The 98,089-nt window shown below is 59.1% G+C and carries 63 protein-coding genes and 4 pseudogenes; 48 read left to right on the top strand and 19 right to left on the bottom strand.

The genetic code is table 11. From position 1 onward, the window contains the following. Positions 1-592 precede the first annotated feature (592 nt). The 10 genes from G9U53_RS31645 (at position 593) to G9U53_RS31600 (ending at position 13,732) form a co-directional block, all read left to right on the top strand. Positions 593-1,531: a phospholipase D family protein gene (locus G9U53_RS31645; protein ID WP_064688359.1), complete on the top strand. Its 939-nt coding sequence runs from the start codon at positions 593-595 to the stop codon at positions 1,529-1,531. A 725-nt stretch (positions 1,532-2,256) separates the two neighbouring features. Then, complete coding sequence (locus G9U53_RS31640; RefSeq protein WP_029256882.1) at positions 2,257-2,514, top strand: hypothetical protein; 258 nt, start codon at positions 2,257-2,259, stop codon at positions 2,512-2,514. Between the two features lie 4,211 nt (positions 2,515-6,725). Next, the gene (locus G9U53_RS31635) at positions 6,726-7,508 is read left to right on the top strand and encodes a ParA family protein (protein ID WP_029256883.1); all 783 of its coding nucleotides are present in this window, start codon (positions 6,726-6,728) and stop codon (positions 7,506-7,508) included. A gap of 158 nt (positions 7,509-7,666) precedes the next feature. After that, complete coding sequence (locus tag G9U53_RS33760) at positions 7,667-7,819, top strand: hypothetical protein (RefSeq protein WP_242692855.1); 153 nt, start codon at positions 7,667-7,669, stop codon at positions 7,817-7,819. A gap of 622 nt (positions 7,820-8,441) precedes the next feature. Beyond that, positions 8,442-9,416 (top strand): DUF2637 domain-containing protein, encoded by a 975-nt coding sequence (locus tag G9U53_RS31625; protein WP_064688356.1) that lies wholly within the window; start codon positions 8,442-8,444, stop codon positions 9,414-9,416. 109 nt (positions 9,417-9,525) lie between these two features. Beyond that, complete coding sequence (locus G9U53_RS31620) at positions 9,526-10,146, top strand: TetR/AcrR family transcriptional regulator (RefSeq protein WP_242692854.1); 621 nt, start codon at positions 9,526-9,528, stop codon at positions 10,144-10,146. A gap of 374 nt (positions 10,147-10,520) precedes the next feature. Next, entirely contained in the window at positions 10,521-10,757 is a 237-nt protein-coding gene (locus G9U53_RS31615) for a YlcI/YnfO family protein (protein ID WP_165639881.1), read from the top strand. Beyond that, entirely contained in the window at positions 10,757-11,056 is a 300-nt protein-coding gene (locus tag G9U53_RS31610) for a type II toxin-antitoxin system PemK/MazF family toxin (protein WP_042445814.1), read from the top strand. Before G9U53_RS31615 ends, G9U53_RS31610 begins: the two co-directional genes overlap by 1 nt. Positions 11,057-11,084: 28 nt before the next feature. Continuing rightward, positions 11,085-12,935: a hypothetical protein gene (locus tag G9U53_RS31605; protein ID WP_165639880.1), complete on the top strand. Its 1,851-nt coding sequence runs from the start codon at positions 11,085-11,087 to the stop codon at positions 12,933-12,935. Beyond that, positions 12,935-13,732 (top strand): hypothetical protein, encoded by a 798-nt coding sequence (locus tag G9U53_RS31600; protein ID WP_054186839.1) that lies wholly within the window; start codon positions 12,935-12,937, stop codon positions 13,730-13,732. Before G9U53_RS31605 ends, G9U53_RS31600 begins: the two co-directional genes overlap by 1 nt. Before the next feature lie 128 nt (positions 13,733-13,860). On the opposite strand, the gene G9U53_RS31595 is transcribed toward G9U53_RS31600, so the two are convergent. Further along, positions 13,861-14,931, bottom strand: a complete 1,071-nt coding sequence (locus G9U53_RS31595) for a PDDEXK nuclease domain-containing protein (protein ID WP_054186840.1) — start codon at positions 14,929-14,931, stop codon at positions 13,861-13,863. 263 nt (positions 14,932-15,194) lie between these two features. On the opposite strand from G9U53_RS31595, the gene G9U53_RS31590 reads away from it, so the two are divergent. After that, positions 15,195-17,186, top strand: coding sequence for a cutinase family protein (locus G9U53_RS31590; protein ID WP_054186841.1), 1,992 nt, complete (start codon positions 15,195-15,197; stop codon positions 17,184-17,186). 191 nt (positions 17,187-17,377) lie between these two features. On the opposite strand, the gene G9U53_RS31585 is transcribed toward G9U53_RS31590, so the two are convergent. Further along, complete coding sequence (locus tag G9U53_RS31585; RefSeq protein ID WP_054186842.1) at positions 17,378-17,875, bottom strand: universal stress protein; 498 nt, start codon at positions 17,873-17,875, stop codon at positions 17,378-17,380. Between the two features lie 2,247 nt (positions 17,876-20,122). Here G9U53_RS31585 and G9U53_RS31575 point away from each other — a divergent pair. The 4 genes and pseudogenes from G9U53_RS31575 (at position 20,123) to G9U53_RS31565 (ending at position 22,099) form a co-directional block, all read left to right on the top strand. Then, positions 20,123-20,296: a hypothetical protein gene (locus tag G9U53_RS31575; RefSeq protein WP_198165703.1), complete on the top strand. Its 174-nt coding sequence runs from the start codon at positions 20,123-20,125 to the stop codon at positions 20,294-20,296. 14 nt (positions 20,297-20,310) lie between these two features. Beyond that, positions 20,311-20,433 (top strand): hypothetical protein, encoded by a 123-nt coding sequence (locus tag G9U53_RS34115; protein ID WP_269747014.1) that lies wholly within the window; start codon positions 20,311-20,313, stop codon positions 20,431-20,433. Positions 20,434-20,501: 68 nt separating this feature from the next. After that, positions 20,502-20,632: pseudogene (locus G9U53_RS33755) on the top strand (cation transporter); the annotation flags it as partial. A 996-nt stretch (positions 20,633-21,628) separates the two neighbouring features. Beyond that, positions 21,629-22,099: a hypothetical protein gene (locus G9U53_RS31565; protein WP_157092596.1), complete on the top strand. Its 471-nt coding sequence runs from the start codon at positions 21,629-21,631 to the stop codon at positions 22,097-22,099. A gap of 132 nt (positions 22,100-22,231) precedes the next feature. Here G9U53_RS31565 and G9U53_RS31560 read toward each other — a convergent pair whose 3' ends face one another. Then, a complete protein-coding gene (locus tag G9U53_RS31560) occupies positions 22,232-23,239 on the bottom strand; it encodes an IS481 family transposase (RefSeq protein WP_054186413.1) in 1,008 nt (335 codons plus the stop codon). 118 nt (positions 23,240-23,357) lie between these two features. On the opposite strand from G9U53_RS31560, the gene G9U53_RS34290 reads away from it, so the two are divergent. Then, the gene (locus G9U53_RS34290) at positions 23,358-23,573 is read left to right on the top strand and encodes a DDE-type integrase/transposase/recombinase (protein ID WP_332308595.1); all 216 of its coding nucleotides are present in this window, start codon (positions 23,358-23,360) and stop codon (positions 23,571-23,573) included. Positions 23,574-23,772: 199 nt separating this feature from the next. Here the strand turns inward: G9U53_RS34290 and G9U53_RS31555 are convergent, their stop codons facing one another. Beyond that, complete coding sequence (locus G9U53_RS31555; protein ID WP_054186737.1) at positions 23,773-24,888, bottom strand: glycosyltransferase; 1,116 nt, start codon at positions 24,886-24,888, stop codon at positions 23,773-23,775. Positions 24,889-25,192: 304 nt separating this feature from the next. Here G9U53_RS31555 and G9U53_RS31550 point away from each other — a divergent pair, with 304 nt between their 5' ends. Further along, positions 25,193-26,305, top strand: coding sequence for a glycosyltransferase family 1 protein (locus tag G9U53_RS31550; RefSeq protein WP_232318957.1), 1,113 nt, complete (start codon positions 25,193-25,195; stop codon positions 26,303-26,305). Next, on the top strand, positions 26,298-27,914 hold the full coding sequence (locus G9U53_RS31545; RefSeq protein WP_157092583.1) for a glycosyl hydrolase family 28-related protein: 1,617 nt from the start codon (positions 26,298-26,300) through the stop codon (positions 27,912-27,914). The genes G9U53_RS31550 and G9U53_RS31545 overlap by 8 nt, the downstream gene beginning before the upstream one ends. Positions 27,915-27,940: 26 nt before the next feature. Here G9U53_RS31545 and G9U53_RS31540 read toward each other — a convergent pair whose 3' ends face one another. Both G9U53_RS31540 and G9U53_RS31535 read right to left on the bottom strand, forming a co-directional pair. Next, positions 27,941-29,416, bottom strand: coding sequence for a polysaccharide biosynthesis tyrosine autokinase (locus G9U53_RS31540; protein ID WP_083471111.1), 1,476 nt, complete (start codon positions 29,414-29,416; stop codon positions 27,941-27,943). Then, positions 29,409-30,548, bottom strand: a complete 1,140-nt coding sequence (locus G9U53_RS31535; protein ID WP_157092582.1) for a hypothetical protein — start codon at positions 30,546-30,548, stop codon at positions 29,409-29,411. The genes G9U53_RS31540 and G9U53_RS31535 overlap by 8 nt, the downstream gene beginning before the upstream one ends. Positions 30,549-30,694: 146 nt before the next feature. On the opposite strand from G9U53_RS31535, the gene G9U53_RS31530 reads away from it, so the two are divergent. Both G9U53_RS31530 and G9U53_RS31525 read left to right on the top strand, forming a co-directional pair. Then, positions 30,695-31,108, top strand: coding sequence for a hypothetical protein (locus G9U53_RS31530; RefSeq protein ID WP_147343801.1), 414 nt, complete (start codon positions 30,695-30,697; stop codon positions 31,106-31,108). Positions 31,109-31,368: 260 nt separating this feature from the next. Further along, positions 31,369-32,301, top strand: a complete 933-nt coding sequence (locus G9U53_RS31525) for a hypothetical protein (RefSeq protein WP_242692853.1) — start codon at positions 31,369-31,371, stop codon at positions 32,299-32,301. A gap of 13 nt (positions 32,302-32,314) precedes the next feature. Here G9U53_RS31525 and G9U53_RS31520 read toward each other — a convergent pair whose 3' ends face one another. Together G9U53_RS31520 and G9U53_RS31515 are read right to left on the bottom strand one after the other, a co-directional pair. Beyond that, on the bottom strand, positions 32,315-33,811 hold the full coding sequence (locus G9U53_RS31520) for a sugar transferase (RefSeq protein ID WP_083471109.1): 1,497 nt from the start codon (positions 33,809-33,811) through the stop codon (positions 32,315-32,317). A 153-nt stretch (positions 33,812-33,964) separates the two neighbouring features. Continuing rightward, positions 33,965-34,657: a GAF domain-containing protein gene (locus G9U53_RS31515; protein WP_083471108.1), complete on the bottom strand. Its 693-nt coding sequence runs from the start codon at positions 34,655-34,657 to the stop codon at positions 33,965-33,967. Between the two features lie 949 nt (positions 34,658-35,606). Here G9U53_RS31515 and G9U53_RS31510 point away from each other — a divergent pair. The 9 genes from G9U53_RS31510 to G9U53_RS31470 all read left to right on the top strand — a co-directional run bounded on the left by G9U53_RS31510 (position 35,607) and on the right by G9U53_RS31470 (position 46,045). Further along, positions 35,607-37,133 carry a sugar transferase gene (locus G9U53_RS31510; RefSeq protein WP_054186729.1) on the top strand — a complete coding sequence of 509 codons (1,527 nt, stop codon included), beginning with the start codon at positions 35,607-35,609 and terminating at the stop codon, positions 37,131-37,133. 224 nt (positions 37,134-37,357) lie between these two features. Next, entirely contained in the window at positions 37,358-38,245 is an 888-nt protein-coding gene (locus tag G9U53_RS31505; protein ID WP_165639877.1) for a glycosyltransferase family 2 protein, read from the top strand. Between the two features lie 43 nt (positions 38,246-38,288). Then, positions 38,289-39,275: a hypothetical protein gene (locus tag G9U53_RS31500; protein WP_147343800.1), complete on the top strand. Its 987-nt coding sequence runs from the start codon at positions 38,289-38,291 to the stop codon at positions 39,273-39,275. Next, entirely contained in the window at positions 39,220-40,650 is a 1,431-nt protein-coding gene (locus tag G9U53_RS31495; protein ID WP_147343799.1) for a hypothetical protein, read from the top strand. Before G9U53_RS31500 ends, G9U53_RS31495 begins: the two co-directional genes overlap by 56 nt. A 65-nt stretch (positions 40,651-40,715) precedes the next feature. After that, positions 40,716-41,759, top strand: a complete 1,044-nt coding sequence (locus G9U53_RS31490) for a polysaccharide pyruvyl transferase family protein (RefSeq protein ID WP_054186725.1) — start codon at positions 40,716-40,718, stop codon at positions 41,757-41,759. Next, positions 41,756-42,304, top strand: a complete 549-nt coding sequence (locus G9U53_RS31485; RefSeq protein WP_118605244.1) for an acyltransferase — start codon at positions 41,756-41,758, stop codon at positions 42,302-42,304. Before G9U53_RS31490 ends, G9U53_RS31485 begins: the two co-directional genes overlap by 4 nt. A 41-nt stretch (positions 42,305-42,345) precedes the next feature. Beyond that, positions 42,346-43,584 carry a Coenzyme F420 hydrogenase/dehydrogenase, beta subunit C-terminal domain gene (locus G9U53_RS31480; protein WP_083471105.1) on the top strand — a complete coding sequence of 413 codons (1,239 nt, stop codon included), beginning with the start codon at positions 42,346-42,348 and terminating at the stop codon, positions 43,582-43,584. A gap of 2 nt (positions 43,585-43,586) precedes the next feature. Further along, complete coding sequence (locus G9U53_RS31475) at positions 43,587-44,879, top strand: oligosaccharide flippase family protein (RefSeq protein ID WP_269747013.1); 1,293 nt, start codon at positions 43,587-43,589, stop codon at positions 44,877-44,879. Between the two features lie 59 nt (positions 44,880-44,938). Next, complete coding sequence (locus tag G9U53_RS31470) at positions 44,939-46,045, top strand: DUF1972 domain-containing protein (RefSeq protein WP_054186723.1); 1,107 nt, start codon at positions 44,939-44,941, stop codon at positions 46,043-46,045. A 977-nt stretch (positions 46,046-47,022) separates the two neighbouring features. Here the strand turns inward: G9U53_RS31470 and rfbB are convergent. After that, complete coding sequence (gene rfbB / locus G9U53_RS31460; protein WP_054186739.1) at positions 47,023-48,048, bottom strand: dTDP-glucose 4,6-dehydratase; 1,026 nt, start codon at positions 48,046-48,048, stop codon at positions 47,023-47,025. A 118-nt stretch (positions 48,049-48,166) separates the two neighbouring features. Between rfbB and rfbA the strand changes: the two genes are divergently transcribed. Then, positions 48,167-49,036: a glucose-1-phosphate thymidylyltransferase RfbA gene (rfbA, locus tag G9U53_RS31455; protein ID WP_054186722.1), complete on the top strand. Its 870-nt coding sequence runs from the start codon at positions 48,167-48,169 to the stop codon at positions 49,034-49,036. A 5-nt stretch (positions 49,037-49,041) separates the two neighbouring features. Continuing rightward, a complete protein-coding gene (gene rfbC, locus G9U53_RS31450; protein WP_054186738.1) occupies positions 49,042-49,665 on the top strand; it encodes a dTDP-4-dehydrorhamnose 3,5-epimerase in 624 nt (207 codons plus the stop codon). A gap of 75 nt (positions 49,666-49,740) precedes the next feature. Here the strand turns inward: rfbC and G9U53_RS31445 are convergent, their stop codons facing one another. Then, a complete protein-coding gene (locus tag G9U53_RS31445) occupies positions 49,741-51,591 on the bottom strand; it encodes a DUF4012 domain-containing protein (RefSeq protein ID WP_054186721.1) in 1,851 nt (616 codons plus the stop codon). 190 nt (positions 51,592-51,781) lie between these two features. Here G9U53_RS31445 and G9U53_RS31440 point away from each other — a divergent pair, with 190 nt between their 5' ends. Together G9U53_RS31440 and G9U53_RS31435 are read left to right on the top strand one after the other, a co-directional pair. Further along, positions 51,782-67,867 (top strand): non-ribosomal peptide synthetase, encoded by a 16,086-nt coding sequence (locus G9U53_RS31440; RefSeq protein WP_054186720.1) that lies wholly within the window; start codon positions 51,782-51,784, stop codon positions 67,865-67,867. Positions 67,868-67,979: 112 nt separating this feature from the next. Then, entirely contained in the window at positions 67,980-69,488 is a 1,509-nt protein-coding gene (locus G9U53_RS31435; RefSeq protein ID WP_083471102.1) for a polysaccharide biosynthesis tyrosine autokinase, read from the top strand. A gap of 465 nt (positions 69,489-69,953) precedes the next feature. Here G9U53_RS31435 and G9U53_RS31430 read toward each other — a convergent pair whose 3' ends face one another. Further along, entirely contained in the window at positions 69,954-70,523 is a 570-nt protein-coding gene (locus G9U53_RS31430) for a protein-tyrosine-phosphatase (RefSeq protein WP_054186719.1), read from the bottom strand. 1,059 nt (positions 70,524-71,582) lie between these two features. On the opposite strand from G9U53_RS31430, the gene G9U53_RS31425 reads away from it, so the two are divergent. Next, a complete protein-coding gene (locus tag G9U53_RS31425) occupies positions 71,583-72,248 on the top strand; it encodes a response regulator transcription factor (RefSeq protein ID WP_054186607.1) in 666 nt (221 codons plus the stop codon). Positions 72,249-73,178: 930 nt separating this feature from the next. After that, the gene (locus G9U53_RS31420; protein ID WP_054186608.1) at positions 73,179-74,324 is read left to right on the top strand and encodes an alkane 1-monooxygenase; all 1,146 of its coding nucleotides are present in this window, start codon (positions 73,179-73,181) and stop codon (positions 74,322-74,324) included. A 1,211-nt stretch (positions 74,325-75,535) separates the two neighbouring features. On the opposite strand, the gene G9U53_RS31415 is transcribed toward G9U53_RS31420, so the two are convergent. After that, positions 75,536-75,829 carry a hypothetical protein gene (locus G9U53_RS31415; protein ID WP_207624750.1) on the bottom strand — a complete coding sequence of 98 codons (294 nt, stop codon included), beginning with the start codon at positions 75,827-75,829 and terminating at the stop codon, positions 75,536-75,538. A gap of 1,282 nt (positions 75,830-77,111) precedes the next feature. Between G9U53_RS31415 and G9U53_RS31410 the strand changes: the two genes are divergently transcribed. Beyond that, complete coding sequence (locus G9U53_RS31410) at positions 77,112-77,471, top strand: Lsr2 family protein (RefSeq protein ID WP_054186611.1); 360 nt, start codon at positions 77,112-77,114, stop codon at positions 77,469-77,471. A gap of 1,378 nt (positions 77,472-78,849) precedes the next feature. Here G9U53_RS31410 and G9U53_RS31405 read toward each other — a convergent pair. Genes G9U53_RS31405 through G9U53_RS31395 form a run of 3 tightly spaced genes read right to left on the bottom strand, consistent with a single transcriptional unit; the run spans position 78,850 to position 83,480 of the window. Then, on the bottom strand, positions 78,850-81,000 hold the full coding sequence (locus tag G9U53_RS31405) for a hypothetical protein (RefSeq protein WP_054186612.1): 2,151 nt from the start codon (positions 80,998-81,000) through the stop codon (positions 78,850-78,852). Next, complete coding sequence (locus G9U53_RS31400; RefSeq protein WP_054186613.1) at positions 80,993-83,074, bottom strand: DEAD/DEAH box helicase family protein; 2,082 nt, start codon at positions 83,072-83,074, stop codon at positions 80,993-80,995. Before G9U53_RS31400 ends, G9U53_RS31405 begins: the two co-directional genes overlap by 8 nt. Then, positions 83,067-83,480: a hypothetical protein gene (locus G9U53_RS31395; protein ID WP_054186614.1), complete on the bottom strand. Its 414-nt coding sequence runs from the start codon at positions 83,478-83,480 to the stop codon at positions 83,067-83,069. Before G9U53_RS31395 ends, G9U53_RS31400 begins: the two co-directional genes overlap by 8 nt. A gap of 2,236 nt (positions 83,481-85,716) precedes the next feature. On the opposite strand from G9U53_RS31395, the gene G9U53_RS31390 reads away from it, so the two are divergent. After that, the gene (locus G9U53_RS31390) at positions 85,717-86,148 is read left to right on the top strand and encodes a hypothetical protein (RefSeq protein ID WP_207624758.1); all 432 of its coding nucleotides are present in this window, start codon (positions 85,717-85,719) and stop codon (positions 86,146-86,148) included. A 111-nt stretch (positions 86,149-86,259) separates the two neighbouring features. On the opposite strand, the gene G9U53_RS34110 is transcribed toward G9U53_RS31390, so the two are convergent. Next, positions 86,260-86,394 (bottom strand): hypothetical protein, encoded by a 135-nt coding sequence (locus G9U53_RS34110; RefSeq protein WP_269747011.1) that lies wholly within the window; start codon positions 86,392-86,394, stop codon positions 86,260-86,262. Between the two features lie 626 nt (positions 86,395-87,020). Here G9U53_RS34110 and G9U53_RS31385 point away from each other — a divergent pair. The 3 genes from G9U53_RS31385 to G9U53_RS31375 all read left to right on the top strand — a co-directional run bounded on the left by G9U53_RS31385 (position 87,021) and on the right by G9U53_RS31375 (position 88,494). Continuing rightward, a complete protein-coding gene (locus G9U53_RS31385) occupies positions 87,021-87,560 on the top strand; it encodes a hypothetical protein (protein ID WP_054186616.1) in 540 nt (179 codons plus the stop codon). A 324-nt stretch (positions 87,561-87,884) separates the two neighbouring features. Next, the gene (locus tag G9U53_RS31380) at positions 87,885-88,223 is read left to right on the top strand and encodes a hypothetical protein (protein ID WP_118605109.1); all 339 of its coding nucleotides are present in this window, start codon (positions 87,885-87,887) and stop codon (positions 88,221-88,223) included. Then, positions 88,204-88,494 carry a hypothetical protein gene (locus G9U53_RS31375; RefSeq protein ID WP_054186618.1) on the top strand — a complete coding sequence of 97 codons (291 nt, stop codon included), beginning with the start codon at positions 88,204-88,206 and terminating at the stop codon, positions 88,492-88,494. Before G9U53_RS31380 ends, G9U53_RS31375 begins: the two co-directional genes overlap by 20 nt. A gap of 62 nt (positions 88,495-88,556) precedes the next feature. Here the strand turns inward: G9U53_RS31375 and G9U53_RS31370 are convergent, their stop codons facing one another. After that, the gene (locus G9U53_RS31370) at positions 88,557-88,817 is read right to left on the bottom strand and encodes a hypothetical protein (RefSeq protein WP_054186619.1); all 261 of its coding nucleotides are present in this window, start codon (positions 88,815-88,817) and stop codon (positions 88,557-88,559) included. A 1,764-nt stretch (positions 88,818-90,581) separates the two neighbouring features. Between G9U53_RS31370 and G9U53_RS31365 the strand changes: the two genes are divergently transcribed. The 4 genes and pseudogenes from G9U53_RS31365 (at position 90,582) to G9U53_RS31350 (ending at position 94,412) form a co-directional block, all read left to right on the top strand. Then, a complete protein-coding gene (locus G9U53_RS31365) occupies positions 90,582-91,298 on the top strand; it encodes a ParA family protein (protein ID WP_054186622.1) in 717 nt (238 codons plus the stop codon). Then, positions 91,298-92,218, top strand: coding sequence for a ParB/RepB/Spo0J family partition protein (locus G9U53_RS31360; RefSeq protein ID WP_054186623.1), 921 nt, complete (start codon positions 91,298-91,300; stop codon positions 92,216-92,218). The genes G9U53_RS31365 and G9U53_RS31360 overlap by 1 nt, the downstream gene beginning before the upstream one ends. Positions 92,219-92,454: 236 nt before the next feature. Continuing rightward, a pseudogene (locus G9U53_RS31355) lies at positions 92,455-93,615 on the top strand (hypothetical protein); the annotation flags it as partial. Beyond that, entirely contained in the window at positions 93,615-94,412 is a 798-nt protein-coding gene (locus G9U53_RS31350; RefSeq protein ID WP_165639876.1) for a hypothetical protein, read from the top strand. The pseudogene G9U53_RS31355 and the gene G9U53_RS31350, both read left to right, overlap by 1 nt. A 125-nt stretch (positions 94,413-94,537) precedes the next feature. Here G9U53_RS31350 and G9U53_RS31345 read toward each other — a convergent pair. Then, a pseudogene (locus G9U53_RS31345) lies at positions 94,538-94,894 on the bottom strand (PDDEXK nuclease domain-containing protein); the annotation flags it as partial. Between the two features lie 301 nt (positions 94,895-95,195). Between G9U53_RS31345 and G9U53_RS31340 the strand changes: the two are divergent. Beyond that, on the top strand, positions 95,196-96,254 hold the full coding sequence (locus G9U53_RS31340; protein ID WP_165639875.1) for an IS110 family transposase: 1,059 nt from the start codon (positions 95,196-95,198) through the stop codon (positions 96,252-96,254). Between the two features lie 60 nt (positions 96,255-96,314). Here the strand turns inward: G9U53_RS31340 and G9U53_RS34285 are convergent, their stop codons facing one another. Further along, entirely contained in the window at positions 96,315-96,875 is a 561-nt protein-coding gene (locus G9U53_RS34285; RefSeq protein ID WP_080656784.1) for an integrase core domain-containing protein, read from the bottom strand. Positions 96,876-96,898: 23 nt separating this feature from the next. On the opposite strand from G9U53_RS34285, the pseudogene G9U53_RS31330 reads away from it, so the two are divergent. The 3 genes and pseudogenes from G9U53_RS31330 to G9U53_RS31320 form a co-directional block, all read left to right on the top strand. Continuing rightward, positions 96,899-97,362, top strand: a pseudogene (locus tag G9U53_RS31330) (helix-turn-helix domain-containing protein); the annotation flags it as partial. 113 nt (positions 97,363-97,475) lie between these two features. Continuing rightward, positions 97,476-97,637: a hypothetical protein gene (locus G9U53_RS31325; protein WP_155277984.1), complete on the top strand. Its 162-nt coding sequence runs from the start codon at positions 97,476-97,478 to the stop codon at positions 97,635-97,637. Between the two features lie 107 nt (positions 97,638-97,744). After that, on the top strand, positions 97,745-98,089 hold a 345-nt coding region (locus G9U53_RS31320; RefSeq protein WP_347570843.1), incomplete at its 3' end, for a transposase.

Here is a 98,089-nt window from a genome sequence, read left to right as displayed (position 1 = left end):
CAACCATCACGCCGGCCACTATCGCCTTTTACCTGATGGGGCGTCGAAGCCACGCTGACGCCTCCCAGCCGCCACCTCACCTGAACTCGGAACGAGCGACGGCCCGAGAGCAGTAGACGAACCTCAACCTCAAGCAAACAAACCGGCTTCCCGACGCAACGCATGGGTTCACCAGCTCATGAAGACCACGCCAATCGACCTCCACTGCAAGCTTGAGAAGCTCTCTGCACGTTCCTCTTTCGAGCGCCATCACGAGCCACCACGCCCACCCTACCTCGGCGGGATCGCTCAGGCGGAGAGTTTCCCGGTGAACTGTGCAGGGCGCTGTTCGAACGGGCGGCAGACGCCTTCCCCGGCACGTCCGCCCTACTACTGCCACTGTCCCGTATCGGATTCGCACGCCGAATCGACAGCGTTGCAGTAGCACTGGAAAATCACATCGCCTGGCCCCGCGGGGGGTGATCGCCACACCGTTCCACTACCTCCACGACAGACATCCGGACGATGCTTCTGCTTCGGAGGTGACGCAGAACAACAGCAACTTCACTCAGGCGCCATAAATCGGGCCCGATTCGCGCTACCGTTCTAGGTTATGGGGACCAGCTTCCACGGACCGAACCCGTGGCCACACATCACTCGCGCAATCCGCACGCGAGGCCCACGCTATGCCGCTGTCCCCTACCTTGGACACCTTGCGCCTGAACTACTTCCACTTCGCAGTGGAGACCTTCTGGTCGTCAATGCTTCAACCGCGGCGATCCGCGCCCACGCCACTTCACCTGTCGTTCTTTCGCACTACCTCAGCAAGGGCGTTCGCATCCTCTCGTCGTCAGCATTGCACGCCAAGGTCATCGTGACGAACCAACGAGCTGTAATCGGCTCGGCGAATGCTTCCGAAAACTCCATATTCTCCCATGAGGCGGTCATCATTTCCGATGACCCTCAAGTGGTCGCCGACAGTCGCGCATTCATCAACAACATCGACGAAACCACCACCGTAGACCAGACATTCATCGACAACGCTGAACGCGAATGGGCAACCGGGCGAGCCGTACCCATCCCCGGCATCGCAGGACGAATTCAGAACCTCGACAACGACTTTCTTCCAACTCCGACCAACAGAGTATTCATCAGGCGCCACGAGAGCCATCCTCACACGCGCACCCCACCTGTGAAAAAGCCTTCAACGAAGGAGCTTTCGGTCGATCCGACAGCGAGATACCGACTCGAAACGCTCACAATCGAAAAGCCATGCAGCATTGCACGCGGGGACGTCGTCATTCGCGTCTCCATGGATGACGAATTGCTACTGCCACCCGCTGCCGTGATATCCAATCAGGAAAGAATGCCCCTCTCCCCCAGCCAATTTCACTGCTTTCTCCGCGTTCGCAACGATCTAGTGCCGCTTCCTGCTGCGGACGTCGAAAAGCGTCTCGCCGACGTTGGGCATCCCAGCGCACAACTGAGGTCTAACCACTATGTTCGCTCCCCCAGCCTTCGGGCCGAACTCTTGGCACTGTGGAGCCATTGACCCCGAGGAACACATGTTGACGAAACACACAGCACCCGTTCGAACGCAGGTGCACTTCTCTCCCGATATGTCGACCCGAACATTGCACTGGCGGAAGTCGAACAACACGCGACTTTGCTGCCCCACCTGCCGAACGAAATCCTTTGCGTAACTGCGATGAAGAGCATTAACCGCGGCATTGCACGCAGATGAACCTCGCGCCAACCGAAGTCCCGTCACGACTCGCCCGCGAACACGAAACGTAAAATTCTCCCCGTTCGAGATGCACATTCGACAAGAGGCCACATCGAGTTTTCCTTTCCGGATCCTTCCGACGACCCCCCCGTCCACTGTCCACAAGTTCCTCTCCTCGTCACACGACAGTGCGCTGCGGAGGCAGCAGCTCACGCGTGGGCTGCCCCACCCCTCCCCCTCGTTCAATCACACATGATTGCACCCGGCATTTCAGAGCATGAGCGCTAAGCATCTCCATCCGCTCCTCAAGTTTCGAACCGACTCCGACACGAGAACGCCTTCGAACGAGCCGGCGCCGACACACCCAGGATCCGCCTTCGGTGAAGCCTTAGAAACACCCCATCGGGCTCGTCGCTGGACGGGCCGGCGGCGGCCTGTGACGCGGGCCGCCGAAAAATCCCACAGAACTCCATGGCAACATCAACCACACGCGACACACCGAACAAGCGCGCCTACCCGTATCAGTTACAGATTGGTTCTAGTCTTTCCTCATGGCACAGCACAACAAGGGACCTCGCGGACACATCGCGACTCGTGCTCCCCTCAAGCAGCACAAGGTGTACGAGGATCGGGCCGCCGAACTCGGAATCCCTGCTGGGGACTACTCCGTGCTCATACTGGCCATCACACACGGACTGGACATACCGGACTACATCAGCGACAAGCTGCATCCGGAGCAGCTAAGACTTCTCGAAGTCGAAGCGGCCGGATCGTTGCGTCGCATCGAGCAGCTTGCGGTCGGCGCATGAACTATCCCTAGACAGCGAACAACCCCCAGGGCTTGGCGGCATCGGGGGCTGTCCGTTTATGCGGTTGTGGAAGCTTCCCAGCTTCCTGACCACCACTAACCCAGAGAAGGAAGAGGCGGTGACCACCACTACCTCGAAAGGAAGAGGCGGTGCTTACTCGATGATATCGCAGAAACGCAATTCCGCCATACCCGCGGACGTGTTCTCGGTGTCATTTCTGGCACGTCCAGATCACATTTCAGCTTTCGCGACGCCAGGATCACACTTCTGCGTACCGAATGTCCCCTCCGAGCAGGCCAGCACCCTACCCATAGCGGTACCGATGTGCGGCCGCCGGATCGAACAGACCTCTCGAACGACCGCGGCCGCAACGCGCGTACAGCGGATCCGCAGAGAGGGAGGGCGCCCCTAGCCGGCAGCGAGCGAAGTACCCCGATACCTAACTAAACAGCGCAGACCTCTTGAAAAGTACAAAGGCCCCCGAAGGGGGTGATTGGGAGCGGACCGCATCGCGGCGAAATAGGACTGGCAGGTCCTTGACGTCGACTGAGAACTGGCAGGTTCTCCGACATCCGTTCTCGAAACATTCTCGAGAGGTGAGCTTCGAAAGTTGGCGCTTTCTCTGCTCGTACTGCATCCCCTGGAAGGGACTTACCTATGGCAGGTATGTCTCAGGGTAGCGCATACCCTGAATACACCCCAACTCATTCCATATCACCAACCGTCGGCGTGTCGCGCATCGGCACCCGATCCGTTGTCTCTCAATCGACAGAAGTCGACGAATGGCAAGCAGCAGTCGACGACGCGCTCGCACGTGTGGCTCGTATCGAAGCCGCCGCACGACAACTCAACGAGCGCACTGACCAGCGTGGGCGCTCTTGGTCCCTCCCCGTCGAACCAAAAGAACAAGCACGCGTTCCGGTCTGGACGTCACGCAGGGAATGGCTCCGCCAGTTCCGGCACCACACCACCACTCCGGCCGGCAAGGCATTGTGCGCGCGCAACCTGATCAGGCCCGACAAGGCTTACCTCGTGGCACAAGCTCACGCACATTTCGCCGAATCCCACACAGGCCGCGGGGTCTGCGCAGCCAAGTCAACAATCGCTGCCCGGGCCAAAGTCAGCGAATCCTCGGTCAACCGCGCCAGGAGAGTGCTCATCGCTCTTGGAATGGGCATCGAACACGTCCGGGGGCGAAACCTCAAAACCCTGGAATTTCTCGCTGCTGAGGCCCACCACGGGGGTCAACAGCACCGCGCTGCATCGACATGGTCACTGTCTTCTCCTCGAACAGTCGTAGCAACGACACCACCTCGAAAGGTCGCCAAGACACGGCCGTCTCGTGCCTCTGAGAGGGCTCCCCGCCGCAGGGTTCGGAGCTCTCGGGGGGACGGCCTCAACCGAGTCAACCCGCCCAACACCGGTCGACCAGGGTCGATAGGAGCTGACACCCTATCTAGTGTTGGTTTTTTATCTTCTGAAGTTCTTCCGTTAGGAAGAACTCACCAACGCGTACACGCGCGAACTCGGCCGACATCGAAAAAACGAAGCAGCGCTCGGACACCGCGGCCTCTGGCACTTCAAAGGACTGCGGCTGAACTCGTGAACCATGCTCCGGCCCTCAGACCACCCGGACATATCGGGGTGATCTGCGATCTTCTCCGCGATGTCAAAATCGATATGACTCGGTGGACCGGCCGTGACATCGCACTGACGCTCTCCCGTGACACAGCAGACCGGGGGTGGATCTGGCCGACGAGATCAAGCCTGGGTTCGCCGTTGGGCTACCTCAGACGAAGGCTCGACGGCATCGACTGGACGAGAGAATCCCCCAGCGAACAGCGTAGGTCGGCCGACCTGGCGAGAAAGAGGGAACAACAACTACTCGAAAACTCACACGTACACCGCACGAAAATGGCAGCGGACCCGGACCACCGCGCGAGGAGTCTCGCCAGCATTCGTGCGCACCTGAGCAAACTTCAGCATTGAGGCCGTCCAATCCAAGGCTGCAGTGCACGTCCAGAATCGCGCCGCATGGTGGGCAACGAGTGCTGGCGAGAAGGATTGCGCTTGGATAAAGCCCTGCTTGCCCTGGTCTGAATACGCGTGAGGTGGTTGATCGTGCACTGAGAATCAGGAGGACGGTATTTGGGTCTATGCATTGCACTCGACCCCCGCTTTCGAAGGACTGAACCCGCCCAAACCAGTGAATAGTGGCCGTCGGGGCGCATAGTCACGTCGGAAACTGCCGTCCCGGATGCCGACACGTTCGCACGCCTGAGGACGTGTCGCCCTGTCGTGCGTCCCGCAATGCTGCGGTGCGTCTGATCCTGAAATTTGATTTTCGCAGGTAGAGGCTATTTTGCGCGGAAGAATGGCCTTGCGATCACTGCATGTGACGCACGCGTTGCGAGGCATTCTGGTCGCGCGTGCCATACACGCAATGCGTGCGTTGCAAGGCATGCATTGCATGTAAGGCACTACTGTTGCGGGCAACCGTCGGCCACCTTGTGACGTTCGTATCCGCCGACACGGCAGAGTAGGCGTCCTGCACGGGATTCTCACAGACACTTGACTTAGGTCTTTATCGCCGCCACTCCCCCACCCGGTCGAATGGACACGCGTGTTTGGTTGTACCGAACTGCACGACGCTGGGTGCGAGTGCCCGCATGCGAAAATTCTGCTCGTGAAGCAGTGAAATCGGCCCTCACAGTGCTGATCATCCCCACCGTATCCCCTAACCTGATTTCGTCACTGTGACGATAACTCCATGCCTGCTTGGATTCGCTTTGATGCCCACACGTCGACCGAACCTCGGCCCCATTCGGACCTCGGTATGTCGTTTGCCTTGTACCTCCGGAGTCACACACTCGACGCGCATTTCGCGCGGAAATTTCGATTGTGCACGGGTCCGGAGGTACCTGGGATGTCTCGGAAAACATTCTTCGCGAGTCAGGTGAACACGCCATTTGGCCAATGAAATCTGCTGTAGTTGCAACTCTCAATAAACTTAGGTGTCCCTCCGCCCAACCAAAATGGGGATTCAGTGTGGTCGTTCGCCCCTCCTCGCCGCGTGCCGGAAGCCACTTTCAGTGCACGTCTCGCGGTTCATTGTGTGCCCTCGTGCGGGTCTCGGCCTTCCGAGCCCGATGAGATGAAATATGTTCTGGCTTCGACTGACAGCATGTGCATCTGTCGACCTACCGCCGCGGGGCAGTATCAGAGATTTTCTGAAGTGGCAGCCCGTTCCCGCCGGCCTCGAAATGATGCCCTGGGTACGAACTGGCTGAATATGGTCGCTCGGCGACTTCTGAACAATCCGTGCTGTCCAAACCGGAATGGTCGAATCCCCCTGATCTCGGGCCTCGAGCCAGTTGGCATTCCAGGAGTTTCAGATCGATCTCCTCGACACTCTCGCTGCGAACTATCTGCCTCCTGGTTCGATTCGGGGCCTGCGACATGTCGGGATCGGGCGATCACGACAGTCAATCTGCTCTCGGCCGGTCGAACCTTTGCCTCGATGTCTGATCTTCGTGGCGAATTTCTTGATTCGCTCGAGACCAGTTAGTGCTGTGAACAGCACTTTTGCGGGCGCATGCAGTGCATGCAATACATGCAGCACGTGCAAACCATGCAGACCACGCGATGCATGCGCTGCGAGTTCTCCATGCACAACGCCGTACGCACTGCATGCATGCAATGCGTGATGAGCATTCACTGCGTGAAATGCGTGCTATGAGTGCATTGCGACGGGCGCACGCATGTCACGCAGTGCACGCCGAGCGAAGAATGCGAGGGTTGCAAACAATGCAGGGAATGCGTTGCACGTTATGCAAGCGTGTCTTGCAATACGAGCGTGTCTAGCAACGCAAGCATTACGCGCAATGCTTGCAGGAATCGCATTGCGAGCATGGTTTGCGCGTAACGCAAAGCATGCACGAAATGCACGACACGCACAGAGTGCAAGGCTTGAACGACATGCATTACATGCGTGTTATGCTACGCGCGCACGTAATGCACAGTGTGCGTGTCTAGCGGGCAGAGCAGCTACAGCATGCGATGCATGCGGTGCTCAGATCGCATGTGACGCACAGTCTGCATGCGATCCACGTACAGCGTGGACTGCGCACACGGCAAGCAATGCACATATTGCATGCAGTGCGTGATCCACACGCAATGCACGCGTCAACGCCCTCGATGAAAGGTCCGCAATGCAGCCACGCAAAATCGCACTCGGCAACCAGAAGGGTGGCGTAGGCAAGACGGCCTCCACGCTCGGGCTTGCCAGCGCCATCACCGCGGTCGGCGGAAAAGTGCTCGTCGTCGATATGGACCAGCAGGGCAATACGACCGGAGGCCTCGGCGTCACGCTCGAAGAGGGCATGATGACGGCCTACCACCTCATGAACCAGACCAGGGAAGGCATTGCAGCGGAGGCGATCATCGCTACTCCATGGGATGGCGTCGACCTTATTCCAGCGGACGAAGAACTCGGAAAGATCGAATCGGATGGGTCGAATGACCTGGTGTTTCGCCTAGACGTTGCGTTCGAAGGGCTCGACCTTTCTCCGTATGACGCCGTGCTGTTCGACTGCCCTCCCAATATGGGCAAGGTGCTGTTCGCGGTTCTCATCGCAGCAGATGGCGTTGTCGCCATCACCGAACCCACAATCGACAGCGTCGGTGGTGTTCAGAAGCTCGAAGAGACGATCGACACCGTTCGTAAACGCGCAAACCCCAAGCTGGCGTTCGACAAGATCGTGATCAGTCGTAAACGCTCCACCGGCGAACATGAGTTCCGAGAGAGCGAGTTACGGGAGACGTACGGAGCTCTCGTCGCCAAGACGTCGATCCCGGAACTCGCGGCCCGCCAGGATGCGCATTCGAATCGCACACCGATTCACCAGTTCAAGGGCGGAAAGGCTTTGACACTGCAACTTGCATACAGTGACTTGCTCGCTGAGTTGCCCATCGTGATCGGAGCGCCGGCATGAGCGTGAAGCGGGAACCTGCCATTCGTAAGACTCACCCGGCTGAACTCATCCCGGAACGTCCGCCCAGGGGAGACACGACCCCTGCGACACCTGCACCTGCACCATCGTCGCCTTCAGTGGATCTCAGCGGCCGCAAAGACGAGGAGGAGAAGCTGTCGATGACCCACAACACGCGCATCAAACCTTCGACCAAGGATCGCCTCCGGCGCAGTGTCGACAAATTGCGGTACGAGACAGGCGATCGCGAAATCAGCGAGGCGTCGATGACCGAGGCTGCGCTGGACGAATACTTGAAAGCCAGAGGACTGTAGGGCGCTGCGTGCACGGCATGCACGGCGTGCATGCACTCCATGAATTGTCCTGATTGTGAATTTCGGTCACGGGCAAGGGGCATCTTGTACTTCGGCTAGAAGACCTACGCAGCGGCGCTTAGCGCGCCCGCTGAATGGGTTTGCACCTGGGAAGCATTCCACGGACTTCAGTATTTCGAGTGGTCAGCCGGCGGGTGCGGGCACACGGCGAGCCCGCCCGGAGTGGGAGTCCTTGCTGGGGCGTGCAATGCCATGTTCCTTCATCTGCTGACATTCCGATCTGAAGCTCTTGAAAGCCATGGCAGCGCAAAGCGGCGAGCAATTTGCGTGAGCCGTCCGCTGCAGTCGCGCAAAATCGCAGATCACCCGACATGCATCTGGAATCAACCCGCGGGCAGTTGGCAAGAGCTTGCCGAGTGCGTTGAGTACTACGCAAAACAACATCAGTCGCCCCTCGCATGTGACCGCCACAAATGACTGTGGGTCCACACCGCACGCAAAGCGGACCAAACACAGGAGTTCCCACCAAAGGAAATCTTTCGAAAACAAGAGGAGCCCCGCCGGCGGCAACCAGCGGGACTCCAGACCGAGAACACCCCCTTGCAGGAAGGAAAACCCGATCATGGGTGATTTTAGTCTGCGCGCCGCGCGGATCCAGCTTGGAGCACTGATCGCCGCACTTCTCATCGCGATTTTCATCGCGATCGGGATCACCGCCGGCGCATTCGTCCTCTCCTTCGCGGTCCAGCGGGACCTCGCGCGCCAAGGAACCATCCCCGAAAACCTCGCATGGATCTTTCCCGTCATCGTCGACAGTGCAATCTTCGGATCAACCGTAGCCATCGTCATTCTGAGCAAACTGAAGATGCATCGGCGCGACAAGTACTTCTACGTTGCCGTGGCTGTTTCAGTGGTCGCGATCAGCATCCTTGGGAACGCCTACCATGCGTTCCACTCTGCAACGGTTGCGCAACAGGCCGTTGCGGCAGGTCAGAGTATCGGCTACATGCCTCTCGACCCTGCTGTTGCTGCCATGATCGCGATCATTCCGCCGGTGCTGGTACTCGCCTTCACCCATGGACTGGGGATCCTGATCAAAGCAACGGGTATCGCGTATTCCGACTACAAGATCGAGATCGACAATGCCGCTGCAGGCGTGGGCATGGTCGCTACGCAAAGGCGCGTCATGCGCAACGAAACAGCCGAGGGATTCCAGCCTTCTCTGGGCGTCGTGGAAACGCATCACGCCCGGGAAAGCGCTCCGCATTCGAGCCCCTCCGAACAGACGAGCTCCTCAGTCGATCCGGAATCGTCGAACGACGAGGCGGCGGCGCACGCCGATCTGGAATGGTTCATTGCCACATCGGACCTACCCGACCCTGTCAAGGACACCGCACGACGCAAGCTCGCAGACCCAACTCTCACCTGGGAGATGATCGCTCAGACATCAAACCCTCCTGTTGCAACATCGACGTCGTGGCGCCGGTACGAAAAATTCGACACCGCGGCCCGAGCGGCCGGCTTCGAGAACCCCCCGCTCATCGACATGCGAGCCACCGACGCCCAGTTCGCCGACCAACTCGTCCCTACAGCGTGACTAGCGCTGCAACTCAGCAACGCCACAGTCTCCGAGGGACAGGAAAGGCGCCATCATGGAGGGGATGGCGCCCGCGAAGTCCCCACCGACTGCAGGTAAGGAACCCGCATTGACTGACCCAGACGACCGACTCCATCTGATCATTCCGTCCGGCCAACGACCCCGACAACAACGAGCGCACGACACGAAGGCAAAGATCCTCAAGGCAGCTGCACGCTCCTTCTCGATCGATGGGTATGCCGCCACCTCGTTGAACGACATCATCGCGGAGGCTGCCTCCACGAAAGGAGCGGTGTACTTCCACTTCGACTCCAAGGAAGCGATCGCGCGAGAACTCATCAACCACTGGTTGACCGCGCTCCGCCAAACCCGACAATCAACCGACGAATCAGCAATACCGGCGATCGAGCAGTTGGCTGCATTCTTTAACGGTTCGGCGGCGCTTATCGCTGACGATGACCTGGCCCGAGCAGGCCTCAGGCTCACCACAGAAGCAGGCCTCGATACCGCCCGACCCGCATTCCGCAAGTGGGTGGAACTCGTCAGCCGAGTCGTCGATACCGCGATCGCAGACGGACAGCTCCCCGCCTCCGCCGCCCAGCGCCTGGCTGAGAATCTGTGCGCGGGATTCATCGGCGCGATTCAAGTCATACAGGTGCTTGGCGACCCTGGAGATTTCACTTCGCGGATTGACGACTTGGTGAACGCGTATTTGATCTCAGATATGTAGTCCGCGCGCTGGCGAGATCGTGGGTGGGGGAGGGGGCCGGACTCAATCCTCGCGGTGGCGTCGCCAACCGTGTACACGGTGTACTGCTAATTCCTCGACGCTAGCGAGGCAGTCGCGTCGTCGAGAGGGGCCACAACGTGGCGGCATCGAGAGTTGAATCCCCGAAGAGCTTTGTCTCATGCCGAATATTTCAGTAATAGTGGTCCGCGCCGTGCCGACGTGAAGACGTGACCATCGACGGGACCGTGGGAAGGTGTGCCGCATTAGGGCCTCTGAGTACTTCATCGACCCTTGACTCCCGTTGAAATGATCGGTTCCTCAACTCGCACACGATCGCGGTACCAAAGTGAATCCCACTTCGGTACCATGGACATATGAGCACGCAGATCGCGGTACGACTACCGGACGAGATCGTGGCATTTCTCGACGACGAAATCAGGGAACATCGCGCCACCTCGCGAGCCTCGGTAGTGTTGCGCGCTCTCGAGCGCGAACGTCGCCGTCAGATTGCCGCACGTGACGCGGAGATTCTCGCGAACGCCACATCCGGACATGACCTGAGTTCTCTCGCTCATCACGCCGCCAATCCGCAGTCAACCGGCTTGAGCTGATGCGACCAATTCACGAAGCCGACCTCGACACAGTCCGCCCGGTCCTCGTACTCACCCGAGAGGTGGTCCGTCCACACCTCGGGACCGTCACGGTAGCGCCCATCACCGACGAGATCCGAGGACTGTCCACTGAGGTGTCCGTCAGTGCCGCGAACGGACTATCCGCCGACGCGGTGGTCAGTTGCGATCACATCACCACCATTCCCGTCAGTGCACTCGGCAACGTCATCGGTTATCTTCTGCCAGCACAAGAAGAATCACTGTCCATAGCCGTGCGCGCCGCATTCGATCTCGAATGAGGACGACAGTGAACGGAAAGGATGCAGCATGGCGCTGAAGAAAGGGGAGCAGTTCGCGCTATTCGAGCTCGAAACACCAGAATCCGCTACACGTTCGGACGAAATTCCCGAGCCAGACCAGCCTTCACTGTTCGACGTTGACGACATCGCTCCTCTCGAAACGAGTTCCGACGCCGCTGAGATCCCAGCCATCGACGATATCGTCGCCCCTCCGGATGAGCGCTCCAAAGACGTGGAACCGGAACCCACCCCGGCGTCCGAACGGGGCGCAACCGAACCCGCCGCGCTACCTCCCGCCAGCGAGTCAGCAGACGGCCACGCCGTCATTGTCACAGCAGCTGGCACCTACACACCATCCGGCCACACACTCACCGGCCCAGTAGATTCCATCGAAAAACTCGACAAACTCATCAGATGGGCAACGCTCACCCCACTGGGCGCACCGGCACAGATCTGGATCGTCGGAATCGAAGCCTGCGAAATGCTCGGATGGATCATCGACCCAGGTAGCGAAGACGACGTCGACGACATGGAAATCCTCCGCACCCGCGCTGCCGAAGAACTCACCGCCATCCTCCATGCCACACTGACCCCCATGCTGACTGCAGGATGGGAACTCCGCGGAGAACCCGGCCACGTCGTTCACCTCTCCCGCACCACCGGGAACTTCACATCCATGGTCGACATCTTCATCGAACCCTACGTGTGGACCTACTGGAACAAAGACTTCGGATGGGGCAATCGAGTGGGAGACATGGGGATCCTCGGATCACCCACCGCCGGAACCTACCTCCCCGACGACGACCTCCTCGCCGCGCAGGAACTGGGACGCCGACTCGCCTGGTGCGCACAACACCTCGGCGTACTACCCGGCCCCACTCCAGCACGCACCGGTGCCGCCATCGTCGACAAGATCAAACGCGACCGCACCCGCAGCGGTAAAGGAATCGTCGTCACTGCCGGTGGACCCGTGCCACCCCTGGACGGCGAACCCCGCGGAGATCTCGAACCTGCAGTCGGATGGACACGCATCCCTGCCCTCGAAGAACTCTCCGACACAACACAACTGGTATCGATAGACCAACGAGCGGCATACCTCGCTTCCGCTGGCATGCTCGAATTCGGCTACGGAAAACCCCGACATCTTCGCGGCGAGAACGCGCTCGACGCTGCCCGGCAATCGAAAACCCCGTTCGGACTCTGGCGTGTAACCCTCCCACCCGGCGACATGCTGGCACTCCCACCCAATCTGCCGTTGCCCCACCCACACATGCTCGCCGACCAACCTGTGCAGACCTGGATCACCACCGTCAGCCTCGACGCACTGCAAACGTCCATCGCAGATGGCGGAATCGGCGCAGAACTCGACGACCTCGACATCACCGAAGCATGGGTCTACCCCGAACAAGGTCGAGCCCTCGACAAGTGGGCCAAGATCCTCCGCGAAGCCCGGAAAGTTGCCGTCGACACAGGCGACACAGCAATGAAACGGTTCATCGGCGCCTGCTACAAGGGTTACATCGGCCGAATGGTCAACCCGGACATGTGGACCGCCAAACAAATGCAACATCATCACCAACCGCTCTGGCGGGCAGCGATCATCGCGCACTGCCGCTGGCGAGGTCGCCGCGTCGCGATGCGCATTGCACGCGAAACCGGGCGTTGGCCCCTGCGCACGGTCACCGATTCTTGGGTCTACCCACTGCCCCCGGGTATCGACATCGCCGACGACAGTGACGCACTCGGGAAGATGACTCTCGAAAAGCACGCCCCGCTCACCGAGGACATCACCGTCATGCTGACCGACGCCCGCGACACCCACGAGATCAACCTCGCACTCAAAGCTGCGTTCACCGACGAAGATGAAGGAAACATATAGTGGCCTTGCATCTTCCGAAACCACGATCTACCAAACCCGCACAAAAGACCGTCGGCTTGGACGGCCTCAACGTATCCGTCTCAACAGCAGCGACCAGCGGTATCGAAAAATCCAAATCGGTCAAAAGTGGGGGATTAGCCGGACTCACCAGCAAAGTCTCCGTACGCCAGATCCGTACCGAAATCGGCAAAGAAGGCCTACGACAAGCAGCTATCGACGCCGGAAGAAAGCCCCCATCTGACCGAACACTGCGCCGCTGGGCCCAACAAGGACGAATCCCACACCCCGACGTAACCGAACGCGCACAACGGCGAGCCGCTATCGAACGCCTCGGCGGAATCGACGCTGTCGCAAAGAAAATCGGCCGTTCACGATCAGCGGTCTCTCGCTACCGCTCCGGCGAAACCAATGAACTGCGCGCCGACGCGAAAAAGAAGCTCAAAAACGTCAAAGCACGCGACATCATGGACCGCGCCGGCGTCCTGCGACCCGACGGACAACCCAAAAAGGCCACCATCCGAGTCCGCGGGGGAGTGTCCGTCCGCAACGGCTCCGAGGAAGGTTACGACTACCGAGTGCGTACCCTCGACTTCGCGAACTCCGACAGCCCCTTCAGTCTCGACGAAACACGCGAACTCGCGATGGCTTTGGCCAACGACGATCATGCCCGGGTGGTTGCCATCCTCGAACGTCACGCCACGATGGACTACCCCGAAAACAAGGGCTTCGACCAGTACGGCGACACTTTCGGATTCCACTTCGATTCCATCGAATCCGTACACATCGACTGGACGTAGAACTGTCCTGCCCCTCGACGCGCCGGGCAGGCCGGGGATCCCGTTCGGAGACCCTCGTGCGAAACACCGATAGCGATCTCTCGACACCCGTGGATACGTCGGCCAGGTTCGGAATCGAATGGCGCCCCTCAGCCGGAGTTGTCAGGTTTGCCAGGCAGTTGAGAGTCGAGTTCGGAGACGGTGGCTTCCACAGCTGCCGCGATCTCGTCGTCGGTCGGAACGAGAGCGCGAACCTGGGAAGGGAGAGTCTCATAGGTGTAGTCGGCTACGGCGAGGGGTGCAGTTGTCCCGGCAAGTGAATACCGGACGACGTTGTCGTTGCGGCCCGCGCAGAGCAAGATTCCCACAGTCGGTGCATGAATCTCCTTGTTACGGAGGTTGTCGTCGATCCACGAAACGTAGAAGCCGAGCTTCCCGACATACTCCGGCTCGAACCTGCCTACCTTCAACTCGACGACAACGAACCTCGCTTGCACCCAGTTGAAGAACAGCAAGTCGATATAGAAATCCTGATCACCGACCTCGAAATGGTACTGGCGTCCGACAAAAGCGAACCCGTGTCCCAGTTCGAGGAGGAACTGCTCCAGCCGACGCATCAGCGCGGACTCCAGCTCCCGCTCCGCGACACGTTCGGTGATATCGAGAAAATCGAAGACGTACGGGTCACGCACCAACTGTTGAGCGAGATCGGAATCCTCGGCCGGAAGATGGTCCTGAAAATTCGACGGTGCCGCACCGATCCTGCGCCGTAAACCGCTGTTGATCTGATTGTGCAGCACATTGCGCGACCACCCGTGTTCAGCAGCGGTCGATGCATACCAGTCGCGGTCGGACTGGTTATCCAGTTTGTCGAGCAATACCGTCACATGACCCCACGGCAATTGGCCAACAGGTTGTTGGCCAATTGCATCGCGACCCCAGATGCTCGCCATCTGCCGCATGTACTTCAGATTGGTCCGCGACAACCCACGCATGTCGGGAAAGGCCGATCGAAGATCGACGGCGAGCCTGTCGATCACCTTTGAACCCCAGCCCTCGGCCTCTTGACGCTGCACGATTGCGTGCCCGATGTCCCAATAGAGGCCGAGCAGTTCGGTGTTGACGATTCGGGTGGCGCGCACTCGCGCTTGCCGAACTTGCGACTTGAGATGATCGAGAAGCTGGGCGTAGTCGGCTGGCAGTTCGGCTGGAGCATTCACCCCTCCATCTTTACCCAGCGCTGCTGGGAACGCCCACCGGACATGCCCCCACTGGACATTTCAGCCCGCAGGAGCGGCGACTCGGGCGTGGATGCGCACTCGACACAGGATCGCCCGGCCCTCGCACAGCTCAGTTCTTCACAGGGCGCGTTGATCGGAGTCGATCCGTCCAGCACCATGACGGCCCTCACCTGAAATCGGGCGCTTCAGACCAGTCCGCGCGCGGACAGGTACATCGTGTCCCCTGGTAGAGAAAGGTTCTCATGCCGTTCCTAGGTTTGACCATCGACCGTCCGGTCTGCATGCTGATGACGGCAACAGTCGTCGCAGCCTCCATCGCTTTGATGTCTCCGGGCATCGCGTCCGCCCAATCGAACGGATGCTCGAAGACATTCAACCTGGTCATCCCTGGAACCTGGGAAACCTCAGAAGACGCCGATCCCTCGATCCCGGTCGGTATGCTCAAACCGATCGCCGACAGCCTCGCGGGCAAGCACGGTAGCGTGGCACAGATCTACACTCTGCCGTACATGGCCCGAGCCTTCGACAACGGAAAAACCTACGCAGACAGCAAATCTGATGGTTCAGCGAGGGCGAAGGATGTGATCTCCGAGATCGCAACGAAGTGCTCTGGCATCAAGTTCACCATCACCGGCTATTCCCAGGGTGCGGACATCGCAGGTGATCTTGCCACTGCGATCGGCAATGGCTCCGGCCCCATCAAGGCGGAGCAAGTCCTCGCGGTCGGGTTACTCGCCGATCCCGGTTCCGGGACGAACGGTGAAGCACTCATCGGCCCGAAGCCGTCAGGAAAGGGGATCGCTGGTCCGCGGCCGCAGGGCATGGGGAAGCTGTCGGGCCGGGTCGCGTCGATCTGCGATCCAAAAGACCTTTACTGCTCGATCCAGAAGGGATCGAGTCCGCTGCTTGGGTCGCTGGGTTCAGTGCTTACCGACGCCCCGAGTAATGGACGTGATGGCCAGGTAGACGGCAATTCATACCTGGCCACCGCGCTGGCGTCAGATTTCTCCCAAGCCGACCTTCCCGGCCTCGCCAAAGCCACTGGCAATCTGACCAGTGAACTGTCGAAGACGGACGGCACAGTCGACCTCGAGAAGGTCGCCTCCCGCGCGACAACTCTGGCGAACACCATCAGCCCGCTCGCTGAACTACTCGGCTCCGGTGCCGCCAATCCTGCGGCGAACGGGCAGCTCGCTGCAGCTCCCGCAGGGTCAGCCGAAAACAATGCCAGCCAGGTTCTGGACAAGGCCGGCCAATCTGATCTCAGCAGTGCGCTCTCAACGGTGACCGCGATCGCCGACACCGCTAGCAAACTGGCCAGCAAGGGCTCCACGACGCTGCCGGTCGCATCTCCGGACCTGACCTCGCTATCGACTGCTGCTGGCACCCTCGACAGCCAGATCGCGCCGCTCGCAACGACACCGAGTGACGTCCTCGGATCTGCCTCCGGAGTCCTCTCCTTGCTCAAACCCACGGTGGTCGTCAACCAAGTTCTTAACGTGGCCACCGGTGTCGCATCCCTGGATATGCCTGCGATTCTGGCGAACCTGAACCTTCTTCCACAGAAGGTCGCTGCGCTCGACGCGCAGGGTGCCCACAAGATCGCTGGGGATTTGAACAACCAGTTCTCCCCGTTGGTGAAGATGGCCGCCGGCGTCGATCTGAAATGGGTCTCGCAGATTCTGTCGGTAATCCCGGATCCGTCCGGCTACTCGCGGGTCGCGGCTCTCGTCGCGTCGATCCTGGGAGGTGTCGACATCATCAAGCTCGCAAACCTCGTTGGGCAGGTGCAGGAAATCGCTTGGGCCGCAGTCGAGAAGCTGCTCCCACCGCCAGGACAGCTCCCGGACCCGCTCGCTGCCGGAGCTACCATGACCGGTCTTGTCCCGGTCGGACTCGAACTCGCCTCTGTCGCGGTCAACATGCTCTCCGGTAAAGCTACGAAGACTGATCCGACATTGCTCGGCAAGCAGTCCTCGACGGCCGCGTCCACCGATACCGCGCAGGCACAGGATCTGGATCTCCCAGCACTGGCCGGTGAGTTGACCACCATGGCCAACTCACAGGGCGCTAACGACCTTGCCTCCTTGGTAGGGGAGGGGCTCGAGGCGGCGTCCTTCTTGGCCTCGGGAGCGCATCAGAACTACAACTCTCTCGTCGTCGACAACGCGGGCCGTAATGCGATCCAGTGGATCTCCGAATGGCTCAATCTGCAGATCGGACGCGCAACATGACTCGATACCGTCCCCACAGTCGCTCTCGTGTTCACCCGGGTGCAGCTGGACGTGCTCGCAGGTACCACCCGAAGGCCGATCTCGATTGGGAGATCGGCCAGTCAGTTTGTTCTGCATGCCGCGCCGGTGGTTGCCGGATTCATCACGCACAAGTCAGTGATGGACCCGGCAACACGGCTGTTCGGGAGTGACTATTTTGCGTCCGCTGTTCTCCGATTGTTGCGGCGCGCCAAAGCTACCGCATCCGAGGGGATTACGAGAGTGGGACGAGTGGCATGGTGAAGGACATTCGCAGACGTGCTTCCTAGTAGCGTCGCCTTGAAGCCCCGCAAGCCGCGGGATCCGAGGATAATCACATCGACGTCTAGTTCCTCAGCGGCCTCCACAATGGCTTCAGATGCTGTGGCCATCGTGGACGAGATCAGGGGCTCCGCGATAAGGCCGAAGCTGCGTGCCAGTTCCGCGCCATCGGTGGCAATTTTTTCCGAAACGTCTAGTGCCGCGGCGTCGAGGCCCTGTAGCTTCTCCAGAGCCGGATGGCCTTCAAGGTGGGCGGCGAAGCCTTCCAGCGGTTGGCGGGCGTAGAGCAACACTGCAATAGCGCCGGGGAAAAGTCCTGCAGCGGTTTGCATTGCGCCCCTCGCGTTCGGTGACCCGTCGTAGGCGATGAGAAGTTTTGGAGAGGACATCGGTGTTCCCTTCTAGTCATTGATGGTTGGCTAAATAACATTCGGTCGGCTTTCGGGCCGGAGGAGGTGAATCGACGGGACGGAAGGAGCAGTCCACACCTCCCGTCCGGTCGCCTTACCGAGATCAATTCGCCGGCCGCGGGAATCGATGCCGGAGGCTTGACCATCACCGGGGTCGCGCGCTTCAGATTTCTTCGGTCTCGGCTCTACCTCGGAAAGAACCGGACTAGTAGGTGCACTCGCTCGATGACGTAGGGAGCTCTGCGCAACCGACCGCCGCCGAAGACGGCACTGGACGCGTGTCAGCGTTGCGGATGGGTAGTCATGTGACTCCCTTCTGGGGGAGTATAAGCATACCCCCTAGGGGTATAGGTTAGGCGGTAAGGGGGTACTGGTGTCAAGCATGACTATTTGTGGTCGATTGGGTTGGAGTGTCAGTTCAGGCGTTGAAAAACGGGGATGGCTGTACGCGTGGGACCAATTCCAGGTTCCCTCCGAATCCACTTGTTACCCATAATTTCTCAGCTCAGAAAGGCTCCGAACTCGACGGTGTGCATTCATTCGCGGTAACGCCGAAGACCCGAATCGTCCCGGTATTGCATCTAGGAGGCTGGTATGGCTGTGTCTGGTTTGTGGAGGCAGGTTACGAATCGGTACGACAGACCTTCGTTTCCATGTGTGAGCAGGGCATTGAGACGGGAGGTGCTGTGTCGGTATGGGCGGACGGGCGGGAGGTGGTGAATTTGTCTGGCGGTTGGGCGAACCGGGGTCGTAGTCAGCAGTGGCGGTCCGACACCTTGGTGCACACGTATTCAACCTCCAAGCCCTTTGCCGCACTTGCCGCTTTGGTAGCAGGCACGCAAGGGGCTCTCGAGCTCGATGAACCAGTGAGTCGTTACCGGGCAGAGCATGGAGCTAAGGGAAAGGCCTGCACTACGTTGCGGGACATCCTCACCCATCGTGCAGGTCTGCCGGGATTCCCGAGCGGTGCTGATCAAATGGACTTACTTGATGACTACGGGCTTCGACGGTTACTGGCGGAGGCAGAGCCAGAAAGCATGCCTGGTTCAACCCTTGCTGAGCATGCAGTCACCTATGGTCACTGATCGATGGTGTCCTACGATCAGCCACCGGACGTACGCTGGGCGAGATCTACGCCGAGGATGTTCGACCGGCCTTGGCATGGATGGATGGTTCGGGGTCCCGGTGGAAGAGTTACCGCGCGTAGCGGAGTTGGAATATGCGCTCCCCAGTGGTGCGAAACAGTTTGTACCCGAGGTTTGCCCATCTTATGAGCGAGTGCTCGAGTATCCTCGCGGGTTGGTCGAGTTGGACCGAATCAACAGTGCAGAATTTCGGACATCGGTTTTCGGCGCGATCAAATTGCATGCGTCCGCGCAGGCGCTAGCGAAGTTCTACTCGGCTCTGACTCGTAAAGACGGTCCGGTTCGTAAGCTCCTTGGGCAGAGCTTGCACGATGAGTATCTCGCCTCCCAGGCATGCGGTTCCGATGAGACAGTGGGGCTTACGGTGAACTGGACCCTGGGCCTCTTGCGCACGAGTGATTTTATTGGTCTCGGCGGGTTGGGCGGGTCGGCGGCGTGGTGGTCGCTCCGGCATAATCACGGAGTCAGCTATGTAAATCGCCGTCTGCACGATCATTCACGTGCCGCGCAGATCGCCTCTGCTTTGGGCGACACATCACCATGGAATTCAGCGGTTGCGAAGAGGGCGGTAGCTGATTCTGGTTAACCTTTGATTCGAATTCGGCCATTAACTGGGGGCGCCGATGAACATCTTCCCGATCGGATCCGCTGGGTCGTAAATCCTCCCGTCGATCGACAGCACACCCACCCTTGTCCGCCAGTCATCCCGCTCTCTCGTGCAGGTCTTTCGCCGACCGAGAAAAGCCGGTCGAGTGTGGTCCCACAAAAGACATCGTCCTTGCGAGCGGAATTGATCGGATTCCGGGTCGGACTTCCGAGTTCATCCGCCGCCAATTCGGTAATCGGGGTACGCCCGGCCGCGACCGACACCCTCCTTGGCGAGGAGTGCGACCTGCGTGGGCGATTCCTGCTTAGACGTGCTCACACGCGCGCAGGCAAGGACATCGCAGCGAGGGCAGGTAAAAGCGTCCGAGGCACTCACACCTGCGTTGATAATCGTCGCGCAAGAGTCCTCCCTCAAGACGTTCGACGGTCGCGAGAAAAGCCTGCTGCGCCACGCCACAAAACATGTGCTCCCACAATGCATGTGCTCACACAATCGGTCGTCGATCATGTGAAGAGCGGGTATCCCTTGACGCAGGACCCGGTCTACGCGGGGAACCTGCAGCAGCTCGCGAAGGAGATCCTCTGTGAGACCAATTCGCCGCTGTTCGACCTGATCGACCGGACCTGGATGCAACAACTGTCGACCTGATCGACCGGACCTGGATGCAACAACTGACGGCGCAGGATCCGATGCGGGTGGATCCCGCCACCCGGTCCGGTTTGGATCGCGCCATCGACATCTACAACTGGTTGGATCTGTACAAGCCGGAGCTGCAACTGAATTGAGTGCACACGATCGCGTGCCCACGACCCGACCCCGTCGCTCTCAGCTACTCATCCGAAATGAGAACTCCATGAGCACCTCAACCGTCACCGTCTCCGGTATGCCTGCGGCCACTGTGTCTCCTCGGTCCGACAAGAGGTCGGGGACATCGCCGGGGTCACTTCCGGCGGCGTTGATCTGGCAAGGGGTCGGGTCAACGTCGAGCGCGGCCGCCCGCTCCCTAAGTATTCGTGGTGAGTAACAGCGTAGGTGTGCGCCGATTCCTTTCCACCGCAACGACGCAGAAGAAACGGTAGGTGGACCGCATGGCCTCGAGAAACCGGACGAGTGTGGGCGATGGGTTAGCATCCTGCTGTTAGCGCCGTAGCACGCTGCGCTGCATCGTGCGCACTCATCGGCTTTCGCGACAACGGAATCCAAAGGGCAACAACATGATTTCGGTAGTTGCATTTCCATTGACGCCTCGGTTGTTATCGAGGTCTGTGTGTCGCATCGACGGATTGTTTCTGGTCGCGCTTGGTGACGCAAATATATTGTGCCCCAGTATTTACCGGCAAACGGTGCACCATCCTACCGATTGTGCGGAGAACCCTAGGTTAGGGTTTGCCCCGCCTGGCCAGACGGTTGTGTGCCCCCCGGTGCAGTTGGGTCCCGACCAGAAATCCATTGCTTTGCTAGACCCGTTGACTGCGGAGCTGACGGAGATCACGGTGGTTCCGCAGAAGGCGTTCGGATTGGGGTTGAATGTTCGGTACGAGCCTGTGTAGTTCGTGCCCGACCACGTGCAGACTGTGTTTCCGCCACAGGCTGGGGCAGCTGATGCCGCGGGGGCATTCCATCCGATAGTCATGGCGGCAGCTAGGGCCGTCATTGTGAGGTACCGCATCGCTGTTCTCATGTTCCCACCTTCGGTGTGATTTGGAAGATTTAGGCAAAGCATACTGTCCGGTTTTGTATTTGGGGCAAGTATCGTCGAATATGTGCCTCGATGACAGCCAGGGTTAACAGAAGACGCGCCAACGGGATTGGGGCGATGATCTGTTTGAGAATTTCATATAGCGTTCGAGTATGAAGCTTGGTAAGTACATCGGATGTTTCGTTGCCGTCATTGCTTTGGCGTCGTGCGGTGAGCCTTCAGTTCCGCCGATCTCCTCGGCTTCCTCGACTGCATCGGATTCGCAGGGGTGTTGTGCCGGTGTGCCGCAAGCAGGAGCGTTGATTGCAGGGGAACCCATTCCCGCCCCGCCCACGAACGGTCCCGGTGACACTCCATTGCTGACACTGACGTCGATCGATCTCAACCAGTCCGAGGTCGGTGAGGAGGTTGTCTATCAGTTTCAAGGTACCGGCCGCATCGCGTGGTCCCTGCGCCCTGTTTCCGAGGCGATTGCATACGGTGGCCGAGGGGCACAGGCCGTCTCCGGAAACGCAATCGTTCAAGTTGATTTGGCCGAAGTGAATGTTCCAGGTCCTGTTGATGGCGATCTGAAGCGGCACGCCGCGAACGCCATTGGCAATGTTGTCGAGGTGATCGAAATGCCTCAATTCGACAGGGTTTCTCAATCATTTATCGGATTACGCACTAGTACGACTCGTGTCGACGTGAGCGAGCGTACAACCTCGGATGGCGCCCAGCTGGTCGTGGCTTTAGTCGACGAAACACATTGATATGAAACATATCCTGAAGTGAAATCGGTAGAACGAAGTGGGTGCGTTCGGAAATTCTTGGCAGCTAACGTAGGTCGACGCCGGCGCCGTAGCAGGCGAGCCAGGTTCCGTGGCTCAGCAGTTCCAGAGGGGCTAGATGTATGAGGAACGGACGTTGGTGACGCGGTGCCGGCGGTAAGCGGCGGGCGGTCGTCCTCCGCGTGTTGAATGCGGTCGGTGGTAATTGTAGTGAACGTTCCAGACTTCGATCGCGGTGCGCCGTTGCTGCTCGCTGGTGTATTCGCGGGAGTACAGCAGTTCTTCGGCGAGGATACGGTTGTACCGTTCGACCTTCCCATTATGTTTCGGCGTGTACGGCCGAATGCGATAGTGCCGCGCCTCTCGCAGTGAAGCCGTGAAATCTGCTGCCCGATAGCATGATCCGTTATCGGTGACCACCCGCTCGATCCGGGTGATGCCATGCGCGGCGAAGAAGACGCGGGCGTTGTTCATGAAATCGATGGCCGTTGCGGCGGTTTCGTTGTCTCTGGCCTCGGTGTACGCCAAGCGGGTGTTGCCGTCGATCGCGGAATGCAGGTACGTGTAACCGATCCGGGGTTGCTTCGCTCGCGCCTTGCGTCGCTGGGATTGTTTGGCCTGTGCGGAGCCGCGGCCATAGGCACGCCAACCACCACCGTCCGGGATTCGGCCGACTTTCTTGACGTCGACGTGCACCATCTGGCCTGGTCGTTTCGCGACGATGACCTGTGGTTTTCGGTTGTTCTCGCCGTTCGGGTCGATGAACCTGCGACGATTCAGCCCGAGGTTCCGCAGGATTTTCGTCACGGTCCGGCGAGCAATGACGATGCCGTCGGTGCGCAACTCGAACGTGATCCGTGACGCCGACCATTTCCGGGTCCGGCGCATCGCTTCGATCTCGGCCACAAGCCCTGCTGCCGTGGCGGCCGGTTGATGGTGTGGTGTGCTGGATCGGTCCTGCAATCCCAGTTCACCGTATTGGCGATACCGGTTGACCCACTTGGAGGCGCATTGTCGTGAGATACCCATTTCGGCGGCGACATGGGCGATCGGACGGCTCTGACACCGCTCGATCAGGCGTCGCCTTCCTTCCACGGTCAATGGGGCATTACGGTGTGTCACAGGGCTGGTCCTTCTTGCTCGAGAACGGCTATGTCGCAATTCCCATTCTCGCGCTGAGGACCAGCCCGTCTACTTCAGTCCCGCGTCAACAACGTCCATACCCACAACAGCTAGATGTATGCGGTTCCGACACCAGTTTTTTAGACACGGCACCGTCCTCGATGTATCGGTGCAGTCCAGGCGAAACGCCACGGCGGCCAAGCGGTTCTTCCGGAAACTGTTAAAGGGGCAGTGGTACGTGCCGCGGGCGCCGTTGACTGACAATCTAGGCAGTTGCCGGGTTGCGCACCGCGAGATGACGCCGTTGGCGGAGCATTGTGGTCGAGGTATGTGAACAATCGGGCCGGGGTTTCCCATCAGCCGACCTGCCAGTGGGAGCGGGCAATGCGAAGGCTCACATCGCCCGGCCACGCGCAACGGTTCCTGTCCGCGTTCAGCCGTCATCTTCTCGCTCGTGCGGCGTGTCGGCATCAGCTACTCGCCGACGTATACCGGGAGGTGGCGGCGAAGCGGTTCGTGCTCCGGCGGCGAGGTCATCTGCTCCCAAGAACGCCATCGACCACTCGAACCATGTTCTCTCTAAAGGCCTTCTGCGAAAAGCCTTCGGCCCACGCGCGGATGACCGTTGCATCGAAGTCGTTTGGATCGAACGTCTCCATGGCTTCGGCGAGACCGCTGACCACCTTCGTGTCGTCGCCAGGGGACACGAGAACACCGGACTTGCCGGGGATAACTGTGTCGAGTGCACCGCCCGCGCCCAAAGCGATCACGGGGGTCCCGGTGGCCATTGCCTCGACCGGGACGATGCCGAAGTCCTCGACACCGGGCATCAGCAGGGCTCGCGCCCGCCGGTAAAGATCCAGTAGTTGGTCGTGGGGGACTCGTCCGACGAAGACGGTGTCCTCGGCAGCCAACTGCTTACAGACGTCCATCCATCGGCCATCGCCTACGACGACGAGTCGCTTACGTGCCTTCCGTGCGGCTGTTATTGCAAGGTCGGGCCGTTTGTAAGGCACCATGCGTCCGGCGAGAAGAAAGAAATCCTCCCGCTCGATCGAGAAATCAGGCGTGAATCCATGGGTGTCCACGGGTGGATGCACCACCACGGCTTCCCGACCCCACCAGCGTTGAATCCTGTCGGCAACCTCGGTCGAGTTCGCGACTACCTGGTCGAGTCGACTCACAGCTTTCAGCTCGCCCCGACGCGCTACTCGCGCCAGTGCTGCGAGCACGGCAGCGCCAGCTGCGCCTCCTGATTCTTGCGCGCGAAAGGCGGGATCCCAGGCCCAGCGCGCCGGGCTGTGTACATATGCGATAACCGGGGCGTCGGTGGCGAAGGCGGCCTGTGTGGCGAATGCGTGATGGCTCACCACCACCGCATCGACCTCTCCTAGTTTCATGCCGCGAAAAGCGCTGGGTAGCAGTGGCATCAGCGGCGCGTAAGAAGACCTTCCCAGCATCCGGTAGGCGCCGTCGACCCACGTCGTTACAGGTGGGGATGACAGTCTGGCAGGTATGCCTGCAGGTCGGGCAAGAGGCACGTGGACAGCGGCTTGCGGCCAGGTCAGGGACAGTTGCTCAACCACATGTTCAGAGCCCGCGATCTCAGTGAATCGCTCGTGCACTATCGCCAATGTGGGTTCGTTCATGTTTGCTTCGAGACTCCCGCGACGTGTGACAGTTTTTCGATGTGTGCTCATTGAATCTGGCGATTCGGCTGATTGAGCATTGTTGATATCCAGCCAGATTCGCCTTCGGTGCCGGGAATGCAACTGAAACTGCCGATGATCCGGCAAGGTCAGTATGTTCGTGCCGAAGGTACCATTTCATCGTCGAAGTCGGACATCTGACGGGCCATCGTTGTCTCCATCGAATTGACGGACCTGCAACAATTCCCGTATGGATACTCCCCGTGCAGGTCAGTCGAGCCGCGATGGCGAGTCGGCTGACCTGTTGTTCGATGCCCGACATATTCGTCAGAGTGGTATCGGCACCTACATCAGGACGCAAATTCCTGTGCTCGAGCAGGTGCTCAACGAGCGTGGATTCAGGCTGGCCATACTCGCTGATCGAGACGCGGCACCTGACACCCGCGAAGAAACCCGTGTGATTTTCGCGGATCTCGCGGATGCCCGAATGTATTCGATGCGTGAACAACGCGTGTGGCGTCAGGCGTTGTCGGCAACCCGTCCGCAGGCATTGTGGGTTCCGCACTACCCCTTTCCTTTTGCGCTGGTGTCTCCCTTTAATCGGGATGTCCGATTCTTCTCCACCGTGCATGACACCCTCCACGTCGAAGGCAAAACGCTGAGTGACCAGAATCGTGCCAAGAACGCGTACGCATGGACGATGCTGAAACTCAGTGCACGACGGGCCGAAACGATTTTCGCTCCGTCCCAGGCCACCGCCCGTTCTATGGCTGCCATCGCCCCCTCCTCCGAGGTCCTGGTGACGCCGATCCCAGTAGACGGCGTGTGGTTCTCGGAATCCGAGTCGGCATCGTCGCCAATTCAACGCCCCTACATTTTGTATGTCGGCAATATCAAGCGGCACAAGAACTTGCCGGTACTTCTAGATGCATTCGCGACGATCTCGGACTCCATCCCGCACACACTGGTGATAGCTGGCGGCGATGAGTCACTCAGGACGCTCGACGGCCGAATCAATCAGCTTGTGGAAAGCCTGGGTGAACGTGTGCAGTTGACTGGCCGACTTCCGTTCAACAGTCTGCGTGCTCTGGTAGCTCAGGCGGACTTGTTGGTGATGCCTTCACTTTTCGAAGGCGCCGGTCTTCCACCGCTGGAGGCGATGGCATCCCGTACCGCTGTTCTGGCGTCCGACATTGCAGTGTTGAGGGAAACATGCGGTGATGGCGCAGAGTATTTCGATCCGTATGATTCCCGTGCGTTGGCCGAACTCGTGAAAAAGTACTGCGACGACGTAGCAGCCAGGGCATCGTTGAGTGCTCGCGGGCAGCTGCACGTCAAGCGGCGCCAGTCCGAGATCTTCTCGACAGCTACTGCCGAGAAGATATGTTCATTCCTGAGCGAGGTACCCATTGGCTAACTGGTCGTCGGCGCTGTCGCGTCGCAAATTTCTCGGGATGTTTCCGGCAGCGCTGGCATTCCCTGCCGCTCTGCCGGAACCATTAAATGCCGTTCGGCGCGTAGTTGATGACGGTGGCATCCTTGACGTCCGCGATTTCGGGGCTGTTGGTGATGGCGCACATGATGACTCGATTGCCATTGGCAACGCCGTCGCCGAACTGAAGTCTGGAGGCGTCTTACTTTTTCCGTCCGGCCAGTACCGCTTTGCTCAGCGTCATCCAACAGGCGGCGCGGCGATCTCGGTAGTGGGGATCTCGGACGTTTCGATCGACTTCGACACCGGTGCCGAACTTCTGATGGACAATCTGGACGACAATGGCGCCGGCACGAGCCACGGCATCGTTTTGCGTGGTCCGCTGGAGCGCGTATCTCTTCGCAACGTGGCAGTGCGGTGGGCAAACCAGCCGGCGCTGCGGTCGATGGGTGACGGTATCCGAGTCGTGGGATACGCATCGGACTCGTCGGCAGTCCCCGATGGTTGGACCGGCCCGGGCAGGCCGGCTAGTTGGGTGACGTTGAGCGCCTGCAGAGTCGAGTCGAGCCCGCAGGCAGGTGTGATCATGATGGGCGTTTCCGACATCACTGTTGACGGACTTCACGTCGAGAACACCCTGGCAGACGGACTTCATTTCAACGCGTGCCGACGCGGAACCGTCGAAAGGTTTTCCGCAACGAACACTGGTGACGACGGTCTGGCGCTGGTGACTTATTACTCTCCAAAGGCCCAGTTCGACAGCGCTTCCGAGACTTTTTCCTTCCCTGCACTGACCGAGTGGTCGAACACCGACTTCGATGTCACCGGCGTTCACGTGTCGGGCGGTGCAGCAAACGGAGTGCGTTTGGCCGGAGTCAATCGGTCGACGGTAGCTGCTGTGGTGGTCGATAGGGTATCGAACGGCGCGGGTGTCATGGTCGACTCGGCGTCGCCGGACTCAGGTGCCGGGTGGCACTACGTGGCATCACGCGGCGTACAGCTGAATGGGCTCTCCGTTGAGGACTCTCATACAGGGCTGCACGTACTCGCACGACCGAACGGGTCGACTGACGACACTTTCAACCGGTTCGACCTCGAGCTAACGAGCGTTACCGTTAACGACTGTCTTCACTGGTCTGTGCTCGTGGAATCTATTGCAAACCCGCCTGTTACCGGGATTCTGCTGAGTGATTGTACGGTGATCGACACTGAAATAGGTCCAGGTACCGGAGCCGTCGGGCTGCAGAGGACCGAAGATGTTTCACTGGGAACCGTCTCCATCACGACGGCGAAGTCCGTGGTGGCGTTTTCAGCCGACAACTCGGCACAGTTCACTATCGATCAGCTCAACGTGCACGTGACGGGTCCGTCGCTCCGTTCCGAAGCCAGCGGACCATCCGCCGTGTTCCAAGGCTCGTCCGGGACAGTGGTTGCTGCGGATTTGGTGTGGGAGCAAGCGCCCTCGTCGTGGCTGCCTATCTTGATCTACAACGACAGTTGTGTCGGCGGCACGCCTACGAACCCGGAACTGACCGTGGGCACCGTGACCACCAACCCGCCAAAGGCAGAGCCCATCTTCGTCGCTTGCCGCTGACGAGATTCGATGCCGATCAAATTCTGTCAGACGTTTGTTCTGACGGAGACGCACTCGTGGGCGAGCAGATTTGCAACCGACAATCGTGCGCCGCGTTTGCGGGCGCTGCGTGCCAGGGACCTCGGAAAGTCATTGAGTACAACGCCGCAGACTCGCAATTCGGCCAATGACAACCGTTCGAGAGCAGCGCCCAGTTCGGCGTACCTCGTATGGTCAGATCGCGCCACCAGCAGGACACCGTCGGCCCACCGTCCCAGCACAAGCGCGTCAGATCGATCAGCCATCGGTGCGGTGTCGACGATGACGTAGTTCGCGCGGGAAGCAAGGTTCGCGAGTCCGTTGCGCATCCGACTACTCCCGAGCAGTTCGGACTTGCCGGGTGCGGTGCGTCCAGCAGGGATGAGCGAGAGCTTCGGATGCCAACTTGCAGAGACGAATCGGTCTATATCGTCATCGCTGCGTAGGTAGTTGACTAACCCGGTTGGTGTGGTTTTTTCACGATCAGAACCAAGGCGTCGGGAACGCTCATCCGCCTCGTCACTTCCTGCGGCATCGACGAATATGACCTCATTGCCGCTCTCAGCGAGAGCGATTGCGAGGTTCAGAGCGACCGCTGTCTTACCGTCGCCGCCGACTGCGCTCGAAACAATGATGGTGCGGCATTCGCCTCGGCCGGGTTCGTGGCCGGCGATCGAGGTGCGAAGTCGGCGGAACGCCTCTGCGGCGGGACTTTCTCTCGAGAAGTCGACAACACCGGTTTCCAATGCCTTGTCCGGAGGAATGCGTGTCAGCACGGGCCCGGACAGAAACTTGCCGAGTGCGGCCTCGTCCTGAACTTTTCGGCTTACCTGGCTATGCAGATATGCGTAGAGCAAACCCACCAACAGCCCTGCGATCACACCGAGTATGGCGTTTCGCACATACTGCGGCCCGCCCTCTGCGTCGTCAGGCACCGCAGGGCTGATCACTGACAATCGCACTGGGCCCTGGCTCTGGTCCTGGTCCGCGGTTTCTGGCTGATCCGGTGCCGGTGTGCTCCCGTCCAGAACAGCGACGGCGCCGGGAAGCGCTTGTGCAAGAGCATTAGCGAGCTCCGCCGAGGTATCAGCATCTTCCGCGCGCACGGTCACCGTCAGGATCGCGCTTCCGACATTGGCGCTGGCCGTCGCCATTTCGCGCACGGCTGAGTTCGACATCTCCAATCCCGTGTTTGCCAGAGCGGTTTCGATGAGGAAGTCGGAGCTCAGCAACTTCGTGTACGCCTCAGTGCGCTGACGACTTGTACCATCGGTGTCGCCGAAGTGAGGCGTTTGGTAGATCACCGCGGACGAGTCGTAGCTCGGCGACTGCACACTGGTCAAGATCGCTCCCAGGACCCCCCCGAACAGTGCGCATACAAGCAGAATGATCCATCGATTCCGAACTGCGCCCACCGCAGAACGGAGCCATTCGTTGCCCACACTGCCTGGTCGATACGTAGTCCCCGCAAACTTGTCAGTCACTTGACTTCACATTTCCTCTCGAAACCATGTCTTCCAGTTTGCCGGGAGACTGCCCTCGCGCCGCCACGAACCCACAGAGGAGCGTCAGGAGAACCAGGAAAACGGTAATTCCTTGCGTAAGCAGCTGAATCCGCCACACCTCGGCAAAACAGTAGGCGATAACTCCTGCCGACCCGGCGATCACTGGACCGTAGGTCAGGAACCGACCGAAAACGTAGCCGGCCAGAGGAAACAGCAGGAGCGTGTAAAGCCACCCCCAAGCTCCGAAATCCGCGTAAATGTCGGCGAATTCAGAGTTAGTTGTGAAATTCGGTGCAAACGAGACCGAATAATCATAGGAGTCAGCGCCAAGCGACTCCTTGGCCCTGACCTCATGCGCCGGAACCAGAAAGCTGGGCAGCGCGGCCGACACGGAGGCGACGACACCCCCTGGCTTGTCGAAGGTTCCGCGCATGATCGCATCCGACACGCCCATGGATACCTGAGCCGGCACGGCGAGATAGGCGCCGGACTGATAGAGGTTCATCGCGACCGGGTTCGAGACTCCCGCATCGCGGTAATAGTTGCCGTTCCGGACGTAGTTGAGCGCAGTGAGCATCAGGAACATGATCGCTACGACAGTGACGATATGCCAAGGCCGCAGAGATTTGCGGTCCGCGCTCGCGGATTTACGGGGTACCGCGGTCTGTAAGACGACGTACACCACGACCGCCATCAGTAGCGAGAGACGGGACGCGACCATGGAGTTCACCACCAGGAGAAGAACGGCCCACAGCGCGAATCCGGGATGGAGCACCTTTCTTCGCCAGAGGTAGACGCTGATGGGTGCCGCCAGGATGGTCGCGTATCGAAGCGTCGCGATACCGGCCGAGTCGGGTAGTGCCTCCGTGAAGGAATTTCCGGTCTGGGTGGTCAAAGCGTCGACAATCGATGTCGCCGCGGTAATTCGGTAGTACGCGTACGCCACGCCGATCGTGGACACTGCGAGGATGAGAAAAAAGTAGCGCCGCTCGAAGTTAACGCTGGTGGTTCGCTCGACGAACTCCCGTGTCGGCGTTGTGCCCAGTCCCAATCGCCAACCGATCGTTGCGAGCAGGACAACCATGCCGTACCAAACTGCAAGCAATGCCACGCCGGCAATGGTGAAAGGGGCAGGTTGGAGGAAACCGCGCAGATTCAGCAGTGAGCCCGCCGGACACATCCCGGCTGAGCACCAACCGATCAGAGACGCCCATGCAGTGAAAGATCCCAGGACGGGCAACAGGATTATGAGAGCCGGTGCGAGCAACCATGTCGCTGTATTGCTTTGCGGCGAATCCTCGTCGGCCGCTTTCAGCAGGAAATCAAAATGCATGTTTGTCTTGGCGCATCATTGCGCAATCATTCTGCGGCAGCGCAGGAGTGAACTTCGATCAGAGGAAAAGGATCTCGAACCGCACATTGCTGAGCTCCCTCCATCATAAAAGTGGCTCGATCTCAGCGAGCATGGCAGCCGATCCGTGGAATACACTACTACAAGTGGAGGGTGCATTACGGGACAGAAGCGCGGGTGCGCACTGGCCACTCAGGATCAACTCGATCAAAGTGGATGCCAACGCGATTGATGTTCGGTTGCCGCGTTACGGAGTAATTATCGCCATCAATTTCGAAGAATCGATGATGCAGACCACGTCTTCCAAGGCCGGAGTGTGAGGCGCGTTCGGTCAGGGCTAGACCTGAAGCGCGTTGAGCCACTGGTGCAAATCGTTGCGGGACTGGCACTCAACGCGTTTCCTGCAATCTTTATCGCAGTATTCGCACGCGTTGCACCCATCGAACAGCAAGGCCGCCTTGCTGTTTCGCTGGCGATCGGAACCTACGTGGCGCAGGTGCTGTCAGCGTTCGTTGTCGAGTCCCGCCTTGCCACCCCAGAAGCCGATCACCAGGTGTCAATGCCTTGGTGGATAGCATGGATGAGCTTGGTATCCGGGACCCTCCTCATTGTGAGTCCGGCGGTTCCGCCAACGCCCATCACACTGATCGGAGTTCTGGGACTCTCTTCAGGCTTGTTGATGGCCCGGACGATCGGCGTGGTGCGGGGTAGATGGAAGCTGGAAACGGCTGCCGCTGCGATCCTCATGGCAGGTTGCCTCAGCGCATTGGTCCTTGCCGTGTACGACAACTCCAACTGCGTCAGGGTACTTGCAGCGGGTGCCCTCTTGGCCATTCTCATCAGATGTTGGCCACTGCCTGGCCGCCGGGATCTGAGTTTCCCGCCTGACCTGACCAAGGCTGCCTGGGTTACCGGCGAAACTGCGTCAGTCGGTATGGTCCAGCCGGCATTGGCGTCTTTCATCCTGGCCGTTCTCGGACCGTCAGCTGCTGTGGGATTCCGGGTTGTGTCAACCATTTCAGGGATTCTCGAACCGATTCTCGCCTACGGCCGAGTACGTCAACTCGCCCACGGACACAAAGGTGAGGTAGCCAATGTTGCGATGATCATTGTGGTCGGAACAGCGGCGATCTTCGCTAGTGCATACCTGGGTGTGTGGAGCCTGATTTTCGGTCCTGCCTGGAGCAGTTCACTGTATATCGCGCTGGCAGTAGCCTGCGTGTGGAAGTTGTGCATGCTGGTGACAACAATCCCATTTGCCGCGCTACGCCGGGCAGGCCAAACGAAAATGGTGTTCTGGCTCAGGGCGGCGAACACCGCTCTTTACGTGGTGCTCGGACTGACTTTCTTGTTCAGCTTCCATTCCAGCACTGCGATCTTTCTTTCGTTTGTCATCACCGAGGTGCTGATGTTCGTGCCATATCACGTGGCAGCTGCGAGGCTAGCGCCGGAGTACAACTCGGTCTTCCTCAGCGGGAGGCGAGCGAACAGTCTCGCGTCGGAGAAGGCATGAAGACTGCGCCCCGTTATTCGGCCTGTTTGAAAACTGCCAGCACGGTCAGCATCAAGATCTTGATGTCCAGCCACAGAGACCAATTCTCGATGTAATAGTTGTCCCATTCGGCGCGGTCGGCGATCGAGGTCTGACCGCGCAAGCCGTTGACCTGAGCCCAACCCGTGACGCCCGCCTTGACACGGTGTCGCTCGCCGTAGCGGCGAATCTGCGCCTCGAAAAGGGTTACGAACTCTGGGCGTTCGGGCCGGGGGCCGACCAGACTCATATCACCCCGGAGGACATTCAGCAGCTGGGGGAGCTCGTCCATCGACGTCGACCGCATGAGTTTTCCGATCCTCGTCCGTCGATCGGTTCCCTCGACACCGCCCGGTGCGCTACCGATTTTCGGAACAAACGTCACGTGGTCGGGATCGGGTAGCCGCATCGAACGAAACTTGAGGCACCCGAAGATCTGGCCGTTACGCCCCACTCGCTCTTGAGCAAAAAATATCGGCCCCGGTGAACTCCAGCGCACCAAAAGCATGAGAGTGAGAAAAAGTGGAGACAGCGCAAAAAGGATGCAGCCGGCGGCGATTCTGTCGCTGACGTGCTTGACCCGGAACTGCCAGCCTCGCGGATTCGTGTGAGGCACTGACAACAAAGGCATACCGCCGATGTGGTCGATAAGGCTCTTCGAGCCGATCACCTCATACATGCGTGGCACGACCCACACCCGGAGTCCGTGGCGGTGGGCGATGCGAACCGATCCGGTCAGCAGTTCACCATGAACTTTCGTGAATGCAATGACCAGACGTTCAGCCTGGGTTTCGGCGATGACGGCCTCTAGTCGATCCACAGTGCCCAGGTATGGAACCTGATCGGCCTCCGCCCCCTGGTCGCTGCTTATGTGGGTTTCGTCCGACAGCACTCCGACAGGGTTCATGCCGTGTTCAGGAGCCGCGATCATCCGAGCGATCACGTGCTGGGTGACCTGTCCGGACCCGATGACCAACGTGGGGGACACGAGACGAGAGCGCCGTTGCAGGCGTCGTTGGAGCACCACGCGAATCAGGCGGCCGAATGGAATCAGGACGCTCGCGCACACCCACAGCTTCGTCACGGCAGCACCGGGGCGATCGGCGATCCCGAATAGGACCAGCGCGCACAGCAACAGCATTGCCGCGATCGAGCCGGAGGACAGGATCCCGTAGAACTCGTCGAGGAATCGCCGGTTGAGCGAACGGCGATATAGCGACCGCGCACCCATGACGATTACGACCAGGGGAACAAACACCGCGAAGCACCACATCGGGGGATGAAGCAAAATTGATGTGAGTGCCCACCACCACGCGAGTATCACCGCGATCGTCGCCGACAACACATCGATTGAAACACTGACGATGGTGCTCAGCGGATCGGTCCGAATGAGCTGCCCGAATGTTTTACGAGAATTCGAAGAAGTAGGTGTGGGGGCTTCGAGGGTGGCCGAAATTTCGACCTCCAACAATTGCGGCAATTCCCACTCCATCCACGACAGTTCCGGATTATTCAGACAATTGGTACATTCACCATTAGTCACACAGTATAGGGGTCCTAACGATATTTTCCGTAACAACCCGCGCATCGTTCGAACGCGATTTGACGGCTTGATTAGCGATCAAAAGACAGTCGGTGACGGGATCTATTGGTCGAAGATTACGTTTTGAACGACGTCGGCAAGGTCGGTCATGATCTGGACCTCACCACTCGACCAATGGTGCGCCTGGGTGTCCCAAGCGCACAACGTACCCACGGGGAGACCTGCCTCATCGAAGATCGGTATGCCGATGTAGGCGCGCACTACGCCGCTTTTGGCGGCCGAATGTTCACTAAGTACCGGGTGGTCGGCGATATCGTCGACTATGAGTGGAGAGCCACTCACGACTGTGTATACGCAAAGCGAGTCTGGGAGGGGACGAGTCCGCTGTTTCCCCATGACGCCTGAGCGGGAGGCGATCCCGGCGTTAACTTGCTCGACGCCGGTGATCATGTTCAGTGCAGCGTTCGGGATCCCGACTGCGTCTATGGTCAATCCAACTATCCGATCCACTTCGGGATGTGGGCCAGGCTCGAGTAGTCCGGTGTCGTAGACAGCGCGCAACCGCGCGCTGTCGTTGAGCGCCGACCACATGTGCGACTGCTCGCCATTGACAGCGGCACGCGCCCCTTCGGAGACGGCGACATGGGCGGGATCCGTACACGCCTCGTTCATCGCAGCGAACGGGTCGCGAGTGGCTCGATCGACAGAATCCGTGATCGTCTCCTCGCGTTGATCCGTGCCATCGTCGCTTGCATGTCCGGAACTAGTTGCGTCTGTCGGACTTGGTGGTGTCATATCTCTCCCGGCGTCATAGCGTCACGAAGAACTGTGCCTCATTTTCGGTGTGTATTGAAGCAGTTGTCCAGTAGTTCTTCGGGTCGCTCTGGCGATCGTGCCGGGTGATGGTTCCGCGCCCAAACCATCGGCGAAACGACGAGGAGCCCTCGGGTGGCAGCGAGGGTGACGTCATGGAGCGGCCAGCCGGCCGGCATGCACCGTCTCAAGGCTCAGTTTATCGAGGAGAAACGGCCGACCTCATTTCGACCATATCCGCGGGTGGACCGCGGATATGAAATGACGAGACGATGTGATTTGCGCCACTTGTTGTGCTTGTCTTTGAATTCGAGTGCGAGAGATTGCCTGCGTGAACTGCCGGAGGGGGCCGCATGGCGGCGAGCATTCGCCTATCGGTTGCGGGATTTAGTACTCTGCAGTCTTCGCAGGACCAAGGTCCTGAGATATCAGGGTGGTTAATCCCATTCCGCTAGGGCACCTATCGAGCTCTGGCTACGGGTACGGAAATTCGTTACCTGCAAATACCTCGTTAACCGGCAATGCTGTAAACCTGGGGGCGTAGTTAAGGATTTTAGTATCCAGGACGAGTAGGTGACCTGCTAGGAGTTTGCCCATTTGTGAGGTGGATACGAAATTTTCTCGATCAGCATCGTGGTCGAGGCCTTTTTCGCTACGGAGAATCACCGGCGGCGCAACGCAGCCGCCACGGCGGGTCCCGCCGTTGGCCTGCAGGACCGTCGCGAATACATCCCAAATTCGGACAACAATGCGAGGATGCTTGCGTGCTCCGTAACGGACAGAGCGAAAACGCGATTACTCATGTTGACATGGAAGCGAAATACTTGCTTCGGGCCGGTTTGGGCTGAGCATTTGCCTCGGCTAATCTACAAATCGCCATGTTTAGGGCGCTTTCCGCTCGTCGGACGGCAAGGAAAGGGGAAGCGGTCCAGTGACGGCGTTCTACGACAGTGAGCAGTCCCACGCGCGCCTTCGTGCGGTCACCGACGCTCGGTCACAGCCGTCGACACGTCACCGGTGGCAGGCCAACTACGTCCGGCGGTTGGCACTCAGTGACTCAGTGATAATCATCGCGGCGGTAGCACTCGCGCAGTGGTTTCGTTTCGGAGGAGAATCAGTTGGAGTGACGTCAGGTGGAGTCACCCCGAACGTGTCCGGTCAGTACAGCTATACCGCAGTGTCGCTAGTTCTCGTACTCATGTGGATCGCGACTCTCAGCGTCTTTCGAACCAGATCAATCCGAGTAATCGGCAGCGGACCCGAAGAGTACAGACGGATCTTCGTGAGCACTGTACGACTCTTCGGTCTGATCGCGATCGTGAGCCTGCTCCTCCGGCTGGACATCGCCCGCCTGTATCTCGCTTTCGCCTTCCCCGTCGGCCTGGTGGCGTTGATCGCAAACCGTTGGTACTGGCGACGCGTCATCGCCCGCCGACGTGCTCACGGCGAGTTCAGAACGTCCGTACTCGTTGTAGGTAGTCGCCAAGGAGTAGTAAACCTAGCTGAGAACTTCGAGCGTGGAACGGCTGACGGCTTCCAAGTCGTCGGAGTGTGCATTCCAGGACATAACCGAAAAGTGAGCCAGGCGATCACAGTTGGTGATCGAAGCATCCCCGTGCTCGGTAACGAACATGACGTCGCCCAAGCGCTCGACGTAGTAGGGGCAGATACTGTCGCTGTCACCGCGACCGAACATCTCGGGTTGGACGGAATGCGCAAGCTCGCATGGGATCTGGAGAGCCAGCACGTCGATCTTGTCGTGTCCCCTGGCATTCTCGATGTCGCAGGACCTCGGCTGTCCATGCGCCCCGTCGCAGGCCTCCCGCTGATTCATGTGGAGCGCCCGCGATATCACGGGGCCCAGAAGTTCGCGAAGACGTCGTTCGATCTTTTGTTCGCAACGACGGTGTTACTTCTCATCAGTCCGGTGCTTCTCGCTGCAGCCTTAGCGGTAAAACTGACAAGCGCAGGTCCCATCATTTATAAGGCCGAACGTATGGGACTGGACGGCCAACCGTTCCCTATGCTCAAGTTCCGCTCGATGGTGCAGGACGCCGACCGACAAATTTCCGCACTGATGAAAGACAATCAAGGTGCAGGCGTTCTCTTCAAGATACGAGACGATCCGCGAGTCACGCCGGTAGGGCGATTCTTACGCCGCTACTCCATCGACGAACTACCACAGTTCTTCAATGTCCTCCGCCGCGAAATGAGCGTCGTCGGCCCGCGCCCGCCTCTCCGCCGCGAGGTAGAGACCTATGACGGAACCGTCAGCCGACGACTTCTGGTCAAGCCCGGAATCACCGGACTTTGGCAGGTCAGCGGACGATCGGACCTCTCCTGGGAGGACACCGTGCGGCTGGACCTTTCCTACGTCGACAATTGGTCAATGATGGGAGACATTCTGATCATCGCCAAGACACTCAAGGCGGTGGTGGGGAGCGATGGGGCATACTGATTCGCTTAGTGGCGACTGAACATTATTCAGACGAGCTGGGATTCAGACACTTGGCCGATCGCGTGTCGCCGCCGGAGAACTAAGTGCCAGGCAGTGGGCGAGAATTCAGCTTCCGCGTGACTTGCTCTATGCCGGGAGAATCCATGATCTGCAGTGCACAGCAAGCTTTTTCAGAACCGACGGCTTGCTCCACACAGAAAGTCTCCACACAGAAAGTAAGGGCGATGTCAACATCCGGTACGACCCAATCGGTTCATTCAGGTACGTCGAAGTATACGGCTGTCGTACTTTACTACAAGCTAGGGCCAGACCTTTATAAAACCGTGGCGTCACTGGTTGGCCAGACCCTTCCGCCTGCGAGAATTGTTGTGGTCGATAACAATTCAGGCGACGGAATCGTCAGAGAGGTCTGTCGGAGGTATCCTCAATGCGAACCCTTGGTGCTTTCAGAAAATGAAGGTTACTCCGGTGGAATGAGTGCGGGACTTCGGCGCGTGTCGAAGTATGGACAACGGATTCTCTTCATGACTCACGAAGTTATCCTCGCTCGCAACTGCGTTGAAGAGATGACTCGCGCGTTCGAAATGAATAGCCAGTTGGTGCTTGCCTCCCCGGTGCTGACGCACGGCGTGGGAGGGCCAGTTTGGTCCCTCGGCGGAAAATTCGGCAAATTTGGAACGGTCCAACATATCACAAGTGTTGATGATCTGGACACGCTCGAATGGTTAGATGGAGCTTGTTTGTTCGCAGAGATGAATGCATTCACGACGATCGGTGGTTTCGACCACGATTACTTCCTATATTGGGAAGATGTAGATATATCTGTAAGACTGCACGAGGTGGGCGAAATTTCGTGCGTAGCAACTGCAATGGCATCTCAGGGAACTTCAATGGCCCCTACCTACTTCAAACTGAGAAACCAGGTCATGTTCTGGCGAAAACAGCAGAACACCGTTAATGTCGTTAAAACCATCGCGGCGGCAGTTGCAAAAATCTTGCTTCGTGATCTTAGGCATATGAATATCCAAGCAGTTCGCGTCCGACTCTTGGCGCTCTGCCATGGTTTCACTGGCAACATGTCAGTAAAGTACAACCACGTCCGGGTATCTTGACATGGCACTAAACTCGGTTACACGTTCAACCAATATAAAGATTGTGAACCCGCTTCCTACTACCTTGGCGCACTATCAAAAAGAACTTATTACCATGCTTTCTGATGCAGCGCCCGATAAGAGGGTGGAAGTACTGCTCGAGGTGGGCGACCGTTTGGATTCCACACCGAAGAAAATCATTTCTGCCGTCTCGATTGTGTGTAGAAGGTGGCGATACTCACGAAGCGAGCAGAGTACATTCGTCATAATTTGGCCGCTGTTTGGTTATCTTGATGTTTTGACGTGGCTCTTAGTTGCCAGAAATAACAATGTCGTTATCATTTACCACGACCCATTGCCGCTTCGTAAGCAAATTGGTTTCTCAAGACTTGCGCGAACCATCTTCTCGCGCGTTGCCAAAACAACCGGAATTCGAGCTCTCTGCCATACACAAATCGCGAAGAATGCACTTTTAAGGGAAACGAGGATTGAGTCGCTAACCGCGGGCCATCCACTGATCCGTAGTCGTCCTGCGTTTCGCGAATACGGCAATGCTCCGGCTCCCATGATGCGCGGTCCGGTGACAGTACTAGGCCAATTCAAAGCCGCTCGCTCGTTAGAACCCCTTGTGCAGATATCAGGCAGTCTGAGCGGCCGATATGACCTTCGCATCGTGGGGAAGGGCTGGCCGGCGGTTTCGGGTTGGACAGTCATCGACGAGTTCATCGACGAGGACCGGTTTGATTCATTGATTGCGGAGTCAAGTTGTGTTGTCATACCTTACGATCACTTCTTCCAGAGTGGGGTTGCAGTTCGTTGCCTCGAGTCCCGGATCCCAGTTGTTGCACCTCGTCACGAGCATATCGAGGCACTATTTGGCGTGGCGTGGGCTGGCCTAGTTGACCCACAGACAGATTGGGTACAAGCAATAATTGCCGTTACTGGAGAATCGATAGAGCTCGATGACACGGTCGAACGCGCATATAGTCAGGTACGTGATCAATGGGAAAAATTGTTCTCAACGACAAATGGAAACCAAGATGTGGCGTAACGGTCCGCAGATTATTTCTCTGGCAGCAGTAATTGTAATAGTTCTCCTGCTGCCATCCTTGGGTACTAGCGCAATGGTTCTTGCATCAGGAGCTACGGCCGTGATATTAGTAGTCTATGTGCTTCGTTCAAAACCGACGGCCCTATTGTTCTTGTGGTCTATAGTAGTACTCGCCACGCCGCCTTGGATTTCGTTCTATTTGGTTGGGTTCCGCATACCTGTCGCTGCCGCAGTCTCGGTCGCAATAATTGCTGTTCTGATGGGAAGAACACCAAATCGTTGGACCCTGGCCGACACGTTGGTTGCCCTTCTTGCCGTCACCGCAGTAATGGCCACTTCAGGTTTTGGAAGCCCTCTGCATCTCACAACTCAAGTTCTCTTTGAATGGGTCTGCTGCTACGGCGCCGGGCGGATGCTATCCACCGCTGACTTCGTCCTAGTCGGTAGCAGGGTCGGTGGAGTTCTTGGGTGGCTCGCCGTTCTGCAAGTGGCTCTCCAACTCAACTTCGCACGATACTGGCCATTTTCCTACTCCTCAGATGGGAGTCAATGGTCAGTTCTTCAGGAGCGCGGCGATCAGATACGCGCGGAAGTCACGTTGGGGCACTCGATTGCACTAGGTGCAGTTCTGACCATGCTTTTGCCATTTGCGCTTAGTAAGGTTCGCACTTTGATAGATAGGATTCTCGTAGCGGGAATTCTTATCGGTGTTCTAGCCACATTTAGTCGCAGCGCAATGCTTGCTGCACTGATTGTAGTTCTTTTGAGTATTATTTTCTCCGAGATTGATACCGTAAGAAAAATTGGCGCGTTAGCTATATGCGCTGGCGGCGCTTGGTTGGTGCTGAGATACTTCACAGACACAGTGGGATCATCGACCAACAGTGTTGAATTAACGGACAGCACTGCCTATAGAGAGGGTCTTCTAGGAATCGTCGGACAAGTCCGGCCGTTGGGTCTGGCGGGCGGGGCCATTCCGGCAGCAGATGGAGTAACCTATAAGTGGGGCCGCTATTACTCAATCGACAACGGGCTGCTTTACCTCGGCCTTTACCTGGGGTTAGTGTGTGCTCTGTTGTTTGTTGCATTATTGGCATGGGTGCTCTCGAAGTCGATTAAGCGGAGATCATTCTTGTTTTCAGCAGTTCTGCTTTCGCAGCTGCCTTTTATTCTGACTGTTGCCCCAATCACTCAATATCAGAATGTTCTGTGGTTACTTCTCGGAGCAGCAGTGCATCCGATGCATGGTCGGAGGACCCCGAGTAATAGAAATGCAGCCGAAGCAGAACAGCCTGACGTCAAACACGACCAACGAGCTCGGGTGGATTCGCGCCACAGATTAGCTGCCGCCGCTCCAACGCTTGAGGAGATTTGATGTCCCACTCTAGAAATCCGCGAGTTCTCGTTTTGTGGGCAGACGCGCATAGCTCGAATCTAGGAGTGCAAGCACTAGCCGCAGGTACCAAGTACCTGGTTTCTGCAATCGCAAAATCAGCTGAAGTTTCGCACCTTAGCTACGGTCCGGCCCGGTCGAAAAACATCAAACTTACCGCCAGGAACCTCAGCTTGGCAATGCTGGGGATGAATAAAGAATTGACGGCGTTCCTTGCGACGTTTGACCTGGTAGTTGACACCGGAGCGGGTGACAGCTTTTCGGACATATACGGCATGCGGCGGCTATCCGAAATGAGCGCGCTTCGTGCACTCATACAACGTCTCGAGATTCCACTCGTGCTCGGCCCGCAAACGATCGGCCCCTTTGACACTGTCCTTGGAAGGTTGGTTGCAAAGAAATCTGTCGGAACTCAGGCGGTTGTTATAGCAAGAGACTATTCCAGCCGGGACTCTGCTGAGACTTTGCTTAAACGGACGGTACCGCTAGCGTCAGACGTAGTCTTTCTCTTGCCAGCGGAGCATTCCGGAAAAAGGAGCGGTGTGTCGCTGAATGTTTCAGGGCTCCTCTGGCAAAAGAATTCTCATGTCGACTACAAATTCTATCGAGAACAAGTTATCGAGTTCGCAGAATCGGCGATAGGGTCGGGTAAGAAACTCACGCTAGTCTCTCACGTCATTGATCCTTCTCATCCGGACAACGATATCGACTCGGTGGATGAGTGTAGTCGAATCCTGGGTAAAAAAGCAGAAATATTTCACCCGGAAGATCTTGCAGATATCAGGTCTCATTTAGCTTCGGCAGAGATTGTAGTAGCTGCTAGAATGCACGCCGTCCTGAATTCTCTTTCGCAGGGCGTGCCGGCGGTGGCTTGGTCCTATTCTCGAAAATTTGCTCCGCTGTTGAGCGATTTGGGATGGCAGCACAACTTCGATCTGAGGGAGAGGCGCTCAAGCATCTCTGCCGATACCTTGAAGCTTGTCATATCTTCCCGCACGTTGGATAGAGAAGCCGAAGGGGTGCGACGGAACGCCTACGCAAGAATGACCTCGGTGATCGAATATTTGAAAGGAATTGCGGACAAACAATGAAACTGATTCGTAAGGTTGCCGATATAGGTCGCGGATTCAGGCTGTTTATTGCCTTTATTTTGGGCCGCATCCCAGTTCACAGTTTACGGTTAGTTGCTTATAGAAAGCTTCTGGGTATGCATATTGGCAGGAATTCCTCTGTTCATTGGCGGACAGTGTTCTTCGCCCCTGAAGGCGTGAGCATCGGCGAGAACTCAATAATTGGTAATGATTGTTTTTTAGACGGTCGCAAAGAAATCAGTATCGGTAAGAATGTCAATATTGGTGGCCACGTGCAGATCTACACACTAGAGCACGATCCTGATTCAGAGGACTTTGGAACGAAAGGGGGGGCGGTCGTTATCGGAGATTATTGCTACATCGCGACGCGGTCAACAATTCTGCCTGGAGTGAATATTGGTGAGGGCGCGGTGGTTGCAGCCGGAGCAGTGGTGACACGAGATGTTGGTGATTATGAGGTTGTCGGTGGAGTTCCGGCTCGCAAAATCAAAGATCGTCCCCGCAAACTGAACTACGAACTCGGATACCATATGCCGTTTCAATAGGTTCGTGATAAGAATTTGCAAAATGATTGGCTCCGTTGAGTATGGAAGGGCTTATTGTCGTGGGTCGGGATCCATTGGAAAAGATCATTCGTCGTGTAGCTGCTAATGGCAACTGCTCAGGCTGTGGTGCTTGCGTATTAGTATCACCGCGCGTCAGTATGGGGTTAGATGAAGAGGGCTACATGCGTCCTCGGCTAAATAGCGTGTTCCCCAGCGATGGTTTGAGTTCTGCAGAGGAATCCAAACTTTTCAAGGCGATCTGTCCCGGAGTAGGACTAGCGGCGCGGGCGGCGACTGAGATGAGGCACCACGAAATATTTGGCGCTTTCGTATCATCTTGGCAAGGCTGGGCATCTGATCCAGATATTCGGTTTAGCGGCAGCAGTGGCGGAGTAATCACGGCCCTGGCCGCTTGGCTCGTGGAAACTGGAAGAGCGACATCCGTAGTAGGTAGCCGAGGGGGAGAAACTGATCCTAAACGCACCGTTACGGTGAGTGTCGAGGATACCGTTGGTGTAAAGAGTATCTCGGGTTCACGATATGCACCTGTTTCTAATGTCGAGTTATACAAGGCGGATGACTCCAGGCAGGTTTTTGTCGGCAAACCCTGCGAGGCGTCAGCGGCAGCCAAGTTGAGTGAAGCAGCAGGTGTTCAAGATCCCCCAATCTTGTTGTCCTTCTTTTGTGCTGGAACCCCCAGCCAGCTCGGGACCGACAACCTGGTCCGGTTGTTGGGTCATGCAAACGACGTTGACGACGTGCGCTATCGAGGTAATGGATGGCCTGGAGAGTTTCGGCTGAGCAAGAACGGACAACGCGTTGGGTCGATGTCTTATGATGAGTCGTGGGGACGCCACATCGGGCGGCAGATACAGTGGAGATGCAAAATTTGCCCGGATGGCACTGGCGGGGATGCAGATATTTCTGTCGGAGACTTCTGGGCGGCGGACGCAAATGGCTATCCGGTCTTTGATACCGCTGAAGGCAATTCAGTCGTTATTGCCCGGAGTCAACGGGGAGCGGTCATCCTGCGCGAAGCAGCCGCGGCTGGAATTATTGCTCTTGCACCAGTAGATTTAGACGATGTGGCGGCTATTCAACCGTTGCAAGTTGAGCGGAAAATTACATTGTTGGGTCGACTTGTGGGGAGGATCGTGACGCTGAAGCGGGTACCTCGATACCGCGGATTCGGTTTGGCCGTTTTAAGTACTAGAGGAATTAAGAAGTCGACTCGGGCTGTCGTGGGTACGGCACGTCGATCAGTTCGCTGGATGCAATAGCCGTGGGCACGCGTGTATTACCTAATCGGCTAGCTGTAAGGCTGTTCCAGTTAATATCCGGAAACTCAGTCTCACTAGTTGCGGTCAGCCGACTGGTGTCCATGTTTCTGACACTGCTGACTGCACCACTTATAGCGCGTGCGATAGGACCCGATGGTCGAGGTGAAACCGCAACTGCGTTGGCAGCGTTTGGCATTGTTCCAATAGTGGTGGGGTTTGGTCTCCCCCTGGAGTTGAGACGGATAATCGCTACGCAGAATGTCCGATCCGCTATCCGGGCTTCGCGCGACATTTGCTTTCTTTTGATTTTTCCGTGTCTTATCATTGCACTTTTGCTGTATGTAACGATTTTCTCATCGATGCAGCTGAGTGTCGCGATTATTGCATCGACAGGTGTCGCTCTGGCTCCCTTGTGCATCAGCTGGCTTTGTGATCAGAGTGTTATGATAGCGAGGGAGAACTATCGATCAGTAGCCTATATACAGTTGGCGCAGCCGATTTGTTACGTTGGCCTTATTGTCATTGGATTCTCGGTTGATGTATTAACTGTCCAGTATGTGTTGATTGCAAATATATGCGGTATGATCGTGACCTTCTTAGTTGGTCTACACGTGTGTCGTGCATCGTTTTTCGGTACTAGGACTCGTCGTCGAAATCTTGTTCGAGGTGGCCTCAAATTTGCGGGTAGCGCCATTGCGGAGACCGCCACGAACCGATTGGATCAGCTTCTGGTACTTCCTCTTATTGGAGGTTTTGCAACCGGACTATATTCCGTCGCGGTGACCATATCTTCTATTCCGCTCAGCATCGGCCACGCCTTAGGCGCGCATTTCTTCAATGTCTCAGCAAAGAGTCCGGTGCCTGATCGCGCAGTATCGGGCGCATCGATCAGGCTGGGTTTCATTGCCGCTGCATTATGTGCTATTCCTATTTGTGTCGTTAGTCCGGTTGTAGTACCACTTATTTTTGGGGATGAGTTTTCGGCCGCCATTAATCTGGTCTTGATCTCTCAGGGGGGTTCAGTAATGATGACCTCTGCATATGTAGGGTCTATGGTGTTGGCGGGTCAGGGTGAAGGTAGGAGAATGTTGCTCGCGCAGGTATCCTCACTCGCCGTCGGTATCCCGCTACTATTCATTCTAGCCCCTCAATTCTCAGCGATTGGTGCGTCGATCGCGTCGGTTGCAGGGTATTTTACATTGCTTGTAATAGTTTCCATTTCGTTAGGCATCGGATTTCGAGATCTAATTCCTAGGTTGTCAGATGTGCGAAAAATTATTGTAGCAATGCGTTGATATATTCGTTTGACCAGGTTTCCTACTAGCAGGGTTTTCCGATTCGGGAAGGTTTGATTATGACAAGGTCCGTAGCTATTATCGGCTCGCGAGGGTATCCAAGTTACTACGGAGGGTTTGAGACTCTGGTTAGGGAGCTGGCCCCCCATCTAGCAGATTCGGGGTGGGATGTTTCAGTTTATGGTCGCCCGGCTGCAGTTGTGCGGTCGCATGAAGGTATTGATGATCGAGTTGTTTCTATCGAAACGAGAGGAGTGGAAAGTAAAGCGTTAAGTACGCTTTCTTATGGACTGACCTCGGTTGTGGATTCAGTTAGGCGGGTGCCGGATGTAGCGCTCGTGTTGAATGTCGCAAATGGATTTTGGTTACCCGCGCTGAAGGCGAGAAGAATACCTACTCTGGTGAATGTTGATGGAATCGAATGGGAGCGGGAGAAGTGGGGTAAGACGGCCAAATCTGTGTTCAAGGGCGGTGCCTGGATGACCGCGAAATTTGCGGACCGATTAGTAAGCGATTCTAAAGAAATCGCACGTAGGTGGGAGGCAGAGTTTTCGCGGTCTAGTGAGTTTATTCCGTATGGTGGCACTGTGCCCACCGATCGAACGATGCCGCTAGAGTTTGATGGACGCCCTTATGTCCTGATGGTCGCGAGGTTGGTTCCCGAGAACACTATTGCCGAATTCTTCGATGCCGCGGAGTTGCTAAGTTCGAAGTGGGATGTTGCGATTGTAGGGTCTTCCGGCTATGGAGGAGAACTTGAGGCGCGTGCCGATTCTCTGGCTCGTTCAAATGATCGAGTACATTGGTTCGGTCATCTGAGTGACGACGCGAAGCTGTTTTCTCTCTGGCAAAACTGCGCGACATACTTCCATGGTCACAGCGTTGGCGGCACTAACCCTGCACTCGTTCAAGCGATGGCGTGCGGGTCAGCGATTGTTGCTCGAGATACCGTATATAACCGTGAGGTGCTGGCGGAGTCGGCATTGTATACTGAGCCGCACTCCGAATCCATTGCGTTTGTAATCGATGGCCTCATGCATAGTTCTGTGCAGCAGGAAGCACTTCGGAAGGCTAGCAAGCGGCGCGCGGTTGAACACTATTCGTGGAGTGGCGTCTGTGCCCGTTACGAAAGCGTTCTCAGTGAACTGGCGGTTAGAACGGTTTAAAATGAGACAAGTTTCAATTGGTCACTGAAGCTTTCGAATTTCTTTCGCAGGAACTCCGCCGAATAGCATATTGTCCGGTATATTTCCGGAAACAATTGACCCTGCAGCGATCACTGCACCATGTCCGATCATGGCGCCAGGTAGGATAACGGAACGTGCTCCTATCCAGACACCATTACCTATGATTATTGGACGGGAAATAGCTTTGCCGCCTCTTTTTTCGCTTGGTCCGATTTCATGCGTGCTTGTTACGAATAGGACTTGCATTCCGATGTCGCAGTTGTTGCCTATGGAAATTTTGCTCGTTGTGTTGAACATGCAACCGTAATTGACGGATGATGCATTTCCTATGTGTATCCTTTTGCTTCCGAACCATACCCCTGGTGCAATGGTGCAGCGATAGACGTCCATGCCGTAAAGACGGTATCCTAGTGTTCTCAATTTGGTTGGGATAGCAGGTGAGGACAAGATTGTGTTTAGTATGATATCGCGCCAAAGTGATGGCCACTGGTTGCGTAACTTTTCGACGATTTTGGTGCAATTGGTGAGCGTACGAATTCGCTCGTGAGTCGACTGTGATGCATGTTGAGGGGGGTATTTCTTAATTGGAGTACTCCCTATTTAGTTGCTTAGTTTGGATCAGTGTAATGATCGGCTGAATTTGGCTTGGGGCGCTTGTCGTTCTGTGAAACCTTCGGAGATGTGGCGAGCGCTCATCCCGTCGCGTGTCCACAAAGGGGCGTCGGTGGTGATATTGAATGCTCGTTGTACGATTCACAACCTTTCTCACTCAAGCAATGTCTAAATTTTTCGTGCCTGTACCGTTCGTTGTCGAATGCGTTCCTTGTTCGATGTGTGAATTGGGGACCGTAAGTTCGACGCTGTTAGTTCAAGCCTACGTCTAACGCATATGGTACACAACAGACAAACAGTTGTGCGTCCCGTTATTGTGCGATAGATGGTTTGAGATATTCGATTTAGGTGTCGTTTCGTTGAGTTTGTGACACGACTGATTCAATTCGGGCATAGCAGGTTTCGGTTGCGACTTTCTGAGGTTGCCACCACTTCTCGTTTTCGCGGTACCAATCGACAGTCGCTTTTAATCCGCTGCGGAAGTCCACATATTGCGGTGCCCAGCCTAATTCGCTTCGTAGCTTCGTTGAGTCGATTGCATATCGCAGATCGTGTCCCGGGCGATCCGTGACAAAATCAAATGCATCCGATGGCTGACCGGTCTCTTCTAGGATCGCTTCGAGGACTTCACGGTTATTCTTCTCGCCGTCTGCCCCAATCAGGTACGTCTCACCTAAAGTGCCCTTCTCGATGATTGTCCATACCGCGTTATTATGGTCATCGACGTGAATCCAGTCCCGAACATTCTGGCCGGCACCATATAGCTTAGGGCGCCGACCACTGAGTATGTTCGTTATCTGACGCGGAATGAACTTTTCCACATGCTGATACGGTCCGTAGTTGTTGGAGCAATTCGAGATTGTGGCACGCACTCCGAATGACCGGGCCCATGCCCGGACCAGTAGATCACTGGATGCCTTGGTCGAGGAATAGGGACTTGACGGGTTGTACGGTGTTGTCTCCGTAAATCGGGTAGGAACCCCAAGTTTGATATCGCCGTACACCTCATCGGTGGAAATGTGGTGATAACGGACGCCATGTTCACGAACTGCCTGCAATAATGTTGTTGTGCCGATGATGTTGGTATGGACGAAAGCCCATGGGTCACTCAAACTATTGTCGTTGTGCGATTCAGCAGCGAAGTGGACAACAAGGTCGGACTCGTTGACGAGTTTGTCAACGAGGGGAGCATCGGCGATGTTGCCGTGGACGAGTTCGACCTTATCCGCGACGGAATCCAAGGATGCACGGTTGCCCGCATATGTGAGGGCATCAAGAACCGTTACTTCAACGTCGGGACGTTGGTCCACAGTTGAAAGGACAAAATTCGCGCCGATAAACCCGGCGCCCCCGGTTACGAGCAGTTTCATACCTTGTGACTCTACCGGAAAGTTCGGGTTCTGCCGAGTTGTAGACTGCTTGGTCAATTTGGTACTCATGATTAGTCGACGCGCGTGAATCGACTGGTATATGAGAGTATTAGCGACTATGCGCGGAATAATATTGGCGGGCGGAACTGGCTCCCGACTTCACCCGATCACAATGGGCATCAGCAAGCAACTCGTGCCTGTCTACGACAAGCCCATGATCTACTACCCACTGTCGACACTGATCCTCGCGAACATCCGCGACATCCTGATTATTACGGCTCCGCAGGATGCAGATCAGTTCAACCGGCTGCTCGGCGATGGCTCACAGTTCGGCATCAACCTCACCTATTGCATCCAACGGGAGCCCAACGGGCTCGCGCAGGCGTTCATCCTGGGCGCCGGCCATATCGGCAACGAGAGTGTGGCGCTCGTCCTGGGCGACAATATATTTTATGGTCCAGGCCTCGGATCGCAGCTGAACCGCTTTGGTGAGATCGCAGGTGGAGCTGTCTTCGCGTACCAGGTGGCCGACCCTTCTGCGTATGGTGTCATCGAATTCGACGTTGCGGGGAGGGCGATCTCGCTTGAGGAGAAGCCCAAGGTTCCGAAGTCGAACTTCGCAGTTCCAGGTATGTATTTCTACGATAACGACGTCATTTCCGTCGCTCGTGACCTGCAACCGTCGGAGCGCGGCGAGTACGAGATCACCGATGTCAACCGACACTATCTCGATGCCGGTCGGCTCCAAGTCGATGTCTTGCCCCGTGGTACCGCGTGGCTGGACACGGGTACCTTCGATTCGCTGCTTGATGCGTCGAATTACGTACGCACCATCGAACAGCGTCAGGGACTGAAGATTGGTGCACCTGAGGAAGTGTCATGGCGACAGGGATTCATCACCGATGATGAGCTCCGTGAACGGGCTGAGAGGCTCGTCAAATCTGGGTATGGACAATACCTTCTCAATATCCTCGATGGGAACGGGTGAGCGGCATGAGTTTTCGTGAACTGAAGATCGCTGGCGCTTGGGAGTACACCCCACGTCAGTTCGGTGACGACCGCGGCGTTTTCTTCGAGTGGTTTAAGTCGTCTGCCTTCAAGGAGGCGAGCGGACGGCGGTTGGAATTGGAGCAAGCGAACTGCTCCGTCTCTGCTGCTGGGGTTCTGAGGGGAATTCACTTCACCGATACGCCACCCGGGCAGGCGAAATACGTCACCTGCACGAAGGGTGCCTTCCTGGATGTGATCGTCGACTTAAGGGTTGGTTCCCCTACATTCGGCCAGTGGGAGAGCGTTTTGATCGATGACGTTGACCGTCGGGCGGTCTATGTGAGCGAAGGGCTTGGGCATGCAATCTTGTCGCTCGAAGATGACTCGACCGTGATGTATCTATGCTCGATCGAGTACACACCGTCACTCGATCGGGATCTCAATCCGTTTGATGCTGAGTTGGCGATCGAATGGCCCACTCGTGCCCGCGATGGAAGCGTTCTGACCTACCAACTCTCGGATAAGGACAAATCCGCTCCGACGCTGGCTGACGCACTCGCCGCTGGATACTTGCCAAAGTATGACGATGATGTCGCGCTAGTGTCGATTTCATCGGACGTGCGCTGATTGCTGATTGCCGGTTGGCCGGTAGCCAGGCCCCTGTCGCACGCGAGGCGGCGGGGGCCTGGCTACTGTGGTGACTTAGCAAGTAGGTACGTCGATTGTGACGGTAGGGTCGTCCACTATTGGCTGCACCGGTACGCGTGCTTCGCCGGCCGTGGTGGGTTCGGTGAGGTTGAAGTCAATATCCACTGTTTGGCCCTTTGGAATCTCGGCCAACGTCATAAAAACTGGCCTGCCAAGTTCCTGACCAGTCGAAGCGAAGGCGATCCTTCCGCCCACCGCTACCTTTTCCAACTTCGTTCCCTGCGTTGTGAGCAGCGAAACAGCAGCCATGTTGGTCCCCTGAGGCACATTCTTAGGATTTGCCACGATGCCATCCACGTAGTCCGGAAGATCCCCTGCCGGAGTGTTGTTCGTGAGACTGACCGTCACCTTCGAAGTCCGGGTATCGCCTTCGCAACTGCCAGCTGAGTACTTAATCGAGCGAGTCAAGTAGTAATCGAGCTTATTGCCGGCTTGGTTGTTGATCACGACACCTGCGTACGGTGCTTCATCGGTAGGCACGGTGTGTCCCAAACGGGTCGTGCCGAGCAGTGCCTGCTCGTCTGGACGTGAACTCCACACCGCGATTCGGCCTTCTGAAACGCCACGACCCAGGGCATCGAGAAGTGCGCTGGGCGAACTGACCTTGCCGGTCATCTTGTCTACCACAACCGCGGCGATCGTCTGTAGATATTGTTTACGTGCGTTGTTGTCATCCGCGAAACGTATATACGCGATTGACTCGGTGAGTTCCACGACATCGTCGGCTGTAACCTTTTCGCCGTCGGGCATTGCTACCGGACCCACAACTTCAAGAATGTAGCTCAGTGCAATTGGATCGATTGCGATAGCTCCGTCAACCATCTCGCCGTTTGACTCCTGCTTCCACAGCGACTGCCAAATTTGCGCTGCGTAAGGGAAGTGTGAACTGAGGTTGCTGTTGCGGAAATCGGTGGTGGGGCGGCTCCTTCCGTAGAGGTTGGCAAAGTCGGGGCCTAGGTCTATTGGACTGTTGTCCATGCTCAGTTCGGAGTTACTTCCCAAAGTGTCGACGGTCGCCGCACCATCGTTGACGCGGACAACGCCGTATCCGCCCAGAAGGCCGCCCGTGCCGCGGGCTTCGGCGTTTGTTTGGAATCCGATGAAGTAATTGCGCGGGCCGTCAGCTCCGAGCATCGATGGCACCAGGTGCGAGGCGGTCGCGGTGTTGTCGAGAAGTTTTGCCAGGTCGGCTGTTTGGTCGATGAGGGTGATTCGCGCATCGTTTACTACGCCGACGAAGGAGGCCTCCTGTACGGCATCAGCCCGGGTGGCTAGCTGTTTTGCGGCTTTTGCTGTCTGTTCGAGTGCGGGAGCGGCGTCCCGTAATGGTTCGAGGGCGATTCGTCCGCCGGACTGTATTAATTCGTCTGGTGCCAGGGCTGTTCCGGCGTCGACGGCTGGTAGTAGGACATCCTGTGTCAAGCCGTGTACGACGTCTGTCATCTGCTTGGTTGTTTCGAGGGGGCTACCGATAAACGGTATGGGGGAAAGGATGTTCCACGGTAGGGAATGGGTACCGGAGCGGGCCAGTGTTGCGTATTTGTCCGCATCGGCGGCTGAGCGTTTTGCTTCTTCGGTTTCTCCGGTCAGTAGTGCGTTTTTTGCAGCTTGGGCGTGATCGCGGGCGGCTTCGATATTGTCCTTGACTTGAAAAGCGGTGTATCCGATCCATACGGTGAAAGCCGCGATAACCAGTGCCGCAATGCCTAATCCGGTTGCGATGTTGCGTCGACGGTGTTTGGTTCCGACGCTTCGGCGGCGACGTACTCGGATTGGTGTGGTGGCCGTCGAATCCGACACACTAATTTCGTCGCGGGACTTAGGTCCTGGTGTGGGGCTAGACATTGCGAAGCGCTCCTGATTTTCGGGGTGGTGAGAGGCTACCGCCAGGGCAAGGGGTGCACCCCAGGTGGTGAGGGGGCACGTCGCACAGTAATGTGCGACGAGGCCGTAGGTGATGCGCGTTCAGATGGATTCACCGGCGAGGCCGACAATCTTTCGAAATAATAGTGTCGATGAAGCGAGGGGATAGATTTTGAACCCATTCCCGCTCTCTCGCGCGCAGCAAGCATTGTGGCTCGCCCAGCAGGTGAGCCCGTCGATCCCATTCGTTGTAGCACAGTATGTGGAAATTCGCGGCTTCGTTGATCTGTCGGTCCTAATTGAAGCGACAGATCGCGGAAGTAGAGAGATCGAGTCTGCCTTTGTACGTTTGATCCCGACGGAGGCAACTCCGCTCCAAACGGTCGACCCGTCCATCTCAGATGCACTTGGGTATGTCGACTTGAGGGGAAGCGAGAACCCAGTTGAAGATGCGCACCTTTGGATGACGCAGCGGTATTCGCGTCCCCTCGATGTGATGGTCGATCGCCTGATCGCCTCGACGCTGGTGCACGTGACCGAAAATCACTATTTTTGGTACTCGCAGGCACACCATCTCGTGCTCGACGGGTATGGGGCGATGACACTGATGAATCGGGTGGCATCGTGGTACACCCACCTGCTCGAAGATACGAAGCCACCGCCACTGCAAGCCCTCGGACTGCAGGCACTGCACGAGTTGGACGGGTCCTATCGTTCATCCGCCCGATTCGAAACAGACCGGCGATACTGGGCTACGCTCACTGCTGCTATGCCCGAACCAGTGCGTTTGAGCGAACGGCGCGCATCGCCGTCAATGCCACAACGCATGGTGACTCGAACAATGGATCCGGCGCTTACCCTACGGATCGCGGTCGCCTCCAAAACGTGGAATACCAGCGAAGTCCCGGTGATCGCCGGCGCCTACGCCTTGTACCTGGCGCGGATGACCGGAGCCACGGAAGTCGCTTTGAGCTTGCCCGTTTCCGGGCGGACCACTGCAGCCATGCGAAGTTCCGGTGGAATGCTCGCGAACATCGTGCCGCTTCGTGTCGCGATCGATCCCGAATCAACTCCGGCTGAACTCGTGAAGCAACTCTCCACACAGCTGACCGGAGCGCTACGGCATCAGCGCTTCCGCTACGAAGACATGCACACCCGCGGAGAGCATGATGGAACCCGCGATTCGGCGGGGCCGGCAGTGAACATCATGATGTTTCACGAAACGATTCGGCTGGGCGAGATAGTGGGAGAATTTCACCTCCTGACCTCAGGCCCGATCGACGACTTGTTCTTCAGCATCTATCCCTCGGTCGCCGGCACCGACCTGCGATTGGGGTTCGAAGCGAACCCCGCCCTCTACACCGCACGCGATCTGGACCTTCACTCCCGCCAATTCGAGCGCACACTCGACCAATTCGTGACCGTGCCGCCGAAGACCACCGTCGGGCAGATCGAGGTGCTCACCACTGACGAGCGTGGACTACTGGTCCCCAGCGCCGGATTGCCTGCACGCGAGCCGGCAACGCTCCCAACGATTCTTTCCATGGGGGCACACGTCGGCGGGAGCAGGAAAGTGGCTCTCCGAGCCACCGGACAAGAACTGACGTACGGCGAGCTCGGCAGCCTTGCGAACGTCCTGTGCACCAAGTTGGTGGACCGCGGTATCGGTCCCGGCGACGTGGTGGCGATCCTCGCCCCCCGTTCGGCGCAATCGGTGATCGCATTTCATGCCGTAGTCCGCTCCGGCGCCGCGCTGCTGTTCGTGGATCCCGAGTACCCGAGCGAGCGCATCGAATTCATGCTGACCGATGCCCGCGTGAGGGTTGCCCTCACATCACGAGCAATCCCACTGACGGCATGTGTCGAACAGGTCGGTATTGCCGACAGCGACCTCACTGAGGAGAGGGAGGGGGAGCGACTCGCACCGCGAGCTCCTTCGCTCGACGATGTGGCCTACGTGGTGTACACCTCCGGGTCGACGGGACAACCGAAAGGCGTTGCAGTTACCCATCGGGGTGCCACGTCACTGCTGAACGCTCATGTCCGGAACTTGGAGGTCGACGCATCAGCCCGGCTCGCCCACATGGCCGCGACGTCCTTTGACGTTGCAATGATGGAACTCCTTCTGGCACATGGGAGCGGCGCAACCGCAGTGGTGGTGCCGCCCGGGCTGGTCGGCGGGATAGACCTGGCGGACTACCTACGCATAGAACAGGTCACCCACCTGCTTGCCACTCCGGCTGTGCCATCGTCGATGACTCCAAGTTCGGTGCCGGATCTACGCACACTCAACGTCGGTGGCGAATCTCCGTCTCCTGACCTGATCGCGCAATGGTCACAGCACGTCAGAGTCGTCAATTCGTACGGTCCCACTGAGGCGACCGTAGCCGCAGTAATGAGTGAACCGCTGAAACCCGGCAGACGCCTCACCCTGGGTCGGCCGATCGACGGCGTTTCGGTCGTCGTGCTCGATTCTCGACTGCAGCCGAGCCCGATCGGCTCCACAGGTGAGCTGTATTTGATGGGCGCAGGATTGGCGCGCGGCTACGTGCGCCGAACAGCTCTCACCGCCGAGCGGTTTGTTGCCGCACCGTTCGCCGGGCCGTCGAACCGCATGTACCGCACCGGGGACCTGGTGCGCTGGACGATCGACCGGCAACTCGAATTTGTGGGACGAGCAGACCACCAGGTCAAGATCCGCGGTGTTCGTGTCGAACTGGGGGAAGTGGAAGCTACCCTCGCTTCGATCCCTGGTGTCGCATCGGCCCTCGCCGTGGTCGACGAGGGCAACATCGCAGCCTACGTCGTGCCGAGTTCCGGCCTGGCCGCCGAGGATCTCGACACGACGCTGATCATGGAACACCTCACGCAGGTACTGAGCGCTGCGATGCTGCCGACCACGTTGACCGTGCTCTCGACATGGCCGGTGACTGCGCACGGCAAAATCGACCGTGATTCCTTACCCTCTCCTCGACCCATCACACCCGCTACGCGGCAATCCTCCTTCGATCATCATGAAGATTTGGTTGCCACTGTCATGGCAGACGTACTCGGAATCCCCGCATTGACGGCGGACACCGACTTCTTCGCCGCAGGCGGAAACTCGCTGGCAGCGGTGTACGTCGCAAACAGGCTTGCCGCTGCACTGAACACACGTGTAGGGGTCCGCGACGTCTTCGACGCGCCGACTCCGTCTCGGCTCTCACACCGAATTCGCCGCTCTGACGACGAAACAGCACGACCAGAACCGGTGTCCGTCCCCGCCGAGACCGCGGTGCAACCTTCATTGGCGCAACAGCGACTTTGGTTGCTCTCGCGTATCGCTCCCGAATCGTCTGCCTACAACATTGCCTTCGAGGTGACCTTCGACGGACCCTTGGACGCCACCGCTCTCGCTCAGGCCTTCGGTGATGTCGAGCACCGGCATCCCGTCTTGCGGACGACATATCCGAGCGGTTCCTCCGGCGCACCCGTGCAAAGCCTCCAACACGGTACGACAACTCTGACGCCGGTACCGATCGAGGAATACGAGGGCCTTGCGGCGGACGCGGCCCGACGAGGGTTCGACGTGACCTCGGAGGTGCCTCTCAGATTGGTGCTCACGTCCTTTGGGGACCTCGAACATCGACTGACGGTCGTCGCTCATCACATTGCGGTGGACGGACTTTCGTTCGCAACTGTCGTCGCTGACCTCGCTGAGGCCTATCATGCCCGTTGCCGAGGAACGAACCCCGACTGGCCCACTCGGCAGCTCGATTATCGCGACTTCTCGCTGTGGCAGCGGGGTGTGCTCGGCGATCGATCAGATGCAGGAAGTCTCGCTCACGAACAGTTGGCATTCTGGGGCAGTGTTTTGCACGGTCTACCAGCACATTTGGTTCTACCCACCGACGGGAGACGTCGGCCCGGAGTAGAACCAGCGGCGGGGTCCCTCCGATTCGAGATACCGGCAAACATTCACACGAAACTGACTATGATTGCGCGCCAACAGAATGCCACCCTCTTCATGGCGTTGCACGCGGTGCTCGCGATTCTGCTCCACAAGATTACGGGCGCAGAAGATTTCGCTATCGGGACACCCACATCCGGGCGTACGCACCCGGCCTTCGATTCCACGGTAGGCATGTTCGTCGGTACAGTCGCGCTCCGTACCCGCACCCGGCCAGCCGACACCTTCGTCGAATTTCTCGAGCAGGTGCGAGAAGTCGACCTCGCCGCAATGTCCCACGCGGACGTACCTTTCGACTGGGTAGTCGATCGGGTGGCGCCACATCGAGGTCACAGCAGGAATCCGCTCTTTCGTGTAATGCTTGCTCTCGATGTAGTCGATCCCGACATCGGAGCTTCATTCGGTTCGCTCCACGCAAAGGGCGTAAGTATCGCGCCCGAGCATGCGCGGTTCGATATCGAGATGACCGTTCGGGAGGATTTTCTCGCCAACGGAGCACCCGGAGGAATCGAAGGATCACTCCGCTACGCCAGTGATCTGTTCGGTGATGAGACAGTGTCGAAGTGGATGGAACGGCTACTGCGAGTATGCGAAGCGGTCACCACCGACCCCCACATCACTCTTCGGGCTGTGGACGTACTGAGCAGTGAAGAACATACCGAAAACACCGAAAATGCCCATATCGAACCCGCGCCCCTCCTCTCGGCACGAACGCCCATTGAACTGTTTTTGAGGCAGGCCGCGGCACACCGCGACGCAATCGCCGTCGGCGCAGGCGGAAACCACGTCACCTATGGCGAACTCGAGCAGCGCTCGGCAGAGCTCGCCGGCGCGCTGATCGAGCGCGGCGTCCGAGTCGGTGATCGGGTCGCGATTGCCGTACCGCGCTCGGCGGAGTTCGTGTTAGCAGTGCTCGCAGTCGTCCGGGCGGGCGGTGTCTATGTTCCGGTTGATCTCGCCTACCCCGACGCGCGAATCGAGTATCTGCTCTCCGACGCCGCACCGACACACCTGCTGTGCACCAAATCCGCTGTCTCACAGTTGGAACATTTCGGCTGCGATTTAGTTGACGTCGGCGCGGTCGGTGATCCGGGCATTGCACGGCGCCGCCGGGCAATGCCCGGGCAAGACGCGTACGTGATCTACACATCTGGCTCAACCGGCGCGCCCAAAGGCGTTGTAGTTTCCCACGCCAACATCGCTGCGCTTTTGGCGTCCACCACCCACATTTTCGACGTCGGAGCGAACGACGTGTGGACGATGTTCCACTCGGGCTCTTTCGACTTCTCGGTGTGGGAGATGTGGGGCGCGTTGGCAACCGGAGGGCGGTTGGTCCCGGTCGACCCGTATGTCGCTCGCTCCACTGCCGAATTCGTCGAGTTGGTGGTGCGAGAAGGAGTGACTGTTCTCAACCAGACCCCGTCAGCCTTCTACGTTCTCGCAGCGCACACCGACACTGTCGACCTTCCGGTGCGTCTGCTGATCTTCGGCGGCGAGCCTTTGGACCTTCATCCGGTCCGCCGATGGCTTGATCATCACCGGGACACGCGGGCAGTGAATATGTTCGGGATCACCGAAACAACGGTGCACGTCACGGCATTCGAGATCTGCACTGGACACCAAGAAGAGGAGGCGTCTCCCGAGACGAACGCCGAATCGATGATCGGCTCGGCCCTTCCAGGATTACGAACTTACGTACTGGATGCATCGTTGCGGCAGGTGCCGGAAGGCTCCATCGGTGAGCTGTATGTTGCCGGACCCCAAGTCTCCTCTGGGTACTCCGGTAAGCCGGCGTTGACCGCGACCAGGTTTGTTCCCGAACCCGGCTTCGCCAGTTCGGTGATGTATCGCAGTGGCGACCTTGTGCGTGCCAGGGACGCGGCACTGACCTTCATCGGCCGGGCCGACAGCCAGATCGAGCTTCGCGGATACCGAATCGAACCGGGGGAGATCGAGTCGGTATTACTGCGCCGACCTGAGATCACACAGGCGGCTGTCGTTCTGCGTCATTTGCCTACCGGGCCGGCGCTCGTCGGTTACATCGCGCCCGACGTCGAGCTGAACGTCAAAGCGATCGCCGCGGATTTGCACGACCAACTGCCTGCGCACCTGATTCCTTCGCTGATCGTGCCGCTACCCACTTTGCCGACCACGACGCACGGCAAACTGGACCGAGATGGCCTGCCGGACCCGGCTCCACATCAACCGCGCGCGCGCCTGCCACGTGACCCCATGGAAGAAGCCGTCGCGGCGGTATTCAGTGAACTCCTGCACCTCGAAGCCGTTGATGTCACACGCAGCTTCTTCGACCAAGGCGGCAATTCTCTGATTGCAACGCGATTGGCCGTGCGTCTGAGCGAGGTCTTCGACATCGACATCGACGTGCGAGAGGTATTCGAGCACCCGACAGCGAGCGCGCTCTCCGCGAACATCGGGGCCCGAATCGGCCCCTCGGGCACGGGAAGCGGGCGCAACCGCATTCCGCTCGCGCCCACAGAACACGATGCGGAACCGGTCTTGTCCCCGGCTCAACATCGCATGTGGATACTCAACCAGTTCGACACCGCCGCAGCGGGATACAACATTCCCGTACTCCTGCGTATCGAAGGAGACGTCAATACTGCCGCATTGCGCGAAGCCACCGAAGACGTCGTCCGACGACATGAAACCCTCCGGACCATCTACCCGATCGGCACAGACGGCGTGCGCCAACTGGTGCTCGACCCAGACCTGGTCGCACCGACACTCCTCCCCGTGCCGACCGACGTCGACTCGGTCATCGACCGAGTCGCGGAACTGGTAGGGACGGGATTCGACGTCACCGTCGACCCTCCCCTTCGCGCCGAGCTTTTCCACATCGACGACCGCACACATCTTCTGGCGCTGATAATCCACCACATTGCCGCAGACGCCTGGTCGATGGACGTCTTGATCCGAGATGCCCTCACCGCATACTCCGCCCGAGCGGCAGGCACCGCACCCACATGGACACCGCTGCCGATCCGCTACATCGATTACAGCATCTGGCAACGTGACTCAGGGGTGCCGGACCACGTCACGGACTACTGGCTACGGAACCTCGCGAATTTACCCGAACAAGTGACGTTGCCGCTCGACCACCCCCGACCGCTAACCGCGTCCGGTCGAGGCAGATCGCATCACGTCGACATCGACGACGGCGTGCACACGATGATCGGTACCCTGGCGCGAGAGCACCGCGCCACCATGTTCATGGTGATGCACGCCGCGCTTGCTGTGCTCCTCTCGCGGTACACCGGCAGCTCCGACGTCCCGATCGGGACGGTGTCCGCAGGTCGATCCGACCCGCAGCTCGACGACCTCGTGGGAATGTTCGCCGGAACATTGGTCCTACGAACCGCAGTCGACCGAACAGCCTCGTTCGCCGATTTCCTCAGCCACGTTCACCAGCAAGACCTCGCCGCCTACGCCCACGCAAACATGCCTTTCGAGACGTTGGTCGAACTTTTGAACCCGATGCGATCCCCCTCGCATCATCCGCTGTTCCAGGTGGCGCTGTCTTTCCAGGCTGCACGCCCGACGACGTGGGAGCTACCGGCGCTGACCCTCGCCCCGATGACCGCGGAATTCGAACACGCGAACTTCGATCTGCAACTCAACATCACGGACACCGCCGACGGGCGGCCGATGCGGTTGGAATTCGCCTACAACGCCGACTTGTTCGACGACGCGACCGTATGCGGCTTCGCCGAACGATACGTACGGGTACTCGAACAGGTCGCTAAGGATCCTGGGGTGCTTCTGGGCCGTGTCGATCTCCTCGACGCCGCCGAACGCTCGGCGCTGTTACCCGCTCGTGGTACCGGAAGTGCCGCGGGAACCAGCTTGGCGTCGATGCTCACCCGCGGGGTACAGATCGCGCCGGATGCGCTCGCGGTGCGCGGCGGCGGTGAGGAACTAACCTATCGTGAGCTCGATCGTCGCTCGGATGACGTCGCTGCCGACTTGCGTGCTGCTGGTGTCGGTCCGGAACGGTTCATTCCATGGACAGCGGACCGGACGGTGGACTCCATCATCCGGCTGTGGGCGATTGCCAAGACCGGAGCAGCACCTGCCCTGGTCGACCCCGCGCACCCACCTGCTCGCACCGTCGATGCTCTCAGCCCGGCTGGAGCCGGCGCATCTCTGCCCGAGGACCGAATCGTAGAGAAGGCGCGAGACGCCAGTGCGGCATACGTCGTGTTCACCTCCGGCACCTCCGGCACCCCCAAAGCGGTCGTGGTCACCCAGGCGGGCCTGGGTGCGCTGGAGGCGGATCTGGCAACCCGCTACCACGCAGTTCCCGGCTCACGAGTCCTACACCGCGGTGCTCCCGGATTCGACATGACTCTCTTGGAAGTGCTGATCGCTGGATCGAGTGGGGCAGCGCTGATATTGGCCTCGGATGTCGAGCTCGCCGGCCGTGCGTTCACCACCCTGCTCGAACGTGAACAGATCACACATCTGTGCATCACCCCCACAGTGATGAACACCATCGGCGCCCCCGACCTGCCCGATCTGGAAATGGTGATGTTCGGCGGAGAACGACTGAGCGCCGAACTGATAGAACGGTGGTCACAGGGACGCAGAGTAGTCAACGGGTACGGCCCGGCCGAAGCAACCATGTACACGGTGGCGACCGAACCACTGACCGCGGCCGCCCAAGACATCCCGATCGGATATCCGATTCCCGGCGTCGACGCTCTCGTTCTCGACGACTACCTGGAACCTGTGCCGCCCGGCGTAACCGGAGAGTTGTATCTTGTCGGTGCCGCGCTGGCGCGCGGGTACGCCGGACACCCGGAGTGGACCGCTGAACGCTTCGTGGCAGCGACGGGAGGCACGAGAATGTATCGAACCGGTGATCTGGTCAGATGGAAGCACACCGACAAGGGCCCTCGACTGCACTACCTCGGCCGCAATGATGCGCAATTGAAAATCAACGGCGTCCGAGTCGAACCCGCCGAAATCGAATCGGCGATCGCGGCGATCGTCGACGTCGACTTTTGTGCCACGATCCTGCAACCCAGTACGGCGGAGACGTCGATTCTGCTTACTTATGTATGGCGTCACCGCGACACCCACCTCGACGGCGACGATCTACGCAGGAAATTGGCGGACGTGCTGCCCGCGTACATGGTTCCCGCAGCGGTCGTGGTCCTCGAAAGCGCTCCGCCCGTCGTGAACGGAAAGTTGGACGCTCGAGCGTTGCCCATCCCCGAGAAATCAGTTGTGTCCTTCGAACCCCCTCACACCGATATCGAGCGCGCCGTGGCAGAGGCTTTCGCGGCAGTACTCGGAAACCATGAAATAGGGCGCGGCACACACTTTTTCGACCAAGGTGGAAATTCGCTGCTAGCCACCCAGGTCAGTTCGCGTCTGAGAACAGACCTCAGGCGGGCGATCTCACTGAAGTTGTTGTTCGCACACCCCACCGTGGCGGAACTGGCTGCGGCATTGGAAGAATCACCCCCCGAACCGGACATCACAACGATCGCCGCCCGAACCCGGCCGGATGACATTCCACTTTCCCGTCAGCAGCACCGGATGTGGGTACTGAACACACTCGACACCAGCAGCAGTGCCTACAATTTGCCCCTCGCCGTGCATCTACGCGGACGACTCGACGTTGCCGCGCTCGAACACGCAGTCAACGAAGTGCTCGGAAGGCACGAAATCCTCCGAACCACGTACCCCCAGCGTCCGCCAATCCAACGGATCCTTCCGGTACCGACGCTGACCCTCGAACCGCATCCTCTCGCCGACACTGCGCTGGACGACGCACTGCACACATTCGCGTCCCAAGGCTTCGATGTCAGCACACAACTACCAATTCGTGTCCGACTGTTCATGCTCTCGGCGGACCACCATGTCCTGGGCGTGAACCTGCACCACATTGCCGCTGACGGAGGCTCATTGGCGCCCCTCGTTCGCGACGTTCTGGCGGCATACGCTGCCTACCGCGACCGAACGCTCCCTTTTTGGGATCCGCTGCCGATCCAGTACGCCGACTACGCACTGTGGGACCACGAAAGCGAAACTGCCACGGAATCGGTACGCCATTGGCAATCCGCGCTTTCCGAAGTCACCACGGTCTCGCCCCTGATTCCCGATCGCCGAGCTTTGGGTGGGCTGCGAGAGGCGGGACGAGAGTCGTTTTCACTGTCTGCCCAGGCGACCGCGGCCGTGGCGAAATGGGCTAGCCGTGCGCACGCAACGCCCTTCATGATCTATCACGCGGTGCTGTCTGCAGTTCTTCATCGGTTGAGCGGGACCCCCGACATCGTGATTGCCACCGCAGTCGATACGCGGCGCTCGACTGCTCTGGACGGATTGATCGGAATGTTCGTCGACACCGTCCCGCTGCGAACGCATGTGCACGGAAACCTGACGATGGAACATCTCCTGGATCAAGTGCGCGATGCAGATCTGGCAGCGTTCGAGCACAGCGCTGTACCGGTCGAGGTCCTGAGCGCCATGCTCGGTGGCCGAACACCGCAGGTCGCGCTCGCACTGCAGAACTTCACCGTTCCACACCTCGACTTCCCTGACCTTGCCGTCAGCGTCATTGAAATCGACACCGGCGCAGCGAAATTCGATATGCAAATCTCGCTGACCGAGAGAATGGACGGACGCACGGACGGCCTCGTCATCTACAGCCGTAAGTCATTCGAGGCCGCGACAGCGAGATCGGTCGCCGACCTGTTCACCGACGTCATGAGTCATGCGCTCGCCGATCCGTCGACGACGGTGGCCGCCGCGACCACGATCTGTGCTCCCGCGTGGGCGTCGACGCCAGTGGATACTTCTCGAACTCTGGCCGAGATTCTCACGGCGACCGCAGCACGGTTTCCCCACCACATTGCAGTCAGTGATGGCACACGGACCCTGAACTATCGTGAGCTCGATGACGCTTCGAACATGATCGCGCGAGACCTCGTTGCTGGAGGGGCCGGACCGGGAGCAGTACTGGAGATCGACGCAGTGCGGTCGATCGAGTACATCGTCCAACTCTGGGGAATCACCAAATCCGGAGCCGCGTTCGCTCCGATCGCCCCCCATCTCCCGGACGTCCGTCGAGACCAGATGCGTACAGTCCTCCAACCCCTCAGCCCGGCCCCGGGCAGGCAGATTCCGGAGGCCATCGCCTACGTCATACACACGTCTGGTTCGACCGGCACCGCCAAAGCAGTCGCGGTGACGCATCAGGGCCTGGGCGCACTCACGGACGCGGCAGTCCATCGATACGGAATGCACTCGGATTCGATTGTCCTGCAGGGGTACAACCCCAGCTTCGACGCAGCCCTACTCGAGATAATGCTCGCCTTCGGCTCGGGAGCAACACTGGTGATTGCGCCGACCGATGTGTACGGAGGTCGAGAACTCGAGAAGTTCGTCAACAAAAACTGCGTCACGCACTTGTTGTCGACGCCTGCAGTGCTCGAGACGATGGATCCGGACAATCTGCCACTACTCGAACTCATTGCAGTCGGTGGTGATGTTCTGTCGACTCGGACAGCACACACCTGGAGTCGCCGAACACGGATGCTCAATGCATACGGTCCGACAGAAAGTAGTGTCGTGGCCACCCTCGCGGAGATCGACGTGCGCTCGGAGACCGAAATCGGAATCGGCGCGCCCATCGACGGCACCGGGGCCGAGGTACTCGATTACGGACTGCGACCGATTCCGTTCGGGGGAGTGGGGGAGCTCTATCTGAACGGTCCTGGACTCGCGATGGGGTATATCGGAGATCCGGCGACGACTGCCAGCGCCTTCGTAGCGGCACCGGAGGGCGCGCGACGATATCGTACCGGGGATCTGGTGCACCGCAGATCGGATGGCACACTCGGCTTCCTCGGCCGGACGGACCGTCAGGTCAAAGTTCGCGGCGTACGAATCGAACCGGCTGAAATCGAAGCCGTCCTGCGTGCACAACCTGGCGTAAAAGCCGCTCATGTGATTTTGGTCGACGACGTGATGACCGCATTCGTCGTCGGATCCGGTCCCGGGTACGACGAGAACGAACTCAAGCGTGAATTGACCGTGCAACTTCCCCGATACCTCGTCCCGACACGCATCATCACACTGGCTGCCCTGCCTCTGACCACCAACGGGAAAGTGGACGTCGATACATTGCGCACATACCTCGGAAACCGCACTGCAGAGATTGGACCACTCACACCCACCGAAGAACTCGTGACATCAGTGATGTCACACCATCTTCCGCACACTGTCGGTGTAAACCACGATTTCTTCGAATCGGGGGGAGACTCGCTGTCCGCCACGGCCGTCGCCGGCAGGTTGTCGGCAGCCTTCGGCCGCGAGGTACCCGTTCATGAGGTGTTCGAGAATTCGACGCCGCGTGCGATGGCACGATGGCTCGATTCAGCTGACGAGATCTCCGCCCGCCCGCCCCTCCTCCCACGCAAAAGTGGTGACCGTATTCCGTTGGCCCCTGCTCAGCAACGGATGTGGTTGACCGCGCAACTTCATCCCGACTCATCGGCATACCACCTCGTCTTCGCCGTTACCCTCGACGAGGACCTCGACCTCGACTCGTTAACCGCGGCGGCCAACGATGTGCTGACACGACACCGCATTCTGCGCACCGTCTTCCCATCCGACTCCACCGGGCCACACCAGGTCGTGACCGACACAAAACCCGTCGAGTTCGACCCCATCATTGTCGACGACTTGCACCAGAGCGCAGCGATATTCGCGTCGTCCCCGTTCCGGCTCGAGCGCGAGACGCCGGTGCGCGCGCAGGTGATGGTCGACCCGGCCGGCACTCGGGCCCTCGTACTGGTAGTGCACCACATCGCCCTCGACGGCGGTTCGATGGACGCGGTGCTCTCAGACCTCGGCACCGCACTGTCCGCGAGAGTCGTTGGACGTCAACCTATGTGGGATCCGCTGCCCCTCGACTACCACGATTACAGCGCGTGGATGAGTGCGGTGCTCGGACGACCGAACGATCCGACATCCCTGGCTCATCGCCAATTGAATTACTGGACAACAGTTCTCGCCGGTGCGGAAGAGGCCCTCGCGCTTCCGACCGATCGACCCCGACCCGCAATCGCATCGCAACAAGGCGCTCTGGTCCACGACACCGTGGACGGGGATCTCTACGAAAGCCTCACGTTATTGGCCCGCTCACGCGGAGTCACCGTGTTCATGCTCGTACACAGCGTGCTCGCCGTTCTTCTCGCGCGCGAAAGCGCGACCGACGACGTAGTGGTCGGCACAGCAGTCAGTCTGCGCAATAGTCCGGATCTGCTGGGGATGGTCGGCATGATGGTCGGCACCGTCGCGCTTAGGACGACCATCGACCAGCGAATGCCGTTCTCCGAACTCCTCGATCACGTCAGAGAAGTCGATCTGGGCGCAATGGCCCATGCAGACGTTTCCTTCGACGACGTGGTCGCACGGATTGCACCGCCGCGCAGAACCAATGAGCAACCGCTCTTTACCGTGATGCTCGCCTATCAACGCACGAACACCCTGCACGACGTACCCGGAATCACTCCACTCCAGCAGTCACAGACGCAAGCGCCGGGCGAAGAGCGCGTTGCTGCAGACTACGATTTGACCTGGGACATCACCGATCTCGGAGATGCTCTACGCGTGCGATTACTTTATGCCACCGACCTGTTCGAGCGCACGACTGCCGAACTCCTGACCCAACGATTCGCTCGCATACTGAAGCACATCGCGGCCCACCCGCACACCGGCGTGGGAGATATCGATCTCCTCACCGCTATCGAACGGGCGAGCCTACCTCACCAGGGACGGCACTCCGTTCCACCACGATCTCTGGCCGACATGTTCGAACATGCCGCCACCAATGCCCCCGAATCTGTAGCCCTCGAAGTCGACGGTCGGCATACGACCTACCGCGAACTGTTCGACCAGTCCACCCACTGCGCTCAGGAGCTCGTGGACCGCGGCATCGGACCCGACGACGTCGTCGCGATCGCCACCGGACGAGGTCAACCATGGCTAGTGGCACTGTGGGCCGTAGCCAGAGCGGGCGCCGCCTGGGTGCCCCTGGATCTGAGTCAGCCGCGCGACCGACTCGAGTGGATCGTCACCGACTCACGCGCGACCGTCGGACTCTCGGGGGACACCGCGAACCCCGACCTTCCCTCGCAGCTGGACTGGATCCCCGTCGTTCCGGTCGGACGAACCGCCACGACGCTGACGGGTGCACGAACGGCGAGCCCTGACAACCTCGCTTACGTCATCTACACCTCCGGATCCACCGGCGCACCCAAAGGCGTTGCAGTATCACATCGTGGGCTGGCAAACATTTGTGCAACTCACCACGCGACGCCCGATCCCGACACCGACACGCGTGTACTCCAGGTGGCATCGCCCACCTTCGACGCCGCGGTCCTTGAACTGTTGCTTGCGGTCTCAACGGCCGGCACCTTGATCATGGCACCCGATTTCGTCTTCGCCGGACGTGAACTGACGGAGTTCGCGATTCACCACCAAATTACCCACCTGATAGCGACACCCACCGTCCTCTCGACGATGGACCCGCGTGCGCTCCCCTCGATGGTCGTCGAATCAGTGGGTGAACCATTGAGCGCCGACCTCGCCGAGCAGTGGTCGCGTAACCATCGCCTGTTCAACGGGTACGGACCGACCGAAACGACCATCGCGGCAACGACATCACCGCAAATTGTTCATGCAGACGTCACTATCGGGACCCCGGTTCACGGGGTCACGGCATTGGTACTCGACACGCGATTGAATCCAGTCCCGGACGGGGTAACAGGCGAGCTCTACATTGCCGGTGACAATCTTGCTCGCGGATACATCCACGCATCACCGCGCACGGCCGGCCGATTCGTCGCCGATCCCTACCATCGCGGCGCACGAATGTACCGCACCGGTGACCTCGTTCGCCGGCGGAGACGTGACGGACTGCTCGAATTCATCGGTCGCAACGATCAACAGGTAAAAATTCGAGGCATTCGTGTCGAACCCGCTGAACTCGACGCCGGGTTGCGGAGACACCCGGCGGTGACGTTCGCGACGACCATAGTCTCGTCGCAGACGGCAAAGCACATCCAAATGTCCTCGTACGTAACGGTCAACGATGCCACGGTCGACGCACATGACATCCGGATGTTCGTCTCCGCAGTCTTGCCCCGCCACCTCGTACCGGCCACCATCACAGTGTTGGAGACCGTCCCGTTACTACCCTCGGGAAAACTCGACAGGCTCGCCCTACCTTCACCGGATCACCGCCACGACCATGTCGGCGAATCACCGCAGACCGAAATGGAAGTCGTGATCGCGGAAACCTTCACGCGCAACACCGCAGCGGAGACGGTCGGTCGCCATGACAACTTCTTCCTCATCGGTGGTACGTCCATGGGCGCAGTAGATGTCGCAGCCACATTGCGGGATCATCTCGACCGTGAGGTACAAGTTCAGTGGATTTTCACCCACCCGACCGTGGCCGAACTCGCCACACTGATCCAAACCGGTGAAAGGTCCCATTCCATGGACACCGTGATCCGCTTGGGTGGGGATCCTCAAAATCTGCGCCCGCCCCTTTTCTGCATCCATCCGGTCAGCGGAATGGCTTGGTGCTATGCGGAAATGGCGCAGCATCTCGGCGGGCGTCGTGTCTACGGCGTGCAAGCCAGCGGTGCCGGTGAGCTGCCCGGAACAATTGCCGCGCTCGCTGAGCGATACGTGCACGCGGTGCGCTCGGTCCAGCCACAGGGCCCATACCATCTTCTCGGATGGTCGCTCGGCGGAACGCTGGCACAGGAAATAGCTGTGCAACTCGCGCATTCCGGAGAAGTAGTCGGATCAGTCGTGATGCTCGATACCTTGCCGCCCGAAATGATCCCGATCAGACAAAGCGCCCCAACGCCGGGCGAATTGTTGCTCGAGCTCGGACTGGGGGGAACCGGCACACCCAACGGGTCGCCAATGACATTCGAACAAGCCGCCCACGAAATTCGCCACAGAACACACTTGGAGTTCATCACAGCGGATCTTCTCGAAGCAGCGACAGCGCGAGTGGAGAAACTCGCCGGGATGGCCAGCGATCACGAACCGAACCAATATGCTGGCCGCGTGGACCTCGCTGTGGCACAGAAATCTATTGGGCGAGAACACGATCTGGCGAAGAGATGGTCGAAGCGTGTAGCGACGGTTTGTGAGCACCCTGTCGATGCTGCACATGCCGAGATGCTGACACCTGCCGTCCTACCGCACGTTCTGCGCATCTTACGACGTGCGGAAGGCCACGATTCGACATAGAACAACGACCGACAATTTGTCTTCAACGTCGTCACACCGACGAACATCGCACGCACGCACACGCCATAGCTCGGACGCGTAACACAGCGCGTGAGCCGAAAGGGATTCAAAGATGGACCTACAAGATTACCTGAAGATATTGAAGACACGTTGGAAGATCATCGCCGGCGTTACGGTGGTTGCGATCCTCGGCGCACTGGGCGCTTCGTTGCTTTCCACGCCGATCTACCAAGCTTCGACCCGGCTGTTCGTCTCGACTTCATCGGGTGGCACGGTCAACGAGGCATACCAGGGAAACCTGTTGTCACAACAACGCGTGACGTCGTACACCAAACTATTGACCGGACAAACGCTCGCGCAGCGCACAATCGACGCGCTCGACTCGGCGACATTGGGTGGGACCTCGGCGAAGACACTTGCCGGAAAGGTCACTGCGACATCCGCACCGGACACCGTTCTGATCGATGTAGGTGTACAGGACACCTCACCCGAGCGTGCACGCGATATCGCCAACGCACTCTCCGCCGAGTTCGTCGTGATGGCAAAGGAACTCGAAACCCCAGAGAAGGGCGGAGTGCCCGCAGCGCGCGTGGTCGTCGAACAGCAGGCTGAAACGCCCACAACGCCGGTGTCACCGAAAACCCAGCGCAACCTCGCTCTCGGCGCGGTGCTCGGCATGCTTTTGGGCATAGCCCTCGCCGTTTTGCGTGACCGACTCGACAACACAGTCAAGGACCGCCGCGTGGTGGAAGAAGTCGCCGGCGCCGCAATGGTGGGAACCATTCCATTCGACAAAGAAATGCAGACCCGCCACGCTATCGATTTCCACGACGGCAACTCCGACAGCGCGGAGTCATACCGTGAGCTGCGAACCAACCTTCAATTTCTCGAGGTGGACAATCCTCCGCGGGTCATCGTGGTGACCAGCTCGCTGCCCGCCGAAGGCAAGACGACAGCCGCAGTCAACATCGCCCTCGTTCTGGCGGAGGCAGGAAAGTCGGTCTGCCTGATGGAAGGCGACTTACGTAAGCCGCGAGTATCGAAATACCTAGGGTTGATCGGCAACGTGGGTGTGAGTTCGGTGCTGTCCGGCCAAGCAGATCTCGATCATGTACTGCAACGCACCAATCTCGGAGGATTGGTGGTGCTCGCCTCAGGGCCGATCCCCCCGAATCCGAGTGAACTGCTCGGCACCGATCACGCACGACAGACGTTGGCCGAGCTTCGTGCTCGCTACGAATACGTCATCATCGACGCGCCTCCGTTGCTCCCGGTTACCGATGCAGCCGTGTTGGCTGCGATGGCTGACGGGGCCTTGGTCATCGCGCGGCATGCCACTACGAAACGGGATCAGTTAGCGCGCGCTGTGGGGAACCTTCACAGCGTCGGGGCGAGAATTCTGGGGACCGTGATCACCATGACACCGACAAATGGGCGAGGCGGGTACGACTACAAGTATTATTACGAGTCGGATCAGTCGACTCCCCGGATGCAAGTTGCGCCAGCGGTACCCGTTACCGACCCTACCGCAACGCACTACGAGACGACGAAGTTCAGCGATGCATCAACCCAGGAGTTCGAGGTCAAAACTAACCGGACGAATCATCGTTATCGTGACTGACGGGCTCCCTGTCATGACTGGGCAACTGCGTTCGCAGCGGTGCACTTGTTGTGCAGGAAAAGATTCTCCTTACAGAGGGAACTATTGTCCATGAGCGGTTTTCGCACCGGACGCGGTACACATTGATACTATCTCCGAGATGGCAATCCGCCATTCGAAATTAGAGGATTCGGAGGATCGAATGTTGGGTTCGCTTTTTAGTCTCAGTTCAGATATCGGTGTACCATCCATTGATGGCATTCTGGAAGCAGTCGGGACGATTTTTGCTGCCTTGTTCAGCCTGAGCTGATAACTGCTGTACGACAAGCCCCTGTCGGTCGAGAATCGACAGGAGCTTGTCGTACATTGTGATCGAGACGCTCCGCATTCATCGACTCTATTACTCAATTCAAAAGATCCACACCACAGCAACGCATACCTGCAGAGCGACTGCGCGCTTGGACCTTCAACCGAATCAGCAGCCCGTTATCCAAGGTCAGAAGATGTTGCTGGAGCAGAGGGAGACAGATCTCGACGAGAAGGAATAATTAACCGCTTGACCAACGGTCCGAGGAGTTCGGCGATCTCACTTCCAACCTCTTGGAACACTGCCCCATCGGCGCCGATCGGGTCGATGATGTCCTCGGCATCCCCCACTCCGTATCGTGTGCGGGCGTCCGCAAGTTCGGCAACAGTGCTTGCCCCCGACTCTTCCGCTAGACGAGCAGCTTCGCGCAACGTGAAGGTCCGCTTGAATTGCATCGGTGCCAATCCAAGTACCTTGTCGCGGTGACGCTCAGACATCGTGAGGATCAAATCTGCCTCAGATGCGATTCGAGCGGTCAAACGTCGCGCACAGAAATTGCCGGACGTCCCTCCCAAGCCCTCCAGGACTTTCGCCGCTGTCAATTCGATTGGATGACCGATCACAGCTCTGGTACCTGCACTCGATGCCGTGAAATCTGAAACTCCCGCTTCATGGGCAAACGCATTCGCGAGTCGTTCGGCCGTAGGCGATCGGCAGATGTTTCCTGTGCAGACAAAGAGAACGTGCATAACTCGAGCATATGTGGTCGGTCGGCATTGTCAGTATTCACGGACTCGACTACACGACAACCGAGACCTCAACGCCAGCTAAATATGATGCAGCCGAGGACTTCGCGAGAAGATCGAGGTAGCCGGGATCCTTGGGTATCTCGCGTTTGTCGTAATGTACGAGTTTGCATTGTTCCGCGGTTCCGAAGCGTGTGCACGGCAGCACCCGCCCCCGTCATTGTAGAAGGGGAAGTCTCATGAATCCGAGATTCTCAGCCCGTGGCAGACGTAATTTACCGGGGATGAACCTGGACCGCGTTTGCTGCGATCGCCGACCGGGCTTCGCCGGCCGCCCCAGCCTCCCTCGCCTTAGCGATTGCGTGACCGCGTTTCCAAGTTCTTGCCGAAGGTTCAACGTCCCCTGAACTCGGGACTATTGTGGATCCCATGAAAAGCGGCCCGCCGCAAGGTTATGGGCCGATTTCATCGGAGAATTGGTAGGGAGACGCTCGACGTCGCGAACCCGACGCATCGCGGTGGACATACACCACCGTGCAGAATCAGGACCTTCACCTGCGGAGACCGGCATCCCGCGACCGGCAAACGTACCTCGTCGCTGGATCCAACCTCCACCGATTGACAACCGGTACAACGATTACTGCCGTGAAACTCTCTCCAGCCTCACTCGAATGTGTTCCATAGCGCTCGTCGACGCCCATTCCCGGCTGCCGCCGGGATGCCCGAAAGCTCCGTACAAGCCTTAGCTAATTCCTGGACCAATGATGCACGCTTCAAACCTGGCGGGTAACCGGTCCAACTTTACTATCTGTGAATTACCGTAACGCTCATACGAGTAGGGAACAGACCAAGGCAGTTGGATCCTACGGCCTCGTGGAGTTAGGCGAGACGAGACTGCTTCCTGCTCTCTCATCACGTCTCGAAAAACTGCATCGGAGCTGAACTGCTACGTCGTGGTGGGAAGAGCTTCTCAGCGCGGAAGATTGTTCGCAGCGCTAAGTTAAGATCGCCGAGGCGCCGCACGATCCAGTTGGCGGTTCGCTCTACAAGGACACGGTGGTGATGGTGCGCAAGATCCTTCTCGTGGATCCACACGAGGTATATCGACGGGGCTTGGTGAATCTGCTGGAAAATGTGACCGACCTCATGGTCGTGGGGCATGCATCCACCAGCGGTGAAGCCTGGAGTCTACTCGTTCAACTGCAGCCTGACCTTGTAGTAGTCGAGATGGAACTGGCTGACAACGGAACTGGGACAGAGTTGATACATCGACTCCGGCGTGCCTCGATGCAAATTCCATGCGTCATTCTGACAGACTACGGGGAAGAAGACTCCCCGCTAGATGCACTGCTTGCCGGAGCCGATGGTTACGCAACCAAGGATACGCCGAGCGGGGACCTGATACGTGTAATGCGCCATGTAGCCGATGGAGAAAAGTTTTTCGATTTGGAGCGTATAAGTAGCATATCTGAGAATCGTCGTGAGGCAGCAATGAACGATCCGGCAGGGCGATTAAATGAGCAAGAAAAGACTGTTTTGCGTGGGGTGGGCGAAGGTCTATCCAACAAGGAAATCGCTGACTACATGTATCTTTCGGAAAAAACCGTCAAAAATTACATGTCGCGTATATTGCAAATATTCGGTGCCAATCGACGGACGCAATTAGTTCCTTATGCCATCCGGCTCGAAGCCTGTGACGAGCTGCGTCGGCGATCCCGTAGACTTTAAGAGGCGTCGAATTTCGCGGAAGTCGTTCGTTTCTGTGAATTTTTAACCCATGATTGCGGATTCGGAGCGAGGCTCAGTGTCATTCATTCGTCTGGCGGGGAAGTGATCGGCTACATCGCGGCGTGCTTGCCCAGGGCCGTTCGGACGACGAGCGGGCTTTTCAGATAGTTGCTGTGTCCTCTTCGAATTGCAGGACAAGCGGTCGGGGTTGCCGAGGTTCGGTATCACTCACCCGCTCAGCACTTCTGGCGGGTGGAAAGCTGCCGTCGGACTCGCCGGCGTGACGGTAGGAACCTGTTGTGCAGATTTGGATTTTCCACGGGCTGGATGCTCTTGACAGTTCCTCTGTGCGACTCCTCTGTGCGGCGAACAGTCCGACGCAACATTGGCGGACCGACTCATCACCGCACACTTCGCGACAGGCGGACGACCCTCCTGGCCGAGGAGGCGCTCGGGGACAGCAGCTTTGCGCCGCACTCCCTTTCGTCCGCCAACGGCGCAGCCATTCGGCTGGTCAACATCCCCCGCGCTCCCCTGGTCCACTCGCAGCCTCGGCCGGTGCCATCAACGCTGCTCGCATCCAGCCGCCGGTATTGGTGATATCAATGCCGGTCCACAACCATTCTCAAGCCGCCGTCGACAGGTGAGCTCATCAGCTGGGGCGCATGCGCCCCAGCGACGTAACCGTGATCCTGTTGTCACGGATCTTCCCCATGAGTGGAGTCATCTTTCATCCGCGTAATTCATGGACAGCACGTCGTAACTGCGCCACCAACACGGCGGGGTGAGCGAGTCCGTGCCGGGAAGTTCTGCGGAGCCTTGCGGAGGTTTGTAACTTCCTGCGCCGAAATCGGATACACAGGTCGTACGTTGAACTAACGATCAGAAGGCGACGATGTTGCTTCATCTACCTACGTTCGGGCCATCTCGATGACGCCCACCGGCGACGGCTGTGTCGGGGCGTCGACAGCTCCGAAGTGGAGGGACCGGAAACGGTACTGGTGGCCGTTGGGGCTACTCATTCCGCTGAGCCCGTTTCTGTCCTGGCTACTGGTCGAGCACTTTCATCTGGGACTGTTCTGGGCCACCGGGGCATGGATTCTGGTGCTCGTCATCCCCGCCGTCGACCTGATCGTCGGCCACGACGGTCACAGCCCGCCCGACGACGCTATCGCAGTGCTGCAGCAGGACCGGTATTACCGGTGGTGCACGTACTTGTATCTACCGTTGCAGTACTCCGGATTGGTGTTCGCGTGCTGGTGCTGGGTTCATGCGCCGATGGCGACGGGCGAGAGGATCGCTCTCGCGATGACCGTCGGTGTGGTCGCAGGGGTCGGAATCAACGCCGCCCACGAACTCGGGCACAAGAGTGAGCGCGTCGAGCAGTGGTTGGCGAAAATGGTCCTGGCCCAGTCGTTGTACGGACATTTCTACGTCGAGCACAATCACGGTCATCACGTCCGGGTGGCGACGCCGCAGGACCCTGCCAGTGCCAGGTTCGGGGAATCGTTTTGGACGTTCCTGCCTCGCAGCGTAGTGGGAGGACTGCGATCGGGATGGCGGATCGAATCAGCGCGCCTGCGCCGACGGGGTAAACCGGTGTGGAGCGCAGGAAACAACCTTCTGCAGGCGTGGGCATTCAGTCTCGCCCTGTTCGCGATGTTGATTGCGGTGTTCGGATGGCAGATCTTCCCGTGGCTACTGCTGCAGGCCTTCGCGGGGATCTCTTTCCTCGAGGCCGCGAATTACCTGGAACATTACGGGCTCCTGCGGGCTCGCCGCGGGGACGGAAGTTTCATCAAGGCCCGCCCCGAAGACAGTTGGAACAGTGATCACCTCGTCTCGAACCTGTTTTTGTATCAACTGCAACGTCACAGTGACCATCACGCGAATCCGCGCCTGCGGTATCAGTCGTTGCGCAGCGCCCCTGCCGCGCCGCAACTGCCGGCCGGCTACGCGGTGATGATCGTTTGCGCCTGGATGCCGCCCGTGTGGAGACGCGTCATGGACCACCGCGTGCTCGATTACTACGGAGGGGACCTCGACTCCGTCAATACACGGACACACGCCCAATAAATCAACTCTCGTCCAGATACCTCCGCCGCCGCGTCGTGACAACGGTAGACGCCGCAGGTCAGACCAGGAGGGGCATACCGCACCGCACCGCAGGTCTAACGGCGCTACGACCACGGACGTACCTCGCGAACGACACCTTCTTGCTACCGCGGGCACACGCACAAAGCATCGCTGCACCCATCCTCGCCCGATGAGCCGTGAGACACCCGATTCGACTCCGCCACCCACTTCGGGCGTAGAGGCGTCGACTGAACATTCACTCAGCTTGTCGGGCCGAAACACCGATTTAGCGACAGTCCCGGCAGTCCCCATATGAACTCTGTTTTGGTGGGTGGCACGATGTCGTTGCCGTCGATGATGAGATGCCGTTCCCGATTTCGCGTGGTGTCCAATCTGATTTCGTCTCTGATTTCGTCGCGCCGGCTGCGTTGGTCCTGGTGTTCGAGCCGGGCAAGCCCGCGAGCACCATTCCGAGACGAGCTCCGTGTCCGTCATCGGAGGCGCCTCCCAGGGTGAGCATGCTCTTGTATCGGCATATCCGTGAAAGGCGAGTCGATAGTCAGGTGGGTGGACCTACCTTGAGGCTCTGAGGGGCTGGTGACATGTGCTGTCCCTCATCGGCCAAGCACATGGCCAGCCCCGGGGCAAGGCTACCGACGACGCGGCCGGCTCGCGGCGGCCGACACGACATAGTGGCCCGGTTCGGCTAACCCAGGCAGTTCGTGCCGGTAGTGAACGTCAGTCCTCGTCCTGCTTGTCTGCGCGTGGATGATCGACTCGAAAGCATCGATTTCGGACAGGGGCCTCGACGCGTTCTCGTGGTCGCCAAGACCTGAAAAGATCCTGACCCCGATTCTGAGAAGCTCCCTCATGCGCATTGCACGCGACGTAGCGGAACGGCTTTCACAGGTTCTCGGAACGCTCGTCATGAGTGTTCTCGAAAATTCGAGGTGGGGAGGAACAACAGCGCATTTGGAATGTTCTCCCGTTGTCCTGTTTGTCGTTGTCGTCGCCTGTAGCCGCTCACCCTACGCAGAGAGTGTGGTGATGCTCGTGCGGAATTGGTGCTCGTAGGAAGGTTCCTGGGCCTTCGTGCACGAAGAGGTCGCATTCGCGACACTGGGCCTGGCAGTTGCTTTCGCTCATCGTGCGGACATCTTTCGTTATTGCTCGGGAACCGTTCGACCCGGCGCACGACAGTCACAGAAAGTTCATGACGTGGGCCGAAAACCATAGCGTTGTCGCATTTGGGTGAGCGCCATGATGTCGTCGCCGCTGATCTCTGTCGCGGTCACCCAGGCGCTGCTTCGCAGGTAGTCGCGTCGACACTGCTGATGGCCCTCGGGCGTGAGCGCTGTGGCGGCGGTGTAAGGGTTCGTGGGATCGGCTTCGGCATTGTCGAATTGAGCGAGGTACACGGCGAGGACGGCGGCATCGCGCCGAAACTTATTCAACCTTGCCGCCGAACTCGGTCTGGCAACAACCATGCCGACGTCCCGACACATCTAAGACAGGTTGTTCAGGCATAGATATTGGCACTCCATTCGCCCCGACCTAATGAAGGTAATGATCTGATAATAAGGGCTCTCGAAGTGCCCCATTTATGACACATATTATGCGGGTGAGCAAGTATTTCGCGGAATTGGCCCCAGCGCAGCGGTCCCTTCAGCGGTGCAAGTCAGCCGGGATGTGTCAATCAGCCCGTGACGGACCCGTATTGTCGCGTGATCGACACCACGGTTGCCGGTCGTTTCGGTTCCATTGACTGTCCAGACGAGGAGGTTCGTGAACGTCTGGGGCAAAGTTCCACTCGGTGTACAGAACAGCGCGGTGTCGCCTACCTCTCTGAGCTGTCACCGGCGCCTGCCGATGGATGATTTTGGGGAAGACTGTCCGGATCAGCCATCGAACTGAGTCTGCTACATAAACTCGACGCCCTTGAGGTGGGAACTGAACTTTACGCTGGGGGAAATTGCCATCGGGGTGCCTAACTTCAGGCAGCGACAGATAGTGGGTGTTTCGACGCGGATCGTTTCGTCGATGTCACGCAAGTTCATACCGTATCCATTGTTCCTGCGTGAGTTTCGTTGATCATATCTTCGGAGTCGGTGAGGTCAGCTGTGCGGTCGCGTGGATGAGATTTCGTGCGAATTCTGTGAGCACCAAAGGTGGAGAAGGCCAGCTTGCCAGCGGAAGAAGTGTCGATGGATTCGGTCGGCGACTTGAATTCATCGACACTGCGGGCGATCCAGAGTCTGCAGTTTGGTGGGGAGAAGGGCCGCGCTGGTTGAGGTCTTGACAATAAGTCTGTCCCCATGGCGTGGGGGGTGAATGCCGACCGGTTAGTTGAGGGTGCGCCGTTGTTGCGGGATCAGGTTTTCGGTCCAGATCTCGAACATCCGGCCGCGTTGAGAGCATCGCTCCGCGGTTGAAGGCCCGACCCGATGGGCCGATGCCCTTGCGTCGCAGAAAGTTCACCCATGAGTCCTCAGTGTTCCATAACTCATCGACAAGGCTAATAACGAACCATTCGTTTCGATACGAGTTATGGGAGCGAAACTTCGGCGACTTCGACCGTCTCGGGTGTTCCAATACGAACATTTATGGAGCATCGCTCGGTGAAGCTGAAAGTCAGGACTGATCGACTTACGAGACCGTCATGAGCGTGCTCGCGGTCGCCTGCGCGGTGAGTGGTCGGCGAGGCGTCAGCAAGAGTGCCCAGGATTACGGATACTGCCGCTACCATGAAATTGATATTCATCCAGTACACAACGAAGAGGAATCCCTGTGGCTGAAATATTCATTCGCCAACTTATCGACGATCTCGACGGGAAACCGATTGACGCTGGGTTGGGACACGTGGTCACTTTCTCTTACCAAGGCGCCGATTATCGGATGGATCTTCGGCCTACCAATGCGGACAAGATCGAGGCCGTCTTCGCCCCGTACGTAAAGGTTTCCGAGAAGGTCTCCTCGGCCGGCAATGTTCGTGCGAAAACCTCGCCGGCGACCAAGTCGTCAGGGTCTGGTCGATCCGCGGAACAGTTGAAAGCAATACGGGAATGGGCCGGTAAAAACGGCTTCGACGTCTCACCGCGCGGACGGATCAAAGTCGACGTTATGGATGCTTTCGACGCAGCACATTAGGCCTGTGAACAGCACCTTTCTCACGGGCATCGAACGAATAGTGCACCTGATGCCGCATTCTAGTCGGTGAGCCGACAGACTCAGGCGAAGGCCACTCTCGGCGGCGAAGACCAAACGGCCGTCGTCGAGAGTGGTCGCCCACCGGAGCGCCGGCGTCCAATCCCCGCCCCAGATCAGAGTTGTCGCTGACGGTATCGGCGTAGTCCTGGACCACGATCCCGTGTGGACGGAATCAGGCGGACGCGAGGCACAACGCGAAGGATGGTGGCGTGAGGTTGTGGGGATCGGCGCTGATGCTCAGCGTTCAGTAGCAACGGTTCTGCAGGCCCTGCCGAATCGTCTCAGCGTGCCAGCGAGAGGAACCGGACCTGTGAGTATGTCGGGGCGAACAGTGGACGCTGCCTCAGAGGTGGTATTTGTTTCGACCGCGGAATCGTAGTCCCGATCCAGAGTCTTTCGGGCTCAAGCCATTAGGTGGGAATGCGCCCCGGAATTGATCCGAGATGAGTACAGCAGACCAGACGGATCTATCCGGTCAATGTGCGCCCCTTGAGTGGTTCAATGAGTGTTTTGCGGCGATTTCATCGGTACCGATGATGCCGGCATGTCGTGTCGCCGTTGCCGTCGGCATGCTGGGGTGGTGAGGACATGCCGTGGGTTGAAGCCGCCACCATATGAGAACCTGGGAGTTCGAAGGTGAGCACACCTGTGGACCGCGTCTATCTAATGAATTTTCTATCATCGTAGAGAAACCCATTGGAGACTCAACAAACTCGCCGACGATCGTATCCATTGGGGCTTTGGTTGAGCCTGGGCATGGTGGGAAGAGGGCGCATCTACTGCGACAGCACTTGGAATGCCGCGAAGGAGGCTGCACATCGGGTGCTCAATCGTTGAGCGACCAGTCGAGTTGTCCGTCGACGGCGCATGGATGCCAGACGGAGAGGGAAATACCGCTGCTTTCGAGGTTTGGTGCGAGGGCAGCGAGGAAGGCGTCGGGGACTTTCAATTCGGCGAGGAGTTGAGACCGTCCTCTCCGTGGTACAGGTCAAGAGATCGTCTGGCACAACCGAATCGGGTGAGTCGGCTATCGGAATGGGTTTGTCCGCGACACGGTTTTGCGATGTTCCGCCTTCTCCCGCGCGGTGCCGTCTCATGTCCGTTTGTCGTTGAACTCCAACGCGCTTCTTGATCGCAGGACTGCGGCCGCAGAGGTACAAATTTCCATCCCCGGCGGTCGGAAATCGCGCGAGAACTTCTCGTCGCTGCCGCACAGGTCCTACTATCTAGTGACACTCGCAGGCGACCGCGAAACTGACTTGTGTGGACCATGACAGTGTCTGGCGCCCAAGACAGCTGGCTGTCATGTCCTTGGCGGCTAGTGTCTCGACTCGGACTGGGGATCGGCGGACGTGAGCCGGAGTGCTGGGCTGGGGATCATTCGGGCAACTTCTATTGCCTGCTGGTATCTGCACCAGCCGGCCTCCTCGCCTCCGAGATGCTCCCAACGGAAACGTGTAGCGCGGAATTCTCCGAACGATGGTGGCCGGCCGAGTGCCTCGTAAAACTGAAGGTAGCGGAGCGACGCTTCAGCGAGCTGCCCCAACTCTGGGTCCTTGGCATAGCCCGGATCGTGTGATTTCGCTGCGGCGGCCCACCTACCTCCGAGCTGGCCATACACGGCGTACATGAAGTCGAGGGGGCCGCCGAGGAGAAGGCGGTGGCGGGCTGTGGTCGCTGGCGACGGCTCACCCAGCGCGGCATACAAAGCTGCCAGGTCCCCGTTGAACCAGTGATTGGCGGCAGGGGCCGCGAAGCTGGCGAACTGTTTGAAGGTGGGCGGCTTGTTGCTGGCGGCGGTTCTGCGGTTGAACTCGCGTGCGGTGTCGCGTATTTCGCTGTTCCACCGGTGGTGGAGGTAGTCATCGAGATGTTTGTGGGCCCAGACTCGTCGGTGACGAGTGACGATGTCACGAACAGTCTCGAATCCGTCGCGTCGCCGGTCCCAGCCTTCCGACCACGGCTGGACCGGGCCGAGGTGTTGCTCTGCCTGGGTGAGTTCCTCGAACATGCCGGCGTCGATCGGAAAGCCGAGGTCGGCGAGCGCATTGACCTCCTGTCGGTAGCGTTCCGCGATCTCTGTCAGGTTCCTGCTGGTATATGAGTCGCACGCTGACCAGCAAGTCAGTGCGACGCCGTTCCACAGATCTATGGCGGGACCCAATGTCAGCGCCATCTGGTGGTGAGGGTGGAACTCGCTGACAATCCGCCCAGGCCAGCGGGGTAGCGTGATTCCGTCCCAGAGTCGGTCGATGTCATCGCACAGATCTGCCGGCAGTAGTTTCCGGTACAGCGGTGGGGCGGGAATCTGGCCTGTTGCCAGCTCGAAAGCGTCTTCGACGAGTCCTCGAGCCGGCTTCGCTCGAGATTGTTGTACGGAGTGGACGTGATCGAAGGATTGCCACCACCGTCGCATCACTGCGACACGGTCCTCGACTGCTGAGGTTCCGGTGGTGCGGCCTAGCAGTGCGCCCAGCATCCGTTCGAGTTCGTCGACCGGCAGGCCGCTTGTGGCTGCCACCGTCGCCACCTTGTCCGAGCCGCCCAGATATACGCGCGGCTCGGGTAGTGAGGTCAGGATGTTTTCGGCGTCGTTCGGTGGTTCGCCGAGGTAGTCGAGGAACGCCAGCCAGTCGCCACCGAAGAGGCCGGACAGTGCGGCCTGGTAGGTGCCCGTCAATACGGAACGAGCGAGGGGCGGTCCGCTCGTGGTCTTCGAGTAGTACTGAGCGGCCAGCGATTGAATGGACCGTGCCCGCCACCTTCGTACGGTGTCGGAGCCGACTTGCGAGGCGAGGGCTGCCACGAGGGCTTGCTTCGCCGCCATCTGACCGTCGATGCGCAGACGACTCCATTTGCTGCCGTACCGCATATCGGCAAGCTGTTCGGCAACATCGAGGTTCAGGTCCGAGTAGGTGGTGGCGATCAGTCCCCAGAGGTGTCGATGCTGTTCGGCGGTCAAAGGCTTGCCAGAGGTGGTGCGTGCATCGAGAGGAGCGAAAAGTTCGGAGAACACGGGGATGAGCAGCGCCCATATCGCCAGCGCATCGTCATTGGTCCGCAGATCTACCTTCGCAGCGGTAGCATCGCGCGCGGCGTTGACAGCGAACCGGGGATGGAGGTCCGTGAGCGACGGTAGGTTACACATCCCGACCTTGAGCAACGCGATCTGTGGGAGGAACCACGCACCCCGTGACTGCTGGCGTTCAAGTAGATACCGATCGCCAAGCAGTTGACGCTGCTGCGCGTCCAAACCCAAGATGGTGACGGAGTCGGACCTGGTCATGTTCTTATCAACTTTGACAGCGACTCTGACTACAGGGTCGCCGGCGAAGGAACTGGTGAGGATCGCCGTGAGGAGGGCATCGAGTTCTGCGAACTGCTCTTTGCGTCCGGCGGCGTCCTCGGCCTCGAGGATTTCCTGTGGTAGGCATCCGAGGATTCGCCTACCGAAGGTCGGCTCACTCACGGAATTGCCTGGAGATGTTGACGAACTGCTGGAAGTTGACCGGGTCGTCGGTTCCGGCCGCATATTCGGCATACCGCTGGGCCATCGCTGCGAGTTCTCGCTCGTCCCGGTGGGCTTCGATGCGGGACTCGTCGTGGACGACTCGGGCTTCGGTGGCGCCGCGCTCGAACAGGACGAATGCGTCGGGGTGTCCGGCAACGTCGTGACCGCGCGTGCCGGGCACGTCTAGCTCGGTAGCAGACTTCTGCCAGGCGTCCGGCAGGGCATGGACTGTGTGAGGGTCCATGTCGTTTTCCAGATAGATGGTGTCGATGTGGTCGTCGAGGCCGAACTCTGCGTGATAGATGATGTCAAGGAATTGCTGCTCGGGTCCAACTCGGCCGAGCAACGCCGGGTGGTGCAGCACCCGAATACCGCGGCCGATGAATTGGTAGAACTCGTTAAAACTGCCGTAGGCCCGCAGTGGCACAACGACGCAGATGGGCGGAAAGTCGTACCCTTGCGCGAGCATCTTCAACTGCGCAATGCCTTGCAAGTCACCGGTATCGGACTCGAACCGCTGTCTCGTCCGCTTGATGTGGGCGTCGGTCTGGCTGTGGTGCAGGGTGGCGCAGGGAATGCCGTGCTCCTCGGCGATCCGGGCGATCTGCTCGGCATGCCGCTCCCCGAGCGCAGCGAAGAGGACCCGCGGCTTCACCGGATGGAGCAGCTCGGTCTGCGCGTCCAAGACTGCCCTCACCAGACGCATCATCTGACGTATCGGTTCGTTCGACTTCGCGGTAATACGGGCAAGCTTGTGATCGTCAGCGATAACTTTGAGAAGTTCGTCCCGTCCGACGATTTCCTCGCGCGCACCGTCGGGCCACACAAGTTCATACGTCGTCGCTGCCGAGTCGGGCGCGAACCGGTGAACCCGCAGGTTCTTGGCATTGCCATCGGCGATCGAGTCGACAAGCCGGTACCGATACACCACATCAGCGTCGATCGGTTTGCCGTCCAGGCGTTGGAAGCATGCCGACATGAGGAGAGTCCGTGCGTCGGCGAAGTGAGAAAACAACCGCTGGTAGGACTCTGCTGCCGCGATATGAGCCTCGTCGACGACGATGAGATCGATATCGTCGACGTTGAGCTTGGCAAGCAGGTCGTCGGGATCGGTCCCGTTGCCGAGCGAATGAAAGTTCGTGACGATAACGTCGGCAGCGAGCAGCTGCTCTCGGGTGATGGATCTGATGGCGCCGCCCTCACGATCGAGTGTGAGGACGTTCGGGGGCCGGCTTCCGGGTATGAGTGGGCCGCCAGGCAAGCCGTAGAGAACATTGCCGACTGCTTGGTGGTCCCATGCCCGATCGAAGGTGCCTCGAATGACCCTTCCGGGCGTCACGATGAGAGTCCGGCGACGTGTGAAAGCTAGGGAGGCGAGTACTCCCAGTGCAGTTTTTCCGGCGCCGACGCTCATCACGCAGGCAGCGTTGGAGCCGCCTCCGCCGTAGTAGTTCGCCAGGGCGCTGAACGCTTCACGCTGGCACAGACGAAGTGTCTTGTGATTGAGCCTGGTACGCACCTGGTCGAAGTACGAGGTGTCGTTCACCGCGTATTCCTCGGTGGCGACTTCGCGCCATGGCGTCGGATCGAGCGCGTGAAGGGGATCTGGATTCATCTCCGGCACCTCGATGCGAGGGTTGGGATTGATGAACCTGGCCAACCGGGTGTCCGTCGCGAGGATCGTCTGGAGCTGAACCACGCAGCGGCGGGTGTCCGAGCGAATGCCGTCGTAGGTGAACCGAACCATGCTTCGCCCCGTGGCGGCCAAGTCGTTCTGGCGGAACCGGTCGTACGTGAACGCGGACCGGGTACCGTGGAACTCGAAACCGTCGAGCTCGACCGCGACACGCTCCGTCTCGCCGACCAATTCGTAATCGATGAGATAGCTGCGGCCGTGCACCTCGGCGGGTTGCTGCGCAACGACATGGGCCTCGAGGCCTGGCAGGCTCGCAGGGCCGAGGACCCAGCGTAGAAAGGCATACTCGAGAAACGAGGTCGATCGCAGCTTCGCGTGAAGATCGATATCATTCATCATCCGCCTCGGCATCGAGGGCAGCGACCCTTTCGGCAATTGCTGCCCGCCCGGGGTACGCGCCGAATTGCTCGCCGATGTCCGCGACCACAAGGGCATCGCGCCAAGCGCCTTCGCGGGTGTAAAGCGTGATCAGGCGACCAAATGCCGGCACGTTGAAATACTGCAGCTCGTCACCGAACATGATCGCATCCGGACACGCCTGAATGAGGCTCACATCCAGCCACGATAAGGACTCGACGTGCGCTAGGAGGAGTGGCTCACTTCTCCGCCGTCTCCAGAGTTCTTGGATCACATCCTGAATTGCGAAGTGGTAGTCCTCCACTTCGCCCGGTACTTCCAGGGTTTCGTAGAGGTTTCGAAGCATGGCGTCCACGCTCATGTCGGCGATGTTCAGGTCGAACATCCGCTGAGCAGCTGGACTCGACGAATCGTCTGGCTCATCTAGCATCGCGACCCGATTGTCACCAAGGTGAAGCTCTCGTGGACGAGTCTTCGCGGTCTGTAACCGCCGCCGATCGATTCCATGCGGAGTCCGATGAGTGACTCCGGGAATGTCCCCGTATCGCTTGTACCACTCCGTGTTCATGGCGGCACCCATTTTCGTTGTGGCTTACCACAAGTCAGCGTACGGGCCACAAGGCTTGGGGGATAGATAGAGCTTTGAGATTTCCTGGTGCTCAGGACTCGCCAGGCCGCCATTCGACATCGGTTCCACCATCGGCGCCAACTCCGCCCTCGTCCTGGAACCTTGTGCCGCCGTGACGGTCAGAGACGTCCTGATTGAGGATCGGGGCAGGGGGGCACCGTCGAAGCCCAAATTCCGCGTCGATTGATTGCGGTGACGGCAAGTTCCGCGTTGGCTGCGTCAGAGACAGTATCTCTACGTGTGTGAGGTGGATTATTGGCTTGAAATGGCAAGGGAATTGTTAATTGCATCGAGCTCCGACTGTGTTTTGTGGAACCCCGGCTTGATCATGTGGTCACTGATGCCGGCTGGGGGGAGTTAAGGCGTAGTACGCAGGACAGTGGTGTGTTCTGGATCGGTGGGGAGCCACCGGTCGCCGACCGCATTTTTCCCATGTGGAGCGTTTCGAAGTCCAAAATGATTGTGGTGTGGACGTTTTCGCGTGATTCGTTGTCGTATACGGGTTGGGGGCCACGGTCGTCACGCATACGAGGGTATCGAGCAGTCCGAATCCGATTATCATTGCCGCATCCGCCGCCCCTATTCCGGATCCGCGGGGTGTTGCGTTGCTGGTTACGGCTATCCGTGAGTCTCCCCGGCAATGTGCCTGTGGGCATCGGCACCGCGTCACTGTCGAAGTTCACCCGGGTTCGACTAGGTGGTAATTCGACCTTGCTGGTGTCACTTTTCGGTATTGGCGGTTGGTGATGGTGGTGGCGCGTCGGGGTGACTCGTTCGACGGAAGTACAGGAGGAAGCTGTATTGGCCTCGTCGACCGGTTTATGGTGCGTGGGTGAGGAAATGCGGGGGAGTGACGCGTTGGTGGTCGTGGGGTGTTGTTTGGTGTTGGGGGCGTTCGGTGCTTTCGCGTCCTTGGGGGTCGGGGGTCTTCGTATGAGCTGCGCAGCCGACTCTGCTGTGGCGTTAGGCCATTCGTCCTCATTCCTGTTCGCCGCTCAGCGCGGATTTAGACTCGCCGCTAAGACGGGTGTCGCCGTGCAGCATGAGTCGGTCACGGGTGGCGCTCGCGAAGGGCCCCAAAAGCACCTCTACGGACCAGAATCGATCGGCCCAGGACTTGTCCGTCTGCGGGTAAGCGGTCAGTCTCAATTTGCGGGTTAACCTGCATGGGCAACCAGCGCGAAAGGCGTCGACAGGGCCATGATTAGTCATCCAGAGATCAGGTACGTCGTACCGCCGGTTGACATGAACGGGGTGGCGACAGGCCAAGCCCCCCGAAAGCGACATGACCTGGACTGCGGGCACTTCACATTCGTCAACGGCACAGTTCTTGGCACATCTCACGTAGCCACCGACGAACAGATGCGAAACTTGCCACCCTGCCGGGACTGCGTGAGCCGAACGTCCTCCGACGAACGCGAATCGCGGGCACGAGGCTCCGCAGGCCCAACTGGACCGTTGTGCCCGACCTGCTTTGTATCCGCGCCGCTCAACGGAGAATGCGATATCTGCGACTGAGCGGCCCGCCGGAACTGATAGGCGCATTGAAGATGCGGCCCTGCCCGAATCTCGCGCCATTGAACATCTAGAACGAGTGTGGTCTCATCGCATCCCCTGTCCTTGGGATGGGATACCCGACTTCGGTGTAGTTAACAGACATGACGAACCTAGATTCCGCCCCCGAAGCGGCAGGCGAGGTAAAGTTGTCAAACTCACGATCTGGATCCACCTGATCGGCGGCCGGCCACCTTCGGTGTCCCCCGACATGAACTCCTCTGCGCTCGGTTCGGTGAAAAGCATTGATTTGTTTTTGACTTCTGGCCTTCCGATTCTCGTCGGCGGTGACCTGCGCGCAACCCCTGGCGGCGCAAGTGCCGGCCGATGGCTCCGAGAAATTTTCGCCACTCGCATGCTTCCGCCAAAATTTTCTCGGCCCAGGGGTGGCGCGCCGTGCAGCCTCCCAACGCCTCGCCGCCGTCCGCGAAGGCCGATCATGACCACACCGAAGAAGGAAGTGCCCCTCATGAGTACCGAACCTGATACCAGCCGCCCAGGTTGGAAAGCCCGGACGATCTTCGGAATGATCGGCATCGCCACCGCGATCAGTTTCTTTTCCATGGGAAGCACCCGAACCCTCATCGCAGGCCTCGCCCTTCTCGGTCTACCACTTCACGGGAGCGATCATCCTCCGACGATCGCTCCCCTCGCGCAGGCAGGAACCCAAACCGTGAACGACGATGTACACGACGCCTGGCAGTTGCACCACCATGGAGCCGACTGGGACGAGATCGGCACCGAAATTGGATGTAGCCCCACCACCGCGCAAACTTTTGCAGCCGCTACGAGAAGCGCACCGACAACGCCGCAGCCCAAATCCAAAACACGCTGTTCTGACACCACCCCCGCAGGTCCGTTGATCGCGTGAAACAGGCAATGGGCAGGGAGAATGGACAGAGTCTTCTTCGATGAACTCCTCAAATCCTGGTAGGACCATCGACTGGCAGAAAGTCCACGCCTCCGCAGTACAAGCAGCCCGCTACGTCGCGATGGAAGCAACCCACACCCGCTCCGCGACGTCCTCTCCGCCGACATACACCGCAACAACGCCGGACCGCCCACACTCGCCGACAACCACGGCGACGTCATCCACCTCGAGGTCGTCGAGCACCACAAAGCGATGATCGACCTTCTCCGCAGTGGAAACCGGGAACCGTACAACCCCAACGAACTCAGCGACCTCGCCAACCGAGCCCGCATGAGCTTCCCCGCACCACCCACACCGACGCCGCACCGCGGCTGCCGAAAACCCGGAACAGCCACGGCCGCAACACCGAAACGCGAACACGGGCCTCGGGCGCGACTGAGTCTCAAGCTCTCCATATCCGGTTCCGATAGTGAGCGCGCCGAGGGCAGCGGCGTAGGTGGCTGCGCAGATGTTTACCGGATGCGTTTCTCGCGGGATGCTCGAACATCGTGGCCGAGGACGGAGAAATCTGCTTGCAGTGCCGCCGCATCTTCTGGCGACATGATCAGGCCCGTAACCGAGCGGCAGCGCGCCGCGACCACCGAACCCGCACGGTCCCGCCGCGACCGGAGCGCAGGTGTTGACCCGACGCAATCAACGATGCTGGCTGTGCGAGCAACGCCCGCGCCTCTATCTGCGTCGGCGGCCAGTGGGGGTGCCGCGACTAGCAGGCGGCCTGTCCCGTTTCGTCGTTGTCAGGTCCGCGCTGCCACAAGCGAGTAATCTGACACTGCACCAGGGTCGGGATAGATCCCACATGGGAGGCTAACGCCATGCGTCGTGCAGTACTTCGTCGTTCGTTCGTGGCTCGGACTGCGGCATCCGTGGCCGTTCTCGCTCTTCCTCTCTGCTCGTCCGCCACCGCGGCGGCGAATCCGCCACCGGCCCCGGCAGAGACGACTACGGAGTTCCAGGTCCCGGTACGTTTCGTCGCGGGATGCCTGTTGCTGACAGTGTTGGCCTGTGACTACCCGCTGCCGCTGTCGACAGTCACGCCGTCGGCAACGACGGGTGCTCCCGGCGATGTGACCTTTCGCGCAGAGCGTTCACCGTCGAACTCGACCTACTGCATCATTGTGGTTGTGAACTGGCGGAACCTGACCACCGGCGTCGCCGGCACGACCATGCTCCAACGCGTCGAGCCGGACTACAGCCGGCTCGTCGCTCCGGAGGATTGGTGCCGGTACGTCCCCGCGACTGCGGTCACCGGCAGTGGCACGATCGCTGCGGTCGCCGACCTCGGCGCATACGCGCTTGCCGACGGGTATCAGATACTGGTCAATCCTGGTCTGGGCACCGTCCCCGTCCCGTAGCGCGCGTGTGCGCGGTGGTCGGGCTTCGAGTGCGAGATCGTGTGTGAGTGGTGCGCGCAGATGCGTCTCCGATAACCGTGTGAGCTGGATGCTCTCGCGATACGCGTTCGGAACCCATGCAGAAGAATGCTAGGCGCAATGAGGGTCCAAACCCCACCACCCGCATGGAGTCACAGACTGCAGAAAGATGAGCCATTCGTCCGGTAGATCCTTCAACCACCACCAGAGCCTCGCGATCACCCCAGACTGCGGCTGTCGATCAGCGGCACCTGTCCTAGCGGGACGTACATCAACGGAAAGAGATTGTTTGTCACTACAGTGACCATGTCCAAGAAGATATTCCACAATCCGCTCGTCCGAAACCGCCGCCGGATGATCGCCGTTCTCGCGCGGGGACCGTTGACTGTGTTCGTCATGAGGTGTCTCTCGCTCGCTACTTGGCACGGGTCCACTTGGTGGCGCGAGTCCGCGGCCGAGCGGGAGGGTCAGCAAGGAGGCGGCGACGTCGTGGCGGTTGTCCTGCCATTCGATTTCGCCGATACCGCAGTCCGCGGCAGCCTGTTCGCCGCGAGTGCACGCACGCAGGGCATCGTCTTCACCGCGGCCGGTGACCCGACACTGCGAGCGAGTAGATCATTCCGTGGTGACCGCTGCCTGGTTTGAGGTCGGAGCGCCGATGCGCGGACTCCGAGGACGCAACCTCCGACGATCCGTCCGTGACCTTGTCCTTTCGGCCTTCGCCGAGCGCCGTGCCCGGTTTGCGGTGACGTCTTTGGCGGCGGCAGGGCGGGCGTGGGCGGCTTCGACGGAGTCCATCCGCACCATGACCGGGCGGATCGTCGGTGCGGCGGCAATCTGGTCGTCACCCGGATCGGGTTCGGCACCGGTGAGCAGTTCCGCGAGCCGCAACGGACCGAGTTCGACAGCTCGATAGCTTGCGGCCGAATGGTGCCTACTCGGGTGTTCCGGTTGCTGGCGCCTTCCATCAGCAAGTGCCTACGACTTCGGGAATATCAACGCTGCGTACGAGTAGTGCCCCTCCCGGGCAGGGCTCACCCGGTCGAAGTGCTGTCCGTACGAGCGGATCGCCGGAAGGATCTGCTTGGCCCGATCCTCGGAGGCGATCGTGGCTTTCGCCGAGGTTTCGTGCGGGGTCATGTCCGTCGGTGCCGACCGGCCCATCAGTTCGCTTCCGCGCACGGACGAAGAGCGTTTCGCGAATCCGGCCACGGTCCGTCCGAACGCGACCGAGGTCACCGCCCATGCCTGATTGCTGCGCCTTCCTTCGGCGACACCGCTGCATGGCGATCAGTACTGTGTACTGGTTGTTGTCGGCAGGGAAATTGGTCGCCAGCGCGAACAGAGCGTTGCGACCGGTGCCAAGTCAGAACCGCTGGTTCCGTCCGGTACAGCGGACGGGTTCGGCAACCGCTCCGATTGCCGGGTTGCCGTAGCGAGAGTCCGAATGGGCCCAGGGGTGATCGCCTCGGCGCAGTAACGTCTTTGATAACGCGTTGTCGGGCGCGAGGCGCCCGCGGTTCGTGGAGTAGTCGATGCGACTTCGGGAGATCAAATGCGGGCGCGTTCGTCTGCGATGACACATTCGTCGGAGGGCGGTCGCAACTGGAACGCTCGCTGGGTGGGGATGGCTGGCGCGCGCGTGCCGGTCAGCCGTTTACCGCGGTAAACCATCGTCGAAGCCCGGCTGAACACAGCGCCTGTCGTTTCGCCCGAATTTTCATCGAAGGCCGGCGCGCCCCTTCGTATTCCGCTGAACATACGGGACGATTTGCTTGCAGTGCCGACGTTACGGTTCGCCGTGCCCGCGTGTGGACCGGGAACGTCCACGGAAGCTGGTTGCTGTCGCGAGTTGCGGAGCGTCCGCTCTGCGCAGGATTCTGCCGAAGCGCGTTTCTCTAACGAGATTGGTGGGCGCGTGTCCTTCTGCGTTCGTCGACTCAGGCGTGCACAAATAGTTACGCTCCTCGACCTTCCTGGCAGTTTTCGGGAATGCGTGGGATTTGTGAGAGTAGATTTGTGCGGGGCGGGAGACCCGCGCGCGTAACGTCACTGTGACGGAACGAGTATCGCCATATTGGGCGTCGTCAGGCGACGGTTGTCGCGGGTCGGCGGTATAGCTCGCGGTTCTTGATCATGCCGGAGTGCACATCGCAGGCGACTGGCGAGGCAGATGAGGGAGGTGTTGTGTTTTTGCGTTCGGCTCGAGTGCGGTTTCCCGATCGGGCGGACGAGCAAGCCGGGCCTGGAAGTCAGGACCCGGGAAAGAGGGTGGGCATCGAGCATCCCTCCATGTTGCCGCGGATAGATTTTCGGTGCTGGAGAATCTCTTCAGTCAAACAGCAAGTTTCAGAACACGACCTCAGCGGTGGTAGTTCCAGCAACAGCAACGGTCTGCGCCGCGAGCGCGGTACATGTATCTACGGCCGATCGCGCGTCCATACGCGGTGCGTATTTGTGGCGAGTGCAGTCAGTGTGCGGGTGCCGGCCGTGCGTATACCCACCGGGCCTCCGTAACGGGACAGGATGTTCAGCACCGCTGGATGCGATATCCGAGGGCATAGGACCCGTTCAGTTCAGGGCCGGTGAATCCCGGCAAGCAGCCCTCGGATTCGGTTACTGATGCGGGTGGCTGCGCCAGCCGAATCGTCGTCGTTTTCAGATCGGTTCGGAGCGGCTTCGAGTGTACCCGGAGTCTTTCCGTTTTGAACGGGCGCAACTCGGCTGAAGTGGCATGGTAGCGGGAACCGAGTGTGCTGATCGTCCGATTGCTCGAGCGGGGTGGCGCACGTTGCTGCGATTGTGTTTCCTGCGTCCACGACCCACCACTTGGGGCCGATAACTGCTATAGCGCAGTAATCAGCCGCTTGGCGTGGGTCGATTTCTCGGTTCACCACAGGGTGCGTTAGCCTGATTTCAGTCATCCCGGTGCACAGAAGAGATTGTCACGGGGGGCGTCCGAAGTAGCTCCGAACTGCGGGGTGAAGTAAACGGAGGTTGTCGATGGCAGTGCATGTTGTTTTGAATCAAAAGGGTGGTGTCGGAAAGTCCACCCTGACAATGAATCTCGCAGCAGTGAAAGCTCACGTACTCATTGGCGATTCGGATATCGAGTCGCCGGTAGCGGCTATTTCGGTGGATCCGCAGGGTTCCGCAGTGTGGTGGGCCGATCGCGTCGAAGGTTCCGGCAATGAGTTGCCGTTCAAAATTGCTCAGGCACATGATAATCCGGAGATTCTGAGTCGCCTCCACGAGCTTCCCGGAATAGGGCACGTCTACGTCGATACACCGGGTTGGATTGATTTCTCCAGTAACGGCAACGGCGGGGACTCGTTGGGTGTCGGAGCGTCAGGTGATGCGTTGCGGGCTGTGCTTTCTATCGCTGATTTGATCATCGTTCCGATCGAGCCCGAGCCGCTCTGTTTTGATCCGACGGCTCGTACGATCAAGAAAGTCATCGAACCTCTGGGTAAGAAGTTCGTGGTCGTGATCAATAATTGGGATCCCAGGGATGGCAAGGTTGACCTCGAACAGACCCGCGCCTTCGTTAACGCTCAGGGTTGGCCGCTGGCACGAACTGTGGTGCGGCATTACAAGGTTCACACGCGCGCCGCGGCTGACGGCCGTGTGGTGACCGAGTACGACGCCAACCGTGTTTCCTTGCAAGCCCGGGAGGACTTCTACAAGCTGAGCCTAGAACTGGAAGCGGGCACCCGCTGATGGCGCGAAGGGGTGGCAGGATCGATCTCGCTTCGCTCGCGGGTGCCGTGGGGGAGTATTCGTCCGTCGATCGAACTCCGGCGCCGACCTCGACGAGCAGGGGCGGGACCGAGAAATCTATCGACGGTGCCTTCTTTGCAGATGTTCCGTTGGGGGAGTTGGTCGGGAATCCTCGGAACCCGCGTCGCCGGATGGGTGATTTGTCGGACCTGTCGACTATCGCGGATCGGCAGCTCCAACCTGGTGTGGTCGTCACGAAGGCGACCTGGCTGACGATTTTTCCTGCGGACTCGAATCTTGTTGGCGCTGCACGGTATATCGTCGTCAACGGGAATCGGCGTCTGGCAGCGTCGAAAGAGTTCGGGCGCAAGGGCATGGACGTCATTGTCCGCGACAGCATTGCGACAAGTTCGGAGTCGATTCTCGAAGCAGCGATCATCGAGAACATCGGTCGCCGCGACTTCGATGTTCTCGAAGAAGCGGAAGCGGTTGAAGCGCTCGTGGCTGAATGCGGCAGTGCGGATGCTGCGGCTGAGCGACTCGGTCGATCCAAGGGGTGGGTATCTCAGCGGCGTGCCTTGCTCAAGCTGACACCGGAACTGCAAGAAAAGCTCCGTGCGGGTGAGATTGCGATACGGCTGGCGCGGTCTCTGGCTCAAGTCCCATTCGAAGGGCAGGTCAAGGCCTGGCGTATCGCGCAGGAGCGCGCCGAAAAGCAGTCTGCTGAAAAGGTATCCGACGATGTGAATTCGGGAGTCGAATCGGTCGAGTCGGTGGCGGCGGCTGCCACTGTCAAGGCTGTCCGCTCCTTGCGGTCACTGCGCCAGCAGGGCGTGCGCCCGGAATTACTGGCGGATGCATTACGTGAGATCTACACCGTAGAAGAATGTCGTTCGCTCCGCGATGCGCTTGAGCAATAGACGCTGGAGGCTATGGCCGAGAGTGACGCTAGTTCCTGTGGACTGGAGATTGGACTGGTTGGTCTTCACGGCGAGGCGTGGGGGAACACCGACGTTTGTGACAGTCGTGCGTAACTTCCGCGTTGTGGTGCGGTGCCGGAAGTATCGGTCGTCGTTAGGCTGAGAAGCTTTACGGTTCGGGTTCCGGCGAAAATTGTTGCGATGCAACAGTTGTAGGTGAATCCTTGCCCTACCGGAACAAAGAATTCGGGCCGGGCAATCGCGTGGGGGATATGGGGGTCCTCGGATCCCCGGCCGGCGGAACCTACCTCCCCGACGACGACCTCCCCGCTGCACAGGAACTGGGACGCCGACTCGCGTGGTGCGCACAACACCTCGGCGTGCTACCCGGCCCCACCCCTGCACGCACCGGCGCCGCCATCGTCGACAAGATCAAACGCGACCGCACCCGTAGCGGTAAGGGAATCGTCGTCACTGTCGGTGGGCCTGTCCCGCCGCTGGACGGCGAACCCCGCGGAGATCTCGAACCTGCCCTCGGATGGACCCGCATCCCGCACCTCGAAGAACTTTCCGATGCAACACAACTGGTATCGATAGACCAACGAGCGGCGTACCTCGCTTCCGCTGGCATGCTCGAATTCGGCTACGGAAAACCTCGACATCTTCGCGGCGAGAACGCGCTCGACGCCGCGCGGCAATCGAAAACCCCGTTCGGACTCTGGCGTGTAACCCTCCCACCGGGTGACATGCTGGCGCTCCCACCCGCTCTACCGTTGCCTCACCCACACATGCTCGCCGACCAACCTGTGCAGACCTGGATCACCACCGTCAGCCTCGATGCACTTCAAACGTCCATCGCCGATGGCGGAATCGGCGCAGAACTCGACGACCTCGACATCGCAGAAGCATGGGTCTACCCCGAACAGGGACGGGCCCTCGACAAGTGGGCGAAATTCTTGCGAGAAGCCCGCAAAGTTGCCGTCGACACCGGCGACACAGCAATGAAACGGTTCATCGGCGCCTGCTACAAGGGTTACATCGGCCGAATGGTCAACCCCGACATGTGGACCGCCAAACAAATGCAACACCACCACCAACCGCTCTGGCGAGCAGCGATCATCGCACACTGCCGCTGGCGAGGCCGCCGCGTCGCGATGCGCATCGCACGCGAAACCGGGCGTTGGCCACTGCGCACCGTCACCGACTCCTGGGTCTACCCCCTGCCCCCGGGCATCGACATCGCAGACGAGAGTGACGCACTCGGGAAAATGACTCTGGAAAAGAGCGCCCCGCTCACCGAAAACATAACCGTCATGCTGACCGACGCCCGCGACACCCACGAGATCAACCTCGCACTCAAAGCTGCGTTCACCGACGAAGATGAAGGAAACATATAGTGGCCCTGCATCTTCCGAAACCACGATCAACCAAACCCGCACAGAAGACCGTCGGCTTGGACGGACTCAACGTATCCGTCTCGACAGCAGCGACCAGTGGTGTCGAAAAATCGAAATCGGTCAAAAGTGGGGGATTGGCCGGACTCACCAGCAAAGTCTCCGTACGCCAGCTCCGTACGGAAATCGGCAAAGAAGGCCTACGGCAAGCAGCTGTCGACGCCGGGAGAAAGCCACCCTCTGACCGAACACTGCGCCGTTGGGCGCAGCAAGGACGAATCCCGCACCCCGACGTCACCGAACGCGCCAGGCGGCGAGCCGCCATCGAACGCCTCGGTGGAATCGACGCTGTCGCAAAGAAGATCGGCCGTTCACGATCAGCGGTCTCTCGCTACCGTTCCGGCGAAACGAACGAACTGCGCGCTGACGCGAAAAAGAAACTCAAGAACGTCAAAGCTCGCGACATCATGGACCGCGCCGGCGTACTACGACCCGACGGGCAACCCAAAAAGGCCACCATCCGAGTCCGCGGGGGAGTGTCCGTCCGCAACGGTTCCGAAGAAGGTTACGACTATCGAGTGCGTACCCTCGACTTCGCGAACTCCGACAGTCCCTTCAGTCTCGACGAAACATGGGAACTCGCCATGGCTTTGGCAGGCGACGATCATGCCCGGGTGGTTGCCATCCTCGAACGTCACGCCACGATGGATTACCCTGAAAACAAGGGATTCGACCAGTACGGCGACACTTTCGGATTTCACTTCGATTCCATCGAATCCGTCCACATCGACTGGACATAGAACTGCCCTGCCCCCTCGCGCCGGGCAGGACCAGGCATCTCGTTCGCAGACCCTCGTGCGAAACACCGGTAGCGATCTCGGCACCAGAGGATATGTCGGCCAGATTCGGAATCGAATGGCGCCTCTCAGCCGGAGTTGTCAGGTTTGACGGGCAGTTGGGAGTCGAGTTCGGAGACGGTGGCTTCCACAGCTGCCGCGATCTCGTCGTCGGTAGGGACGAGATCGCGAACCTGGGAGGGGAGAGTCTCATAGGTGTAGTCGGCTACGGCGAGGGGTGCAGTTGTCCCGGCAAGTGAATACCGGACGACGTTGTCGTTGCGGCCGGCGCAGAGCAAGATTCCCACAGTCGGTGCGTGGATGTCCTTGTTGCGTAGGTTGTCGTCGATCCACGAAACATAGAACCCGAGCTTCCCGACATACTCCGGCTCAAACCTGGTGACCTTCAACTCGACGACAACGAACCTCGCTTGCACCCAATTGAAGATCTGAAACGCATCTGTAAGTGTTTGTAGTGGCCGGCCCGGGGCCGGCTGACAGGATAGGTGTCGTCGCTACAACGCCGTGTGACTCATGAATCGCTTTGCTCCTTCGTGGTGCACTGGCCGGGGTTTGTCCACTCTGTTGTGGTGGCGACGCCGGTCCGGTCTTGCTTCGGTGGCTTGATTAGAAGCCTGCCCGACCTCGTTGCCGCGAGGTCGTGGCCCGTTACAGGCCTGCCTCGAAGTGCTCTTTCCGGGCCGACGCCGACAACGACGTCGCCCATCGGAAAGGACATCCGTCGCTATGCCTATCGTCGCAGATAACTACGAAATCGTCATCGGGGTCGATACTCACGCCGCCGCCCACGCGCTGTGCGTCGTGGCCGCCGCAACTGGTGCGGTGCAGGACAAAGCAAGTTTTCCAGCAAGCCCGGCGGGTCTTGATCGGGCCCGCACGTGGATTGCACACAGAGTAGGTCAACAAGCCGCCCTCGTTGTCATCGAAGGCATCGGCTCCTACGGCGCCGGACTCTCCGACCGCGTTCTCGCGGCGGGATTCCCGGTAGCCGAACCCTCCGTGATGGGGTCGGCGGATCGCAGAGGAGTCGGTAAGACCGACGATCTCGACGCCGCTCGTATCGCCCGATCAGTTCTGTCTGTCGACATCGATCGACTGCGTCGACCACGAGCGGACGGATCGCGAGTGGCGATGCGCGTTCTCGTGGTCGCCCGAGAACAGATGACGTGTGAACGGACGCGCACCATCAATGCGTTGACGGCTTTGGTTCGCACCGTCGAACTTGGTGTGGATGCACGAAAATCGTTGACATACAGTCAGTTAAAGGAGATCGCAACCTGGCGGGCTCGGTCCGAGGACGCCACCACTGCGACGTGCCGAGCAGAGGCCGTGCGACTAGCCAAGAGGATTCGTGCGCTCGATGCGGAGTTGGTTGACAATCGAAAGTCTCTCGACGCATTGGTGAAGACCAATGCGCCGGAACTGACTGCCGCGGTCGGGGTCGGGGCAGTGGTTGCAGCGACTGTCCTGATCGCGTGGTCACATGCAGGTCGGGTGCGCTCCGAGGCCGCATTCGCCTCGCTCGCCGGGACCTGCCCGGTCCCGGCTTCATCAGGTAACACGGTGCGCTACAGGCTTAATCGGGGCGGTGACCGCCGATTGAACAGAGCACTGACCACGGTTGTGATCGTGAGGATGCGGGTTGATCCCCAAACTCGCACCTATGTCGAACGTCGACGAGGAGAAGGCCGCACGACCAAGGAGATCATGCGATCCCTCAAGCGTTACGTCACCCGGCAGCTGTACCGGACACTTGCCACTGCACACCCAATCTTGGAGTCTTGACAGATATAGAAGCATCCCGGCAAGTCCGGAGACTGAACCGTGCCGGGTTTCTTGCCGCTCCTATGCTGGCGACATCTCCGGCTGGAGAATCGATAGTTGAGAGTAATAGACGGCTTCGAACTCGTCGGGAGTGACGTAGTTCAAGGTGCTGTGCAGACGGCGGGTATTGAACCAATCCACCCATTCTATCGTCGCGAATTCGATGTCGTCGATCGTCTTGATCGCCCCTTGCAGAAACGGACTGCTCTTGGAAACTTCTTCTGTCTTGAACAGTCCGATTGTCGACTCCGCAAGGGCGTTGTCGTGGGCGTCGCCGACGCTTCCAATTGAAGCCGCAATCCCTTCCAGTGCAGCCGTTTCCGCGAAGGAAATTGATGTGCACTGATTGGGCTCAACCGGTGGAAGCAACACCTGAGGCCAGGAGGGTGTTGTGGGCAGACCATCGGATTGGGCGCGGGAGGTGACGGGCAGGGCTCCGATGAGGTCACCGAAGAGCGCCGGGCCATCCTCGGTCGAAGGACCGAGATTTCTTGGGACCAGATCGCCACAGGCAAGCTTCCTTGCGAGGCTGCTGACGCTGTCGGCGTGGGACAACCTGTGGGCCAGCGGTTGTTCCGGCACGCTGGCGGGCTGAGACCGTATCCATGGCCCGCGCCGGCAGGTACCTCTCTCTGGAAGAGCGTGAGGGCATCGCGATCCTGCGCGCCACCGGCCACGGGGCGCGCGCGATCGCGAGTGTCATCGGGAGGAGCCCGTCGACGATCTCGCGGGAGTTGCGGCGCAACGCTGCGACCCGGGGCGGCACGCTCGACTACCGTGCCAGCGTTGCGCACTGGAAAGCCGAGTTGTTTGCCCGTCGCCCAAAGTCCGCCAAGCTGGCTGAGAATGAGCGGTTGCGCGAGTACGTCGAGGACCGCCTTTCGGGCAAGATCACCCTGCCGGGCGGCGCTGCTGTCGCCGGACCGTTCGAACGGCAATGGAAGGGTTTGAACAAGCCGCATCGTCAGGACCTCCGATGAGTGAAAGCGTGTAGCCCGGAGCAGATTTCGCACCGGCTGCCCATCGACTTCCCGATGACGAGTCAATGCGGATCAGCCACGAGGTCATCTAAGCCTGGATCCACTGACGAGCCTCTGAAAGTCAATTCGAATCGAAGACAGCGGTGGCGGCGGGTCTGCGGATCGGGATACCCGCGTTTCTCAGCCATGTGGTCAGGGAACCATGGGATATGCCGAGATCGGCGGCGATCCCGGCTACGGTCGCGCCGTCGGTATCGCAGTACAGCGCGACGCAGTCGAGCTGTACTGGCATGGCCCCGTTCACTGGGGACATGCCAGTGACGCAGTCGCCGATATCGCTACGGAAACCGGCGTGGAGGAATGATCGAAACCTGTGGATCCCGGGAGGACGCACCTTCCCGGATGATGATCTGTACACGAACAGGATTCTGATCAAGTCCAGCGCGCCAACGCTGGCGGGAAGGTACGCCCGTGCTCACGATAGTGGACTACGACGACGACTCCAACGAGACCGGCCAGGCAGTCGGCGCGGGCCGCTCGTTGCTCGACGAGATCGTCCGCGACGGCGCCCGGCAGATGCTCGCCGCAGCCCTGCAGGCCGAGGTCGCCGACTACATCGCCCGGCATGCCGGTGAGATCGACGACAACGGTCACCGGCTGGTGGTCCGCAATGGCTACCACGCCGAGCGCGAGGTGGTCACCGCCGCCGGCGCGGTGGCGGTGAAGGCGCCGCGGGTCAATGACAAGCGCGTCGACCCCGACACCGGTGAACGTAGGCGGTTCTCCTCGACGATCCTGCCGGCATGGGCCCGCAAA

The sequence above is a fragment of the Rhodococcus sp. D-46 genome (genome assembly GCF_011290655.1).
Lineage (GTDB): Bacteria > Actinomycetota > Actinomycetes > Mycobacteriales > Mycobacteriaceae > Rhodococcus_F > Rhodococcus_F qingshengii.
Note: the sequence above shows the minus strand (reverse complement) of the source record. Positions and strands in the feature narration are given on the sequence as shown.

Bases quoted from the DNA above. Each gene is read 5' to 3' on its own strand.
- G9U53_RS31645 (WP_064688359.1), top strand. From the start codon at position 593: ATGGGGACCAGCTTCCACGGACCGAACCCGTGGCCACACATCACTCGC.
- G9U53_RS31640 (WP_029256882.1), top strand. From the start codon at position 2,257: ATGGCACAGCACAACAAGGGACCTCGCGGACACATCGCGACTCGTGCT.
- G9U53_RS31635 (WP_029256883.1), top strand. From the start codon at position 6,726: ATGCAGCCACGCAAAATCGCACTCGGCAACCAGAAGGGTGGCGTAGGC.
- G9U53_RS33760 (WP_242692855.1), top strand. From the start codon at position 7,667: ATGACCCACAACACGCGCATCAAACCTTCGACCAAGGATCGCCTCCGG.
- G9U53_RS31625 (WP_064688356.1), top strand. From the start codon at position 8,442: ATGGGTGATTTTAGTCTGCGCGCCGCGCGGATCCAGCTTGGAGCACTG.
- G9U53_RS31615 (WP_165639881.1), top strand. From the start codon at position 10,521: ATGAGCACGCAGATCGCGGTACGACTACCGGACGAGATCGTGGCATTT.
- G9U53_RS31610 (WP_042445814.1), top strand. From the start codon at position 10,757: ATGCGACCAATTCACGAAGCCGACCTCGACACAGTCCGCCCGGTCCTC.
- G9U53_RS31605 (WP_165639880.1), top strand. From the start codon at position 11,085: ATGGCGCTGAAGAAAGGGGAGCAGTTCGCGCTATTCGAGCTCGAAACA.
- G9U53_RS31590 (WP_054186841.1), top strand. From the start codon at position 15,195: ATGCCGTTCCTAGGTTTGACCATCGACCGTCCGGTCTGCATGCTGATG.
- G9U53_RS31585 (WP_054186842.1), bottom strand. From the start codon at position 17,875: ATGTCCTCTCCAAAACTTCTCATCGCCTACGACGGGTCACCGAACGCG.
- G9U53_RS31575 (WP_198165703.1), top strand. From the start codon at position 20,123: ATGCATGTGCTCACACAATCGGTCGTCGATCATGTGAAGAGCGGGTAT.
- G9U53_RS34115 (WP_269747014.1), top strand. From the start codon at position 20,311: ATGCAACAACTGACGGCGCAGGATCCGATGCGGGTGGATCCCGCCACC.
- G9U53_RS34290 (WP_332308595.1), top strand. From the start codon at position 23,358: ATGCGGTTCCGACACCAGTTTTTTAGACACGGCACCGTCCTCGATGTA.
- G9U53_RS31555 (WP_054186737.1), bottom strand. From the start codon at position 24,888: ATGAACGAACCCACATTGGCGATAGTGCACGAGCGATTCACTGAGATC.
- G9U53_RS31525 (WP_242692853.1), top strand. From the start codon at position 31,369: ATGAGCTTGGTATCCGGGACCCTCCTCATTGTGAGTCCGGCGGTTCCG.
- G9U53_RS31520 (WP_083471109.1), bottom strand. From the start codon at position 33,811: ATGGAGTGGGAATTGCCGCAATTGTTGGAGGTCGAAATTTCGGCCACC.
- G9U53_RS31515 (WP_083471108.1), bottom strand. From the start codon at position 34,657: ATGACACCACCAAGTCCGACAGACGCAACTAGTTCCGGACATGCAAGC.
- G9U53_RS31505 (WP_165639877.1), top strand. From the start codon at position 37,358: ATGTCAACATCCGGTACGACCCAATCGGTTCATTCAGGTACGTCGAAG.
- G9U53_RS31485 (WP_118605244.1), top strand. From the start codon at position 41,756: ATGAAACTGATTCGTAAGGTTGCCGATATAGGTCGCGGATTCAGGCTG.
- G9U53_RS31480 (WP_083471105.1), top strand. From the start codon at position 42,346: ATGGAAGGGCTTATTGTCGTGGGTCGGGATCCATTGGAAAAGATCATT.
- G9U53_RS31470 (WP_054186723.1), top strand. From the start codon at position 44,939: ATGACAAGGTCCGTAGCTATTATCGGCTCGCGAGGGTATCCAAGTTAC.
- rfbB (WP_054186739.1), bottom strand. From the start codon at position 48,048: ATGAAACTGCTCGTAACCGGGGGCGCCGGGTTTATCGGCGCGAATTTT.
- rfbA (WP_054186722.1), top strand. From the start codon at position 48,167: ATGCGCGGAATAATATTGGCGGGCGGAACTGGCTCCCGACTTCACCCG.
- rfbC (WP_054186738.1), top strand. From the start codon at position 49,042: ATGAGTTTTCGTGAACTGAAGATCGCTGGCGCTTGGGAGTACACCCCA.
- G9U53_RS31445 (WP_054186721.1), bottom strand. From the start codon at position 51,591: ATGTCTAGCCCCACACCAGGACCTAAGTCCCGCGACGAAATTAGTGTG.
- G9U53_RS31435 (WP_083471102.1), top strand. From the start codon at position 67,980: ATGGACCTACAAGATTACCTGAAGATATTGAAGACACGTTGGAAGATC.
- G9U53_RS31430 (WP_054186719.1), bottom strand. From the start codon at position 70,523: ATGCACGTTCTCTTTGTCTGCACAGGAAACATCTGCCGATCGCCTACG.
- G9U53_RS31425 (WP_054186607.1), top strand. From the start codon at position 71,583: ATGGTGCGCAAGATCCTTCTCGTGGATCCACACGAGGTATATCGACGG.
- G9U53_RS31420 (WP_054186608.1), top strand. From the start codon at position 73,179: ATGACGCCCACCGGCGACGGCTGTGTCGGGGCGTCGACAGCTCCGAAG.
- G9U53_RS31415 (WP_207624750.1), bottom strand. From the start codon at position 75,829: ATGTGTCGGGACGTCGGCATGGTTGTTGCCAGACCGAGTTCGGCGGCA.
- G9U53_RS31400 (WP_054186613.1), bottom strand. From the start codon at position 83,074: ATGAATGATATCGATCTTCACGCGAAGCTGCGATCGACCTCGTTTCTC.
- G9U53_RS31395 (WP_054186614.1), bottom strand. From the start codon at position 83,480: ATGTTCGACCTGAACATCGCCGACATGAGCGTGGACGCCATGCTTCGA.
- G9U53_RS31390 (WP_207624758.1), top strand. From the start codon at position 85,717: ATGACCACACCGAAGAAGGAAGTGCCCCTCATGAGTACCGAACCTGAT.
- G9U53_RS31385 (WP_054186616.1), top strand. From the start codon at position 87,021: ATGCGTCGTGCAGTACTTCGTCGTTCGTTCGTGGCTCGGACTGCGGCA.
- G9U53_RS31380 (WP_118605109.1), top strand. From the start codon at position 87,885: ATGTCCAAGAAGATATTCCACAATCCGCTCGTCCGAAACCGCCGCCGG.
- G9U53_RS31365 (WP_054186622.1), top strand. From the start codon at position 90,582: ATGGCAGTGCATGTTGTTTTGAATCAAAAGGGTGGTGTCGGAAAGTCC.
- G9U53_RS31360 (WP_054186623.1), top strand. From the start codon at position 91,298: ATGGCGCGAAGGGGTGGCAGGATCGATCTCGCTTCGCTCGCGGGTGCC.
- G9U53_RS31340 (WP_165639875.1), top strand. From the start codon at position 95,196: ATGCCTATCGTCGCAGATAACTACGAAATCGTCATCGGGGTCGATACT.
- G9U53_RS31325 (WP_155277984.1), top strand. From the start codon at position 97,476: ATGGGATATGCCGAGATCGGCGGCGATCCCGGCTACGGTCGCGCCGTC.